We start from the raw sequence: 111,074 nt of genomic DNA on the forward strand, positions 1-111,074 counted from the left end.
GGGTTGCCGTTGTCGATGGCCTCGCGCGCCAGAAGCACGGTGCAGGCGGCGCCCTCGGTGACGGTTTCGACCAGATAGATATCGCAACCCGGCGCCCACTGGCGCAGATGCGCGTCGAGACCGTAGTCCCTCACATGCGATGCCTGGCAGATGAAGATGAAGTGGTGCTCGACCTTTGGTTTAAGGTTCTCGATCACGAGGCGGATCATCGCGACGTCATGCACGGGCAGGAGCGGTTTTGGAAGCGTGTAGCCGGCTTTTGCAAAGCGGCTTCCATGACCTGCCATCGGCACGACGATATTGAGCATCTGCGGCGGTATCCAAAATAAAAGTTTGCAGTTGATCCAGTGCCTGAACCTTAAGGCTTGAAGCTGGTGCCAAGCTGTCAAACGGGTCAATTTCCAGCGTCCGCGCCCGACCGCGGGCAAGGTCGAAACGCCTATTCGGCCTGGATTTCGCCGAGCTGCATGCCCATCGACGGCGACGGTGTCGTCAGTCGCGGCCGGTTGAAGATCTTGTAGAGCGGGTTGTCGCATTCCGGATTGGCAAACAGCGTGTTGGAATCGAAGTAGCCGTCTTCGATGAAGCGCAGATTTGCGTGCATGGTGCGCAGGAAATAGTACATCAGATGCAGGTGAGCGCGGCCCGAAAGCTGGTTCATGATCATGGCATTGTAGAAATGTGAAATCGCGCTCTTGCCGATCACATGCACGGCGTCGCCGACGCGCCAGTGGTCACGCCAGTAGGATTTGTATTCCTTGAAAGGAAAGTAGATGCTGTCGCGGCTGATATCGACATTCCAGTCCGTGATCTTCTTCCTGAACTGCAGGTCGAAGCGGATCACGGCGAGCGCATCGTATTCGTCTTGGGCGAACACGTGCTTGAGGCCTTCCTTGTAGGTCTCGATCTGCGAGCTGCCCTGCGCATCCAGCTTGATCAGCTCGCACGGTCCAAGCTTATCCTGAAGCTCGGCCAGGGCCGGGCTGTCATAGGTGGCGAGGTAGATTTTCGCATCGGGATTGCTTTCACGCACCGGCGCGACAATGTTCTCGATGATCGAGTCGATGTTCTTGCGCGCATCCATCGGCAGGCCGAAACGGTCCTTCTCGATGTAATTGTTGCCCCGGATCAGTACGGAAAGTCTCAACGTTGCCCCCTATGGAAACGATTATCGCAGTCGCTGATCAACGTCTTGCCCCCGCCGATCCTGTCTCTCTGCGATAGTCTCCGTAGCTGGTGCGGAGCAGGTCAGGCCCTCTTTCAGGCCGGAACCGACGCCGCCTGCAGATCGGTCGCGGTCTGTTTCGGCTTGCCGTAGAGCCCGATATTCTCGTCGCCCCATGCCTTTAACGCGGTCAGGATCGGTTTGATGGTGAGGCCGAGCGGCGAGAGGCTGTATTCCACCTTGGGCGGCACCTGGGCATAGACCTTGCGGGTGATCAACCCGTCGGCCTCCAGCTCGCGCAGCTGGTTGGTCAGCATGCGCTGGGTCACGGCCGGGATCTGCCGGCGGATCTCGTTGAAGCGCAGCGTGCCGTCCAGCAGATGAAACAGGATGACGGACTTCCACTTGCCGTCGATCAGGCCGATCGCCGCTTCGACCGAGCAGCCGGGGCTGCAGTCGAACCTGGTATGGTGGGCCTTGGCCATCGCGGTATCCTTTTTGACACTATAGGCTGTTTTTGTGCGTATTGGCTTTGGATGATCATAGCGCCATATGAGGCTTACATCAATTCTGCAAGCAAAGGAGAACGCCATGAAAGCCATAGCCTACAGAACTGCCGGATCGCTCGATCGGGACGACGCGCTTGAAAATGTCGAACTGGACCGGCCGAAGGCGACGGGGCGGGATATTCTCGTTGCGGTGAAAGCGATCTCGGTCAATCCGGTCGATTACAAGATCCGCAAGAACGTCTCGGCTGAAGACGGCCAGTGGAAAGTGCTGGGCTGGGATGTGGCGGGCGAGGTGGTCGAAGTCGGCGATGACGTGTCCGCCTTCAAGCCGGGCGACGAAGTGTTCTATTCGGGTTCGCTGATCCGGCAGGGCGCCAACAGCGAGTTTCATCTGGTCGATGAGCGGATCGTCGGCCACAAGCCGAAGTCGATCTCGAATGCGCAGGCGGCCGCCCTGCCGCTGACGGCGATTACCGCCTGGGAAATGCTGTTCGACCGGCTCGATATCGAAAAGCCGGTTCCGGGTGCAGCCAATGCGATCGTCATCATCGGTGGTGCCGGCGGTGTCGGATCGATAGCCATCCAGCTGGTCCGGGCTCTGACCGACCTCACCGTGATTGCGACGGCGTCACGGCCGGAGACCCAGGCCTGGGTCAAGGAACTGGGCGCCCATCACGTCATCGATCATTCCAAGCCGATCGCCGAACAGGTGAAGGCGCTCGGGATCGGCGCGCCCGGTTTCGTCTTCTCGACGACCGAAACGCCACGTCATACGAAGGAGATCATCGAACTGATTTCGCCGCAGGGTCGGTTCGGGCTGATCGACGATCCGGAAACCTTCGACATCACCGGTTTCAAGCGCAAGGCTCTTTCTGTGCATTGGGAGCTGATGTTCACCCGGTCGATCTATGAAACGGCCGACATGGACGAGCAGGGAGAGCTTCTGAACGAAGTCGCCGCACTGATAGATGCCGGCCGGATCCGCACCACCGTCACCGACGTGATGAGCCCGATCAATGCGGAAAACCTGAAGAAGGCGCATGCCACGCTGGAAAGCGGCAAGGCCCGCGGCAAGATCGTGCTCGAAGGGTTCTGAGGCCTGCGAAACAATGATCCGGGGTCAGCCCCGGATCACCTCTTCCAGGCCCATGGCAGCGGTCAGAAGCTTCTCGTCGTCGTGAGCAACCGCCGACAGGAGGAATCCGACCGGCATGCCGGCTTCGCCGGTTCCGCAGGGGATCGACACGCCGCACCAGTCGAGGAAATTGCCGTAGCCGGTATTGCGCAGCGTCCTGCCGTTGACCGCGAAAAACGCCTCGTCGTCGGTCTTCAATGGCGCAATGGCTGGTGCCACATGGGCGACGGAGGGGAAGGCGACGAGGCGACCGGCGATCAGTGCCTCGGTCTCTGCCGTCATCCGGGCGCGGGCATCGATGATTGCGAGATAGTCGGCGGTCGTGGTCTTTTCACCGAGCCTGGTGCGCGCAACGACGCGTGGGTCCATTCCGCCAGCATCCGCACCCGCCAGTCGTTCTCGATGGAGCGCAAAGGCTTCCGCCGTCACCATCGGTCCGTATTTCGCCATCAGTTGCGGCAGCTCGTCGAAGGACGGGAAGGCGAGGCGGGTGATGCGGGCACCGCCTGCTGCCAGCCTCTCGATCGCTGCCTCGAACGCCTCGACCACACCCGGCTCGGCGCCGTCGAACACGCCATTGGTGGGGATGACGATATCGAGCGGCTGCGTGGGCTTTCGCGGTGTCAGCGGTGTGCCGAGACCCCGCATTGCCGCGTCGATCCACACGGCGTCCTGTACGGTATTGCAAAGCGGTCCCAGCGAATCCAGGCTTCTCGCCAGCGGAAAGACGCCATCCATGGCATATCGCCCACGGGTTGCCTTGTAGCCGACGACGCCGTTGAAGGCAGCCGGGATGCGGACCGAGCCGCCCGTGTCGGTCCCCATGGCAACCGGCACGAGGCCAGCGGCCACGGCCACGCCAGCACCTGACGAGGATCCGCCCGGCACGCGGGGCATGTCTGTCGAGCGCGGATTTTCCGGCGTGCCGTAGGTCGGATTGATGCCGATGCCCGAAAATGCGAATTCGCTCATGTTGGTGCGGCCGATCGCGACCATGCCGGCCTGTTTCAGGAGATCGACGACCGCTGCATCCTTGGTCGCCGCCGGATCTTTGGCCATCACGCTCGAGCCTGCCGTGGTCGAAAGGCCTTCGATGTCGAATAAGTCCTTCCAGGCGATCGGGATACCATCGAGAATTCCGAGCGAGCGATTTTCGCGCAGGCGCTTTGACGCAGCTTGGGCTTCGGAAAGCGCACGGTCCCGCAGAAGCGTCACGAACACGGCCTTGTCGGAATAGGATTCAATCGTCGACAGGACCGATTCAGTCACTTCAACCGCATCAACCTCGCCGAGCTGCAAAAGCGTCGAAAGCTCGGCAATCGACATCGATCCGTAAGACTTGGTCACAGTGCTCATCCTTTATCCGTTCACCTGGGATCAGAGGTGTAACGGATTCGTGCAAAAGGAGAAGACATTGCCGCTCCAGCTTCAGGAAGCGTGTTCCGGCTTTCCCTTGCGTTTCGTGGAGGCCAGTTCGTCGAGCTGCTTTTCGCTCATCGACTTCTCCATGCTTTTGGAAGCACCCTTCAGTTCCGATTTCTTGGTCTCGCCGCGCTTTGCGGAAAGCGCGGCGCCTGCTGCCTTTTGCTGCGCACTTGATTTTGCCGGCATGTCGTCCTCCTTCGTTTCCGTTCAAAACTTGGCAAACCGTGTCCCGGTTCCCGACAGCACGGAACCTCTGCAGCGTCTCGGCGGTTTCCCCACCGGCTCGCCACATTGCTGGCCTGACGACGTCAAAGGAGACCCTGATGGAAAACGAAAAGCACGAAGACGACAAGGCGCGCGAACCGGTTCGTGACGAATTGAGCGAGCAGATGGAAACGACCAACCCGGCAGCCGTGCGCGAAGCCGCGCGTCGCGGCGAAATCGACCGTTTCATGGTCAAGACCGATCTTGAAGACATCGACCAGCGCGAAGACGGCGACCAGCCGGACGGACGCCCAAGCCCGATGGCCAATGCGGACAACCAGGAAAAGCCGTGAGGCTGAGCCTGACGCTCAGGCGGGAAACAGCGGGAAAACGCGCTGTTCCCGCTACCCACTGACATTCGGAGAAAACCGATGAATGCCGATGTAGAAAAGCGCCATGGGCTCGCCCCCGCACCGACGGCGGCGCGAGAAACGCCGCCCCATCCGCTCCAGGCAATGCCCGATCTCGAGGTCAAGGCGGCGCCGTTTCTGGCCGATGCCGATGCGGAGGCCTTCGTTGCCGTGGCGCTGGAGGATCTGGTCGATTGCCATATCCCGTTCCTTCTGGCCGGCACGTTCGCGCTCAGCGCCTATACCGGCATTACCCGTCAGACCAAGGATCTCGATATCTTCTGCAAGGCCGGCGACTACGCCCGGATCCTCTCGCATTTCAAGCAGAAGGGATATGAGATCGAGGTCGAAGACGACCGCTGGCTGGGCAAGGTGAAGAAGGGCAAGCACTTCTTCGACGTGATCTTTGCAGCCTCCAACGGCACGATGCCGATCAGCGACAGCTGGTTCGAGAATGCCAGACAGATCGAGATGAACGGCCACAAGGTCCGTATTATCGCCCCGACGGAGCTGATCTGGTCGAAATGCTTCGTCCAGCTTCGCCACCGCTACGATGGCGGCGACATCGTGCATACGATCCTGCGCGCCCATGACCAGATCGACTGGGAGCGGCTGCTCAACCATATGGAAGTGCATTGGGAAGTGCTGCTGATCCACCTTCTCAACTTCCGCTGGATCTACCCGACCGAGCGCGACAAGGTTCCTGATTGGCTGCTCGACGAGCTTCTCGACCGCTTGAAGGCGCAGCGCGAACTGCCCCTGCCGCAGATGAAGGTCTGCCGTGGCCGCATGTTCAGCCGCATCGATTTCGAGATCGACGTCAAGGAATGGGGTTTTGCCGACGTCGGTGGCGAGGGAGAACTGCGCGCGGGCGTCGACGAAAAAACTTTGGAAGGAGGCCCGGTATGAGCAAGTCTGACAAGGCTGCCGAAAAACAGAAGAGCGATCGCAACAAGCCTGAGGGCCTGCAGCGCATCGCTGCCATGGGCGATCTCCACGTCAAGGAACACGGCTCGGAATCCTACAAGGATCTGTTTGCCGAGATCTCGCAGGAGGCGGACATTCTGGTCCTGACCGGGGACCTGACCGACCTTGGCAAGGTCAAGGAAGCCGAACTGCTTGCCGCCGATCTGCGCTCATGCTCGATCCCGATGGTCGCCGTACTCGGCAACCACGATTATGAATGTGGCTGCGTCGAGGAAGTCACCCACATCCTGAAGGACGCCGGCGTTCACCTTCTCGAAGGTCAGGCAGTCGAAATCAACGGCGTCGGTTTCGCCGGAGCCAAGGGTTTTGCCGGTGGCTTCGGGCGTCACATGCTGGGTTCGTTCGGCGAGCCGGCGATCAAGGCGATGGTGGCCGAAAGCGTCGAGGAAACGATGCGGCTCGAAAACGCGCTGCGTCAGGTTCGCTCCGAACGCGCCATGGTCGTGCTCCACTACGCTCCGATCCGCGAGACGGTGGAAGGCGAACCGGAGGAAATCTTCCCCTTCCTCGGCTCGTCGCGTCTGGCCGAAACGATCGACCGCTTCCCGGTCAAGGCCGTTGTCCACGGCCATGCCCACCGCGGCCGCTACGAAGGCAGGACGCCGGGCGGCGCGCCGGTCTATAACGTTGCTTCGCATATCGAAAAGCCGACAGGTCGGCCTTATGCGCTGCTCGATCTCTGAGCGCTTTCCAGGCTGAAAAACATCAGCCTGCGAAAATCACTGATCGTGAAAGGTTTGCCTGTTCCATGATGGAACTGTCACGCCTTTCACTCGTTTGCCGGTCGCTCTCAACCTGATGAAAGGGACCCCATGTCGGACGTCAATGCCGTCGCCGAACTCCGAAGCTTTCCGAAAACCTGGGGAGCGGAATATGTCGCTGCTGGCGAGGTAAGGTTCCGTCTCTGGGCTCCGGGCCAGGAAACGGTCGTGCTCCGTCTCGACGGCAAGGATGCCGAGATGAGCCGCAGCGACGACGGATGGTTCGAGATCCTGGCAACTGGCGTCGAACCAGGCGCGGAATACAACTACGTGCTGGCCAATGGTACCGTTGTCGCCGATCCCGCATCCCGTGCCCAGAAGTCCGAGGTCAACGGAGCTTCGCTTGTCATCGATCCGACCAGTTACGACTGGCAGACAACGGAGTGGAGCGGTCGCCCCTGGGAAGAAACCGTCGTTTACGAGATGCATGTCGGTACCTTCACCCCTGACGGCACGTTCCGCGCCGCGATCGAGAAGCTGCCCTATCTCGCCGAACTCGGCATCACCATGGTTGAGATCCTGCCGATTGCGCAGTTCGGCGGCAACCGTGGCTGGGGTTACGACGGCGTTCTTCTTTATGCGCCGCATGCCGCTTATGGCTCACCCGATGATGTCAAAGCCTTCGTCGATGCAGCTCACGCGCACGGCATCTCCATCGTGCTTGACCTCGTGCTCAATCATTTCGGCCCGGAGGGCAACTATCTGCCGCTTCTGGCGCCCGACTTCTTCCACAAGGAGCGTCAGACACCGTGGGGTGCGGCCATCGCCTATGACGTCGATGCGACCCGCCGCTACATCGTTGAGGCCGCGCTCTACTGGCTGCATGAATACAATTTCGACGGCCTTCGCTTCGATGCGATCGACCAGATCGAGGATATTTCCGACAGCCACGTGCTGAACGAGATCGCCGAGCGCATCCGCGCTGAGATTACCGACCGGCCGATCCACCTGACGACCGAGGATGCCCGCAACATCATCGACCTGCATCCGCGCGACGAAGACGGCAATGCACCTCTGTTTACCGCGGAGTGGAACGACGACTTTCACAATGCCGTCCATGTTTTCGCGACCGGCGAAACGCACGCCTATTACGAGGATTTCGCCAAGCAGCCGGAAAAGCTCGTCGCCCGGGTTCTGGCCGAAGGGTTTGCCTATCAGGGCGAAGTCTCGCCGCATGCCGGCGAAAAGCGCGGCGTGAAGAGCGCAAGCCAGCCGCCCGTCGCTTTTGTGGATTTCATCCAGAACCACGACCAGGTCGGCAACCGCGCCGAGGGCGAACGTCTGATCGAGCTTGCCGGTGCCGATCGCACCAAGGTCCTTTACGCCTCGCTTCTGTTTTCGCCGCATATCCCGCTTCTGTTCATGGGCGAGGAATATGGTGAGACGAACCCGTTCCTGTTCTTCACCGATTTCCACGGCGACCTTGCCAAGGCCGTGCGCGAAGGCCGTGCGAAGGAATTCCAGGGCCATGCCGGCCACGAGGGCGATGTCGTCCCCGATCCGAATGCCAAGACGACCTTCGACGCCTCCAAGCTCGACTGGAAGAAGCACGATAGCCGCGACGGCAAGGAGTGGCTTGCGCTGACGAAGGAACTGCTTTCCCTTCGCCAGCAGCACATCGTGCCGATGCTTGAAACGGCCACCGGCAATTCCGGCAAGGTTCTGAAGACCGACGAGGGCTTCCTGGCCGTCACCTGGACTTTCCCGAAAGGCACGTTGTCGATCGCGCTCAACATCGGCGAAAAGGTGCAGCCGCTTCCCGATCTGCCGGGTGAGACGCTCTTTGCCTGGCCGTCCGAAACGCCGGATCTGCCCCAGAACTCTATCATCGTCCGCCTCGCGCCCGCCGGAGACACCAAGTGAAAATCCCCACATCGACCTACCGTATCCAGTTTCGCAACGGCATGACCTTCGATCGCGCGAGCGAGCTCGTGCCTTACATGAAGCGCCTCGGCATCAGCCACCTCTACGCATCGCCGATCTTCACGGCCACGTCGGAGTCAACCCATGGCTATGACGTGACCGACGCCAACGAGATCGAACCCTCGATCGGTGGTCGCGAAGGCTTCGATCGCATGGTGAAAACGTTGAAGGACGCAGGTCTTGGCCTGATCCTCGATATCGTGCCCAACCACATGGCCGCATCGCTTGAAAACACGTGGTGGCGCGATGTTATTGAAAATGGCCAGAACAGCCGGTTCGCAAAGCATTTCGACATCAACTGGTCGCGCCCGCTGACGCTGCCTTTCCTCGGCGACTCGTTCGAGACTGCACTTTCCAATGGCGACATCTCGGTGAAGCCCGACCCGAAGACCGGAAAGCCGGCTTTCGCCTATTACGACAGCTACTATCCGCTCGCGCCGGAAACCTATCAGGGCCGCGAAACCGAGGTGATCAAACTTACCGACAAGGCATCACTTGTCGAACTGCACGAGCGCCAGCCGTACCGGCTGATGTCGTGGCGGGAAGCGCCGCGCGATCTCTCCTACCGCCGCTTCTTCGAGATCACCGGCCTTGCCGGCGTCCGCGTCGAAGACAAACAGGTATTCGACGACACCCACCGCCTGATCCTCGAACTGGTTCACTCCGGCGCCGTCGACGGTTTGCGCGTGGACCACGTGGACGGTCTCGCCGATCCAAAGGCCTATATCGAGCTTCTGCGCCAGGAAGCTGGTCCCGATTGCTACATCACCGTTGAAAAGATCCTCGGCGAAGGTGAGCACATCCCGAGTGACTGGCCGATCTCAGGTACGACGGGTTACGAGTTCATCGCCTCGCTGTCCGACGCTCTTGTGGACGGCGCAAAGATCAACGGTCTGCGCAAAGCCTATGACGACGTTGTCGGCAAGCCGGTCGACATGGCGGCCGAACTGCGCGCTGCCAAGCTTCTGATGGCCGACAAGAACTTCGAGGGCGAGTTCACGACGCTGCTGAAACTTGCTGTCGCGATCGCCAAGACGGATGGCATCAGCGTGGACGAGAAAACCACGAGGTCGGCACTGCGCGAACTGCTGGTCGCATTCCCGGTCTACCGGACCTATGGGACGGAAACAGGTCTGCCGCCGGAAGGCCACGAGATGCTGAAGAGCGTCGTCGACAAGGTCAAACAGGGACCGAATGCACCGGATCAGGCAGGCCTCGATCTGATCACCCGCATCCTCGGCAACGACGTCTCCGAGAAGGCCTCTCACGATGCGGCGAATTTCCGCACCCGCTTCCAGCAGCTGACCGGCCCGCTGATGGCAAAGTCCGTCGAGGACACGCTGTTCTTCCGTCAGCATATGGCGCTTGCACTCAACGAAGTCGGCGCCGAACCGCTGCCGCGCGATTTCTCGATCGAGCGTTTCCACCACGACATGGAAACAAGGCTGCAGCGTCAGCCGGATGCGCTGTCTGGGACATCCACGCACGACACCAAGCGCGGCGAAGATGCCCGTGCCCGTCTCTACGTGCTGACCGAGGCGCCGGAACTCTGGTCGGAATGCATTGCCCGCTGGCGCAAGATGAACGAGACGAAGGTTGTCTTGCTGGATGATGGCCCGGCACCGGAGCCTGCGGTCGAATGGATGCTCTATCAGGCGCTCGCAGGCGTCTGGCCGACGATGCTGCAGCCGAAGGACGAGACCGGCCTCAAGGCACTCGAGGAGCGTTTCCTTGCCTATGTCGAGAAGTCGATCAAGGAAGCCAAGCTGCGCACCAACTGGGGCGACAGCAACGAGGCGTACGAGAAAGCTGTGCTCGACTACGCCCGTTACATGCTGTCGCCGAAAAACCAGGAATTCCTGGCGGACTTCTCCTCGGCGCTCCAGCCCTTCATCCGGGCCGGTCTGGTCAACAGCCTGACCCAGACGATCGTCAAGCTGACGGCACCGGGCGTGCCTGACATCTATCAGGGCAGTGAAGCCCTCGATTTCAGCCTTGTCGACCCCGACAACCGTCGCGAACCGGATTTCGCCATGCTGCAGGACCTCCCTGCGGAGAACGACAATCCGGACTCCTCGACAGAGGACGGATGGTTGAGCGGACGGCTGAAACAGCACCTGATCCAGCGTCTGCTGCACCAGCGTCGCGACGCGCCGGACCTGTTCCGCAAGGGCGACTACATGCCGCTCAAGGCGACCGGAAACCGGGCCGAAAACATCCTGGCCTTCGCCCGCACCGATGGCGATCAAGCCGTGATCGTGATCGTACCGCGGCTGGTCTTCGGCGCGCTCAACGGCGACGTCTATCCGTCACGGGGCGAGCGCTGGGCGGAGACGGAAGTGGAGCTGCCTGCACAGCTCGCCAACCGTCGCTACCGCGATCTCTCCACCGGCAAGGACGTCGAGGCCAAGGACAGCATCGCCGTTAACCTCGCCTTTGCCGATCATCCGTTTGCACTGCTGACTGCCGAATAGGCGAGCCCTCATCTGATCACACTGCTCGCCGAAGTGACGGCGGGCAGTGACCCACCCAGGCGGGACGTCACCAATACGAAAAAGGCGCCGGTTCGATCAGAACCGGCGCCTTTTTGTTTCTCCACCTGAACCTGAAGTTCAGTGGAAAAGGGCAATCAAATCAAGCGAATCCAACGAGGTTCAGAACCGCGATTACGATGACGACTGCGCCTACCAACCATACGATGCTATTCATGATAGTGTCTCCTTTTGCTGTTGGGAGGTGAACGGTGAGGCGTAAAAAAGGTTCCTGAAAACGTGATCTCTGCGTCGACAGATGTGAGTCCGCCTCAGGCGCCGGGTGCTGCACTGCCATCGCCCCGTCGCAACCGCTTCAGCTGGTTGACGACGCGCAGGGAATTGTTGGCTCGGAGGGCCGATCCGTCGGAGCTTGTGGACAGGATGCGAAGCATGTCTTCTGCCTCATCCACCGAAATGGTGCCTCTTGCGGCAAGGCCGTCGATCATCAGCAGCATTGCGCCCTCAAGCGCCAGCGACCGCCGCTGTGCTTCCGTCTCAGTCTCTTGCATTTCCGGCATAACAGGCTCCTTGCTTGTCATGTCGAATGGTTGGCGCGGGAAATTGTTCCGGTACTCGCGCGACGAGCGGCAGTCGGAGACCACCCGGTCGCACCAGAATCAGACGTCGTTCGGGCTTCCTTGCAATCTGCCCTCCCGCGCCCGGTAGATATATTGGCTGGCGACGAGCCAGCCTTTCAGCGGTCGCAGCGGCAGGATGCAGGTCAGAAGCAGGAAGGGGAGAGAGATGAGAAGATGCACCCAGAACGGCGGCGAAAACACCGTCTCGATCCACACTGCGAGTGCCACCGAGGGCACGCAGGCAAAGCAGATGACGAAGAAGGCCGGACCGTCTGCGGGATCCGCAAAGGCGTAATCAAGCCCGCACGCTTCGCATCGCGGCCTGATCGTCAGAAAGCCCTTGAAGAGATGGCCCTGGCCGCAGCGCGGGCAGCGCCCTCGCACGCCCGTTGCGTAAGGCGAAAGCGGCGCCCAGTTCCCGTCGTCTGCCATGTTGCCTCCCAATCATGCCATGTCGATCTACCCGACACGGAATAAGTGCAACGGCTGCAACCCACAAGAGGCGCGCGTGAGGCGCGTCAATCTGCCTCGCCCGACGAAAGTCGATCGCAGGGCGCCCTCTAGTCGGAGAAGGACTCTGAAATCACGTGCCGATCGATGATGCGCAGGCTGCGGTCCGGCTCGATCACATAGGTCTCGCTCACCCGGTCGCCGAACTGGTCGATGAACTCATGCGGAAACGTGCTGCCGATGGGGGATTTGGTCAGCTTCGAACGCGGCTGGCCGCCATAGGTGATGCTCCCCTTGATCGGGGCAATGTCAGATCCGCCGCCACTGGCGCCGGCGGTCGTGCAACTGCTGAGCGCCAGGGCAAGTCCCAGAAGGCCGGCAGAGAAGGCGACGATTTTCATGACATTATCCTCATTGGTTAGCACACGCTCCACCCACCTCTATCCAACTTAGGGTCCAGAGCGCTTTTGGCTAGATTGAACCATTCTGCCTGTGCGCTCATGCCGTCGGCAGCGGGCGAGCGGGAACCGCGGGCGCCATTTCTTCTCGACGCAACGGTGTCAGTGGGGCATTCTTGTAAACGGACAACCTCCTGAAAGCTCACAGATCGAGCTCGATTCCAATCAACGATCGAAGGGATGAAACAATGGCGCCACGGACGATACCCGCAGAACTCGATGCTGCCTTAACGGCGTTGCCTCTGAGGACCGGCATCTATGTGCCGGAAGATCTTCTGGAAGACTGGTTTGCGCCAGGGACGGGCATGAGCCCTGTCAGTGCCGAGGCTTTGTCGCAGGCCGAAACCTACGGCCGAAAACTCGAGTGCGAGTTCAAATATTACCCGGAAAGATTGGAAGGCGTGTTCTGGAAATGGGTGCCGGCTCTTTAAGGAGCCTGTTGTCCGCTGATCCGCGCTGCTGCGCAAATCGTGTAGGCTCGGAAATTATCCAATCCGAACCTACATCACTTACAGGCTCGCGTAACGATCGCGCAAAGCCTCGAATTTCACCAGCTGATCCGCCATCAGTTCACGGCCAGCGTCGCGCTTGACGAACACCTTGAACATGGCGGCGCCCTTCTGGTTCATGAACCAGACCGAGCAGGAACGGCGACCATGGAACGCACGGTCGACGAAGGTGATAGAGGCGCAGTTGTCCTTGCGGATGTGGCCACCGATCGGGCTGTCGCCGTGGATGTTGAACCAGCCGTGGCTTTCCGATCCGGCCGGAAGGATGCCGTCGATCTCTGCCACCACGTCCTCCGTGTGAACGAGAAACAGCACGACGCCCCAGGTGGTCAGCTCCGACCAGATTTCGTCGAAGCGTTCCTTGCCGGCAATGACGGCCGACCCCTCCGGCAGGACTGCCAGGATTTCTGCCGCCGTCACACCGGCGCCTGCTGCAATCGATTCAACGACGCCGTCGGGCTTTTCTGAGAGGGCTTTGAGCGCGCGTTCGCGGCGGTCGGGCGCGATCTCCGAGTGGGTGTCCATTGGGGACCTCAGGCTGCGTCGGCGGCGCGGACGCCGTTCTTGTCTTCACTGATGATGACTTCGAAACCTTCAAACTGCGGGCCGGAGAGGTATTCGACCTTGCCGCGGTTCTGGCCGGCATTGGCATGGGCAGCGCGGAACTGTTCGGACTTTGTCCAGGCCAGAAAATGCTCAACGGTTTCCCAGATCGTGTGGGAGGCATAGAGCGTGTGATCGTCGGCCTTCGGTCCCTTCAGCATGTGAAACTCGACATAGCCTGGCACTTCGGCAAGCCGGCCCTGGCGGCTTTTCCACATGTCTTCAAACGCTTGCTCGAAGCCCGGCACGACGCGGAAACGGTTCATGGCGATGTACATGGAATCAATCCTCACATAAGTTTCACTTCGCACTCAAGTTATCTCTTGATGCCTGTCTTGAAAACCGGAAAAAACTTGTCTAGTCAACTCAAGTTATAGGGCGGCTGGGGCGGATCGCATCGCAACCGAGTTTGCCCTCTGGTATCACAAGGGCGGGTCTCATGGTTTTCTCTCTCCGGGCTTCCTCACCAAGCGTTACACGTCTGATCGCGCTTGCCATCGTCACCTCCGCGGTCGCATTCAGCAGCGCCACGGCATCGGAAACGGGCAATCCGGACGCCCAGCGCATCGTTTCGATCGGCGGCACGATCACCGAAATCCTCTACGATCTGGGCGCCGAGGACCGTATTGTAGCGCGAGATTCCACCAGTTCCTATCCTGCCGCCGCAAATTCCAAGCCTGACGTCGGCTATATCAGGGCACTCTCTGCCGAAGGCATTCTCGGCCAGAAACCTGATCTGATCCTGATGGAAGAGGGGTCCGGCCCGCCGCCGGTGCTGGAGATCCTCAAGGCCAGCGAGATCCCTGTCGTGGTGATCCCGACACCGCCGGATGCGGCAAAGATCGGCCAGAAGATCCGCGACGTGGGTGCCGCCGTCGGCCTAGCGACCAAGGCGAGGGTGCTCGCCGCAAAGACCGAGGACGGACTGAAGGCGCTCGCTGACGATGTGGTGAAGATTGCCGGCGAAAAGAAGAAGGTGCTGTTCGTTCTCTCCGTCGCCAACGGGCGGCTGATGGCGGGGGGTGCCGATACGGAAGCCGGCGCAATCATCGAAATGGCGGGTGGCGTCAATGCCGCGCCCTCGATCAAGGGCTACAAGCCGCTGTCCGACGAGGCGGTGATTGCCGCGGCTCCTGACGTGATCCTCTCCATGTCACGCGGCGACCATTCGACCACGCCGGATGAGATGTTCGCGCTGCCGTCGATGCAGACGACGCCGGCCGCCGCGTCCAAGTCGCTAATCTCGATGGATGGCCTGCTGCTGCTGGGCTTTGGTCCGCGCACGCCTGAGGCCGGTCGTGCGCTTGCCGAAAAACTCTATCCGGATGCGATGCACTGATGATGAAGGCGCTGGCCATGCCGTTTCGCAACACGGGCGAGGGCGATCGCACGTCGCAGGGCGTGCTGGTCATCGTCCTTCTCGTGGTGCTCCTGATCGCCGCCTGCCTTCTTTCGCTCGGCGTTGGCCCGACCGGCGTCGGCCTTCGCGATCTCTTCGCCTACCTGACGGGCAACGGTGACAGCCTCACCACCCAGGAACGGGTCATCCTCGAAGCCGTCCGCCTGCCGCGCACGGCGCTCGGCCTTCTGGTCGGCGCGGGGCTCGCTGTCTCAGGTGCAATGATGCAGGGCCTGTTTCGCAATCCGCTTGCCGATCCCGGCATCGTCGGCGTCACATCAGGTGCAGGCCTTGCGGCGGTGCTGGCGATCGTGCTCGGCGGCACGGTGCTTGCCCCGGTCTCGATGCTGCTCGGAAACCAATTCCTGCCGCTGATGGCGTTTTTCGGCGGCCTGATCAACACCTGGATGCTCTATGTCATCGCCACCCGCGACGGGCGAACCTCGACCACGGCGCTGATCCTCTGCGGCATCGCGATCGGTGCCCTGTCGGGCGCTTTCATGGGCCTTCTGATCGTCATGGCCGATGACCGGCAGTTGCGCGACATCACGTTCTGGAGCCTCGGTTCGCTCGGCGGTGCCACCTACGGGCGGGTGCTGTCGATCCTTCCGTTCATCGTCTTTGTGATGGCGATCATCCCCTTCGTGGCGCGTGGTCTCGATGCGCTGGTGCTCGGTGATGCCGCGGCGTTTCATATGGGCGTGCCGGTTCAGCGGCTGAAGCGGATCGTCATCGTCGCGGTTGCAGCGGCCTGCGGCTCCACGGTCGCCGTCGCCGGCTCGATCGGTTTTGTCGGGATCGTGGTGCCGCATCTGCTGCGGCTTGCGATGGGGCCGTCGCACCGGTTTCTGCTGCCGGGCTCGGCGCTCGGCGGCGGCGCGCTTCTGCTGATCGCCGATGCCGTGGCTCGTACCGTTGCGGCACCCGCGGAACTGCCGATCGGGGTGATTACGGCGCTGTTCGGCGCGCCGGTCTTTCTGTTCCTGCTGATCGGACGCAACGGCATCGGCATGCGGGACCTGCCATGAGGGGCATACGAGGAGGACGGGCATGATCAGGGCAGAAAACGTCACCGTCAGCCGCGCCGGTCGCAAGCTGATCGATCAAGTCAGCCTAACGCTGGAGCCCGGCCGTTTCAGCGTGGTGATTGGCCCGAACGGTGCCGGAAAATCGACGCTGATGAAGGTCCTGTCCGGCGAGATGGTGCCGGATAGCGGGCATGTTTCCTATTACGGTGCCGATGTGGCGGCCTGCAAGCCGGTCGATCTGGCGAGGCGCCGAGCGGTGCTACCGCAGGCGACGCAGCTGGCCTTTCCCTTCTCGGCGCTGGAGATCGCCCGCATGGGGGCGGTCGCTCATGGGTCGCTCAATCCGGACGAAGAAGCGCGCAAGGCCTTGGCACGCGTGGGCCTGCGCGGTTTCGAAAGCCGGCCCTATCCGTCGATGTCCGGCGGCGAGCAGCAGCGCGTCCAGTTTGCCCGCGCGCTGGCGCAGGTGCCAAGGCCGGTGGTCGGCGGCGTGCCGTGCGCGCTGTTCCTCGACGAGCCCACAGCCAGCCTCGATCTTGGCCACCAGATCTCGGTGCTGGAAACGGCCCGTGATTTTGCGGCTGCCGGTGGCATGGTTCTCGCCATCCTGCACGACCTCAACCTTGCTGCGGAATTTGCCGACCATTTGGTGGTTTTGAACCACGGCTGCGTGGTGGCGGAAGGTCCGTGCCATGACACCGTGAGCGACGAGATGATTGCTTCCGTCTATGGCATCGCCGGTGCCGTCGGTCGCGTGCCGGCAGCGCATGTGCCTTACGTTCTGCCGCAGTCGCGGCATCGCTAGCTCAGGCGTCCGGTCGCGTCAGCATGAAGATGGCCGGGCCGATCATCAGCGCGGCGACCAGAATGGCGAGCCAGGCTGCCGGGTGCGAGCCGAACCAGAAGCCGGTATAGCTGACGGCCATCAGCGAGATCGCCGTGACCTTTGCCCTTCGCGAAATAGCGCCGCGCTCGCGCCAGTTCCTGAGCGGCGGGCCCAGCGTCTCATGGTCCATCAGCCAGGCTTCCAGCTTTGGCGACGAGCGCGCAAAGCAGGCGACGGCCAGCAGCAGGAACGGCGTCGTCGGCAGGATCGGCAGGAAGGCGCCGATCACGCCGAGACCCACGAACAGCCAGCCGAGACTGAGAAAGATGTAACGCATCAAAGGACCTACGGGAATCTGCTGACGAGGATAGACAAGTTCGCGGCGCCCGTCTTCATGTAAAGAATCAACTGCACGGGGATGCTGTCTGGTGTTCTGCCATGGGGAGCGGGACCCCTGATATGGCCTCTACCCTTCCCATTTGAAACCCTGTCGGTATAGTGCCGCCGATTTCGAAGAAGCAGGAGCGATGATGTCTAAGAAAAAGGTGCTTGTCGTTGGTGGGGCAGGGTATATCGGGTCCCATACGTGCCTCGTTCTGGCGGACCGGGGTTACGAGCCCGTCGTCTTCGACAATCTCTCCAACGGCCATGCGGAATTTGTCCGTTGGGGCGAGCTCGAACAGGGCGATATCCGCGACCGTGCACGGCTCGACGAAGTGCTCGCCAAGCACAAGCCGGACGCCATCCTGCATTTCGCTGCGCTGATCGAAGTCGGCGAATCCGTCAAGAACCCGGTCGGTTTCTACGACAACAATGTCATCGGTGCGCTGACGCTTCTGTCGGCCGCGATCGACGCTGGCGTGAAGGCCTTCGTGTTCTCCTCGACCTGCGCAACTTACGGTCTTCCAGACCGGGTGCCGATGGACGAGACTCACAAGCAGGCGCCGATCAACCCTTACGGCCGCACCAAATTCATCATCGAGCAGGCGCTGAAGGACTACGGCACCTACAAGGACCTGAAATCGGTCATGCTGCGCTATTTCAACGCGGCCGGTGCCGATTTCGAAGGCCGGATCGGCGAATGGCATACGCCCGAAACCCATGCGATCCCGCTTGCCATCGAGGCAGCGCTTGGCCGCCGTCAGGGCTTCAAGGTGTTCGGCGACGATTACGACACGCGTGATGGTACCTGCGTCCGCGACTATATCCATGTTCTCGATCTGGCCGACGCGCATGTCCGCGCCGTCGATTACCTGCTCGCCGGCGGCGATACGGTCGAGCTCAATCTCGGCACCGGCACCGGCACCACTGTCAAGGAACTGCTGGACGCCATCTCCGATGTGTCGGGCAAGCCGTTCCCGGTCGAATATGTCGGCCGCCGCGAAGGCGATTCCACCTCGCTCGTCGCCAACAACGACAAGGCCAAGGCCGTGCTCGGCTGGGAGCCGCAATATTCCCTGGAAGACATTATCCGCTCCGCTTGGGACTGGCACTCCAAGTCCAACCACATCCTCCAATAGGGAGCGCCCCTCATGGCAAAGATGGTGCATTCGATGATCCGCGTGCTGGACGAAGCTCGCTCGGTCGAGTTCTACGACAAGGCGTTCGGCCTGAAGGTCGCCGATCGCCGGCCGTTCGCAGGGTTCACGCTGATCTACCTCTCCAATCTCGAAACCGGTTTCGAACTGGAACTGACGGTCAACGGCAATCGTTCTGAACCCTACAACCTTGGAGACGGTTACGGCCATCTGGCGGTGACGGTCGAGGATGTCGAGGCGGAACACAAGCGCTTCTCCGAACTGGGCCTGACGGTGGGCAAGCTTGCGGACATGCCGCATGAGGGCCGGCCGTTTGCGAAATTCTTCTTCGTCACCGATCCGGATGGCTACAAGACCGAAGTCATCCAGCGCGGCGGACGTTTCACCTAAAGGACACCTGTATGGCGGACGGCGATATCAAGCTCGAGGAAACCTGGAAATTCGCGCTCGAAACCGAGTTCGAGGATCCGTATATGGCGGATCTCAAGAGCTTCCTTGTGTCCGAGAAGGAGGCGGGAAAGCTCATCTTTCCAAAGGGTTCGGAGTATTTCCGCGCACTTGACCTGACGCCGCTCGATGAGGTGAAGGTGGTGATCCTCGGACAGGACCCGTATCACGGGGAAGGCCAGGCGCATGGCCTGTGTTTCTCCGTCCGGCCCGGTGTTCGTATCCCGCCGTCACTCGTCAACATCTACAAGGAAATGGAAGCAGATCTCGGCATCGCGCCGGCAAAGCACGGTTTCCTTGAGCACTGGGCCGAACAGGGCGTGCTGCTCTTAAACAGCGTGCTGACCGTGGAAGAGGGCAAGGCCGCGGCGCATCAGGGCAAGGGCTGGGAACGCTTCACCGATGCTGTCATCCGCACCGTCAACGAGGAATGCGACGGCGTCGTCTTCATTCTCTGGGGCGCCTATGCCCAGAAGAAGGCGGCCTTTGTCGATGAGGAACGGCATCTCGTCATCAAGTCCGCCCACCCGTCGCCGCTCTCGGCCCATAACGGGTTTCTGGGCTCGAAGCCGTTTTCCAAGGCGAATGAGTATCTGCAGTCCATCGGCAAGGATCCTGTCGACTGGCAGCTGCCGGAAAACGTCTGAGTGGTGAACGCTTAGGCCACCTCGTCAACGAAAAATGAACAATCCGTTCGGATGTGATCCTCTATCCAATTCGCATCCGATCCCCAATTATCACCCCAGACAACGGCTCGCTCCCGAGCCGACAAATTGAAAAGGGGTTTGACATGATTACCCAGATCAAGGGCCTCCACCACGTCACGTCGATGGCGGCCAGCGCGTCCACCAACAACCGGTTCTTCACCGATACGCTCGGCCTGCGCCGGGTCAAGAAGACCGTCAACTTCGATGCGCCTGACGTCTATCATCTCTATTATGGCGACGAAATCGGCACGCCCGGCTCGGTCATGACCTATTTCCCGTTCCCGCATATCGCCAGGGGCCGCCCTGGTTCGGGCGAAGTGGGCACGACCGTATTCTCCGTGCCGCAGGGCTCGCTCGGCTACTGGACGGATCGTCTGACGAAAGCCGGTGCCGATGGTTTGAAGGCCGATGAAGCCTTTGGCGAAAAGCGCCTGCAGTTTGCAGGTCCCGACGGAGACGGCTTCGCACTGGTCGAAGTCAAGGATGACGACCGTGCCCAGTGGACCGGCAACGGCGTCGGTGCCGACGAAGCGATCCGCGGCTTTCATTCAGCGTCGCTCAGACTGCGCGACGACGGTGCCAATGCCGAGCTCTTGAAGTTCATGGGCTACGAGCAGGTTGATGCGAGAGACGGTGTCACCCGCTTCGGCATGCCCGGCGGCAACGGCGCCGACTTTATCGACGTCGAGACGATGCCGAACATTTCGGGCGCCCGTCTCGGTGCCGGCTCCGTGCATCACCTGGCGTTTGCGGTCGAAAACCGTGAAAAGCAGCTCGAAGTCCGCAAGGCGCTGATGGATACGGGGTACCAGGTCACGCCGGTGATCGACCGCGATTACTTCTGGGCCATCTACTTCCGCACGCCCGGCGGCGTGCTGTTTGAGATCGCGACCAATGAACCCGGTTTCGACCGCGACGAGGATACCGCGCATCTGGGCGAGGCCCTGAAGCTGCCGACCCAGCACGAGCATCTGCGCTCGACGCTGGAGGAGCACCTGGAACCGCTGGCCTAAGGAGAGATACGATGAGTTTCGACAGTTATGTGCACCGGGCGCGGCCCGGTGCTCCCGGTGCGCCGATCCTGTTCACCTTTCATGGCACCGGCGGCGACGAGAACCAGTTCTTCGATTTTGCGAGCCGGCTCGTGCCGGGTGCTACGATCGTCTCTCCGCGCGGCGACGTCGCCGAGCATGGGGCTGCGCGCTTTTTCCGACGCAAGGCGGAAGGGGTCTACGATCTCGACGATCTCGCCCGCGCCACCAAGCGGATGTCGGAATTCGTGGAGGCCAATCGCGACCGCTACGAATCCTCGACCGTGCTGGGCCTCGGGTTTTCGAACGGCGCCAACATCCTCGCCAATGTGATGATCGAAAAGCCCGGCCTGTTCGAGGCGGGCGTGCTGATGCATCCGCTCATCCCGTTCACGCCGCCTAAGCGGACGACGGGCGAAAAGGCGCATGCGCTGATCACCGCCGGCGAGCGGGATCCGATCTGCCCGGTCCCGCAGACGCAGGCACTTGCGGATTATCTCCGCGCGGCCGGTGACGAGGTCACGCTGGAATGGCATGCCAGCGGTCACGAGATCCGCCCGAACGAGATCGAAGCGATCAAGACGTTCCTGGCGCCCTACGGCGCCCGAAGCGAATAAACAAGTCCGCTGAGCCCGCAGATCCGCGAGTTTGGCGGAACCGTCAGATATGCGGCTCGGAATAGGCCGTGCACTCGCCGACATCCTGCCATGTCGGCTTTCTGCCGGCGCGCTTTGCCTTGCGATCGGAATGGCCCAGATAGAGATCAAGGCGGCGGTCGTGCAGGCCGGGAACCAGGCTCAGCGGTGAGAAGGGCAGCGGCGAGAACGGATTGGTGCGGTGATAGGCATGCAGTTCGACCCGCATCGTGTGCTTGAAGCTGACCGCGCGCGAATGGAACGCATAGGTATCGGCAACGACAAGCGTATTGGCCGGCACAGTCACCTTCTTCGGCTCGAAATCACCAAGCGTGGTCAGCTCTTCCGGCGTGATGCGGAATGATCCGTCCGCGTGATGGGCGCGGTTGTCCGTACTGGCGATCAGGCTTTGCCGATATTCCCATTCGATCCGCTTTTCCGTCAGCTTGTGGCTGCCCGGCACGAATACGAAGGGACCGTTGTCCGCCTCCACATCATCGAGAAACAGCCAGGCCTTGGAGGTCGAGTGAAACGTGTCCGCGTGCAGTGCGGTCTGCGGATCGGCCTTGGCCAGCGCCGGTTCGGCAATCACCGTCTGGATGAAGTGGATCGGATCGCCGCCGGCACCGCCGACATAGCGCAGGAGGCCGGCGATCGACTGGTTGTGGCTGAAGCGAGCCAGATCCGGCAGGCGCTTCAGCGCTGTCGGGCCGATCGGAATCATCCGCGTCACCGCCTGTCCCTGCCGCATCTCGCGTGCCGGCAGAGGCTCGCTCTTGAGGAAATCGCGGATGCGCAGGAAGACGTCCTGCGGCAATGCGTTTTGCCGGATCACGAACCCGTCGCGATCAAACGCGCTGCGTTCCTCCGGTCTGACCTGTGACCCCAGGATGCGGCGACGGTAGTCTGCCATCCGAGCGGCTATCCGCACCCGCTCCCGATGCAGGCCAAGCTCGTTCAGGTGCGGATGGCCGATCAGCGGGTTTTTGCGAAACGACTTGTCGCTACCAAGAATGCCAAGCGCCAGCCGCGGATAGCGCCACCATTGAATTGTTTGCTGCGCCATCCCCAACCCCGTATCTTCGTCGCTGCGATCATACCATCAGGCATTGAGGCCGCAAGGGATCAGGTCGCCTGCTCTTTGCCCCGTCCCAGGCTCGTTTTCAGGGGAGGGTTGGCTTGCAGCGTCGGCCGTTGAGAGGTCTAGTGCGCCATTGCCATGCTTTGAAGAGAGTAGCACTCCTCGATGAAGACGACATTCAATCCGCCATCCGTCCGTCAGCCGTTCGGCGCCTACAATCACGGTCTGCTCGTGCCGCCAGGCGCCAGTCTGCTGGTCACCTCGGGCCAGCTCGGCATTGGCCTTGACGATGCAATCCCGGCCGATGTTACCGCCCAGGCAGAACTCTGCTTTAAGGCGATTGGGGCGATCCTTGACGAGGCCAAGATGACCTATGCCGACGTCATCCGCATTTCCGGCTTCGTGACGAGGCGCGAGGACTTCCAGGCCTACATGGCGGTGCGCGATCGTTTCACGCTCGACCCAAAGCCAGTCTCGACGCTGATCATCGTCGGCGGATTCACCCGCGCGGAATTTCTGGTCGAGGTCGAGGTGACGGCTGCAAAGGTATTTTAGGGCAGATCTCGCTTTGCCACGATACTATCAGGTTCAAATGGCAATAGTCTTGTCAGTTGATGGCTTTTTTTCGAAATTTACTGTGCCGATTAAACAAAATTCAAAATAATCAACGACGGGCACGCTAGACTATATTGAAACGTTTCTCGCAAAGTGATGATGTCTTTTCAGGGTAAGGGGCTTTCCGGGGGACATTTCATGCGCCACTACATGGTTGGAGCTGCACTGTTTTCGTGCGCGCTTGTCTTTGCGTCGTCGGCACTGTCCGCCGGCCTGGTCGCCAGCGTCAGCCTGTCGTCCCAGACGATGACGGTGAGCGAAGACGGTGTTGATGTCTACCGCTGGCCGGTATCGACCGCTCGGAAAGGCTACAGCACGCCGCTCGGCAGCTGGAGCGCAAAATGGCTGTCGAGGAGCCACAGGTCGCGCAAGTACGACAACGCGCCAATGCCGTTCGCCGTGTTCTACAATGGCGGCTATGCCGTGCATGCGACGTTCGATACCAAGCGCCTCGGTCGACCAGCCTCCCATGGCTGTATCAGGCTGCATCCGGAAAATGCCGCAACCTTTTTCGCGCTGACGAGCCGGTATGGAACCGCTAACACCCGCATCGTCGTCGGCTACTAGGCCGTGTGCGGCTTAGCCTGCACGGGAACCAAGGTTCAGTATCCGCAACGGCGCAGTTGCGCCTCGTATCTGGCTGCCATGGCGGCAGATTTCTTTGCGGTCTGGCGAACCCCGCCGCCGAACTGGCCGCGCTCATAGCCGCCGTGGCCGGTATAGTAGGCGAGGTAGAGGTTGTAGGTATCGCTGAGGGGGATGTTGTTCCGGATATGGCTCTGGTGGTGATACCAGCCGACAAAGCGGATGGCATCGCCGAAGTCACTGCGGCTGGCGGCCCAGCGACCCGTCGATTTGCGGTAACCGTCCCAGGTTCCGTCCAGCGCCTGTGCGTAGCCATAGGCCGAAGAGATACGGCCCCAGGGAATGATGCCGAGCACATATTTGCGCGGCGGGCGGGCGCGGGCGCGGAAACTCGACTCGACGTAGATCGTCGCCATGAGGATCGGGACCGGCACGCCGTATTCGCGGCTTGCCGCGCGCGCCTGGCGGGCCCAGTTGTTGAAAAGCCCGTCTCTCTGCTCGAAAATCGCGCAGGCATCTCCGATCCGGCTCGGCGCGGAGGCGCAAGCCGTGAGGGACATCATCAGAAGGGCGATGTAAAACGCATTACGCATCGCGCGTTCTTTCAGGCTTGGACTTAAGGCTCTATCTCTGAGGTTTCAGATTGGAACAATGCCACTAAAACTTAACGAAAAGTTTAACGGCCCGGAAAGCAGCCAAAAGGCTCCACGTGCTCGCCTCGGCGCGATGGTTTGCGATCGTCGACATTGAAGGGGTTGCGGAGACGAGGACTAATCGTCGAGGTATCTTTCGCGGTCCTCGACCGTCGCTTTTTTCGAGAAGGCTGACTGGATCAGCGCTGCGGGCAAAAGCACTATAAACGCGACCACGGTGGCGACACCGTAGGCGAGGGCTGCCAGCGCCCATAAAATGCGGTTGATCATCGGCTTCATCCAGGTTGCCCGATCGGTTGCCTCGGCCTGCACACATAGCACGAAGATCTCTCCAATTCATGAGTATGTTTTCACATACACGAACTGCGCAGAGAAGTTTTATAGCGCAGTAACAGGGGCGTTCGCGGAAGCCCCGATAACGACAGAAAAAGGCCGCTCAATGGAGCGGCCTTGATCATGTCTGCGATACGCCAGAGGGCGATCAGCAAGTTGGATTGGTTTCCATGGTCATCATGGCTCCACCGGCGGTACCAGTGTTGGTGCTGGCGCCCGGATTGGAGTTGTTGCCGGAAGCCACGCCCGGATCCTTCATCGTGCCTGCCTGGCAGTTGGTCGATGGCGTTGTGCCGGATGTGCTGTTGGTCGAGGACGAATCCACGCCCGGCAGCGACGTTGTCGGCGCGGTCTGTTCGACACCGGACATCGGCATCGACTTGCCGGTGCTTCCGGATCCGTCATTGCCGCCCGAACCGGAGCCGCTGGTCTGTGCAAAAGCCGAGGTTGCGAGACCGAGCGAAAGGGCTGCGACGGTGATTAGTTTAATGCTCATGGGAATGTTTCCTTCTTGTTGTCCTCACAGTTACCAAACCGCCCCAGGTGCAGTTGGTTCCAGCTATTGCGCGCCAATTCCTTTTGTGTGCCAGCGCGGGAAAAAAATGGATTTCAATAAAATTGCATCTATTGGTTTAAGCGCGCCGCAAACCTGGCTGCGTATGGTCGTCCCATAACGAAACGAGATGGCAACAGAGCCATCCGCCAAACAGGGTACGGGCCATGATCAAGAAGCTCATCATTTCCGCGATCGTACTGACCGCGCTGGTTGCAGGCAAGGAAGCCAATGCTGCAGGTCCGGGCTCGTTTGCCCGCTCGCTCTCAGGCGTTTCCGCTCTCCACATGCAGGTCGCCCAGAACCGTACCCATGGCGCTGAAGGCTCCAACACGATTTCCGAATTTACCATCGACCAGGCCCACGAACTGAAGCGCGTCAACGACGCGGTCGACGGCACGCTTGCAGCCGTCGACGGCTATCTCGACACGTTCGCCGGCGACCTTGCTGCCGATCAGGATCTCTGCTTCGATTGCGCCGATCTCAAGCGCGACCATCTCGTTTCCATCGGCTGGGATAGCCGCAACCTGACGATCGGCTACGCTCTCAACGACGAGGGCCGGATCGAACGGGTCCTGGTTGTTGCAACGCCGCGCGGCGACATCGTGCTCTCGCATGGCGGCCTGACGGTCGACAGGACTGCCCAGACGATGACCGAGACCACGAAGGCTAGCGATGCTCTGCCTTCGCCAGCTGCCACTGCCGACCATTACGATATCTAAAGCTCACTGACCCTGCTGGCCGGTGGCGTCGACGTGCCCTGACGCTGCCGGCACTTTTTTCCAGCTTGTAGCCCGCCCGCGTCTATCGCTGTGCGGGCTTTCCCCATTCTGCGATGGCAATGCCGCCAAGCGCCAGAACCAGCGCCACGATGTGGAATGCCTGCAGGTTTTCGCCAAGAACGATCACCGAAAGCAGGGTGCCAAACACAGGCACCAGATTGATGAACAGGCCGGCCCGGTTGGCACCGATCTCCTCGACGCCGCGGATATAGAGCACCTGCGCGATCAGTGATGCGAAGACGGCGGTGTAGACTGCGATGATCCAGCCGTTGGCGTCCGGCCAGATCATTCGGTCAGCCGAATATTCCCAGGCGGCGGCGGGAATGCTGCCGAGCAGGGCGAACAGCGCCGGGATTGCCATCAGGCTGCGCCAGCTGATGGCCGGGCGAAAACGCAGCGCCACCGTATAGACCGCATAGGCGACGATCGCGATCATCATGACCGCATCGCCGAAATTGACGCTGAGCGTGACGATGGTCGACAGGTCGCCATGGGCTGCCGTCAAAAGCCCGCCCATCAGGGTCAGCGCGAAGCCGACGATCTGCAGCCAGGATACTTTCATCCGGAACAGCACGAAATTGAACAGGAAGATCAGCACCGGAATAAGCGTCTGCTCGACGGTGACGTTGATCGCCGTGGTGTAATTGACCGCGGTGTAGAGCGCCGCATTGAAGACGACGTAGCCGACGAGGCCGAGAAAGGCGAGAAGCGGCAGGTTCGACCGGATCACCGGCCAATCGCGGCGAAGATCGGGTATGGAGATCGCGAAAATGATGACGGTCGCGAACGCCCATCGCCAGAAGGTCAGGAGCATCGGGCTGATATGACCGATGGCAAGCTTGCCCGCGACCGCATTGCCGCCCCAGCACAGCGTCGCAACGATCAGGAAGATATAGGCTCTGCGGTACACGATAATCTCCTCCGCGTGCCGTATCGACGGCCCGTCCTTGCCCTATCGTCTTTCGTCGGCGCCGACCTTGGCCGGAACGCTTGGCGTGGGCCATAGCGTGGGAATTTGCAAATTGTCACGCAAAAACCGTCCAGCATTCACAAACAGGTCGCTTTCCTCGGGCCAAGGCATTATAGATGCGCGCGTTTGCAGGGGCGGGTCCGGCGCGGTTTCGGACGAGCGCCCTTGTGGGAGAGAACTCTATCTGGCGCTCGCAACGCCGCTGTCTCAGAGCAGCGGTGCTGTCGCGGCGCCGTGGCGTGCTTGAAGGGCAGGCCCGAAACGCAGGAAAGCAAAGATGACGAATGTAGTCGTGGTTGGTTCGCAGTGGGGTGACGAGGGCAAGGGCAAGATCGTCGACTGGCTCTCTGAACGGGCGGATATCGTCGTTCGGTTCCAGGGCGGCCACAATGCCGGCCATACGCTCGTCATCGACGGTGTCAGCTACAAGCTGTCGCTACTGCCCTCCGGTATCGTCCGCGGCAAGCTTTCGGTTATCGGCAACGGCGTCGTCGTCGATCCGCACGCGCTGGTCGCTGAAATCGCAAAGCTCGACGGGCAGGGCGTCAAGGTTACCCCGGACGTGCTGCGCATCGCCGACAACGCGACGCTGATCCTGTCGCTGCACCGCGAGCTGGACGGCCTGCGCGAAGATGCGGCATCCAACACCGGCACCAAGATCGGCACCACCCGCCGCGGCATCGGCCCGGCCTATGAAGACAAGGTCGGCCGTCGTGCGATCCGCGTCATGGATCTTGCCGACCTCGATACGCTGTCGGCCAAGGTCGATCGCATTCTCACCCATCACAACGCGCTGCGCCGCGGTCTGGGCGAGCCGGAAGTCAGCCATGAGACGATCATGCAGGAACTGACCTCGGTCGCCGAACAGGTTCTGCCGTTCCGCGAAACCGTCTGGGAACTGCTGGACAAGGAGCGCCGCAAGGGCTCGCGCATCCTGTTCGAAGGCGCTCAAGGCTCGCTGCTCGACATCGACCACGGCACCTATCCTTTCGTGACCTCGTCCAACACGGTCGCCGGTCAGGCTGCTGCCGGTTCCGGCATGGGCCCGGGCTCGCTGGGCTACATCCTCGGCATCACCAAGGCCTACACGACGCGCGTCGGCGAAGGCCCGTTCCCGACCGAACTCCATGACGAAATTGGTCAGTTCCTCGGTGAAAAGGGCCATGAGTTCGGCACCGTCACGGGTCGCAAGCGTCGCTGTGGCTGGTTCGACGCGGCTCTGGTTCGCCAGTCGGTCGCGACCAACGGCATCACCGGGATCGCGCTGACGAAACTCGACGTTCTCGACGGTCTGGAAGAACTGAAGATCTGCGTCGGCTACATGCTCGACGGCCAGCGGATCGACCATCTTCCCGCAAGCCAGGCGGCACAGGCTCGGGTCGAGCCGATCTACGTGACGCTGGAAGGCTGGAAGGAATCGACCGTTGGTGCAAGGTCTTGGGCGGACCTGCCGGCACAGGCGATCAAATACGTTCGTCAGGTTGAGGAATTGATTGGCGCGCCAGTTGCGCTACTTTCCACAAGTCCGGAACGCGACGACACCATACTTGTGACGGACCCGTTTGAAGATTAATGTCAACTATTGATTATCCATTCAGCCGGCTTGAGCCCGGCGACAATGAGAAGTGCTGATGGCAGATTTTGTAGCGGTGATCCGCCGCGCTGTTGATGGTCTGGCGACAAACTCGCCTGAAGCCCGCGCGAAAGTGTATGAAAAAGCGCGTGGTGCCGTTCAACGGCAGCTCGAGAACATGAAGCCGCGGCCGCCGGAAGAAATGCTTCGGCGGCAGATGGACAAGCTCGAAACGGCGATCGTCGAAGTCGAGAGCGAGCACGCGGAGGCGCTGGCGCCGTTCGAGAACGAGGCTGGTTTTGCCGACGACGAATTTGCCGCCGGCCAGCCTGCGCCCGCTGAAGAGACGGTGTTGCCGGCTCCTCCGGAGCCCGAGCAGGAACCGGCACCCGCTCCGGGCGAAGAGGCCGAACAGGCAGCACCGCTCGCCGCTACCGAGCCGGCTGGCTATTCGTATGACGAGCCGCCGCGATATGAGGAACGGCACGAGCCTGTTGCTCCTGTTGCAGCCGAAGAACGCGAACCTGACGTTGCCCATTCCGAACCGGCTGTAGGGCCTGAAACGTATGAGGCACGCACGGCCTACGAAGAGCGTCCGCTTTACGAAGAGCCTGCGCCGTCCGAGGAGCAGGACACTGTTCATCAAGGTGGATGGCCGGTCGGTGATGTCGCTGCCGTCGGTGAACGCGATGAGCAGGTCCACAACGAACCTTTGGCCGATGACGGCCGGGCACATTCCGTCGAAGCGCCGATCGAGCAGTATCCCGGGACTGTCGACGAGCCTGTTGCAAACGAGCGGGATGATGATCTTCCCTACTCGGCTGCCCGTCAGGACGATGACGTCGGCCACGTCCAGTGGCCACCGCAGACCAGTGCGGAGCCAGCGCGCACGGAACATGCGCCGCTCTTCGAAGAGCCCACCTGGCATGAGCCGGCGCATTCCGAAAACACCGCCGCAGCCGCCTGGGACGACGTTCCGGAACTGGTGCCGGCCGGTCCCGTCGAGCCGGTCCATCAGAACCAGCCGCAGGCCGATCTTCACAGTGGTGATCGCGTCGACGCGCATTTCGACCAGGAAACCCATGTCTCTGCCGATGCAGTTCGCATGCCATCGGTCGCTGAGCTCCCAAGTTTCGGCCAGACCGGGACGGAGACCGGGCGCAAAGACGACAGCGACGATTTCTTCGCAGGCTACCAGCTTGACGCAAAAGCGGACGAGCAGGCACAAAAGCCTGCCGGCAAGGATCACGAGAAGGATCCCTGGAGCGATCTGGATGACCTCATCGGGTACAGCAAGGGCGCGGCAATTGCCGGCGCCGGCGCTGCCGCCTCGAGCCCGAGACAGGCCCAGTCGGATGACAATCTCGAAGACCTGATGCCGACCCCGGCTAAGCCATACCGGGTGACGACGACGCGCAAGCGCAATTACGGTGGCCTCGCACTCGGACTGGTCGGCCTTCTGCTGCTGGGTGGCGCTGGTTATGCCGCCTGGATGAACCGCGACGCGCTGAGCGAGATGGTCGAAGGCTTCATGCCGTCTTCCTCGACGGACACGGCGGTCTCGACCGCTGAAACGCCCGCGACCTCGCAACCGGCCTCCGGGAACGCAACTACGGCTCCGGCAACAGCGCCGGCCAACCCGACGCCATCGACGCAGCAGGCAAATGGCCAGCCCGCCGGTCAGACGAGCCCGCCGCCAGCCGCGGACGGTTCGACCGCCAGCCCGAAATTCACCCAGCGTCTGATGCCGGATGGCACAGAGGTGGATGAAGGTCCGGGTTCGGCCGGAAGCCTTTCCCAGAACGCCGAAGGGCAGTCGGTGGCGCAGCTCAACGCCCCGCCGACCACGCCGCCTGCGGCGCCTGGTGCTGCCGCGACGGCTGCAACCGCGCCCGGCGCACCTGCAGCGCCTGCCCCCGACGCCAACCCGGCAGCGACCCCTGCGGTCTCCGGCGAAAAGATGTTCCTCTATGAAGAGCGTCTTGGCCAGACCGCGCCGACCGCGATCGACGGAAGCGTTTCCTGGTCTCTGCAGCGCGAACCGGGTTCCAACGGCGGTCCGCCTCAGGCTGAAGTCCAGGCCCGCATCACCATACCCGGTCGTGGTCTGACCGCGCTTGTGACGTTCAAGCGCAACTCGGATCCGTCGCTGCCCGCGAGCCATCTGATCGAGATCGTCTTTGCCGTCCCGCCGGACTTCGAGGGCGGTGCCATCGACAGCGTCCAGCGCATTGCGATGAAGACATCCGAGCAGGATCGCGGCAACGCCCTGATCGCGGTTCCGGCCAAGATCACCGACGACTTCCACATGATCGCGCTCAACGACTTCCCGGATGCCCGCAACACCAATATGGAGCTGCTGCGCACCCGCAACTGGATCGACATTCCGGTCGCCTATCGCAACGGACGCCGCGCGCTGTTCACGCTCCAGAAGGGGCCTGAAGGCGAGAAGGCGTTCAACGAGGCCATCCGCGAATGGGGCCAGGCCGGCGGCCAGACGGGCCAGTAATCGATCGGTCGCAGGACATAGGTCATACGAGAAGGGTCGCGAGAGCGGCCCTTTTCCATTTCCAGCCTCCCGTTGCGAACTCCCATGGCTCCGGCCAAAGAAAAAGGCCGCAAAATGCGGCCTTCGATCTGCGGATACTGGTGTGTCCCGTTACGCGTCGACGACGCGCAATGCCTGGGCCTGGGCGAGGGCTTCCTTGCGCACCGCATCCTGCACCTTTTCGAATGCGCGGACCTCGATCTGGCGGACGCGTTCGCGGCTGATATCGAACTCGGTGGACAGTTCTTCGAGCGTCACCGGGTCTTCCGACAGACGGCGGGCTTCGAAGATGCGGCGCTCGCGTTCGTTCAGCACGGCAAGTGCCTTGCCGAGCATGCGGCGGCGCGTGTCGAGCTCGTCCTGCTGGATCAGAACCGCTTCCTGGCTCTCATGATCGTCGACCAGCCAATCCTGCCACTGGCCGGCTTCGCCTTCAGCCGCCCGGATCGGGGCGTTGAGCGAAGCGTCGCCGGAGAGGCGGCGGTTCATCGAGATCACTTCTTCCTCGGATACGTTCAGCTTGGTGGCGATCTCGGTCACCTGGTGCGGCTTCAGATCGCCTTCCTCGATCGCCTGGATCTTGCCCTTGAGGCGGCGCAGGTTGAAGAACAGCCGCTTCTGGTTGGCGGTCGTGCCCATCTTGACCAGCGACCAGGAGCGCAGGATGTATTCCTGGATCGAGGCCTTGATCCACCACATGGCATAGGTCGCCAGACGGAAGCCGCGTTCCGGGTCGAATTTCTTGACGGCCTGCATCAGACCGACATTGCCTTCCGACACGACTTCGCCGATCGGCAAGCCGTAGCCGCGATAGCCCATGGCGATCTTTGCAACGAGACGCAGGTGGCTCGTCACCATCTTGTGGGCGGCAGCGCGGTCGCCATGCTCAGCGTAACGCTTCGCGAGCATGTATTCCTGCTGTGGCTCCAGCATCGGAAATTTTCGGATTTCGTCGAGATAGCGATTGAGACCGGCTTCGCCGGCGGTAATCGAAGGCAGATTGTTACGGGCCATGAAGCACCCCTTTCCGATCGTTGTCGGTTCCCGGCAGATTTCATCTGCCCTTACGGCGAACCGATTGTGGCGCGGATCGTTCCCGACCCCGCACCAATGCAAGTGTCAGATAAGTGTGGCGGAACAGCGATTCAAGCATTCACACCAACGTTATGACATTACAATTGCGTAATGATCGGCCGGACTTCCGGCGACGGTCAGGCCGTCATTGCCGCAGGGCTTCGATCAACTGTTCCAGGTCGTCGGGGATCGGAGCCTCGAATTCCATCACCTCGCCGGTGCGGGGATGTTCGAACACAAGCAGATAGGCGTGCAGCGCCTGGCGCGGGAAGGCGCTGACGACGGTGCGGGCGGGCTCGGGGATCTTGTTGACCTTGGTCTTGAAGCCGCCGGCATAATCGAGGTCGCCGATGAGGGGATGGCCGATATGGGCCATGTGGACGCGGATCTGGTGGGTGCGGCCGGTTTCCAGCCGGCATTCGATCAGCGCTGCCAGAGAGGTTGCCTCAGGCGTTTCGTGAAAGCGCTCGATGACTTCGTAATGGGTCACGGCTTCGCGCGCGTCTGCGGCATTCTCGCGGGTGACGGCGCGTTTCGTCCGGTCTCCACCGGCGCGGCCGAGCGGTGCGTCGATCGTGCCCTTCAAACCTTTCGGGCGACCCCAGACGACCGCCATATAGGCGCGTTCCAGCGGACCGGAACGGCCATGGTCGGCGAACTGGTCGGCCAGGTGGCGATGCGCCAGGTCGTTCTTGGCAGCGACCATGACGCCCGACGTATCCTTGTCGAGCCTGTGGACGATGCCCGGCCGCTTGACGCCGCCGATGCCCGATAGTGTGTCGCCGCAGTGGTAGATCAGCGCGTTGACGAGGGTCCCGGTCCAATTGCCGGCGCCGGGATGCACCACGAGACCCGGCGGCTTGGCGATGACGATCAGGTCCTCGTCTTCATAGAGAACATCGAGCGGAATATCCTCGCCCTTGGGTTCGGGATCTTCCGGTTCCGGCAATGTGATCTCGATTTGATCGCCGGGGGACACTTTCTTCTTCGGCTCGGTGCAGGCCTTGCCGTTCAGCAGTACGACACCCTGTTCGATCAGCGCCTTGATGCGGTTTCTGGAGAATTCGCCGTCCAGAACCTGTGTCAGCCACGCATCCAACCGCCCTTCTGCTGCCTCATCGGCAGTCAGGACTTTCCTCGGGGCTTCGGCTTGTTTAAAGGGGTCGTTCATTCCGGTTTCCGTCAATTCGCAATCTTGCACGCATAAGGACAATTCATGCCCCAACCAGAAGTCGAGGAAAAGGAAGAGCCGCTTGATCCGGCGATGGAGAGAATCCGCCGGAAGATGGTGCTTCTGCAGCTCGTTTCGGGCGGGATCCTGTTTGTCTGCTTTATGGCGGTCCTCGCCGCGATTGTCTACAAGATCTCCCAGCGGCCCGCAGACGGCCCCGCAACGGTCGCGACGTCCGGAAGTTTCACCGTCCCGTCCGACCAGCCGCTGAAGGCCACCGCCGCACTGCCGACCGGTTTCCAAATCGACAATGTGTCGATGTCCGGCAGCCAGCTCGTCTTCCTCGGCCAGCTGAACGGCGCCCGCAAGGTGTTCGTGTTCGATATCGTGCTCGGCCGCATCGTCGCCGATGTGACGATCGCCACCGGTCCGTGATGGAGCCTATCCGCATCGAGGATGCGGACGACCCGCGGATCGCCGAATTTCAGGCGGTCCGCGATCGCGACCTGACGGGCAGGGGCGGGCGGTTTATCGCCGAGGGCACTGTCGTGCTGCGCATGCTGGCGCAGGCACACCGGGCCAAGTCCGGCTTCGTCGCGGAGAAGCTTCTGCTTCTGGAAAATCGGGTGTCCGGGCTGGAAGACATCCTTGGCCGTTTCCCTGACGATGTCCCGGTCTATGTCGCATCCTCTGCCGTTCTCGACCGGATTGTCGGCTTCCACCTCCACCGCGGCGTGCTGGCGATCGGTCGCAGGGCTGAGGAGCCGTCGATTGCGGACCTCCTGCAGAACCTGCCGGAAAAGACATTGGTCGTTGCGGCCTTCGGCATTTCCAACCACGACAATATCGGCTCGATCTTCCGCAATGCGGCCGCCTTCGGCGCCGATGCGGTGCTGCTGGACGCCGCCTGCTGCGATCCGCTCTATCGAAAGTCGCTGCGGGTTTCTGTCGGCTCCGTGCTCTCGGTGCCCTATGCCCGCACCGGGACGATGACGGAGCTTCTGGACGCCCTGATGTCGCGCGACTTCGCGATCTGGGGCTTATCGCCTGCCGGACACGCCGAAATCCGCGACGTACCGGCGCATCCGAAGATGGCACTGATCACCGGAACCGAGGGCGACGGACTGCCGGCGCATATCCTCTCCGCAGTCAAGACCGCGCGCATTGCCCAGATGCCGGGACTGGATAGTCTCAACGCCGCAACCGCGACCGGCATCGCGCTCTACGAGATCGCCATGCGGCAGGGCCGGCTCTAGGAATTTCAGGTGTCGTTCAGGATGACGACTGCTCGTTCAGTTTCGCCATGGCCTTCTTGGCCCTGGCAGCCAGGCTTTCGCGATCGCTGTTGCCGGATTTTCCAGACAGGATCGTGTTGATCGGCGAGGCCTTGCCTTCGCGCGCGGCCGTGAGCGCCACAAGACTTGCAGCGATGGTTGCAAGCTCCTGCCGAAGCGCTGCATCGTTAGCGCCATCGCGGCTCTTTAAAAGCCGTTCCGACACCGCGGTCGCCCGGTTGCGGGCATCGTCTGCGAGATCGATCATGGCCGGCGTCATCATCGCAGCTGTCATCATGGTGGGCTCTGGGTCCATGCCCGTCGGGCGGGCGACGGCTAACACACCCTCCTCGAGGAGATGCGCCGCCTGGATGTCTTCGGGACCGGGCGTGTTGATCTTGCCTGAATTCGACTTCGCTTTTGATCCGGCTGGCGACCCGGTTTTGCGCAGGGCGCGGCTCGCGTCGCGGGCTTCCGCATTGGCCGTTTTCAGTTTTTCGCGTAGTCTTTCGATTTCCTGCTGACGGCGGTCCAGCGCCTCGGCCCTGTCGGCACCCTCGGCGATCTCCCGGTCCAGCCTTTCCTGCAGCGCTATCCGGCGTTGCTCTTCCAGCTTGACCTTGCTCTCGGCTTCCTTGGCGCGGGTGGTCATGTCGCGGATTTCCGTGCGCAGCGTCTCGCGTTCGTCGCGAAGATTGCCGATCCGGGCCTTGAGGCCTTCCATCTCGGCGGCATGAGACGAGAGGTCGATGCGGAAATTGTCCGTATCGGCAATCAGGCGGGCAACGTGCTGCTGGCGTTCGCCTATCTCGACATCGCGCATCCGCAGGTCGTCGTGGGACTGTTCCAGCGCCACCTTCAGCTCCTGGATATAGCTGTCTTCCTGGCGAAGACGCGAGCGGGTGGCGGCGGCCTCCACATCCAGCGTGTCGGCCTGCATCTTCAGGTCCTGCCGGTCGTCTTCAAGAGTACGGATGGTCGCGTTCAGCGCCTCGATATCGAGCATCAGGCGGGTGTTTTTCTCGCGCGCCTGGATCAGTTCCTGAGAGGTCCGGGCGTTTTCCGCCGCATAGACGGCACGTGCCATATCACGCTGGGCACGCACTTCCTCAGGGCTGATCGGCAGTGTCGCGCGGATGCGGTTTTCCGTGTAGCGCACGATCCGCCTGTGGATCGCCGGCGAAATCAGGATGGCAAGCAGCGCCGCGCTGAGGAAACCCAGGCCAAACAGGAGTGCGTATTGGATCACGGAAAGCCGTTCTTTGTGTCTGGAGCGGACAGGCTCTTTTTAAGCACGGGCGCCTGCACCCGGCAAGTGGGCACGCCCGGTGGAGGCGTCTGCCTGCCGCTCAGAAGGGGTTCCAGGTGGCTTCGCGGGTCATCTTCAGATAGCCGACATTGATGCCGAGACGGGCGCCAAGGCCGGTGCGGATCGGCACCAGGATCACGTTGTTGTTGCGCAGGACCGTCATGCCGACGCCGGCGACCACGAAGGCCGAGCCGGAAACGCCACCGAAGCGGGCATAGAGCGAATCGACCGTCGGCAGGTCATAGACCAGCATCATAGCGCGGGTGCCCTGGCCGCCGTAATCGATGCCGAGCGATGGGCCCTGCCAGTAGGTCGGATGCTGTCCGGCGTTTTTCGTGTATAGCTGGCCTTCGCCATAGGTCAGGCCGGCGATGAAGGCGCCGGAGCCTTCCTGGCCGAGAATGTAACCGTTGGGCAGGCCGTATTTCGAGAAAGCGTTTTCCACCACCTTGGCGAGACCGCCGCTGGTGGAGCCGAAAAAGCCGTGGCCGGCATCGACAATTTCCTGCATCGAATACTGCGAAGCATTCTGCTGGGCGGATGCCCTTTCGATTGTGACACAGAAAGCGGTTGCCATGACCACGAAAGCGGTGGCAAAGCGAGCGAAGGCGGAAAGGTTCTGGCGGCGCATATTGAAGTCCGTTTGTTAAATCTTCCGTTATCAAGCGTCATGCTTAAGCCGCCTCTATCTTGGCGGCATGACGTTAACAATCGGTTTACCACAAATGGTGTCATTATGGCGGCACCTATACACATTGACCGTCGACAATCCCCGCGCAATGTTGCTGTGGCACATGCGCGAGGGAATATTTTCATCCAGCCGGAGACACGCATGCCTAAAAATCCCAATCTAACCCTCGGCGGTCCGGATCTGGCAGCTCTCCTCTGCAGCCGGGTCTGCCACGATATCATCTCGCCGGTCGGAGCCATCAACAATGGCCTGGAGCTTCTCGACGAGGGAGCCGCCGACGCGGATGCGCTCGACCTGATCCGTACATCGGCCATGAACGCCTCGGTGCGTCTGAAATTCGCGCGGCTTGCTTTCGGCGCCTCCGGCTCTGTTGGTGCCTCGATCGATACGGGCGAGGCCGAAAAGGCTGCCAAGGAGTTCGCGGTCGCCGAAAAGAAGACGGAAGTCTCCTGGAACGGCCCGCGCGCCATCATCCCGAAGAACCGGGTCAAGCTGCTCCTCAACCTCTTTACCGTCGCTTACGGCGGCATTCCGCGCGGCGGCTCGCTCGACGTGACGCTCGAAAACCCGGAATTCGACGCGAAGTTCATCATCACCATCAAAGGCCGGATGATGCGCGTGCCGGCGAAATTCGTCGAAGTGCTGTCGGGTGCCATGGAAGAGGCGGTCGATGCCCACACGATCCAGCCCTATTACACGGTTCTGCTGGCCGACGAATGCGGCATGGATTTGAAATACGTGGTGTCTGAAGACAAGATCACATTCATCGCGGAAACCGTCCCTGCCGAAGTGCCGGCCGTTTCCGAAGAGGTCTGAGACCCGATCAAGCGCTCTGACATGTGAAAAGCGCGGGTTGCCTTGAGGCGGCCCGCGCTTTTCGCGTTGCGCCTGACGCGTAACTCTTTCTTAGCTTCATTCGGGTCATGGTGGATGTTGCCCAGGGACGGGCACAGCATCAGAGGAAACACGATGCAGCGAATGATGATTGCAGACAGTTCGGACATCGTGCGCAAAGTGGGCAAGCGCATTCTCTCGGAAATCGGCTTCCTGGTTTCCGAAGCGGGCACTGCGCAGGAAGCACTGACCGGCTGCCGTGCAACCTTGCCGAACTTCCTGATCGTCGATGCAGGCCTCGACGACGCGCTCGGTCTGATCGCTTCCGTCCGGGCAATGGATCGCGGCAAGGACGTCAAGATCTTCTACTGCGTCATCGAGACGGACCTGAAGAAGATGATGGCCGGCAAACGCGCCGGCGCCAGCGATTTTCTCCTCAAACCTTTCGACCGCAAGATCCTGACATCGGTGTTCGGCGGCTTTGCTGTTGCGGCTTGATAGTTTCAGCGTTTGCAGCGTGCGCTGAGTGAAGCCGCGTCTCGGAGGTGTCCTGTGAGCGAAGACGAACTTCTCGTTCTCTACCCCGTACCCAGTCTCATCGCGACGCTACTTCAAAGCGAGAGAGCGAAGGGGAGCCCTCTGACGGAAAACGAGGTCCTCGAGATCACCGACACGTGTGAGGTCATCGCAGTTTCCCGTGATGTTGCTCAGAAAATGGACGAGCAGCGCGGCTATCTCGACATCGATCCTGAGAACTGCTGGGTTGAGTGGCAACAAGCTCGAACCGTGTTTATGGAAACTTGATCCGGACACCGCGCTAAGGCGTCGATCCTCAGCGCTTCCACCTCGGCAATCCTCAAACGCAAAAACACCCGCTTGCGCGGGTGCTCTTCAATCCGGGATAGGGAAAGCTTTCAGGCTCAGGCGGTTTCTGCGAGCTCGACATTGTCAGGTTCGCGCAGCACGTAGCCGCGGCCCCAGACTGTTTCGATGTAGTTCGCGCCACCGGCCGCATTTGCGAGCTTCTTGCGCAGCTTGCAGATGAAGACGTCGATGATCTTCAGTTCCGGCTCGTCCATACCGCCATAAAGGTGGTTGAGGAACATTTCCTTGGTGAGCGTGGTCCCCTTGCGGAGCGAAAGAAGCTCCAGCATCTGGTATTCCTTGCCCGTCAGGTGCACACGCTGGCCGCCGACTTCGACGGTCTTGGCGTCGAGGTTCACGATCAGTTCGCCGGTGATGATGATCGACTGGGCATGGCCCTTCGAACGGCGAACGATGGCGTGGATACGTGCAACCAGTTCGTCCTTGTGGAACGGCTTGGTCATGTAGTCGTCTGCGCCGAAACCAAGGCCTCGTACCTTGTCTTCGATGCCCGCCATGCCCGACAGGATCAGGATTGGCGTCTTGACCTTTGACAATCTCAGAGTGCGAAGCACTTCATAACCCGACATGTCGGGGAGATTGAGGTCAAGAAGAATGATATCGTAGTCATACAACTTACCAAGGTCGACGCCTTCTTCGCCAAGGTCGGTCGTATAGCAGTTGAAGCTTTCCGATTTCAGCATCAGCTCGATCGACTGGGCCGTCGCGCTGTCATCTTCGATGAGTAGAACCCGCATAATTTTCCCCTTTACCGCCGCGTAAGGTTACCGATGCCCCCTTACTCGATACGGATCCAGACTGAGCCTGATTTGGAAGCTGCCAGAAACTGGTTAACAAATTATGAGCGGTCCTGGCAAGGTGCATCATTTTGTTAAGCAAAATTAGTAGCAGCCTGTTTTACTTTAAGGATTGGCCATCGCCAGCTTGATTCAGCGGAGGAGGAAACCCCGCTAAGTGATTCAAACGACTCCGACATTGTCGTGACCGAAAACCGGCCTTGGCATTTACCGACCCTTAAATGATCAGGCTTATTGTTAATGATGCCTGTAAATGAAAGGTTAACGCGGCGCCAAATTTGTTAACGCCTCGGAAATTTTTTGAGCCTCGCACTGTATTGAACAGGGGTTTACCGGCCTGGGTCTCGCTATCCACGGAGTATTGCGTATGAAATCGCGTGACAATCTTGTTCGCCTGAAGAACTTTCAGGTTAACGAAAAGCGTCGTCAACTGCAGCAGTTGCAGACGATGATGGCCGAATTCGAAAGAATGGCGAAGGAACTGGAGCACCAGATCACCGTCGAGGAGAAGAAATCGGGAATTTCCGACCCGAATCACTTCGCCTATCCAACTTTTGCCAAGGCTGCCCGCCAGCGGGCCGACAATCTGCAAGTCTCGATCCGGGAACTTCGGATCCAGCAGGATGCCGCCGAGCTTGCGCTGGAAGAGGCGGAAGCCGAATTTGCAAAGGCGTCGGCGCTCGAAGAGCGCGACACCGGTATGCGCGCCCGCGCCTGATGCCTTACGGCTGGTTGCCAGCCGAGCGCATCACACGATAGCGAGAGGACTTTGACGAGGGGACCGCGGACCGGTGCCCCCGTTTTTGCTTTTTCGACTTTTTCCACGGAGCGGCAGGGCAGACGTGTGGCCCAAGCTTTGCTATGGGTGCCCGATGAGAAGGCTCATCTGGTTTTCGCTTTATGCCGTCGCTTGTGTTTTTCTGGCCCTGGGTCTGACCCTGCCGATCATTCGCTTCGACCGCCTGTATTTTTTCCGTGAGACGCCGTCGCTGGTCGAACTGGTTTCGGCTCTTTGGGGGCAGGGCGATGTTGCGCTTTCGCTGATCGTCGGACTGTTCTCGATCGTCTTCCCGGTTGCAAAGCTTATGGCGCTCGGCGCGCAAGCCTTTCGCGGCAATCGTCAGCCGGGATTTTTTGCGCGCGTGATGCCGCATCTTGCAAAATGGTCGATGATGGATGTGATGCTGGTGGCACTCGTGGTGTTTGCGGCCAAGACATCCGGCCTCGCGCAGGCAGTAGCGCAACCCGGCCTGTGGTTCTATGCGGCTTCGGCGATCATCGCCGGCATATTGCCGCAACTGGCGCGGCGAGAACCGTCCTTGTCCCGGTAAGTTTCAAACCAGGGCAAATAAAAAGTGCCGCTGCGGTGAGGCAACGGCACTTCGATTTTACCGATGAACAGTGGTCTGCTGACTTCGCCTAATGGCGGTACTGCTGAATGCGGGTGGTCCGAAGACCGGCCAGGCCGTGGTCGTTGATAGACGCTTGCCAGGACAGGAATTCTTCGACGGTGAGCGTATAACGCTCGCAGGCTTCTTCCAAGCTCAACAGGCCGCCGCGAACCGCGGCGACAACCTCTGCCTTACGACGGATAACCCAGCGGCGCGTATTGGCCGGCGGAAGATCCGCAATCGTAAGCGGGCTGCCATCGGGACCGATGACATATTTAACTCGGGGACGTATCATTTCGGTCATTGGACTCTCTACACAACGCAAGACCACAAACGAGAGCCTACCGGGGCAGTTTTAACATTTGACTAAACGAGACGCGCCATTTGTGGCCAAACCCGCATTGGTCGCAATTCACTTGATTCGAGCCGACAAAAACCTTTTAAAACAAGGCATTGTTAGAGTTGTCTTAAGTGATAAATTTCTTGTTTTATTTCATGGCTGCTCCGGAAGAGGACACATTGTGGCCACCGCGCGGGTAAAATGGCCGATCTTTGCAACTGGAATTGCGATAATCGGCCACGTCGATTTTGGTCAGAGCAGGGTCAGCGAGAGCTCCGTCTTGCCGGCACCCAGTGTCACCTGTGCGGTGCCGGAGTGCTGAAGCGTCAGGCTATCGCCTGCGCTCAGCGAAAACACGCCGCTCGCACTCTGCGACTGCGCACCACCCGTTATGCCGGTGAGGGTCATCAGTGTTTCCGTACCGTTGCGCAGCAGCACTGCTCCGTGTCCCGACGATGTGGTGACGACAAGATTGAGGGTGACGAGGTAGATGCCGGCTGCTGGAACCGTGATCCCGTTGCCGCCGCCGGCGGCTGCAGCCCCCAGCACGAAACTGCCCTGGTTGAGGGCATAGGTGGTAAAGCCGCTCTGCTGACCTGATGTCGGTGTGAACGTGGTGCCGGTGCGATAGGCCCTTGCTGCCGGCTGGTTCGGTCGGCTGACGCGACCTGTCGGGCTGATGGCGAGACCCGTGCGCCAGGTGGTGCCGTCGCTGATCTTGATGGAGAATTCGGTGTTTCCGGCAAGCCCCATTTCTGCGAACCCGGTCCAGTTGGACTGGAACAGGAGCGATGCGGTGTCGGTTGCGGCCGCCTTGTTGACCTTGATCTGGTGACCGTTGCCGGCATGGTTGAAGAGGCTTGCAGGAGACGACAGCGACAATCGGTTGGTGGCATCGGCGACAGCGTTTATGCCGAGCAGGCTCAGGGTGCCCTGATCCGGCAGCGGAACATCCCGCCAGGTAGCGCCATCAAACACACGCAGGCGAGAAGTTTCCGCAAACCATGCCCGCCATCCCGTCTTCACGGTCAGGAAGGTCCAGGCGCCGTCCTGCCAGGCGGCGATGCTGCCGGTCTTGCCAGTCCATGCCCCGGTGGCGCTAGCACCCACCAGATGGCGATTGCCGTCGGCAGGCGAGGTCGGTGGAGCCGACAGTTCGGAGAGAATTGTCAGATGCACCAGCGCATCCAGAACAAGCAGCGCCTCGTTGTGGGTGACATGTTTTTGCGCCTGCGACGGCAGGATGAAGGGCAAGTCGAGTTGGGTGGTCGTATCGGGCATGTCGCGCTCCCAAAGGTTGGCCAGTGTTGGTCGTGTGGATTTTACGGCCGTGCCTGCGCGTAAGGATGTAACCGGTGTTAAGTGACTGAAATATAATACGTGCCTGCGCCAAAATCGGCGCCCGCAACGTCCGGCGTGGCGGGACGGCAACGGTGTGGGGGCTTGTCTCGCCAAGGCTGGAAACTGGCGTTTCGATGTCCCGATTGCCCTTGTTTCTTCGTCCGCATGTGCGAATGTGGGCGCAACGAGCACGGGAACACGGCATGCGATATTCCGCCTTATCGATCATCAAGCAGGCGCTTTCGGGCAATCGTCGCTGGACGCCGGCATGGCGCGAGCCGGAGCCGAAACCGCATTACGATGTGATCATCGTCGGCGGTGGCGGGCATGGTCTGGCGACGGCCTACTACCTTGCCAAGGAATTCGGCATCACCAATGTCGCTGTGATCGAGAAGGGCTATATCGGGTCGGGCAATGTCGGCCGCAACACCACGATCATCCGGTCCAACTACCTGCTGGAAGGCAATAATCCGTTCTACGAGATGTCCTTGAAGTTGTGGGAAGGGCTGGAGCGGGACTTCAACTACAATGCCATGGTGTCGCAGCGTGGCGTGCTGAATCTTTTCCATTCCGACGGCCAGCGCGATGAATACGCGCGTCGCGGCAATGCGATGCGGCTTCACGGCGTCGATGCGGATCTGCTCGACCGCGAACAGGTGCGAAGGCTCGCGCCCTATCTTAATTTCGACCACGGCCGCTTTCCCGTCATGGGCGGTCTCCTGCAAAAGCGCGGCGGCACGGTGCGTCACGATGCGGTCGCCTGGGGCTACGCACGGGGTGCCGATGCGAGAGGTGTCGATATCATCCAGCATTGCGAGGTGACGGGCATTCGCCGTGGACCGGGCGGCGAAGTCGAGGGCGTCGAGACGACCAAGGGCTTTATCGGCTGCAACCGGCTGGCGCTGGCCGCTGCCGGCAACACGACGACGGTCGGGCGGATGGCGGATCTGGCTTTGCCCATCGAGACGCATGTGCTGCAGGCTTTCGTGTCGGAGGGGCTGAAGCCTGTCATCGACAACGTCATCACCTATGGCGCGGGACATTTCTACATCTCGCAGTCGGACAAGGGCGGTCTCGTGTTCGGTGCCAATATCGACTACTATTCCTCCTATGCTCAGCGCGGCAATCTTGCGACCGTCGAGGAGACGATGCAGGAGGGCGTGTCGCTGATCCCCGGACTTTCGCGCGCCAAGGCGCTGCGGGCCTGGGGTGGCGTGATGGACATGTCGATGGACGGATCACCGATCATCGACCGCACGCCGATCGACAATCTCTATCTCAACGCCGGCTGGTGCTACGGCGGCTTCAAGGCCACGCCGGCCTCAGGATTCTGCTTCGCGCATCTGATCGCCAAGAACGAAACCCATCACGTCTCGCGCTTCATGCGGCTCGACCGGTTCGAGCGAGGCTATGTGCTCGACGAGGGTGGCAAAGGCCCGCAACCGAACATGCACTGAGCCGTATCCGCACCGAGACGAAGACCCAAGACTGAGCCTGACACAAAGACCGAGATTAAGACATGGCAAGCCTGATTACCTGCCCCCATTGCGGAACGCGGCCGAAGGAAGAGTTTTCGGTGCGCGGCGCCGTGATTGCCCGCCCGTCGGTGTCCGAAAAGGACGAGGCCTGGCACCGCTATGTCTATGTCCGCGACAATCCAAAGGGCCGATATCAGGAATACTGGCATCACGCGGCCGGCTGCCGCCGCTGGCTGGTGGTCGATCGCGACAACCTCACGCATGAGGTCTTCGGTGTGACGGATGCGCAAGCATCTCAGGAGGGGAGCCGATGAGCGCCTATCGTCTTGATGCCGGCGGTCTCGTCAACCGGGCCAATCCCCTGACATTCACGTTCGACGGCAAAAGCTATACCGGGTTCGACGGCGATACGCTCGCCTCGGCGCTGATTGCCAACGACCAGATGCTGATGGGCCGCAGCTTCAAGTATCACCGCCCGCGTGGCCCGGTGACGGCAGGTTCCGCCGAGCCGAATGCATTGATGACGATCGGTAGCGGCGCCCGTTCCGAGCCGAACGTGCGCGCGACGGTCGCCGAGCTCTACAACGGCCTCACCGCCGTCAGCCAGAACCGCTGGCCTTCGCTCGCCTTCGATATGGGAGCGGTCAACGGCCTGCTGTCGCCTTTTCTGGGCGCCGGCTTCTACTACAAGACATTCATGTGGCCGGCGATGCTTTGGGAAAAGCTCTACGAGCCTGTGATCCGCCGTGCCGCCGGGCTCGGCAAGCTGACCATGGAAGCGGATCCGGATCGCTACGAGAAAGCCTGGGCGCATTGCGATCTGCTGGTCGTCGGCTCAGGGCCCGCCGGCCTGATGGCGGCACTTTCTGCCGCCCGCGCCGGTGCGCGTGTGCTGATTGCCGATGAAAGCGCCCGCTTCGGGGGATCGCTGCTATCCGAAAACGTCGTGATCGGCGGGCAGGCGGCGAGCGACTACGCGGCAACTCTGGTCGAGGAGCTCGCGTCGTTTCCGAACGTCACGATGATGCCGCGCACCACCGTGTTCGGCTGGTATGACGACATGGTGTTCGGTGCCGTCGAGCGGGTACAGAAACACGTGGAAACGCCGTCGCCGGATCTGCCAGTCGAGTGTGTCTGGCGCATTGTCGCCAAGCGGGCGATCCTAGCCTCCGGTGCCGAAGAGCGGCCTCTTGTGTTCGGCGGCAACGACCGGCCGGGCGTGATGACCGCGAATGCGGCGCGCACCTATCTCAACCGCTACGGCGTCGCCGTCGGCTCCAAGGTTGCCGTCTTCACCAACGGTGGCTCGGGTTATCGCACGGCGGCCGATCTTTCCGCCCGTGGCGTCGAGGTTGCCGCGATCATCGATGCGCGCGCCGCGTCCACCGATCCGGCTCCCTACGGCGTTCGCGTCATCCATGGCGGTGCCGTCGTCGCCACCAAGGGCCGCAACCGCATCGACGCGCTGGTCGCAGAGCGGGCGGGTTTCGAGGAAGAGATCGCCTGCGATGCGCTGGCCATGGCGGGCGGCTGGTCGCCGATCGTGCATCTGATGTGCCAGCGCGGTGCCAAACCCGTGTGGTCGGACGCGGCGAAGGCGTTTCTGGCACCGGATGTAGGCGCAAGCTTTGTCGCTGCCGGCTCGGCAGGCGGTGCCGACACCATCGCCGCCTGCCTTCGCGACGGGGCGTCCAAGGCAGCTGCGTTTTCGACCGAACTCGGCTTTGCCGCCTATGAAGCAAACATTCCCGAGGTGGAAGGCGAATACGATCCTGATTTCGCGCCGCTCTGGTATGTGCCGGGGTCCAAGGACAAGGCCTTCGTCGACTTCCAGAACGACGTGCATGTGGGCGATCTCGGCCTCGCCCAGCGCGAGGGGTTCCGGCATATCGAGCATACCAAGCGCTACACCACGACAGGCATGGCGACAGATCAGGGCAAGCTCGGCAATGTCGCGACGATCGGGATTGTCGCGGCCATGCGCGGCGTATCACCGGCCGAAATCGGCACCACGACCTTCCGGCCGTTCTACACGCCGGTCTCGATGGGCGCGCTTGCCGGCACGTCGCGAGCCGAACACGCAGCCCCGGTCAGGACCTCGCCTTTGCATGGCTGGGCCAAGAAGAACGGCGCGACCTTCGTCGAGAGCGGCCTCTGGTACCGGTCATCCTGGTTTGCGCGCGACGGCGAAAAGACCTGGCGCGACAGCGTTGACCGCGAAGTGCGCAACGTGCGCGAAAACGCCGGTCTCTGCGATGTCTCGACGCTCGGCAAGATCGAGATCTTCGGCACAGGCGCTGCTGAATTCCTGAACCGGGTTTATTCCAACGCCTTCCTGAAGCTGCCGGTCGGCAAGGCGCGTTACGGCCTGATGCTGCGCGAGGATGGGATGGTGTTCGACGACGGAACGACCAGCCGCCTGTCGGAAAACCATTATGTGATGACCACCACGACAGCCTATGCCGCCGAAGTGATGGCGCATCTGGAATTTGCGAGCCAGACTTTCTGGCCTCATCTCGACGTGCGGTTCGTGTCCACCTCCGACCAGTGGGCGCAGATGTCGCTCGCCGGTCCGAAGGCGCGGATCATCCTTGCCCGGATCGTGGAAGACGACATTTCCGATGCGGCAATGCCCTTTCTCGGCGCGAAAGTCGTCACGCTCAAGGGCGGCCTGAAGGCGCGCCTGTTCCGCATCTCGTTTTCGGGCGAGCTGGCCTACGAACTGGCGGTACCCGCGGGCTATGGCGAGGCCGTGGCCGATGCGATCATGCAAGCGGGCCGCGAGGACGGTATCTGTGCCTACGGTGTCGAGGCGCTCAACGTGCTGCGCATCGAAAAGGGCTTTGTCACCCATGCCGAGTTGGAAGGCCGGACCACGGCCGACGATGTCGGCTACGGGAAGATGATGGCGATGACCAAGCCGGATTTCATCGGCAAGCGCCTCTCGACCCGTTTCGGCCTTACCGCCGCCGATCGCCTCCAGCTGGTCGGCCTGAAGCCTGTGGAAATCGACAAGGAATTCATGGCCGGCGCCCATCTCCTCAAGGACGGCGCAGCCGCGACGCTTGCGGGCGACCAGGGTTTTGTGTCTTCCGCGTGCTATTCGCCGACGCTCGGACACACGATCGGTCTCGGCCTTCTCAAATCCGGCCGCGAGCGGATCGGCGAGAAGATCACTGTCTGGGATGGACTTCGCGGCACCGAAGTCGCGGCGGAAGTCTGCCTGCCGGTCTTTGTCGATCCACAAAACACAAAACAACATCTTTGAGGGCATGACGATGGCTTTGACACTTCTCCACCGCCATGCGCTCGAAGATCACATCCTGGGCTTCGAGACGAGCGCCAACCCCAACCACCTGTCCGTCGCGCGGCGGCCGGTGATCTTTTCGGTGCTTGCCCATGCGGGCCAGGAGCAGGCCGTGGGCCTAGCACTCGAGGCTGCCCCGGATATCGCGCCGCGCTTCTGCGGCCCGGCGGAATGGCTGGCGGTGTCGCTCACCGCAGGCTCAGAGACCGTTGCCGGTCACTTATCCGAAATATCCGGCGCCTCCGTCGTTGATCAGAGCGACGGCAAGGTGCTGATGGCGATTTCGGGACCCAGCGTGCGGCAGATCCTTGCAAAATGCGTCGGCGTCGATCTGCATCCGCAGGCGTTTGCGCAGGGGCATTCCGCAAACATGCTGTTTGGCCACGTCGCAGTGAACCTGGCGCGCACCGGCCCCGACGCCTTCGAAATCATCACGCCCCGGTCGTTCGCCGGCTCGGTCTACGAGGACCTGATGGAAATGGGCCGCGAATTCGCCCTGACGGCATCGTTTTCGGGCGGGTGAAATTCGTCCGGGCCGTGACAGGTCTCAACCCGCCAAGGCATATTCCTCGATAGTCGCGAGTTCCGCCTCAAGAGCCTGCGCCTGCGTTTTCAGGTCGTAGCTCGTCTGCATATTCATCCACAGTTCAGGCGAGGTCTTGAAGAACCTCGCGAGACACAGCGCTGTATCCGGCGTGATGCCGACTTTCTCCCCGACGATGCGTTCAATCCGCGTGCGTGGAACATTGAGCTTCTTGGCAAGAGCGTAAGGGGTCATGTCCAGCGGCTCAAGATAGAGATCTCGCAGGATCTCGCCTGGATGAATTGCCGGGAGTACAGAGTTCACCATTCACGTCGCCTCGATGCCTCATGGGTGCATCCAACTTTTAGTATCACGCATTGATACTAAAGGCGTCAAGTCGAAGCGCCTCAGTGCTTCTCGCGAACGAAGCTCCAGAGACCCTTTTCTTCGGATGCTGCCATGACGAGGTCCGGCCGCTTTTCGAGCGCCGGGACGAGACTTGAGAGGCCTTCGACCCGGTTCAGGAGGTCGACGAATTCGGGGGCGAGGTCCTCGGCGAAATCGCGGCAGAAGCCCTGGATCACGCCGAACTCGATTGTCTTGCGCGGTGTCGCATCGCGCATCGTGGTCAATACGCTGCCTACCAGTTCGTCGAAGCTCAGCACGTTTGTCATTGCGCTATTCCCTGTCGGTTGGCGTTCATGAAAGGGCATACGCAAGGATTGAAAAATAAGTTTCACGCTCTTGCTCGAACATGGCGCGAAACGAACAGCGACTATGTCGGAAACGACAAATCCGGGTTCGCAGAACAGCCTATTGGCAATTCTCAGGAGGTTCTAGGCTCACCCCAAACAGGCATCAAGTTAGGGGAACGGGATCCATGAAAAGCCATGCTCGAGTTGTCGTCATCGGTGGCGGTGTCGTCGGATGTTCGGTCCTCTACCATCTGACGAAGCTCGGCTGGAGCGATGTCGTGTTGCTCGAGCGTTCGGAACTCACCTCCGGCTCCACCTGGCATGCGGCGGGGGGCATGCATACGATCAACGGTGATCCGAACGTCGCCAAGCTGCAGAAATATACGGTCGAACTCTACAAGGAGATAGAGGCCTATTCCGGCCAGGATATCGGCCTGCACATGACCTCCGGCCTGATGCTGGCGGCGACGCCGGAGCGGTTCGACTGGTTCAAGTCACTGCTCGCCAAGGGCAAATACGCAAACGGCGAAGCGCGGCTCGTCTCGGTCGAGGAAGCGCATGCGATGATGCCGCTGCTCGACCCGACGCAGTTTGTGGGCGCCGTGTTTGATCCGCATGAAGGCCATCTCGACCCCTACGGCACCACCCATGCCTATGCGAAATCGGCCAAGAAGAACGGTGCCGAGATCTACCTGCACACCAAGGTCGAGGATCTGGTGCAGCTTCCCGACGGCACCTGGCGGGTGATCACGGACAAGGGCGAGATCCGCTGCGAACACGTGGTCAATGCCGCCGGTCTCTGGGCGCGCGAAGTGGGCCGCATGGTCGGGCTGGAACTGCCGGTTCTCGCCATGGAGCACATGTATCTGATCACCGAGGACATGCCCGAGGTCATCGACTTCAACAAGACGTCCGGTCGCGAGCTGATGCATTGCGTCGATTTCGACGGCGAGATCTACATTCGCCAGGAACGCAACGGCATGCTGATGGGCACCTATGAAAAGGACTGCCGGCCCTGGTCGCCGATCGAGACGCCCTGGACGTTCGGCCACGAACTCTTGGCCGAGGACCTGGAGCGCATCACGAACGAGCTGGAAGTGGGCTTCCGGCATTTCCCGGCCTTCAACAATGCCGGCATCAAGACGATCATCAACGGGCCCTTCACCTTTTCGCCTGACGGCAACCCGCTTGTCGGCCCCGTGCGCGGCATGACGAATTTCTGGTCGGCCTGCGCTGTCATGGCCGGGTTCAGCCAGGGCGGCGGCGTAGGGCTGGCGCTCGCCAACTGGATCGTCGAGGGCGATCCCGGTTTCGACGTGTTCGCCATGGATGTCACCCGCTACGGCGATTACGCGTCGCTTGCCTATACCAATGCGAAGGTGCGCGAAAACTATTCCCGCCGCTTCTCGATCCGCTATCCCAACGAGGAACTGCCGGCTGCGCGACCACTGTTGACGACGCCGATCTACGACGCGCTGAAGGCGAGGGGTGCGGTGTTCGGCGCGTCCTACGGGCTCGAAACGCCGCTGTGGTTTGCGCCTGAAGGCGTCGAGGATGCGTTTTCCTGGCGCCGTTCCACCGATTTCGAGCATGTCGGCCGCGAGGCAAAGGCGGTGCGCGACAGCGTCGGGCTGATGGAGACCTCGGGGTTCGCCAAATATTCGATCGGGGGCGAGGGCGCGCATGCCTGGCTCGACCATATTCTTGCGGGCAAGGTTCCAGCCGTCGGCCGTATGGCGCTTTCGCCGATGCTGAACGAGGCCGGCAAGCTGATCGGCGATTTCACGCTCGCCAATCTCGGCGACGACGCGTTCCTGCTGATCGGCTCCGGCATTGCCGAGGACTATCATATGCGCTGGTTCGAGACGCATCTGCCGGATGACGATTCGGTTTCCTTCGATTGTCTCAATCTCGGTCTGGTCGGCCTGTCGATTGCGGGCCCCCGGTCACGCGATGTGCTGCAAAAACTCACCCATCTCGACCTGTCGGATCCGGCTCTGCCGTTCATGGGCATTGTCGAGATCGATCTCGGCATGGCGCCGGTCATCCTCGGCCGTGTCAGCTATACCGGCGATCTCGGCTTCGAGCTTTGGATGAAGCCGGAATATCAGCGCTATCTGTTCGATCTCATCATGGAGGCCGGTTCGGAGTTCGGGATCACCCTGTTCGGCCTCCGCGCCTTGAATGCGCTGCGTGTCGAAAAATCCTTCGGCAGCTGGTCTCGCGAATACCGGCCGCTTTACGGTCCCGTGGAAGCGGGGCTCGGTCGCTTTATCGCCTATGGCAAGGAGGCCGATTTCATCGGCAAGGCCGCGGCGATCGAGGAAAAGGCGGAGGGCGGCGCGCTGCGTCTCGTCACCTTCGTCGTCGATGCAAAAGATGCGGACGTGCTCGGCGACGAGCCGATCTCGCTTGACGGCCAGGTCTGCGGCTGGGTGACATCGGGCGGTTACGCCCATGCCGCCGGCGTGTCGGTCGCCATGGGCTATGTGCCGAAAGAGGTCTCCCGAACCGAGGAGGGGTGGCAGATCGAGGTGCTAGGCGAGATGCTCATCGCCCGGCTTCAGCCGCATCCGATCTTTGACGCCAACGGCTCGCGCATGCGGTCCTGACCGTCGAAAGCTGAAGAAGCGGATAAGCCAAGACCGAAGCAGACCAGAGGTTATTTCTCTATAGTTTTTGCCATTCGTGTGGAAATCGTGCCGTTTTTTCAACAATGCCAAGCGGATTTGCGTCACGTGCTGCAAAAGCCACTGAAATTATGTCTGCCTCTTTCTTTTGCACTTCACATTTCGATTGAAACCGGTAGGAATCAAAAAAATTGAAGATCCTATCAGGGACATTCAAGCGAAAGATGCGGCCGCCAAGGATCGCATCCGCAGGGGAAAATATATGGAATATTTTATCCAGCAGCTCATAAACGGGCTGACTCTCGGATCCATCTATGGGCTCGTGGCAATCGGCTATACGATGGTTTACGGCATCATCGGCATGATCAACTTTGCCCATGGTGACATCTTCATGCTCGGCGGCTTTGCCGCCCTGATCGTGTTCCTGCTTGCCACATCCTTCTTCGCCGGCATTCCGGTGGCGCTGCTGCTTTTGCTGATGCTGCTCGTCGGCATGCTGATGACAGGCCTGTGGAACTGGACGATCGAGCGGATCGCCTACCGTCCGCTGCGCGGCTCGTTCCGCCTGGCGCCGCTGATCACCGCGATCGGCATGTCGATCTTCCTGTCGAACTTCATCCAGGTGACGCAGGGTCCGCGCAACAAGCCGATCCCGCCGCTGGTCACCGACACCTATCATTTCGGTGCGATCACGGTGTCGCTGAAGCAGATCCTGATCGTCGTGATCACCTCGATCCTGCTGTTTGCGTTCTGGTACATCGTCAACAAGACGCCGCTCGGCCGTGCCCAGCGCGCCACCGAACAGGATCGCAAGATGGCGGCTCTGCTCGGCGTCGACGTCGACAAGACGATCTCGATCACCTTCATCATGGGCGCGGCTCTCGCTGCCGTCGCCGGTGCCATGTACCTGATGTATTACGGTGTCGCCTCGTTCAACGACGGCTTCATTCCGGGTGTGAAGGCATTCACCGCAGCCGTTCTCGGCGGCATCGGCTCGCTGCCGGGCGCCGTGCTCGGCGGGTTGCTGATCGGCCTCATCGAAAGCCTGTGGTCGGCGTATTTCTCGATCGCCTACAAGGATGTCGCGACCTTTGCGATCCTCGCCTTCGTGCTGATCTTCAAGCCGACCGGCATCCTCGGTCGTCCTGAAGTGGAGAAGGTGTAACATGGCGACCGTATCGGAAACCGTTCCCAACAACGTCATGGCCAAGGCGATCAAGGAAGGCATCTTTGCAGGCGTCATCGCCTTCCTGATGTTCCTCCTGTTCGTCGGCATCGAGACCTATCAGGACATCAACAACCAGCTCGTCTGGCGCACCCGCTGGGGCCTGCTTGCAGTGTTCGTGGCAGTCGCTGCCGTCGGTCGCTTCATGACCGTTGCCTTTATCAAGCCCCATCTCGACCGTCGTAAACTTGCCAAGGCAAAAGCCGGCATTCTCGAGATTTCGGAAGAGAAGAGCTTCTTCCATCGCCACTTCCTCAAGTTCGCGCTGGTCTTCCTGCTCATCTATCCATTCCTGTCGCTGCTGATTGTCGGCAAGCAGGGCTCGCTGAAATATGTCGACAACTTCGGCATCCAGATCCTCATCTATGTGATGCTCGCCTGGGGCCTCAACATCGTCGTCGGTCTCGCCGGTCTGCTCGATCTTGGCTATGTCGCCTTCTATGCGGTCGGCGCCTATTCCTACGCGCTCCTGTCCTCCTATTTCGGCTTCTCGTTCTGGCTGCTGCTGCCGATGTCCGGCATTCTCGCAGCACTCTGGGGCGTCATCCTCGGCTTCCCGGTGTTGAGATTGCGGGGTGACTACCTTGCCATCGTGACGCTCGCCTTCGGGGAAATCATCCGGCTTGTTCTGATCAACTGGACTGATGTCACCAAGGGCACGTTCGGTATCTCGGGCATCGCCAAGGCGTCGTTCTTCGGCATCTGGTCGTTCGATACGGGCTCCCCGAACAATTTCGTCAAGGCCTGGGGACTGTCGGCTTCGTCGGTCTATTACAAGATCTTCCTGTTCTACATCATCCTCGCGCTCTGCATGCTGACGGCCTACGTCACCATTCGCCTGCGTCGCATGCCGATCGGTCGTGCATGGGAAGCGTTGCGCGAAGATGAAATCGCCTGCCGTTCGCTCGGCATCAACACCGTCACCACCAAGCTCACGGCGTTTGCCACGGGCGCGATGTTCGGCGGTTTTGCAGGCTCGTTCTTTGCGACCCGCCAGGGCTTCGTCTCTCCGGAAAGCTTCGTCTTCCTGGAATCGGCGGTCATCCTGGCCATCGTGGTTCTCGGCGGCATGGGTTCGCTGACCGGTATCGCGATCGCCGCTGTCATCATGGTCGGCGGCACCGAAATCCTGCGCGAGATGTCGTTCCTGAAGATCATCTTCGGCCCCGACTTCACCCCGGAACTCTACCGCATGCTGCTGTTCGGGCTGGCGATGATCATCGTCATGCTGTTCAAGCCGCGTGGCTTCGTGGGCTCGCGTGAGCCGACAGCCTTCCTGAAGGAGCGCAAGGCCATCTCCGGCAGCTTCACCAAGGAAGGCCACGGCTGATGGCGACGGATATGACGACTATGACGAAAGACACGATCCTGAGGGTCGAGCATCTGTCGATGCGGTTTGGTGGCCTGATGGCGATCGACGACTTCTCGTTCGAAGCCAAGCGCGGCGAAATCACCGCGCTGATCGGCCCGAACGGCGCCGGCAAGACGACGGTGTTCAACTGCATCACCGGCTTTTACAAGCCGACGATGGGCATGCTGACCCTGCATCGCAGCAACGGCCGGGAGTTCCTTTTGGAACGCCTTCGCGATTTCGAGATCAACAAGGTCGCGGGCGTTGCCCGTACCTTCCAGAACATCCGGCTGTTTTCCGGCCTGACGGTTCTCGAAAACCTGCTGGTCGCGCAGCACAACGTGTTGATGAAGGCTTCGGGTTACACGATCCTCGGCCTCTTGGGTCTGCCGACCTATAAGAACGCTGCCAAGGCCGCGATCGAAAAGGCCGAATACTGGCTGGACAAGGCGGATCTGACAGACCGCGCCGACGACCCGGCCGGCGATCTTTCCTATGGTGCCCAGCGCCGGCTGGAAATTGCCCGCGCCATGTGCACAGGGCCGGAACTTCTGTGCCTGGACGAGCCCGCCGCCGGCCTCAACCCGAAGGAATCGCTGACGCTCAACGCGCTGTTGCGCGGCATCCGCGACGAAGGCACGTCGCTGCTCCTGATCGAGCACGACATGTCCGTCGTCATGGAGATTTCGGATCACGTCGTGGTTCTGGAATACGGCCAGAAGATTTCCGACGGAACGCCTGATCACGTGAAGAACGACCCGAGGGTGATCGCAGCCTATCTCGGCGTCGAGGATGATGAAGTTGAAGAAATCGAGGAAAAGCTCGACAAGGGCATTATTGAAGAGGGGTCCGTCTGATGGCCGGTGAACCCCTTCTGAAAGTCCAGGGCGTCGAAACCTACTACGGCAACATCCGGGCTCTCGACGGCGTCAATGTCGAAGTCAACAAGGGCGAGATTGTCAGTCTGATCGGCGCCAACGGTGCCGGCAAGTCGACGCTGATGATGACGATCTGCGGCAGCCCGCAGGCCCGCAAGGGTCAGGTCATCTTCGACGGCGAAGACATCACGCAGGTGCCGACGCATCTGATTGCGCGCCGGCGTATCGCCCAGTCGCCGGAAGGCCGCCGGATCTTTCCGCGCATGACCGTGCACGAAAACCTGCAGATGGGCGCCGGTCTCGACAACCTCAAGTATTTCAAAGAGGACGTCGAAAAGATCTTCACCCTGTTTCCGCGCCTCAAGGAACGCCAGGCCCAACGCGGCGGCACGCTTTCGGGCGGCGAGCAGCAGATGCTGTCGATCGGCCGTGCACTGATGGCGCGTCCGAAACTGCTTCTCCTGGACGAGCCGTCGCTCGGCCTCGCACCACTGATCGTCAAGGGCATTTTCGAGGCGATCAAGAAGCTGAACAAGGAAGAGGGGCTCACCGTCTTCCTCGTCGAGCAGAACGCGTTTGCAGCACTCAAACTGTCCGATCGCGCCTATGTGATGGTCAATGGCAAGGTGACGATGTCCGGCTCCGGCAAGGAACTGCTCGCAAATCCCGAAGTCCGCGCCGCCTATCTCGAGGGGGGCCGGCATTGAGCACCATGATCATCATTCCGGCGACCGGGGGACACTGAGATGCAGGGCCTGTTTTTCGAAACCGATACTGGCGTGCGTTATTTCCTGCGCGCACTCGTCATGGTCCTCGGCTTCTGGACGGCGTGGCGCGCCGGCAAGGCGGTAGCAGAAGGCTGGAACGGCTATGGCCATGTCATCGCCTACACGCTGCTGCTGGCCGTCGCGATGCAGTTCATGCATTACGCGCTGTTCCAGGGACCGTTCATCAGCCCGTTCCATTACATTATCGATGTGGTGCTGCTGATGGCGTTTTCCATCTCCGGATTCCGCATTCGCCGCACCCGTCAGATGGTTCAGAACTACTACTGGCTCTATCAGCCTGTCTCCGCTTTCTCATGGAAGAAGAAAGATTGACAGTCGCTCATTTCTAACTTCAGATTGGGTTGGGTCAAATAAGAATACACCAGAGGGTGGAACATTTCTCCGGCGCAATGATGGTGGGTATTGCGTCCGGGTCCCAAAAAACCGCTCACCTAAAAACTGGGAGTAAATCAATGAAGAAGTCTCTTCTTTCCGCCGTCGCGCTGACGGCGATGGTCGCATTCAGCGGCAACGCCTGGGCCGATATCATCATCGGCGTTGGCGGCCCGCTGACCGGCCCGAATGCTGCATTCGGCGCGCAGCTGCAGAAGGGTGCTGAACAGGCTATCGCCGATATCAATGCCGCCGGCGGCATCAACGGCGAAAAGCTGGTCATCGCGCTCGGCGACGACGTTTCCGATCCGAAGCAGGGCATTTCCGTCGCCAACAAGTTCGCGTCCGATGGCGTGAAGTATGTGGTCGGTCACTTCAACTCGGGCGTTTCGATTCCGGCTTCGCAGGAAGTCTATGCCGAAAACGGCATGCTCGAAGTCACCCCTGCAGCAACCAACCCTGTCTTCACCGAGCGCGGTCTGTGGAACACGTTCCGCACCTGCGGCCGTGACGACCAGCAGGGCGGCGTCGCCGGCAAGTATCTCGCCGAGAAGTTCGCCGATGCAAAAATCGCGATCATCGACGACAAGACACCTTACGGCCAGGGTCTCGCTGAAGAAACCATGAAAGCCTACAACGCGGCCGGCAAGAAGCAGGTCATCCGTGAAGGCGTCAACGTCGGCGACAAGGATTTCTCGGCGCTGATTTCCAAGATGAAGGAAGCCGGCGTTTCGATCATCTACTGGGGTGGTCTCCACACGGAAGCCGGCCTGATCATCCGTCAGGCGAAGGATGCTGGCCTCAAGGCAACGCTCGTATCGGGTGACGGTATCGTCTCCAACGAACTGGCCTCGATCGCTGGCGATGCAGTCGAAGGCACGCTGAACACGTTCGGCCCCGATCCGACACTGCGTCCGGAGAACAAGGAACTGGTTGCCAAGTTCAAGGCTGCCGGCTTCAACCCTGAAGCCTACACGCTCTATTCCTACGCAGCCGTTCAGGTCATCGCCGAAGGCATCAAGCTTGCTGGCAGCCCTGACGACGCAGAAGTCGTTGCCAAGGCTCTCAAGGAAAAGGGTCCGTTCAAGACCGTTCTCGGCGACATGGCTTTCGACGCCAAGGGCGACCCGAAGCTCCCAGGCTACGTCATGTACGAGTGGAAGAAGGGTCCGGACGGCAAGTACAGCTACTTCCCGCAGGGCTGAGCCTTCAAGGCTTGAACCATCGATTGACAGGAAGCCCGGCCATTGGCCGGGCTTTTTGCATTGATGCCTGCAGGGTTCAGATATCGAGCTCTAAGTTTCCCGAGCTCAAACCCTGAAAATCCCATCAGAAACTTTCGGGGGTGAAACTGGCAAACCGCGCGGCGGGGAGAGGGCCGGCGGTCATCAGTGTGAAATCGAAATTCGACTTTGCTTCCGATCCCAGAACGTATTGACGGTGCACGCGCAGGAAATCGCGCTTGATCCTGTTGTAGCGCTCGGGCGCCATCATCCGCTTGACCCTGATGAAGGCAAGCGTCGCCTGGGGTGCATCTTCATGTCCTGCCAGCGCCACGACGCGGCTCTTGTAGAAATGAATGCTGTCGGTTAGGCACTGAACCTCCAGCCAGAAGATCTGTGGTGCTCGGGCAATGCGGCCGACACATTCGCGCAATGTCGTAGCAGGTCGCAGCAGCGAGCATTGCAGGATCGCGCCACCGAGCGTCACGAAGCTCACCTTGCGGTCGCTCTGATCTGCGCCCCGCCTGAACACATCAGGATTTTCCGCAAGCAGCATGCCGATCACGTGGGTCGCGACAGCCGATCCCATGCTGTGCGACGTGATGAGATATTCGTCCGCATCCTCAGTCAGCGCCTCGCGGACACCCTCCATGCAGCTCGCCAGCCAGGCGTTGACATCGGGCCTGTCGAGATTGCCCATCGCGTCGGCCATTTCCCAGTCGGCAAACAGGTGCAGCGTGTGAAACCGCGCCATGAAGGGGAGGAGGGCGTAGCGGAACAGCGCAAGACCAAGCGGGATGCTCCACAACAGATGCAACATATTGAGCCCGAGCAGCGCGGGCAGGGCAGCGATCACGGCGGTGAGCCCAAGGACTACAGCCACCAGCAGGAACGGAAACAGGAAGAACAGGCCGAACCGCCACGCATGCCTGAGATAGCCGGCCATGCCGCCCTGGGTGACGATACGCAAGGCGCTTCGATAACCGTCGAGGATACGGCGCGGCAGCGGCTTGCCGTTCAGGCTGTTGACCAGCGCGCAGTGGTCGAAGATGTAGAACCGGCTTTGCGTGACGCCGTCGCCCGCATCCCGCACCCGACAGGTTATGTCGAAATACGCCGTCTTTGCGGTCCGCTGCAGCTCACCTGTCTGGAGATCCAGGTTCCATGTCTTGGCGCTCTGTGCCGCCGCGCGCACATAGCGGGCATGGTGCATGCCGGCGTCGAGCGGCTCGAAGCCCGGGAAATGCAGGACGACGCGTTTCCTCACCCGGTCCGCCGTCGGGGAGTTATCTGCGTCGTGGGGCGTCGGTGCCGTCGAAGGCGATTGTGTAGTCATGACTGCGGAGTTCCGGATGCGGCTTGTCTAAGCCGTTGAGGGTGCGCGCGGATCTATCCCTTGGCATCGCCGACTGCAAGTGTCTGGCCCCGGTCGGCCCGTTTGCGTCTAGTCGGGCCGGTCGCCTGCGTGCAGGACGTTCGCCGCCATGACCGCTGCCGAGGCGCGATTTTCGACGCCGAGCTTGATGTAGATCTGCTCGAGATGCTTGTTCACGGTGCGGGCCGACAGACCGAGGATATCGCCGATATCCTTGTTCGCCTTGCCCTTGGCGATCCATAAGAGCACTTCCGACTCCCGCTGCGTCAGGGGAAAATGCTGGCGCAGGATTTCGTCGTCCGGCCGCTTGATGACAGCGGCTGATAATCGGAACAGGAATTCGTCTGCGCCGATCGCGCCGAGAAACGCAAACTGCAGGCTGGTCTGCAGGTTTTCGGACAGCGAGAAGGCGGCGTTGCGGGCAAAGCCTGCCGTATCGCGCTCCGCCATCCAGGCGCCGATGCGGCCCGCGACGATCGCAATGCCGTCGTCGCTTTCCGTTGCGGCATTCATCAGCCGCGTTGCTTGCGGCGTCGACCAGCGGATCGAACCGTCGTTTCTGACCGCAAGCAGATGCCGGCCGGCGGCATCGAGCGCGACGCGGGCGCTCTGGGCGGAGCGGGCGTTGGAAAGATGCACGCGTATTCTCGCCCGCAATTCGTCGATATTGATCGGCTTGCTCAGATAATCGACGCCGCCGCTGTCGAGCGCGTTGACGACATGCTCGGTCTCGGTCAGGCCCGTCATGAAGATCACGGGCACCTGAGCTGCCGCATGCGCCTTCAGTCTGCGGCAGGTCTCGAACCCGTCCATGCCGGGCATCACGGCGTCGAGCAGGATCAGATCGGGCGTGATGCGCTCGACGATCGAAAGCGCTGCCTGACCCGACGTGGCGATCAGCACCGAAAAGCCGGATTGCTCCAGCGCTTCGGTCAGGAAGCCGAGCGTGTCGGGACTGTCGTCCACCAGGAGGACGATATCGCGCGGTGTCGTCGCGTCAGCCATCGCTGTTTTCCCGTTCTTCCAGTTCCTGTGTCTCCATGCGTTCCAGGTATTTCATGTAACCGGCCATGTCGAAGGCCTTTACATAGGTTCCGAGCTCTTCCGCGAACGGCCGGTGCGATTGGTCCGTGGCGAGATCCGCGAGCTTGGCTTCGATGCCGCGCACGTAGCCGATTTCACCGAGCCGCAGGAGATCCTGGAGATGGCCCGTCCCGGGGCTGATGACCGGCTGCTTGACGAGGGCCGAAAGCGTCAGCGCCGGCGCTTCGTCCTCGTAAACCCATTTGAGGGAGAGATGCGAGGCGAGCTTGTCGGCAAGGCGGCGCAGGTTGACGGGTTTCGACAGCGTATCGTCATGCCCTTCGCCACCGGCATCGGCAGTCGTGCCATCGCCGATATTGGCCGAGAGCATGATCATGGGCGCTGTCTGGCCCTCTTCGCGCAACCTGGATACGAGCTGCCAGCCGCTCATGCCGGGCATGGAGATATCGACCAGAAACAGATCCGGCCGCACACCTTCGATCAGCGTCAGGCATTCCGGTCCGTCGACGGCCGTGAGGATGACGAAATCCATCGGCGCCAGCACTTCGCGCATCAGGTCGCGGTGATCCTGGTTGTCGTCGACCACGACGATGGTGCGGCGCGGTCCGGTATAGGAGACGATCTTGCGCTCGGCCTCCGGTGTCGTGTTCGGCCGCTCGATGGCCGAGAGCATCAGACGCACCTTGAAGGTCGAGCCTTCGCCTTTGGTGCTGGCAACGGAGATCTCGCCGCCGAGCGTATTCGTCAAAAGCTGGGTAATCGTCAAGCCAAGCCCAAGCCCCGGCATGGGCCGGATGCTTTCCGCTTCGCCGCGCTGGAACGGCTCGTAGATGCGGCCGAGATCCTTTTCCGCGATGCCGCGGCCCGTATCGGTCACGGTGAAGGTGGCGACCTGGCTGCGATAGGCGATCTCGAAACGAACAGTGCCTTCGTCGGTAAATTTGACCGCGTTGGAGAGGATATTGACGAGGATCTGGCGAAGCCGCTTTTCGTCGGTGCGGACATATTGCGGAAGCGTGCGGGCGCGCACGTGTTCGAAGGCAAGGCCTTTGGCCTGCGCCTGGAGACTGAACATCTCGACGATCTGGTCGAGGAAATCCTGGATGTTGATCTCGTTCGAATAGACCTGCAGCCGCCCGGCCTCGATCTTGGAAATGTCCAGCAATCCGTCGATCAGGCCGGAAAGATGATCCGCGCTGCGCTTGATGACCTTTATTGCCGACTGCCGCGGGGCAGGGATGGTGTCGTCGCGCTCCAGGATCTGGGCATAGCCCAGCACGGCGTTGAGCGGCGTGCGCAACTCGTGGCTCAGGCCGACGACATAGCGGCTCTTGGCGCGATTGGCGGCTTCGGCGGTTTCCTTGGCATCCTGCAGCGCCGCGTCGGTTTTCTTGTGCGCCGAGATTTCCTTCAGCAGAAGCGTGTTCTGCCGCGAGGATTCCTCTTCGGCCACCATCCGGCTGTCATGCGCCAGCACATAGAACCAGGAGAAAATGCCGGTGATGATGGCAAATACGAAGAAGACGATCAGGATCGTGCCGTAGATAACATCGGCATTATCGGGCGCCGCCTGGCCTACCTGATAGGCGATCAGCGACAGAATGGCGCCGATCGCCGAGATCGAGATCACCGCCGTCATCCCATAGCGGCCAAGCCGGGTCGTCAGCTTGGCGATGACGCTTTCGGTGAGGAAGGTGCGCGCCACGGTGCCGACCTGCGTGTTCAGCCGCGCATGCGGCTTGCACATGTCGTGGCAGCGGCTGTCGAGCGAACAGCACAGAGAACAGATCGGCGCCGCATAGGCCGGGCACCAAGCCATGTCCTCGTGCTCGAACGGGTGTTCGCAGATTGAGCAGGTGATCGAACCCAGCGTCTTCCAGCTCTGGCGCGGTTTCCGGGCGAGATAGTATTTGCCCTTTGTCACAAAGGCGATCGCTGGCGACACCACGAAGGCGCTGAGCGTCAGATAGGTGGCAAGCGACGCCATCAGCGGTCCGAACAGGCCGAAATGGGCAGTCAGCGCAATGCCTGTCGCACCAAACATGGCGCCTAGCCCGACCGGATTGACGTCATAGAGATGGGCGCGCTTGAACTCGATGCCGGGTGGCGACAGACCGAGCGGCTTGTTGATGAAGAGATCCGCCGAAATTGTGCAGAGCCAGCTCATCGCGACGATCGAGAAGATGCCGAGCGTTTCCTCGAGCAGCCTGTAGATGCCGAGTTCCATCAGAAGCAGCGCGATGATGACGTTGAACACCAGCCAGACGACGCGGCCGGGATGGCTGTGGGTCAGCCGCGAGAAGAAGTTCGACCAGGCAAGCGACCCCGCATAGGCGTTCATCACGTTGATCTTCAGCTGCGACACGACCACGAAAGCCGCCATCAGCATCAGCGCTGCGGTTTCGTTGGGGATCATGTAGCCGAAGGCGGCGAGGTACATGTGGGCGGGATCGGCCGCGTCCTCGACCGGCACAGCGCTCGAGAGCGTCAGCACGGCGAGGAAGGAGCCCGCGAGAAGCTTTGGAACGCCGACCAGAACCCAGCCGGGTCCGGCCAGAAACACCGCGAACCGGTGGCGCCATTTGCGCTGCCCTTCCGGCGGCAGGAAGCGCAGGAAGTCGACTTGCTCGCCGATCTGCGGCATCAGCGCCAGGATGACGGCCGACGCTGCCCCGAACTCCACCAGATCGAACGGCGCCGCCCCGCCGACTTCGCCGTTGGAATGCCCGATGCCGGCAAAGGCGCGCCAGAGGTCGAATTTCTGCCAGTCCATGAAGGCAATGAAGACGAAGGGCAGAATGTTGAGGATGATCCAGAACGGCTGGGTCAGAAGCTGGAACCGCGAGATCAGCTGCACGCCGTAGATGACGAGCGGGATCACCACCGCCGCCGAGATGATATAGCCGATCCAGGGCGGTATCCCGAAGGCGAGATCCAGCGCGCCGGTCATGATCGAGGCCTCGATCGCAAACAGCATGAAGGTAAAGCTCGCATAGATCAGCGAGGTGATGGTGGAGCCGATATAGCCGAACGAGGCGCCCCGCGTCAGCAGGTCGATGTCGACGCCATGGCGGATCGCATAGCGGCTGATCGGCAATCCCACGACCAGCATGACGAGAGCTGCCACCAGAATGGCGAAAAAGGCATTGGTGGTGCCGTAGGAGAGCGTAATCGCCCCGCCGATCGCCTCCAGTGCCAGAAAAGAGATCGCACCGATCGCCGTCTGCGAAATCCGGCTCGACGAAAACCTGCGTGCGCTCTTTGCGGTAAACCGCAGCGCATAGTCTTCCAGCGTCTGGTTCGCGACCCAGCGATTGTACTCACGGCGAACCGGTATGATGCGTTGGCGTGCTGCCATGCCTAAAAACGATCGCCTTTATCGGGGAGACTGATATTTAGGCAGTTTCGACTTTGGTGCAGGGTTTTGCAAGGGCGGTTTTACCGCCGCTCACACCTCGCTTCGCTTCAGCAAATAATCCAGCCCACCGGCGCGATACCAGCGGTAGCCATAGGGCTCGATCACGATGTGATGCTTGCCTTTGTCGTCCGCTGTGCTGTCCGAGGCATCGGCGATATCGATCAGGTTCTTGCCCGCATCTTTGAGGCCCACGTCGAAGGTGATCTCTACCGGCCTGTCGTGAAAATTGTGGAGGATCACCAGCGCGTTGTCGCGCCAGTCATAGCGCATGGCGAGCACACCGTCATCGCCGGTGTCGAGGCATTCGAATGTGCCCCAGCCGATCTCCGGTGCTTCCTTGCGCATGCGGATCATCCGCTCCGTCCAGTTGAGTATGGAATCCGGATCGCGACGCTGGATGGCGACGTTGACGTGGTCGAAGCCGTAGGGTCCCTTGTGGATCACGGGCAGGATCGGTTTGTCGCTCTTGGTGAAGCCGCCCTGCGGCTCGTTCGACCACTGCATCGGCGTGCGGGCGCAGTTGCGCTCCGGCAGCGACAGGTCGTCGCCCATGCCGATTTCGTCGCCGTAGCGCAGAACCGGGGTGCCGGGCAGGGAGTACATCAGGCTGTAGGCGAGTTTCAGCCGGCGCGGATCGCCACCGAGCATCGGCGCCAGACGACGGCGGATGCCGCGGTCGTAGAGCTGCATGTCCTTGTCCGGACCCATCTTGTCGAACACGGTCTGGCGCTGCTTGTCGGTCAGGCGACCAAGATCGAGTTCGTCGTGGTTGCGCAGGAAAATGCCCCACTGGCCGGTCGCCGGGCGTTCCTTGGTGTCGTTCATCGCCTTCGCCAGTGGCCGCACGTCGGCGCTGGCCATCGCGTAAAACAGCGACTGGTTGACGTGGAAGTTGAACATCATCTGCATCCGGTCGCCGTCGTCGCCGAAATATTGCAGGTTCTCCTTCGGCACGACATTTGCTTCGGCCAGAATGATGCTGTCACCCTGGCGCCATTGCAGGAACTCGCGGAAGGACCGCAGCATGTCGAACTGCTCCTTCGGCTTTTTCACGTCGGCGCCCTTTTCGGCAATCACGAAGGGCACAGCGTCCATGCGAAAGCCGGAGACGCCGAGCTGCAGCCAGAACCCCATGATCTTCAGGATCTCGGCCTGCACATGCGGGTTGGCGGTGTTGAGATCCGGCTGGAATTCGTAGAAGCGGTGGAAATAGTACTCGCCGGAAGCCTTGTCGCGCGTCCAGGTGGTTTTCTGGATGCCCGGAAACACCATGCCCTCGTCGGCATTGGCCGGTTTGGTCTTCGACCAGACATACCAGTCGCGGTAGCGCGAATTCTTGTCCGCACAGGCTTCCTTGAACCAGGGATGTTCGTCCGACGTGTGGTTGACGACGAGATCGATCAGAACGCGGATGCCCCGTTGCTTGGCACTGTGGGTGAACTCGACGAAATCGCCGAGCGTGCCGTAGCGGGGATCGACATTGTAATAGTCTGAGACATCATATCCGTCGTCGCGGCCGGGAGACGCCTGGAACGGCATCAGCCAGATCGCGGTCACGCCGAGGCCGGCGAGGTAGTCCAGGCGCCGCTGCACCCCTTGAAAATCACCGACCCCGTCGCCGTTGGAATCCATGAAGGTTTCGACATTGAGGCAATAGAAGACGGCATTTTTGTACCAGAGGTCGTTGATCACGGGATGCTCCACGGCTTCGATCGATCCGGGGCAATTGCATCAGACGTTGAATTGTTCCCATCCGAGTGTGAGTTTGCGATCAAGCGTCGGAAAATGCCCTATCAAACCGGTGTAATAACGCTTGCTATTTTACCCGGATCAGAGGCTATGCTTCACCATCAACATGAGGAGATAGGTCATGGCCAAGGGTCAGGTACGCGGCAACAAGGAAACGCGCAAACCCAAGAAGGACAAGGCCGCTCCAGCGGCTGCGCCGACTTTGGGTTCGCAGGTCAAGTCGGCCGAAAGCAACACCAAAAAGAAGTAGTCTGCTCCGTCGTCATGCCGCGATCTCCTTGGTCGCCGGCAGACACAGGACGGCTTCAAGACCTCCCATTTGCGACCGGGAGAGGCTCAGCTTCCCGCCGTAAGCATTTGCGATGTCGCCGGAAATCGCCAGGCCAAGGCCTGTTCCGGCGCCATCGTTGTCTTCCTCCTGCTGGCCGCGGACACCGTGCTTCAGCATGGAGGCGTAACGCTCCGGCGTGACGCCAGGGCCATCGTCCGCGATACGCAGCAACACCATCCCGCCATCGCCTCTCGATGCCGTCAGCTCGATGCGCCGTCTTGCAAACCGGACAGCGTTGTCGAGAATGTTGCCGATCGCTTCAGCCGCGTCGGCCGGGTCCGCCTGGACGGTGAGATCCGGATCGATGTCGAGCTCCCAGTCGATCCCGCGGTTTTCGGTGACCGGCGAAAGCACGCTCACAAGCTTTCCCGAAATACCGAGAAGCGATGTCGTCGCCATCTGTTCGACACCCATTCGAGCGGCCTGCAACTGCCGGTCAGCACGCTGGCGCACCAGCTCGATCTGCTGCAGGGCTGTTTCGCGACGGGCGCCCGGCAAATCTTCGACGAGATGGGACAAAACGGTCAGAGGCGTCTTCAGGCCATGTGCCAGATCGCTTGCCCGGGCGCGCGCCCTCTCGACGGCATTTTCCCGCTCCGACAGAAGAAGGTTGATCTCGTTGACGAGCGGCGTGACTTCGCTTGGCCCCTGCGCACCGATGCTCGGCAGGCGACCCGCCCGGATATCGGCTACATCCTGGCGCAGGCGGGAAAGCGGCCTCAGACCGACGAGGCTCTGGAGGAGTGCGGCAAGGAAAAGCAGGGCACCGATGGCGATCAGCATCATGACCAAGGGCCGGTGATAGGTGGCGAGCGCTTCTTCCATGTCGTTCTTGGAGAAGGCGGTGTAAAGGGTGAAGCGCTGCAGGGCATCGCCTTCGCCGATCGACATCTCCCTGACGGTGATCAGGATCGGGCCACCATCGGGTCCCTCGGTCTGGTAGAAGCCGCAATAGAGATCGGGAGAAAACAACTGCCGCGAAAGTTCCTGGTCCCAAAGCGAGCGCGAGCGCAGCGGCGGTTTCCCGTCGGCCGGCGATATCTGCCAGTAGAGGCCGCCGGCCGGGATCTGGAAGCGTGCATCGGACGGCTCGCTTGCGAGGGAGAGACCATTCTGCTGGATCGTCAGCCGGGCGCCGAGCGCGTCCGAGACGGCCGTCATCTCCGCGGAATACTGGTCGGCAACATAGTCCTCGAACAGGTGACCAAGCACGAACCAGGCGAGCCACAGGGCCACACCGATCGATATCAGGGCGCCGATTGCCAGCCGGAAACGCAGGGAGCGGATCACGGGCGTTTCTCCGGCAAGACATAGCCAAAGCCGCGGCGGGTCTCGATCGCGTCGCTGTCGGTTTTCTTGCGCAAGCGGGCAACCATCGCCTCGACGGCGTTCTTGGCGGCGTCGTCGTCGCGGCCCTGAACCTGGCTTGCAAGCTCCGCCGGCGTCAGGACTGCACCCGGACGGTCAATGAACAGGGAAATCATCCGGTATTCCAGAGGGCTCAGATCCAGCTCGCGTCCGTCGAACGTCACACGGCGGGCCTGCTCGTCCAGCGTGAACCGGTCGGCCGATTTGACGCGGGCCTGAACCTTGCCGGTTCGGCGAAGCAGGGCCTTCAGGCGGGCGAGGAGCTCCTCGCTGCGAAACGGTTTCGGCAGGTAGTCGTCGGCACCGGCGTCGAAGCCATCGACGCGTTCCATCCAGGAACCGCGCGCCGTCAGTACGAGGACGGGCGTTTCGACGCCGCTTGCCCGCCAGCGCTTGAGAATTGAAAGCCCGTCCATCCCCGGCAGGCCAAGATCGAGGATAATGGCTGCATGGTCGCCTGTCTCGCCCCGTTCCCAAATGTCTGGTCCGTTCGACAGAGTTTCGACGAAATAGCCCTCGCGACTGAGCTTCTCGACGACGAGCGCTGCGATCTGGGGGTCGTCTTCGGCAAGCAGGATCTTCATGATATCAACCGCCTCCCAGCAGCGAGCCGCTTCTCGCATCGACCCGCAGTGTGCGGATGGCACCGCTGTTGTCACGCAGTTTCAGTTGGTAGACGTCGCGCGACGGCGAGCGGCTGAGACGGATGTCGATGATGCGACCATACCTGGTGGCGTCGATCTTTCTCAGCATCGTCTTTAGCGGCATGATCTGACCGCTGCGAACCGCATCGCGGGCACGATCGGAATCGTTTGGGCCATAGCCGCCCCCCGAAGCGTCATGGCTTCCCGCACCGTCCTTGCCGTGGTCATCACCGCCATCGTCATCGCCGCCGTGGTTATCGCCATCATCGCCACCGCCGTCATTGCCCGAGCCGCTACCGCCCGAACCGGAAGATCCGCCGCCATCGCTACCGCCGTCGCCGTCCTTGGCGAATGCGGGCGCAACGGGTGCGACGATCGCTGCCCCGAGTGTGGCCGCGAGCAGCGCAGCAAGATAGATACGACGGGTCACGCCCATTGATACTCCGGACAGGAATGTGTGGCAGCGCTTGTGGGCTGCGAAAAACTACTCTGCCATGATGGCGATGTTGCTGCAAACGGCCGCACCCCCGCCGGCATCCGGCGGGGGTGCGGACAGTGGTCGGACAAAGCCTATTTGTGGCCGCCGCGCGTGCCGCCCTTGTGGTCGTTCTTGTTGTGGTTTGCGGCGTCATCGCTGCTCTTTCCGCCGCGCTTTCCGCCCTTGTCGTCGTTCTTGTCATGGGTCGCGGCGTCATCGCTGCTCTTTCCGCCGCGCTTTCCGCCCTTGTCGTCGTTCTTGTCGTGGGTTGCAGAGTCGTCGCTGCTCTTTCCGCCGCGCTTTCCACCCTTGTCGTCGTTCTTGTCATGGGTTGCAGCGTCGTCGCGGCTCTTTCCGCCACGCTTGCCGCCCTTGTCGTCATTGGCATCATGGTTCGGACCATCGTCCGCACCCTGGCGGGCAAAGGCTGCGGATGTGCCGGCAAAGGGAACAGCGGACTGGACCAGCGGCAGCGATGCGGTGAGGGCGAGTGCGGCGGCGAAGGTCGTCAGAGCAAGTTTCGTTTTCATGGCATGTTTCCTCTCGTATTTGGTTGACGAGTGCAGAATGCCATCGGGGCCCTGACAGGCCACTGAGTGCCGCTGTCAGCAAACTGTCAGACTGGCGAGGGCTTGCCCTCCAACGGGCCGGTTCACCCCTCCCGATACGTCATTCGACGTATACGTTTTTGCGGTGCAGCAGCCGATAGTCCGGTTAAGCAACGGTTAAATCTCCGGTTGCTTGAACGAACAAGAAGAGGGGTTCGACCAATGACATTCAGGGTGAAACTTACCGGCGCGCTGCTTGCCGCTGCCATGTCCGCCACGGCGCTTTCGGGCGCATACGCTGCCGACGATACGATCAAGATCGGCGTTCTGCATTCGCTGTCCGGTACGATGGCGATTTCCGAGACGACGCTGAAAGACGCCATGCTGATGATGGTGGAAGAGCAGAACAAGAAGGGCGGCGTTCTCGGCAAGAAGCTCGAAGCCGTCGTCGTCGATCCGGCCTCCGACTGGCCGCTGTTTGCCGAAAAGGCCCGCCAGCTGATTTCGCAGGACAAGGTTGCAGCCGTCTTCGGTTGCTGGACCTCGTCGTCGCGCAAGTCGGTTCTTCCTGTCTTCGAAGAGCTGAACTCGATCCTGTTCTACCCGGTCCAGTACGAGGGTGAAGAATCCTCGCGCAACATCTTCTACACCGGTGCCGCTCCGAACCAGCAGGCCATTCCGGCGGTCGATTATCTCGCCAAGGAAGAAGGCGTCCAGCGCTGGGTTCTCGCCGGCACCGACTATGTCTATCCGCAGACGACCAACAAGATCCTCAAGGCCTATCTGATGTCGAAGGGCGTCGCCGAGGCCGATATCATGGTCAACTACACGCCGTTCGGTCATTCCGACTGGCAGACCATCGTTTCCGACATCAAGAAGTTCGGCTCTGCCGGCAAGAAGACCGCCGTTGTTTCCACCATCAACGGTGACGCAAACGTGCCGTTCTACAAGGAACTCGGCAACCAGGGCATCAAGGCCGAAGACATTCCGGTCGTGGCATTCTCGGTCGGCGAAGAAGAGCTCGCCGGTCTCGATACCAAGCCGCTGGTCGGCCATCTCGCCGCCTGGAACTATTTCCAGTCCGTCGATGCCGAGGTCAATGCGTCCTTCATCAAGGAATGGCATGCCTTTACCAAGAACGACAAGCGCGTGACCAACGATCCGATGGAAGCCGCCTATATCGGTTTCCAGGCCTGGGTTAAGGCCGTCGAATCCGCCGGCACGACCGATACGAACGCGGTTCTGGACTCGATCATCGGCGTTTCGGTGCCGAACCTGTCGGGTGGCTATTCCACCGTCATGCCGAACCACCACATCACCAAGCCAGTGCTGATCGGTGAAATCCAGGCCGATGGCCAGTTCGAAATCGTCCAGGAAACCCCTGCCGTCGTCGGTGACGAATGGTCGGATTACCTGCCGGACTCCAAGAACCTGATCTCCGATTGGCGCAAGCCGATGTCCTGCGGCAACTTCAACGTTGCAACCGGCAAGTGCGGCGGCAAGGGCGGCAGCTGATCCAGTCTCGGCCATAGTTAAGGTTGCCCCTCACCCTAACCCTCTCCCCGCAAGCGGGGCGAGGGGACTTGGGCACGCGAGAGCGTGACCGGGGGGCGGTGAGGGCGTGACGATCATCCTTTTCCCCGCTGGCGGGGAGAAGGTGCCGGCAGGCGGATGAGGGGCGATCGAGCCCTCCGCCCCACGCGCCCATCCGGGGGACAAAGATATGCCTATCCGTTTTTTCACGCTGATTTTTCTGATCTTTTCGTTTGCAGCGCCAGCCCTTTCGCAAGGGGCGGATCCAAAGCCGCTGTTTAACCAGCTCGCTGATGCCGATTTCGGTCAGGCTGAATCGATCGTCGCACAGATCGCCACCAGTGGCGATATCCGCGTTGTGCCGGCGCTTGAGGCTTTCGCCGAGGGTGATCTCTATTTTCGCAAGGCAGACAAGGCCGTGTTCGTCGCGAAACCCGCCGGTTCGCAGCTGGATCTGATCGATCCGGTGACGGCGGCAAGCGCCGGCCAGGTCGCCAAGGGCGCCGTCACCAAGATCCGCGTCAACAACACGCTGCGGCGCGTCATTCGCGCAGCGCTTGGCGGCCTGACGCTGATGAGCCCGGATCGCGGTGTCCGTCTTGCCGCAGCCGATGCGATCCTTTTGTCGCCGAGTGCGGAGGCGCTGGATCTGGTCGAGGCTGCGATTGCCAAGGAAACAGACCGCGACGTCAAATTCCGCATGGAAGAGGCGCGCGCCGTCTCAGTGCTTTCCTCCGACCGCTCTCTCGACGAAAAGCGCGCCGCCATTCAGACCATGGGCAATCTCGGCGGGCGCAGTGCGCTCGGCATCCTGAGTTCGGTCTCGTCAACGATCGATCCGAGCCTGAAGGCCGATCTCGATGCGGCGATCAAAGCCATCCAGAACGAGCAGCAGCTGTGGGATATGGCGCAGAACGTCTGGTACGGCGTGTCGCTCGGTTCCGTGCTGCTCCTGGCCGCGATCGGGCTTGCCATCACCTTCGGCGTGATGGGCATCATCAACATGGCGCATGGCGAAATGGTCATGCTCGGCGCCTATTCCACCTATATGGTGCAGGAAGTGATCCGCAGCCACGCGCCCGGCCTGTTCGACTGGTCGCTGACGATTGCGCTGCCTGTCGCCTTTCTCGTGACCGGCGCCGTCGGGTTTGTCGTGGAGCGGGGTATCATCCGCTTTCTCTATGGCCGACCGCTGGAAACGCTGCTCGCCACCTGGGGCGTGTCGCTGATCCTGCAGCAGACGATCCGCTCCATCTTCGGCCCCACCAACAAGGAAGTCGGCAACCCGTCCTGGATGTCCGGTTCGTTTCCGCTCGGCGGCATGACGATCACCTGGAACCGCATGTGGATCGTCATCTTCTCGCTGTCGATCTTCTTCGCGCTGCTGGTGGTGATGAAGAAATCCGCCTTCGGCCTCAACATGCGCGCCGTCACCCAGAACCGTCGCATGGCATCCTCCATGGGCATCCGCACGCCATGGGTCGACGCGCTGACCTTCGCGCTCGGCTCCGGCATCGCCGGCATTGCGGGCGTCGCGCTCAGCCAAATCGACAACGTCTCGCCCAATCTCGGCCAGAGCTACATTATCGACAGTTTCATGGTCGTGGTGTTCGGCGGCGTCGGCAATCTCTGGGGCACGCTGGTCGGGGCACTTTCGCTCGGGGTGCTCAACAAGTTCCTCGAACCCTCGGTCGGTGCCGTTCTCGGCAAGATCCTGGTTCTGGTTCTCATCATCCTCTTCATCCAGAAACGTCCGCGCGGTCTTTTCGCGCTCAAGGGAAGGGCGATCGAAGCATGATTACCGGCTTCATTCTGCGTGCACTCGAAGGCAAGATCGTCGTGGCCATCGCCATCCTGCTCGGCGTCGCCATTCTCGTCCCGGCGCTCAATCTCCTGACGTCGCCCGACAGCGCGCTCCACATCCCGACCTATGCGATGGCGCTGATGGGCAAGTATCTCTGCTATGCGCTGTTGGCGCTGGCGCTGGATCTGGTCTGGGGCTATTGCGGCATCCTCTCGCTCGGCCACGGCGCGTTCTTTGCGCTCGGCGGCTATGCGATGGGTATGTATCTGATGCGCCAGATCGGCTCGCGCGGCACCTACGGCAATCCGCTGCTGCCCGATTTCATGGTCTTCCTCAACTGGAAGGAACTGCCCTGGTTTTGGTACGGGTTCGATCACTTCGCCTTTGCGATGCTGATGGTTCTGGTCGTGCCAGGCCTGCTCGCCTTCGTGTTTGGCTGGTTTGCCTTCCGCAGCCGCGTCAACGGCGTCTACCTGTCGATCATCACGCAGGCGATGACCTATGCGCTGCTGCTTGCCTTCTTCCGCAACGACATGGGTTTCGGCGGCAATAACGGCCTGACAGACTTCAAGGAAATCCTCGGCTTCAACGTGCAGGCCGGCGGCACCCGTGCAGCGCTGTTTGCGATGTCGGCCATCATGCTGGCGCTCTGCCTGCTGGTCGCCTCGGCCATCACCCGCTCGAAATTCGGCAAGGTGCTCGTCGGCGTGCGGGATGCGGAAAGCCGGGTCCGCTTCCTCGGCTTTAGAGTGGAGAATATCAAGCTCTTCACCTTTGTCGTTTCGGCCATGTTTGCCGGCATTGCCGGTGCGCTGTTCGTGCCGCAGGTCGGCATCATCAATCCGGGCGAATTTGCCCCGGCCAACTCGATCGAAGTCGTCGTCTGGACGGCTGTCGGCGGCCGCGGCACGCTGATCGGCCCGATCATCGGCGCCATCCTTGTCAATGCCGGCAAGAGCTATTTTACTGGCGCCTTCCCGGAGATCTGGCTGTTTGCGCTGGGCGGCCTGTTCATTGCCGTCACGCTGTTCCTGCCGCGCGGCATCGTCGGCACGATCCAGCACGGATTTGATGGCCGCAAGGCGCTGAAGGCAGCGGTCGAGGCGGAAAAGGGCAGGGATGCCGGGGCGGTCCCGGTCGCTCGACAGGTTCAGGCAGCGGAGTGAGACGATGAACACGATTGCCGAAACACGCGCCAAAAGCCTGCTTTATCTCGAAGACGTCTCCGTCTCCTTCGACGGGTTCAAGGCGATCAATTCGCTGTCGCTCGTGGTCGAACCCGGAGAACTTCGCGCCATCATCGGCCCGAACGGTGCCGGCAAGACGACGATGATGGACATCATCACCGGCAAGACGCGGCCCGATACCGGCCGGGTGATCTTCGAGGACACGATCGACCTCACCAAGAAGGACGAGGCCGATATCGCCCAGCTCGGTATCGGCCGCAAATTCCAGAAGCCGACCGTGTTCGAAAGCCACACCGTGTGGGACAATCTCGAACTGGCGCTCAACCGGTCGCGCACCGTGTTCGGCACGCTGTTCTATACGCTGTCTGCCGACGACAAGGCGCGCATCGAGGAGATCCTCGAGACGATCCGCATGTCCCACCGCAAAAACGAATATGCCGCCAATCTTTCGCACGGCCAGAAACAGTGGCTCGAGATCGGCATGCTTCTGGCGCAGGAACCGAAGCTGCTCCTGGTCGACGAACCGGTCGCCGGCATGACGGATGCCGAGACGTCGGAGACCGCCTTGCTGCTGAAGGAGATCGCCAAGACCCGCTCGGTCGTGGTGGTGGAACACGACATGGGCTTCATCCGCGATCTCGGCGTCAAGGTGACGTGTCTTGCGGAAGGGTCGGTGCTGGCCGAAGGGTCGATCGATTTCGTGTCGAACGATCCGAAGGTGATCGAGAACTATCTGGGGCGATGAGTTTTATGCAAATCTTCGGATCCCCCAAAATCCCCTCCCCACCCTCCCCACAAGGGGGAGGGTTTAACCTGGCTCGACCTTTCTCCCGTATGGCAAAGCGGTGCCGCGAGTCTTCTCCCCCCTTGTGGGGGAGATGGCCGGCAGGCCAGAGGGGGTTTTATCCAGTCCTGAATTCACGGAGGCCCCCATGCTGACAGTCGAAAACGTCAATCTCCATTACGGTGCGGCACAGGCCCTGCGCGGCGTGTCGATCAAGGCCGACATGGGCAAGATCACCTGCGTTCTCGGTCGCAATGGCGTCGGCAAGTCGTCGCTGTTGCGGGCCGTCACCGGACAGCATCCGGTGTCAGCCGGGACGATCAGCTTTCAGGGCGAGGCGTTGAACGGGCTGGCGCCGTATCACCGTGCCAAGCACGGCATCGGCTATGTGCCGCAGGGACGCGAGATCTTTCCGCTGCTGACCGTTCAGGAAAACCTCGAGAGCGGATACGCGCCGCTCGAGCGCAAAGACAAGTTCATCCCGGACGACATCTTCGCGCTGTTCCCGGTGCTGAAATCCATGCTGGGGCGCCGCGGCGGCGATCTGTCGGGCGGCCAGCAGCAGCAGCTGGCGATCGGCCGCGCCATGGTCACGCGGCCAAAAATCCTGGTGCTGGACGAGCCGACCGAAGGCATCCAGCCGTCGATCATCAAGGATATCGGCCGGGCCATCCGTTACCTGCGCGACAGTACCGGCATGGCGATCCTGCTTGTCGAACAGTATCTCGACTTCTGCCGGGAGCTTGCAGATCATGTCTATATTATGGATCGTGGCGAAATCGTGCACGAAGGGGCCGCTGAGACGCTGGATACGGCAGAAGCAAGGCGACACCTAACTGTTTAGGGGTCAATGTTTGCATGGCTTCTATTCGGTATCGCGGTTTCAATGCCTGGGCGTGTGTGCTAGATGAACAGCAGATGAACGCATCTTCCGAACATCGTAGATAACCCCCGCACCCCATGATGAGGCGCTGATGGTCTTTGAACGCATTGTTGGTTCTCGTTCCCGCTCCGCCCTTCGCGCCACCGCGACCGGAGCGTTTTTCTTGGCCGCAGGTGCCGCCTTTGCCGGCTGTGGCCAGCCTATGAAGCCGGGTCTCCACCCGGTCACCATCGAGACCGACGGTATCGAGCGCCAGGCCGTCTACTTCGTGCCGTCGTCCTATACGGGCAAGGAAAAAGTGGCCGTCGTGTTCGATCTTCACGGCAGCAACAGCAATCCGGTCGGCCAGTTGAAGCGCTCTTCCTGGGACAAGGTTGCGGAAAAGAATGGTTTCATTGCCGTGGCGCTGCAGGGCAGCCTGTCCGGCAAGGCGCCGGGCACCTATGGCTGGAACGTTCCGCATGTGCAGGTCAGCCAGGCTATTCTTCCCAATGGCGCCCAGGGCGGCCAGGACGAGATCGCCTATATCGAGGATGCCGTCGAAGAGGTGAAGGAAGACCTCTGCGTCGATCCGAACCGCATCTTCGCGTCCGGCTATTCCGGCGGCGGCCGCATGCTGTCGGCCTATGTCTGCTCCGGCCAGGACGATTTCGTCGCAGCCGGTTTCGTCAATTCGCTGCGCGCCGGTCGTCCCGTCGAGACCGATGGCAAGTGGGGGCCCGATGCCGCCAACTGCAATCCGGCCAAGCCGATCTCGATCGTGGCCTTTGCCGGCGAAAAAGATGCGCAGAACCCTTATGCCGGCGGCGGCAGCGCCTATTGGCAGTACGGTTTCAAGACGGCGATCAAGCGCTGGACCGATCTCGACGGCTGCAAGGGCAATGGCGACCCGAAGACGGTCGAAGGCGTGACCTTCACCATGTACGGCACCTGCACCAACGGCGCCCGCATCGCCACCTACGTGTTCGAAAAGGGCACGCATGACTGGCCGAGGCCCTCCGAAGCCCGGGAAGCGGTGATGGCTGCCGCCAAGGATGGTGCTGCCGGCGTGACCAAGGTTTCGAGCGTCGTTCCGGCCAAGGCGGCCTTCGATGCCAATGTCGATCCGGCTTTCCGGATGTGGGATTTCTTCTCGAAGGCCGACACCACGGATATGGTTGCGACGGCAGCCCCGGCGAAATCCTCCACCGGGTCCAAGTCTGGCACGCGTGTTGCGTCTGATTGCTCGACACAGATCAACATGCAGGACACGACGTGCAGCAGCATTCAGCCGATGACACCCCGCCGCAGCGGGCAAGGGGTTCGGGACGCCTTGTAACCAAGGCGTTTGCCGGGCGCACACGGCTTGACCAGTTCTTCCAGGAAGGCTGCGCAAAAATACGCCTTCCGGAAACTTTTTCGCCTGAAATGGAGGCGATTCTCATCAACACGTCAGGGGGACTGACGGGCGGCGACGTGATCGATTGGTCCGTCGCCGCATCCGATTCCACCCGCCTCTCGGTCACCACGCAGGCCAACGAGAAAATCTACAAGGCGGCCGCAGACACCGCTTCCGTTTCCACCCACATTACCGTCGGCGAAAACGCTTCCGTCCACTGGCTGCCGCAGGAAACCATCCTGTTCGACCGTTCGTCGCTGACGCGCAGGCTCGATGTAGATCTGGCCGAAACCGCCGAATTTCTCGCGGTCGAGGCCGTCATTCTCGGTCGCAAGATGATGGGGGAAGCGGTCAATCTCGGCTTCTTCCGCGATCGCTGGCGGGTCAGGCGAGGAGGATCGCTCATTCACGCAGAAGAAATGCGTTTCGACGGCGAGATTGCGAGGCTTGCGGAAGCGGCCGCCGTCCTTTCCGGCCAGGTCGCCTTCGCGACGCTGTTCTACTCCGGACCGCTGGCAGAAGCTCTGTTTCCGAAGCTGCGGGACTGTCTCGGGCCTACATCAGGCGGAGCCAGCTTCTTCAACGGCAAGATCGTTGCGCGTCTCACGGCACCAACCGGCTTCGAGCTCAGAAAAATCCTGGTACCGGCAATTTCCGTATTGCGTAACGGCGCGCCAGTGCCGAAAGTCTGGAACATCTGATTTGTCATTGATGACGCCGATTGCGGGAAGCCCATGAACCTCACCCCACGCGAAAAAGACAAGCTCTTGATTTCCATGGCCGCGGTCGTCGCCCGTCGCCGCCTGGAGCGGGGCGTCAAGCTGAACTACCCGGAAGCGATTGCGCTGATCACCGACTATGTGGTGGAAGGTGCGCGCGATGGCCGTTCCGTCGCGGCTTTGATGGAAGAGGGCGCGCATGTCATCACCCGCGACCAGGTGATGGATGGCATTCCCGAAATGATCCACGACGTGCAGGTGGAAGCGACGTTCCCGGACGGAACCAAGCTTGTCACCGTGCACGAACCGATCCGCTGAGGAGTTTGCCATGGCTCTCGAACTGCGCCCTAACTGCGAATGCTGCGACAAGGATCTCGCGCCCGACAGCCGCGAGGCGATGATCTGCACGTTCGAATGCACCTATTGCATCGATTGCGCTACGAGCGTGCTTGCCGGTATCTGCCCGAATTGCAATGGTGAACTGGTGCGTCGTCCGGTGCGCCCGGCTGCTGCACTCGTCAACAATCCGGCCTCGACGGTGCGTGTTCTGAAGGCCGAAGGCTGCCAGCCAAAATTAGCATTGAGCGCCTGAGGAGGTGGACCATGATACCCGGTGAAGTCTTTACCGTTGCAGGCGAGATCGAACTCAATGTCGGCGCCCCGACGATCTCGATCGAGGTTTCCAATACCGGCGACCGGCCGGTGCAGGTGGGCAGCCACTACCATTTCTTCGAGACCAATAACGGACTTGCGTTCGATCGCGACAAGGCGCGCGGCATGCGGCTCGATATCCCCGCCGGCACCGCCGTTCGCTTCGAACCGGGTCAGACCCGGTCGATCACGCTGATCCCGCTGTCCGGCGCCCGCAAGGTCTACGGGTTCCAGCAGAAGATCATGGGTGCCCTATGAAATCGCTGGCGCTTCTGGCCGCCTGTGGCTGCGTGCTCCTGATCGACGCCCCGGCGTCCGGCGAGGACAGGCCGGACGTGGACTGCGACAACGCCCAGGTCCAGATGGAACTGACCTACTGCGCCGAGCAGGAATTCATCGCCGCCGACAAGCTTCTCAACACGCAGTACAAAAAGACCCGCGACCTCATGCGGGCCCGTGATGCGGATGCCGATCCCTCCACGGCAGGTGCGGAGAAAGCCCTCGTCGCAGCGCAACGCGCCTGGGTCGCCTACCGCGACGCCCAATGCGCCTCCTACGGCTTCCAGGCCCGCGGCGGATCGATGGAACCGATGCTGATCTACGGCTGCCAGGCGGGGCTGACTGCGAAGCGGACGGACGAGCTGAAGGAGCTGACGGAAGAGGGGAACTGAGCCTCTGCTGCTCCAGAAGCGACATTGGTTAGGCAGGAATTTTTGCGGTAAACTAGGCGCTATCGATAGCTCCGGAGCACGATAATGGGCAGGTTCGAAGCCAAAACATCGACGGATGGCGAAGCAACGATCCCGGTCGAGGTGCGTCAGGCGCTCGGCCTGAAGCCTGGGGGCTCGGTGCAGTTCATCGTTGATGACGAGGGCAAGGTCACCGTCGAGGCGAAGAAAAGCGATCTTTCGCATCTGCGCGGCATCTTCGGCAAGCACGACGGCCCGCCAATGGATATCGAGGAGGCGATCACAGAGACGGTCGCCCGCCGGACGTCTCCCGGTCGCTCGGAGGATGATCCTTGATCGGTCTCGATACCAATATTCTTGCTCGATATTTTCTGGACGATGACCCTCTTTGGTCGCCACAGGTGGCGCAGTTTTTCGACGAAAGACTTTCCACGAGCCGGCAGGGGTTCATCAATCCCATCACGCTGGTGGAGCTCGTCTGGGTACTTCGTCGCAAATCCGGTTACGATCGCGAGCGATTGGCCAGCCTTATCGAAGGACTTATCTCGTCCGACCGTCTCGTCATCGGCGAGGCGGATGCGGTTGCCAGAGCGCTTGCGTCGTTCAGGACGGGAACTGCCGGCTTTGCGGATTACTTTATTGCCGACCTCAACACGGCTGCCGGCGCGTCACCGACCGTGACACTCGACCACGCCGCCGCCACGAACATGCCTTTCATTCTGCTTTCTCAGGAAGTCTGATCCATGCCCTACAAAATGTCCCGCGCGTCCTATGCTTCCATGTTCGGCCCGACCACCGGTGACAAGGTGCGGCTTGCCGATACCGAACTCATCATCGAAGTCGAGAAGGATTTCACCGTCTATGGCGAGGAGGTCAAGTTTGGGGGCGGCAAGGTCATTCGCGACGGCATGGGGCAGAGCCAGGCAACGCGGGCCGAGGGCGCTGTCGATACTGTCATCACCAATGCGCTGATCGTCGATCACTCCGGTATCTACAAGGCGGATGTGGGTCTGAAGGATGGCCGGATCCATGCGATCGGCAAGGCCGGAAATCCGGATACGCAACCGGGCGTGACGATCATCGTCGGTCCTTCTACCGAGGCGATTGCCGGCGAGGGCAAAATCCTGACGGCCGGCGGCATGGATGCGCATATCCACTTCATCTGCCCGCAGCAGATCGAGGAAGCGCTGATGTCCGGCATCACCACAATGCTCGGCGGCGGCTCGGGACCGGCGCACGGTACGCTTGCAACGACCTGCACCGGCGCCTGGCATATCGAGCGCATGATCGAGAGCTTCGACGCGTTTCCGATGAACCTCGCGCTGGCCGGCAAGGGCAATGCCTCGCTGCCGGCGCCTCTCGAGGAGATGATCCTTGCCGGCGCGTCCTCGCTGAAGCTTCACGAGGACTGGGGCACGACGCCGGCCGCTATCGACAACTGCCTGACGGTTGCCGATGCCTTCGACGTGCAGGTGATGATCCACACCGATACGCTCAACGAAAGCGGCTTCGTGGAAGACACGATCGGCGCCATCAAGGGCCGCACCATCCATGCCTTCCACACGGAAGGGGCCGGCGGCGGTCACGCGCCTGACATCATCAAGATCTGCGGCAATCCCAACGTCATTCCGTCCTCGACCAATCCGACGCGGCCCTACACGATCAACACGCTGGCCGAACATCTCGATATGCTGATGGTCTGCCACCACCTGTCGCCGTCGATCCCGGAAGACATCGCCTTTGCCGAAAGCCGCATCCGCAAGGAGACGATCGCTGCCGAAGACATCCTGCACGATATCGGCGCCTTCTCGATCATCTCGTCGGACAGCCAGGCGATGGGCCGCGTCGGCGAAGTTGCCATCCGCACCTGGCAGACGGCCGACAAGATGAAGCGCCAGCGCGGTCATCTGCCCGACGAAACCGGCGACAACGACAATTTCCGCGTCAAACGCTATATCGCCAAATACACGATCAACCCCGCGATCGCGCACGGCATCAGCCATGAAATCGGCTCTGTCGAAGTCGGCAAGCGCGCAGATCTGGTGCTCTGGAGCCCTGCCTTTTTCGGCGTGAAGCCGGAAATGGTGCTGCTCGGCGGCTCGATCGCGGCAGCGCCGATGGGCGATCCCAACGCATCGATCCCGACGCCGCAGCCAATGCATTACCGCCCGATGTTTGCAGCCTATGGCAAGCTGCGCACCAATTCCTCCGTCACCTTCGTCTCCCAGGCGTCGCTCGATGCCGGCATCGTCGGCAGGCTGGGAGTTGCTAAAAAGCTATTGGCAGTCCGCAACACCCGTGGCGGCATCTCGAAAGCGTCGATGATCCACAATTCGCTGACGCCGCATGTGGAGGTCGATCCGGAGACCTACGAAGTGCGTGCTGATGGAGAGCTCCTCACCTGCAAGCCGGCAACGGTTCTGCCGATGGCACAGCGGTATTTCCTGTTCTGATGCAATATCTTACCGGAAACGGCGCATGAAGAGGCTTGCAAGGCGGTTGCTGCTGGCGATCCCTGTCATTGCTATCCTGATCGTTCTCGCCGTCGCCGTTGGCACATTCGTGCCGCGGCCACTGTTTGCGCCGGATCCCCCGGTCGCTTCCGAAAACACGCGCCGGATTCTGGTTCTTTCGAACCCGATCCATACGGATCTCGTCATCCCGCTCGATGCGGAAACGCGGGCGTCCTATTCGTTTCTGGAAGCATCAGGCATTCCCGTCGCCGATCCCGCGGCAGAATGGCTGGTGATCGGCTGGGGAGGGCGGGCCTTCTATCTGGAAACGCCGACCTGGGCGGATCTCAAACCCATGCCGGCCTTCCGCGCGCTGACCATCGATTCCTCGGTCATGCATGTCGATGTCGCCGGCGGCATAGACGACACGCATCCGGCCGTGCAGGCGTTCGATCTCGATGCAGATCAATTCCAAGCCATGTCCGACTTCATTCGTGCCAGTTTTGTGGAGGTGGATAACAAGGTCGTGCCCATCCCCGGCGCAGGCTACGGCGTCTATGACCGCTTCTTTGAAGCGCATGGATCGTTCAACGCGCTTGTCGGCTGCAACACCTGGACAGCAGGGGCGCTGAGGGCCGCGGGACTGCGTACGGGGCTGTGGAATCCACTGCCGCAGTTGCTGGCGCTGTCGCTGCGGATTTTCAATTGACGGCCCATGCTTTTCCCGGCCACGGATTTTGCAGCCGGGGCGTAACTAGGCCTTGTGCCGAGCATCGCGCTTGGTGATTATGCCGCCTTCAAGGAGACTTTCATGCAGCATATCCATTCCTATCGTCCCGCCGGTGAAATCAGCGATCCGCCGGTGGATGTCGTCACCTTGCCGCATGATCTGCGGCACCTGCGCCGCAAGCTGCTGCATTTGTCGAACGGCGACATGGTGATGCTCGATCTCAAGGAAGCGGTGCTGTTTCACCATGGTGACCGGCTGGTGCTTGAGAACGGGGATACGGTGGAAGTGCAGGCGGCGCCGGAAAAGCTGTTCGAGGTCAAGGCGCGCGATACGCTGCACCTGATCGAGCTTGCCTGGCATCTCGGCAACCGGCACCTGTCGGCGCAGATCGAGGACGGCCGTATCCTCATCCTGCGCGATCACGTCATCCGTTCCATGCTGCAGGGCCTCGGCGCAACCGTCACCGACATTGACGAACCCTTCCAGCCGGCCCGCGGCGCCTATCACGCGCATGGCGGCCATGATCACGGCAGTCACGGTCATCATGCCCATGACTGAACCGGTATGATGCAAGACGTGGGTCTGCAGGGTAAGCTTGGGCAGGGGCTAGATACGCACGCCTTGCTCCGTCTGATGGCATGGCTGTCTCCGGCTTTTCCGATCGGCGGCTTTGCCTGGTCGGGCGGGCTGGAGCGCGCGGTGGCGGATCGGCTGGTGACATCGGCCTCGGATCTCGCATCCTGGCTCGAAACCATCCTGCTTCACGGTTCGCTCTGGAACGATGCGGTTCTGTTTTCGAGCGCTTTCGAGGCTGTCGATCAACCCGACGCGTTGAAGGACCTCTCCGAACTCGGTCTGGCGCTGGTAGGCTCGGCAGAGCGTCATGCGGAAACGTTATCGCTCGGCCAGGCCTTCGTCACGGCGGCCATCGCCTGGCCGCACCCTGTGCTGCAGCTTTTGCCGAAACAGGTGCCCTTTCCGATCGCGGTCGGCGCCATCTCGGCGGCCCATGGCGTGCCGAAGACGAGCGCAATCGCCGCCTATCTGCATGCGGCTGTCTCGCAATCGGTCTCAGCCGGCATCCGCCTTGGTGTGTGCGGTCAGGCCCACGGCGTCGGCATTCTGGCCGGTCTCGAGGCTCTGGTTGGCGAGATTGCGACCAAGGCACAAGGCGCAACGCTCGATGATCTCGGCGGTGCCGCCGTGCAGGCGGAGATCGCCTCGCTTCGCCACGAAACACAGCATTCGCGGCTGTTCCGGTCCTAGCGACCGGGATAAGCTGTTGCAGCAATCGAAAGGAATGTCCTCATGAAATCGGCAAACGGACCGCTTCGCGTCGGGATCGGCGGGCCGGTCGGCTCCGGCAAGACGGCGCTCACCGAAAAGCTCTGCAAGGCGATGCGCGACAAATATTCGGTCGCAGTCGTCACCAACGATATCTACACGAAAGAGGATGCCGAAGCGCTGGTGCGGATGCAGGCGCTGTCGTCGGACCGGATCGTCGGCGTCGAGACGGGCGGATGTCCGCATACGGCGATCCGCGAGGATGCGACGATCAATCTTCAGGCGATCGCCGGTCTCAACGAGCGCATTCCCGATCTCGACATCGTGTTCATCGAATCCGGCGGCGACAATCTGGCGGCGACGTTTTCCCCGGATCTCGCCGATATCACAATCTACGTGATCTCCACCTGCCAGGGCGAGGAAATTCCGCGCAAGGGCGGGCCGGGTATCACCCGCTCCGATCTCCTGATCATCAACAAGAAGGACCTGGCGCCTTACGTCGATGTCGATATCGACGTGATGGACAGGGATGCTTCGCGGATGCGCGAGATGAAGCCGCATGTCTTCACCGACCTCAAGCGCGGCGAGGGCGTCGAGCATGTGGTGCGGTTCCTGGAGACGCAGGGCGGGCTGTGAGATCGCAATGACGAGGTCTGCGGTTTCCTGATCCGTTGAGGCAAGCCATGCTGACGCGAGTGGCCGGCCTGCTTAGGCCGGCCTACCGGGTTACTTGCTTCGACGGTTCAGATTTCCCGCAGCGCCTGCACGTCCACCACCTGGATGATGCGGCCGCGAACCGTGACGCCTGTCTTGCGCAGGGACGAAAAGGCGCGCGACAGGGCTTCGGGAGCCAGTCCCAGCATGCCGGCGAGCAGGCTTTTCTGGAACGGCAGGCGGATGGCTGCCGGTCCACCGTCAACCGGGCAGCGGCTGAGGATGTAGTTTGCCACCCGTTGCGGCGCCGTGAACAGCCGGTCGTTGGCAACACAGTCCATCGTGCTGATCAGATGACGCGACAGGGTCGTCATCACGGCGCGGGAGATACCGGGATCCTCTTCAGCCAGATCCTTGACCGTCTGCAGGTCGAAACGCACCAGCGTGCAGGTCTCTGCGGCTTGGGCGAAAAAGGGATACTTCCGGTCCGCATAAAGCATGCACTCGCCGAACGTATCTCCCGGTGCGGAAATGCGGATATCCGCATCGCGCCCGTCTCGGCTCAGCCGGTAGAGGCGGACATAGCCATTCAGCACACAGTAAAACGCTTCGGCACGTTGGCCCTCTCGCACGATGAGGTCACGGGCGGACACTGTCTCGACACTCATCGCCGACAGCATCTTGACCAGCGAGTTACCGGTCAGGCCGTGCATGAAAGGCGTTTTCATGAGAACCGCGCGGTCGCGATTGTTGAGTTTGATGTCGCCGTTGCCCATGTCCGTTCTTCTTTTCTGGCGGGGAGCTTCCTAGAATGTAATTATTCTAAATTAACACGTGCTCCGAAGCGCGTTTTGACGTCGATCAAATCGTCCAAGATTCTTTGCGATCGGGATGCGCTTTTGCATTTCCGCACCCTTCGACGTCTTCTGCTCCACCCGGAATCGCTTGCTCGGACCGGTGATTTTACTCCGCAGCCATAGGCGGAAGCCGCAGGACCTTGGCGCCGCCAGAGGCGCTGAGCATATCGTGGTCGATGCCGTTTTCGCGTTCCAGCCGGCGAAGCCGCTCGCCGAGGTCACGGTTCTCCTGGGTCAGTTCCTCGTTGGAAAGGCCGAAATCCTCCTCTTCTTTCTTGCCGACCAGGCGACCGAAGATCCGCCCGAGCAGGCCGGAAAGATCGTCCATGATGAGGAAGAAGGCGGGGACAACGAGGAGCGACAGGACGGTGGAAACGATGATGCCGCCGATCACGGCGATTGCCATCGGGGCGCGGAACGATCCGCCTTCGCCGATACCCATCGCCGAGGGCAGCATGCCGGCCGACATGGCGATAGACGTCATGATGATCGGGCGGGCGCGCTTGCGGCCGGCTTCGACCATGGCGTGAACACGCTCCAGTCCGTGGCGTTTCATCTCGATGGCGAAATCCACGAGCAGGATGGCGTTCTTCGTGACAATCCCCATCAGCATCAGGATACCGATCAGAACCGGCATCGACAGCGCGTTCTGGGTGACGATCAGGGCCACCGCCACGCCGCCGATCGCAAGCGGCAGCGAGAACAGGATGGTCAGCGGCTGGATGACGTCCTTGAACAGCAGGATCAGCACGACCAGAACCAGAAGCAGGCCCATCAGCATGGCATTGCCGAAGCTCTGGGTCATTTCCGCCTGCACCTTGGCGTCGCCACTTTCGGCCAGCCGAACGGATGGCGGAAGGTTGGTTTCGTCGACGATGCGTTTGAACTCGGCCGACGACGTGTCGAGTGCCGTGCCGAAGGGCACATCCGAGCCGATTGCCACGACGCGGTTGCGGTCGTTGCGCGTGATCGAACTCGGGCCTTCCGAATAATCCACGTCGGCAACACTGGTGAGCGGCACCGTGGCACCGCTTGCGGTCCTCAGCTTCAACGCCTTGATCGCTGCTAGATCACGCCGCACATCGAGTGAGGTCTGGACACGGATCGGGATCTGCCGGTCATCCAGGTTGATCTTGGCGAGATTGGCGTCGATATCACCGATGGTCGCGACGCGCACGGTCTCGGAAATCTGCTGCGGCGTAATGCCGAGGCGCGCGGCTTCCGCCATGCGCGGACGGATCTGCAGTTCCGGCCGGGGCAGGGCGCCGTCGGAGGAAACATTGGCAAGGATCGGCGAAGCGCGCAGGCGCGATTCCAGGAGCCCGATCGCATCGTTCAGGTCCGCCTCGTTGTCGGAGAGGAAGTTGAACGCTAGTTCGCGCTCGGCACGGTCGTTGACCTTCGAGATACGCACGTCCGGGATATCGCGGATTGCGGCAAAAATGTCCTTTTCCACGTCCCATTGCGGACGGGTACGGCCATGTTCTTCCATTTTCGGCAAAGAAGAGCCGATCAGCGGCAGGCTGCCCAGCCCCTTGTTGACCAGCGTCTTGATCAGCGAATGGTCGATGTTTTCGAGGATGACACGAACGGTCGAACGACGCAGTTCGAGATCGCCCTTGGGCGATGCGCCACCGAGCACGAAGACGCTTTCGACGCCGTCGATATCGCGAACCGCGCGGTCGATCTTTTCAGACGTCTCGGCGGTCTCTTCCAGTGTCGCATTGGGCGGCAGCTCGACGGAGAGAACGACGCGCGAGGAATCGTCGGGCGGCAGGAAGCTGCCGGGCACCTTGCTCAGCAGCATGAGCGAGCCGGCGAGGAAGGCGATGGCGCCAAGAAGCGTCGCATAGCGCCAGTACCATTTGCGGGTCGTGCCGGTGACGAGGCGCGTATAGGCGCGCATGATCCAGCCGTCATTGTCGTGATGGTCTTCCATCCCGTCTTCGGCGCGCATCAGATAGGCCGCCATCAGCGGCGTGATCAGGCGCGCGACCGCCAGCGAGAAGAAGACCGAGAAGGCGACGGTGAGACCGAACTGGATGAAATACTGTCCGGGAACGCCCGGCATGAAGGAAACGGGCACGAACACGGCGATGATGGTGAAGCTGGTCGCGATGACGGCGAGCCCGATTTCGTCGGCCGCCTCGAGTGCGGCCTTGTATGGCGTCTTGCCCATCTTGATATGGCGGGCGATGTTTTCGATCTCGACGATCGCGTCATCCACCAGAATACCGGTCGCAAGCGTCAGCGCCAGGAACGAGACAAGGTTGAGCGAGAAGCCCATCAGGTCCATGACCCAGAAGGTGGGGATTGCCGACAGCGGCAGGGCGACGGCCGCAATCAGCGTAGCGCGCCAGTTGCGCAGGAACAGCATGACGACGATGATGGCAAGGATCGAGCCCTCCACCAGCGTGTGAAGGGCCGCTTCGTAATTGCCGTAGGTGAAATAGACGGAATCGTCGACCATGGCTATCGCAACGTCGGGATGCGCCTTGCGCACGCCGTCGAGGCTTTCCGCGACGGTTTCGGCGACCGAGACTTCGCTCGCACCCTTGGCGCGGAAGACCGCGAAGGTGACGGCCGGCGTGCCGTTGAAGCGCGAGAAGGATTTCTGCTCCTCGTAGGTATCGGTGACGGTGCCGAGCTCCGACAGCCGCACGAAACGGTTGTTGGAAAGGCTGATCGACGTCTCGGCCAGTTGCGCCACATCGCGGGCATCGCCGAGCGTGCGGATCGTCTGTTCGTTGCCCGCCACCTGGCCACGGCCGGAGCCGAGATTGACGTTGGTGCCGCGGATCTGCTGGTTCACGTCGGCTGCCGTGATGCCATAGGCATCGAGCTTGGCGGGATTGAGCGAGACGCGCACTTCGCGATCGGAGCCGCCGTAACGGTCGATACGGCCGATCCCGGCCTGGCCTTCCAGCGCCCGTGTCACCGTATCGTCGACGAACCAGGAGAGTTCTTCGAGCGTCATGTTCGGCGATGAGACGGCGAATGTCTGGATCGCCTGTCCTTCGACATCGACCTTGGTGACGATCGGTTCCTCGATGCCGGCCGGCAGGTCGCCGCGGATCTTGTCGATCGCGTCCTTGGTATCCTGCACCGCTTCCGGCGTGGGCTTTTCGATGCGGAACACGACGACCGTCTGCGACTGGCCATCGGTGATGGTGGACTGGACTTCGTCGATGCCGCTGATCGAGGCGACGGCATCCTCGATCTCCTTGGTCACCTGTACTTCCAGTTCGGCAGGCGATGCGCCGGACTGGACGACGGTGACGGAAACGACGGGCACGTCGATATTCGGGAAGCGGGTGATCGGCAGCGCATAGAAGGACTGGATGCCGACGTACAGCAACAGGGCAAAGCCGAGGAGCGGTGCGATCGGGTTGCGGATGGACCAGGCGGAGAAGTTCATCTTCGCGTCCTCAATTCGAAACAGCGGCGGGCGGGGCCCGGTCAGCTTCGGCCTTGTCGGCGCCAGCCTTTGAGCCCGGCAGGACCGGGTTGATCTTGTCGCCGTCGCGCACGAAGGCGCCGGCCTTGGCGACGACCCGGTCGCCCTCGGCAATGCCACTGACGATCTGGATGAAGCCACCGTCCTGAATGCCGGTTTCTATCTTGACCTGCTTGACGGTGTCGCCTTCCACCTTGCGGGTGACCGAGCCCGACGGCGCCGTGGTCACGGCCGAGAGCGGCAGGGCCAGCGCCGTCGTTTCGGTGATGATGATCTCCGCACTGCCATACATGCCCGATCGGGCACCACTCTCGTCATCGACGACGATATGCACGGCGCCGAGGCGGGTGGTCGCATCGACGGAGGGCGAAACGATCCGCACCTTGCCTTCAATCTTGCGTGTGCCGCCGGCAATGGTGATGATCGCCTTCTGGCCGAGCTTCACCTTCTGGATGTCGGTTTCCGAAAGATCGGCCACGAGTTCGATCGCGCCGTCCTTGATGATGGTGAAGAGCGGTTCGCCGGCGCCGGCGGCAATCGCGCCGATCCGCGCATTCTTGGCCGTGACGACCCCATCAACCGGGCTTTTGACGCCGGTGCGGGCAAGGTTGAGGTCGACGTCCTTGATCTGCGCATCGACGACCTTGACGTCGGCCTCACCGACGGAAACGGCCTGTTTCGCCGCGTTCAGCCGTGCTTCGGCGACTTCAACCTGGGCCTGCGTCTGTTCGACCTGGCTCTGGCTGCTGGTGCCGTTTTGTCCGAGTTTTCTGGTGCGGTCGCGCTGGCGGATGGCGTCGGCCAGATTGGCTTCGGCCTCGATCACCTGCGCCTTGTATTGCGCGACGCCGGCCTCGGCCTTGGCCCTGTTTGCCTCAAGCTGGCTTTTTTGCAGAATGAGCGAGTCGTCGTTGAGGGTTGCGAGAACCGCGTCCTGCTTCACCTCGTCGCCGACATCGGCATCGACGCTGCGGATAGAGAGACCGTCGACCAGAGGCTGGATGTAGATTTCCTCGATCGGCCGGATCGTACCGGTCGCGATGACCCGATCGGTCATCGGGCGGGTTTTGGCCTCGGTCACGATGATCGACGGAAGGTTCTTCTGCGGTGCGGTCGGCTGTGCTTGCTGCGCCAATGCCGGAAAGGCGAGGAGCGTGATCAGGGCAGGGGCGAGGGACGCCGCCAACAACGCGAGCTTTGACGAAATGCGAAACATGCGACGACTTCCGATGCACCAGAGGGTCTTTATTTCGCTGTCCGGGATCCGCGCCCCTCCCTGCGCAGTTCCTGATGAGGTGGTGACGACCCAAAGCCGCCACAAGTCCGTCACCCGACAAATTCATGTCCCGTGTTTTTACGGCTTCCGTCGCCGCAAATCAATCTGCTCGCGGAAATGCCAAGACCAAGATCAGTGATGGTTACCGCCCCATAAAATATGCCCGGCAGCGCGCCGGGCATATACTGTTTTCGGCAGGTTAGATCGGCTCGATCAGGCCCTGCTTATTTAAGAGCGGCGGTCGTTACATCGGTCGTGTAGCCACCATCCGGCTGCTTGGTGATGATCTTCTGGTCGAGCAGCGCCTTTACCGTGCGCTCGTAGGTCGACATGTCCAGCTTGCCGTCGCCGATCAGCTTTGCCACTTCGCCCATCATGCGCTTCTGGTGGTTCTCGTCCTGGCCGCCATTGTCCATGACGATCTCTGCGGCTTCTTCCGGGTTCTCGATCGCGTATTTCCAGCCCTTCATCGAAGCGCGCACGAACTTGACCATGTTCTCCTTGAACTTCGGATCGGCCAGCTTGGTATCGAGAGCGTAGAGCCCGTCTTCCAGAAGGTCGTTGCCGAGCTTGGTATAGTTGAAGACGACCAGATCTTCGGCCTTGAAGCCGGCGTCGATCGCCTGCCAGTATTCGTTATAGGTCATGACGGAGATGCAGTCCGCCTGCTTCTGGATCAGCGGCTGGACGTCGAAGCTCTGCTTCAGAACCGTCACGCCATCCGTACCGCCCTCGGTCTTCAAGCCGATCTTGTTCATCCAGGCAAAGAACGGATACTCGTTGCCGAAGAACCAGACGCCGAGCGTCTTGCCCTTGAAATCGGCTTCCGTCTTGACCGGGCCGTCCTTCGGGCAAATCAGCTCGAGACCGGACTTGGCGAAAGGCTGGGCGATGTTGGTCAGCGGTACGCCCTTTTCGCGGGCAACCAGCGCGCCGCCCATCCAGTCGACGATCACGTCGGCGCCGCCGCCGGCGATCACCTGTTCCGGAGCGATATCGGGACCACCCGGCTTGATCGTCACGTCAAGGCCTTCCTCCTCGTAGAAGCCCTTGTCCTTTGCCACGAAATAACCGCCGAACTGGCCCTGGGCGACCCATTTCAGCTGCAGCGTCAGCTTGTCGGCGGCGAATGCATTGGATGCAGCGAGCGAGAACGCTCCCGCCATCAGTGCCATGATCATCTTTTTCATTGTCGTTTCCCTCTTTTGTTGCCGCCCCCGTTTTCGGGATGCGGATCGTCAGCGACTAACCCCCACGGTTAGACGGATGCCAGAATGTCGTTGCTCTCTCGGCAAGGGCGACGACGCCATAAAAGAGCGATCCGGCGAGCGCCGCAACCGCGATTTCGGCCCAGACCATGTCGACATTCATGCGGCCGATCTCGGTGGAGATGCGAAAGCCCATGCCGACGATCGGCGTGCCGAAGAATTCCGCAACGATGGCGCCGATCAGCGCCAGGGTGGAGTTGATCTTCAGCGCGTTGAAGATGAACGGCATGGCGGCCGGAAGCCTGAGCTTCATCAGTGTCTGCCCGTAATCCGACGCATAGGAGCGCATCAGGTCACGCTCCATCGTTCCGGAGGCGGAAAGCCCAGCCACCGTGTTCACCAGCATCGGGAAGAAGGTCATGATGGTGACGACGGCCGCCTTCGATTGCCAGTCGAAGCCGAACCACATGACCATGACCGGCGCGACGCCGATGATCGGCAGCGCCGACATCAGATTGCCGATCGGCATCAGTCCGGCGCGCAGGAACGCAAAGCGATCGGCAAGGATCGCCACCACAAAGCCCGCGCTGCAGCCGAGGATGTAACCCGCCAGCACCGCCTTGAAGATGGTCTGCTGCACGTCCGCCCAGAGGATCGACAGCGACGCTGCAATCCGCAGCCCGATCGAGGAGGGCGGCGGCATGAGGATGAAGGGCACGCCGAAGCCGCGGGTGAGCGCTTCCCACAGGATCAGCAGCCACGCGCCGAAGATCGCCGGGATCGCAAGACCCAGAAGCCCATCCGCAAACCTGGAACGGGTCCGGATCTCTGACAGGAGGCTGACGCAGCGCCATGCCAGCAGCCAGTTGGCGGCGATCATCAGGAAGAACGCGGTTGCCGCCTTGCCCTCGTTTCCGGAAAGGCCTGAAATCAGGATGCTGGTCGACAGGTGGCAGAAGACGAAGATCGCTGCCGCGAGAAACAGGGGCGGGAGCGGCAGAAACGAAACGACCGCGCCTGCAATCGACAGAGCGAAGATCGCAAATAGTGCCATCGGTGCAAAACGCGCCACCGCATCGGGATCGAGGAGCGGAAGGGTCGCAAGTGCGGCGAGCGACAGCGCCAGGGACAGCCAGCCCTGCCATGACGTGAGGAGGGAGGTTCGCATCAGCGCGCTCATGTCGGCTTTCCTCCCATGTTGCGGTTGACGATCTTTCCGGCGATCCCGACGACTGCGACCAGAAGCGATGCCAGCACCGAGCCCGCAACCAGCGCCGCCCAGATATCGATCGTCTGGCTGTAATAGGCGCCGGCGAGAAGCTTCGAGCCGATGCCGGCGACAGCACCGGTCGGCAGCTCGCCAACGATGGCACCGACCAAGCTTGCGGCAATCGCCACCTTCATCGAGGTAAACAGGAACGGCGCCGAGGCGGGGACACGCAGCTTCCAGAAAGTCTGTGCGGCGCTGGCATGATAGGTGCGCATCAGATCGAGCTGGATCAGTTCCGGCGAGCGCAGGCCCTTCACCATACCGACTGCGACGGGGAAGAACGAGAGGTAGGTGGAGATCACTGCCTTGGGCACCAGACCGGAAATGCCGATCGAGCCGAGCGTGACGATCACCATCGGCGCGACGGCAAGGATCGGCACGGTCTGCGACGCGATGATCCACGGCATCAGGCTGCGGTCGAGCGCGCGCACGTGGACGATGCCGACCGCGATCAGGATGCCGAGAAGCGTTCCGAAACCGAAGCCCGCAAGCGTCGAGGAGAGCGTCACCCAGGCGTGATAGACGAGGCTGCGATTTGAGGAAACGCTTCGCAGAAACGTGTTCTCGAAAACATTCGACGCCACCTGATGCGGCGCCGGCAGGATCGGTTTCGGCTGCGACATCGTCTTGCCGAGGAATTCCATCGGCGTGGAGGTGACACCGGCGCGCCGGTCGAGATCGCGCTGGAATGGCGCGTTCATAAAATACGCGCCGACATACCAGATCGCGACGATGACGAGGACGACTGTTGCGACGGGCAGGATGCGGGATTTCAGTGTGTCCTGGGTGGTCATGTCGGCGGCCTTTCCAGAAAAGGCGCGATTAGAGCTTCGATGGTCGTGAAGACGTAATCCGGTCCGTCAATGACCTGATGGTTATCGAAACGCATGACAGTGAAGCCCTGTCCCTTCATGAACGCATCGCGCCGCACGTCGTGAGCCCGACCATGATCGGTTTCATGACTGTCGCCATCCACCTCGATCACGATTCTGGCGGAAAGCCACGCGAAATCAGCAATATAAGGACCGATTGGAGTCTCGCGCCTGAAGCGCGCGCCAAACTGCCGGAAGTCGCGGAGCATAGTCCACATCGCGGATTCGGCTTTGGTCAGTTCGCGGCGAAGCCGTTTGGCGCTTCGTCGTGTCCTGGGATCGATGTTGGAATGCGGCATGCGAATTCCTTTCTCGAAAAACGACAAGACCCCGGCGACATGCTGATGTGATCGGTAAAAGAAAGACCCCCTCTGGCCTGCCGGCCATCTCCCCCACAAGGGGGGAGAGACTACGCTGCACCGCTCAGTCCATATTCCACTGCAGAGACGGTTTTTGGTGAGGGCGCGGCAAGTTAAGCCCTCCCCCTTGTGGGGAGGGTGGGGAGGGGTCTTTTTGCTGACGCAGGTCTTATTCCTCATAGCTGTGCCCTGCGCGTAGACCTTCGCGGACCCGGTGAGCGATCGCCAGGAATTCCGGCGTCTCGCGGATATCCAGCGGGCGTTCCTTCGGCAGGGTCGAGGTGATCACGTCGGTCACCCGCCCGGGTCTCGGCGACATCACCACGATCTTGGTGGAGAGATAGACCGCCTCGGGGATCGAGTGGGTGACGAAGCAGATGGTCTTTTGCGTCCGCTCCCAGAGTTTCAGGAGTTGCTCGTTCAGATGGTCGCGGACGATCTCGTCCAGTGCGCCGAAGGGCTCGTCCATCAGAAGGAGATCGGCATCGAAGGCGAGCGCGCGGGCGATCGAGGCGCGCTGCTGCATGCCGCCGGAAAGTTGCCACGGATATTTCTTGCCGAAGCCCGAGAGATTGACGAGATCGAGCGTCCGCTCGATGCGGCTTGCGCGTTCTGCCGCCGAATACCCCATGATTTCGAGCGGAAGGGCAATGTTGTTTTCGATCGTCCGCCAGGGATAGAGGGCAGGCGCCTGAAACACGTAACCGTAGGAGCGGCTCTTGCGCGCTTCCTCCGGCGTCATGCCGTTGACGAGGATTTCGCCCGAGGTTGCCCGTTCCAGATCCGCGATCACCCGCAAAAACGTCGTCTTGCCGCAGCCGGAGGGACCGATGAAGGAAACGAAATCGCCCTTCTTCACGTCGAGATCGACATCGGACAGCGCATGAACCGGCCCGTCGCCGGTCTCGAAGGTGAGGCCGAGATTTCTCGCGGAGACGACGGAGTAGGTCATGGGCGCGCTCCGTCGTAAGCGTGGCTGATCGTTTGAAGGGCCGGGTTTTCTGGTATCATGGAGCTGCACATCCGGCCGTCGGCGCCATGGAGGCTGCCGCGGTTCTGCTGGAGAGGGGGAGTTTCAATGGACACGTCATCAAGACCGACCTGCCGTATCGTCAGGCCCGACGCCGCCTATGACGGCAAGCAGGGTCTCACCTATGTTCAGGGCATTTCCGCCGAAACGGTCGGCTCGAAGGGCATCTGCATGCATCTTCTGACCATTCCGCCGGGGGCAAAAGCCAAGGCGCATTTGCACGAAACCCATGAGACCGCGATCTACATGCTCTCCGGCTCCGCCGACACCTGGTATGGCGACCGGCTGGAGAACCACATCGTGCTGCATGCGGGCGAGCTGATGTACATCCCGGCCGGTGTTCCGCATCTGCCGGCCAACCGGTCGGGCACGCCCTGCACCGCGATCATCGCGCGCACGGATCCCAACGAGCAGGAAAGCGTGGTCCTGCTGCCGGAACTGGACGCTTTGGTGGACTGAGCCACCGGCCTCCGCCTCATCGGGTATCGCTGTCATCAAGCCGCTCATACGCCTGATGCCGGGATGCCGGAGCGTTCCACCTTGCGCGGCGCGGTGATTTCCTTCCAGGCCGACAGCGCCTTGCTGACGGCTGGGAACGGCGGGCGGGAAACGAACTTGCCGTCGCCCGGCTTCGTGCGGATCTCGCCATTGGCATAGGCGACATTGCCGCGCGACAGCGTGAAGCGCGGCAGCCCGGTCACATGCTTGCCTTCGAACACGTTGTAATCGATCGCCGATTGCTGGGTTGCGGCGGAGATCGTCTTTGAGGCCTTCGGGTCGAGCACCACGATATCCGCGTCGGCTCCAACCAGGATCGCGCCCTTCTTCGGGTAGATGTTGAGGATCTTGGCGATGTTGGTGGAGGTGACCGCCACGAACTCGTTCATGGTGATGCGGCCGGTCTCGACGCCGTGGGTCCAGAGCATCGGCAGGCGGTCTTCAAGGCCGCCGGTGCCGTTTGGGATCTTGCGGAAATCGCCGCGCCCAGTGCGCTTCTGTTCCGTCGTGAAGGCGCAGTGGTCGGTCGCCACCACCTGCAGCGAACCGGATGCCAGGCCCGCCCAAAGCGAATCCTGATGGCGCTTGTCGCGGAACGGCGGCGACATCACGCGGCGGGCGGAATGATCCCAGTCCGGATGGGCGTATTCGCTTTCGTCGAGCGTCAGATGCTGGATCAGGGGCTCGCCATAGACCCGCATGCCGGACTGGCGCGCGCGCCTGATCGCCTCATGCGCCTGTTCGCAGGACGTGTGCACCACATAGAGCGGCACGCCCGCGGTATCGGCGATGATGATGGCACGGTTGGTCGCTTCGCCCTCGACGGAAGCGGGGCGCGAATAGGCATGCGCTTCCGGCCCGTCATTGCCTGCATCCATCAGCTTCTGCTGCATGGCGGCGACGATATCGCCGTTTTCCGCATGCACGAGGGGCAGGGCGCCAAGTTCGGCGCAGCGCGAGAACGAGGCGAACATCTCGTCGTCATTGACCATCAGGGCGCCCTTGTAGGCCATGAAATGCTTGAACGTGTTGATGCCGTGGTTGCGCACCACCGCCTTCATCTCGTCAAACACCTGCTCGCTCCACCAGGTGATCGCCATGTGGAAGGAATAGTCGCAATGGGCGCGGGTCGCCTTGTTGTCCCAGCGCTTCAGCGCATCAAGCAGCGACTGACCCGGCTCCGGCAGGCAGAAATCGACCACCATCGTGGTGCCGCCCGAAAGCGCCGCGCGTGTGCCGCTATCGAAATCATCGGCCGAATAGGTGCCCATGAAGGGCATTTCCAGATGCACATGCGGATCGATCCCGCCCGGCATTACGTAAGCGCCTGACGCATCCAGGACTTCCTCGCCCCGGAGATCCGGCCCGATCTCGACGATCCGCCCACCCTCGATCTTCACATCCGCCTTGTAGGTGAGGTCGGCGGTGACGACAGTGCCGTTCTTGATGATGGTGGTCATGGCTCGCTCCCTTGTCTATGTCTGGGCCTGCAACTGCATCTTGTGCGTCAGACCGATGATGTGCAGCAACGCGACTTCCAGCCGGTTCAGATCGTGTTCGTCCAATCGGCCGATCTGCTGCCGGATGACCTCCTTGCGCAAAGGCGAGATCTTCTCCGACATGATCTGGGACAGTTCCTGCAAGCCATTGTCGATGGTGGGCACGATGATCGGGCGAAGCCAGGGGGTCTCGATGACATGGGTCGTCATCGGGCATGCCAGGATCGTCGTGAGGATTTCATTGAGGTCGTCGTGCTGGAGGATGACGGCAGGTCTTGGCTTCCCGAGCTCACCGGGAAAAACCGCAATCACGATATCGCCACGCTTGAGCTTCACGGCTTATCCCAATTCGTGGGGCCGACAGCATCGAGCCAGTCCATGACCCCTTCGGCCTTGTCCGCTTCGGCGATCTTCCGGGCCTCGTCCTGTAGCTGTTTGCGAATGGTCTCGTTGTCCAGATCCGGCACCCAAACCTCGATCGGCCGGTAGCCCTTGCGGATCAGCTCGGCGCGTTCTTCCTCAGAGACTTCCCGTGGCCTGCCCATGTCATTGCCTCCTGTCACTGCTGGCGCATTGCCGCGCTATGGACGAGTTTTCCGGGTCCAGCTCAATGCGATGGCTCGAACCTCGTCGCACGCGCGTTTGCCCGTCGCGCTGACGGCGCGGCGATGCTTGAAAACAAGAATTTCCGGTGCTGTTGACATGCGGCTGGCTCCGCTTTTGCTGCCGGCGCCGAGTGTATCTTGGATCGGCTCACGCCACAATCTCCGCCGTTTCCAGCACCGCATGCAGCAGCACGTCGCAGCCGGCGGCGGCCCAGTCCTTGGAGATCTCCTCGGCCTCGTTGTGCGAGACGCCGTCGACGCAGGGGCAGAAGATCATCGTCGAGGGCGCCAGTCTGGATGCCCAGCAGGCATCGTGGCCGGCGCCGGAGATGATGTCCAGGTGGCTGTAGCCGAGCTTGACCGCGGCATCGCGCACGCGCCCGACCAGAACAGGATCAAACGTCACCGGATCGAAGTGACCGACGGCTTCCACCGCGCAGCCGACACCGAGCGCTTCGCAGATCTCGATCGCGCCCGCCTCGATCTTCGCCCGCATGCGATCGAGCTTTTCCTGCGTCGGCGTGCGCATGTCGACGGTGAAAACCACCTTGCCGGGCAGCACGTTGCGGGAATTGGGCGAGAAGAACGCCTGGCCGACGCCGGCGACAGCGCCCGGCTGCTCCGCCATCGCCACGTCCTGCACCAGTTCCAGAATGCGGCCGAAAGCGAGGCCCGCATTGACGCGGCGGTCCATCGGCGTCGAGCCGGTATGCGCTTCCTTGCCGGTCAGCGTGAATTCCAGCCACCACAGGCCCTGGCAATGGGTGACGACGCCGATCTGCTTTTGCTCGGCTTCGAGGATCGGGCCCTGCTCGATATGATATTCGAAATAGGCATGCATCTTGCGGGCGCCGACCTCTTCGTCGCCCAGCCAGCCGATCCGCTTCAGCTCGTCGCCATAGGTCTTGCCGTCGGGATCCTTGCGGCTATAGGCGTAGTCGAGCGAATGAACACCGGCAAACACACCGGAAGCCAGCATGGCTGGCGCAAATCGCGCGCCTTCCTCGTTCGCCCAGTTGGTGACGACGACCGGATGCTTCGTCTTGACGCCGAGATCGTTCATCGAGCGGACGACTTCGAGCCCTGCCAGCACGCCCAGCACGCCGTCATATTTGCCGCCGGTCGGCTGGGTATCGAGGTGGGAGCCGATATAGACCGGCAGCGCGTCCGGATCGGTTCCGGCGCGGGTCGCAAACATCGTCCCCATCGTGTCGGTGCCGACGGTCATGCCGGCGTCTTCGCACCAGCGCTTGAACAGGTGGCGGCCTTCGCCGTCCTCGTCGGTCAGGGTCTGGCGGTTGTTGCCGCCGGCAATGCCGGGGCCGATCTTCGCCATCTCCTCCAGCATGTCCCACAGCCGGTCGCCGTTCACACGCATGTTCTCGCCCGGTGCTGCCGCCATCATCCTGTCCTCACCCGTTATGCCTGCTTGAGCCGCGTTCCAGACCTACTTCTGGCAAGATCTAAAACATCGGCATTGCGTTTGTTTTGTCTGTGATCGATAATTTGACCGACTGGTAAAACATACAATTTCCCGACCGCCACTCAAGCCGTAAATCACGAAAAATACTCGCCTATTTTCGCGCCAGATGCCTTGAAAATGGGCCTTGTGACACGAATCTGGATCAGCGTTTGGGGATGCAAGGCAGGACACGGATGGCCATTCCACGAGCGGCGAAAACGCAGCGGCGCACCCGCATTCAGGAGGAGAAGGAAGAGGTCATTCTTGAGGCGGCACTCGAGGTGTTTTCGGTCAGCGGTTTCCGCGGCACGACGATCGATCAGATCGCCGAGGCGGCCGGTATGTCGAAGCCGAACCTGCTCTATTATTTCCGCACCAAGGAGGCGATCCATCGCCAGCTGATTGACCGGGTGCTCTCCACCTGGCTGGAGCCGCTGCGGGCTTTCGACGCGGCGGGTGATCCGGTCGCGGAAATCCGCTCCTATATCCGCCGTAAGCTGGAAATGGCGCGGGATTTCCCCCGCGAAAGCCGGCTTTTCGCCAACGAGATCCTGCAGGGCGCGCCACATATCGAGGACGAACTGAAAGGCCCGCTGAAAGACCTGGTCGATGAAAAGGCGGACGTCATTCGCGCCTGGTCGAAAGCCGGCAAAATCCGCACCTGCGACCCCTACCACCTGATCTTCTCGATCTGGTCCACCACGCAACATTACGCCGATTTCGACGTCCAGGTGCGGGCGGTTCTCGGTCAGGACCGGGACGACGATGACCGTTTCGAGGATGCGGCGCGGTTTCTGGAGGGGCTGTTTCTCGAGGGGCTGAAGGTTTGAGGGCTTCCTGAGAGGACTTCTCGTGACAGACGGCAGCCGATGTTGGGTCCTCGGTGACAGCGGACTTCAGGAGCGGCCTCCCTCTCTCCCTCATTCCTGTGCTTGTCACAGGAATCCAGTCAGCCCAAGTCCTTGGGCTGTGAAGACCCTTCCGCGCCGCGGACGCGACGCTGCTGGATCCCTGTGACGAGCACAGGGATGAGGGTGCGGAGAGGGGTGAGCCCTGAAGGCCGAGAGGTCCGAACTCGGGTTGCCATGCCTCAAGAGCCTTACGCTCAGAACACCCGAAACGAAAAACGTCGGCGCTTGGCCGGTGGTTTCCGTTTGTCCTGGGAGGACTTGCTGCTTAAGCGGCGACAGCCGTGACAGCCGTGCCAGCCGTCGTCGCGAGCGGCCCTCCCACTCTCCCTCATTCCTGTGCTTGTCACAGGAATCTAGTCATCCCAAGTCCTTGGGCTGGGAAGACCCTTCCGCGTCGCAGACGCGACGCTACTCGATCCCTGTGACAAGCACAGGGATGAGGGCGGAGAGGTTTGAGCCTAAAAGCGGAGATGCTTGACCCGGATGGCAGAACGGGCCCCGAACTTTCTACAACCCCGAAACAAAAAAAACGCCGGCGCGAGGCCGGCGTCTTCGTTGTCCTTGGGAGGACGTTGTGTCTTAGGCGGCGGCCGACTTCGCGAGCGGCACTTCCGAGATCGTCTTCAGAACCTGCGAGGCGATCGCGTAGGGGTCGCCCTGGCTGTTCGGACGGCGGTCTTCGAGGTAGCCCTTGTAGCCGTTGTTGACGAAGGAATGCGGCACGCGGATCGAGGCGCCACGGTCGGCAACGCCGTAGGAGAACTTGTTCCACGGAGCCGTTTCGTGCTTGCCAGTCAGACGCAGGTGGTTGTCCGGGCCGTAGACGTCGATATGGTCCTGCAGGTTCTTGTCGAACTGCGCCATCAGCGCCTCGAAATACTCCTTGCCGCCCACTTCGCGCATGTACTTGGTCGAGAAGTTGCAATGCATGCCCGAACCGTTCCAGTCGGTGTCGCCGAGCGGCTTGCAATGGAACTCGATGTCGATGCCGTACTGTTCCGTCAGACGCAGAAGCAGGTAGCGGGCCATCCAGATCTGGTCGGCGGCGCGCTTGGAGCCCTTGCCGAAAATCTGGAATTCCCACTGGCCCTTGGCCACTTCGGCATTGATGCCTTCGTGGTTGATGCCAGCTGCGAGGCACTGGTCGAGATGCTCTTCAACGATTTCGCGGGCAACCGAACCGACGTTCTTGTAGCCGACGCCGGTGTAGTACGGACCCTGCGGAGCGGGGTAGCCGCTTTCCGGGAAGCCGAGCGGACGGCCGTCTTCGTAGAAGAAGTATTCCTGTTCGAAACCGAACCATGCATCTTCGTCATCGAGGATGGTCGCGCGGCTGTTGGACGCGTGCGGGGTAACGCCATCAGGCATCATCACTTCGCACATGACCAGCGCACCGTTGGTGCGGGCCGGATCCGGGTAGATGGCGACCGGCTTCAGCACGCAGTCGGACGAACGGCCTTCGGCCTGATTGGTCGACGAACCGTCGAAGCCCCACAGCGGCAGCTGTTCCAGCGTCGGGAAGGTGTCGAATTCCTTGATCTGCGTCTTGCCACGCAGGTTCGGGACGGGGGTGTAACCGTCGAGCCAGATGTACTCGAGCTTAAACTTGGTCATATTTTATCTCTCAGGCCGTGGTGTTCATGGTTGAGCCATCCAGAGACTGCGACGCGAAAGCGCTGCATCCCGGGCATGAGACATAGAACGCACATACCGTGCCAGTTTTTGTCGTTGCCCGAAAATCGCGATAAAAAAGTCGTATGATTGGCCGGGCTTACATGTCTGCGGGTGACGACTGTAACGCCATCATCCCAGCCCGTTTGAAAATCAATCGATTTTTCGCGCACCCACCGGGGGTCTTGAAACAAGGAATTCTGCTTCGCGTCTGAGTTCCGCCGACGAAACTATATCGCCCTGAGCTCGTTTGCTTTCATTCGTGCCTAGCGCCGAACAGGCAAATGATGTAAAATAGTGCAGAAAGCACAAAAAATGTGCATATCTCTGGTTGGTATGCGTTTGAGTGCGCATTGAGGAGGAGGCGATAGGATGGTTATTGGCATCCATCGTGAGACAGCGCAGATCCTGCAATTTCCATTGACGCCACGGATCCGTCTTGAGAACGGCGCCACGGTGCCGGTCGGGACCTACCCGGTCGCGGTGCAGGACCACTGCTGGTATCATGAAGAAGCAGTGAGCAGTGCGCTGGTCGACACCAAGCCGGAACAGGGGCCGAAACCCTGCTGAGCGTTGCGGGCCATCGCCGGATGGCCGATTCGAATTGAAAAATCCCGAGAGCATCGCTGCCCCCGGGATTTTACGGTCTGATTGTCCAGGCTTTTATCAGGCCGCGCGCATCCGGCGTGCCATGCCGCCGAGATCGCTGCCACCTTCCAGCTTGAAGTTGGAGAGAAGCGCCTGAAGCTGGCGGCTTTCGGCTGCAAGCGTCTCGCTTGCAGCGGTCGTTTCTTCCACCATCGCGGCGTTCTTCTGGGTCATCTGGTCCATGTGGTTGACCGAGGAGTTGATCTCGGCCAGCGCCGTCGACTGCTCGCGGGCAGCCGTGGCGATGGATTCCACATGTTCGTTGACCTTGTTGACCAGGCTTTCGATCTCGACAAGTGCTGTACCGGTCGAGCGCACCAGCGAAACGCCGCCTGCGACTTCGGAAGCCGAGGCGCTGATCAGCGTCTTGATTTCCTTTGCCGCATTGGCGGAGCGCTGGGCGAGCTCACGCACTTCCTGAGCGACGACGGCAAAGCCGCGACCGGCTTCGCCAGCACGGGCGGCTTCGACGCCGGCGTTCAGCGCCAACAGGTTGGTCTGGAAGGCAATCTCGTCGATGACGCCGATGATCTGGCTGATCTTCGTCGAGCTGTCTTCAATGCGGCTCATGGCGGTGACGGCGCTGCGAACAATTTCGCCCGACTTTGCCGCACTCTGCTTGGTCTCATAGACCATGTCGCGGGCTTCGGTGGCGCGGGCAGAGGCGGCACGCACCGTCGTGGTGATCTCGTCGAGGGCGGCTGCCGTTTCTTCAAGCGCTGCAGCCTGCTGCTCGGTCCGCTTGGAGAGGTCGTTTGCCGCCGAAGACAGTTCGGCGGAATTGTCGTTGATCGTGCCGGCTGCGCCGCGCACGTTGCTCATGGTGGCGCTCAGCCGGTCCATCGTCGAGTTGACGTTGGTCTGAAGCTCGGCAAATGCACCCTGGAACTGGCCGTTCATGCTCTGGGTCAGGTCGGCATCGGCAAGCGCTGCGATGACGCGGCGAACTTCCGTGACGGCATTGTCGACGCTTTCCACCAGCTGGTTGACGCCCGATGCAAAGCGGTTGAGGTCTTCGTTCTGGTAGTCCTTGCGGATGCGGCCGGAAAAATCGCCGGCGACAGCAGATGCGACAACTTTCGAAATCGACGTCTGCAGGTCGCTGGAACGCTCGTGAAGGGCTGCTTCCTGTGCCTTGAGGTCGGTCATGGCGACAGCGTTGGTATGGAATACCTCGACGGCGCGGGCCATCGCGCCGATTTCGTCGCCGCGGCTTGCGTCGACGCCATCGATGTTCATATCGCCCTTGGCAAGGCGGGTCATGGCTTCGGTCAGCTCGCGGATGGGGCGAACGATGCCACGGCGTGCGACGATCGTGCTGATCGTGGCGCCGATGATGATGAAGGCGAGGGCCGACAGCGCCGAAACCAGCATGGCGGTGGTCGAGGACGCAACGGCTTCTTCGCGGGCCACAGCCAGTTCCTTGCCCGAATAGGTGCTGTAGACCTTGACGGAGTCGGTGACGACCTTCTGGCCATCCAGCGCCTTTTTCAGCGCAGCCGAGATGGCGGCGGTGTCGGCTGCATTCTTTTCGGCGGTGTCCACCATGCTGCGGATCGAGACGAAATAGCTGTCGAGGGCGGCTCTCACCGTCTTCAGCTGGTCCTGTTCGGCAGCGTCCGCGGTTGCTTCGATCTTCGGCAGGCGTGCCAGCATTTCGCCGGCGCGCTTTTCGGCGTCGATTCGGAAATCCTTGGCTTTGTCCGGCGCCGCGGCCAGTTGATAGGTCATGCGGCTAATTGCGATAATGTCGACCCGCAGATCCATCGCTTCACGAGCGACTTCTTCACGCGCGCCGACTGAAATGATTGCCTTTTGCAGCCCATAGAGCCCGCTTCCCGCAACGCCTGCAATAATAAGAGAAGAAAGGCCCATTACGACGGTAACGAGGCCGAGTTTCTTCGAAATAGCCATATCCCGAATTGCCATAGTGCACACCACTTCAACTTGCCCAACAATACATCCCAACCCGCCAATTCTCGGCATGCGCGAGGACGCCCACCTAACCTATTGCCGTAATTGCGCTAATCGCTGGTTAAAATAGCGGGCGAATATTTGTCCGGACTTGGGCGAAAACTGACAGTACACGCCAGGGTTTGAATTTATTCTCGGTTCTGAGCAAATGCTCAGTATAGGGTACGCTAAAACTGCTGCGAATCCCGAGGCTTCGTTGATCCAGCTGTAAGCCCACGCCGGCCTCGCCTATCGATGCCCCTGAAAACCACGGTCCGCTAACATACGCTAAGTGAGCAGAAAAACTGCCATTCGGCGCTCGTGTCGGTCGAAAACGACGCGGGCTGTGCCCTAAATTAATATGAGTGAAAGAGTCGACTTTAATCTTTACTCTCAAATTCCAGTTTCATATGGTGCGCCAACGACGGGGTTTGCCCCGAATTATTCCGGCCCAATACGGAGAGCATCATGGCGAAGAAACAGAAGCGGAAAAACACGCGTGGCGGCAATGCCGCATCCGATGCTGCGGCATCCTCGAACCGCAGCGCTGCCAATGGCGCCTCCGGGATCGGCGGGGAAGTGGTCGACATCCGCAGCTTTCTCTATGTCGGCGGCCGGGACTGCCAGGTGGCCCATCTGCGCGCCATCGCCACCCGCCACGGCGCGGAACTGATCCATCACGACGGTGGGTTGCGCGAGGCGGTTTCCCGCATCGATACGGTGCTTCCCTCGGTTGACTGCGTTTTCTGCCCGATCGACTGTATCAGCCACGATGCGTGTCTGCGGGTAAAGACCGGATGCAAGAAGTTCGGCGTCACCTTCATCCCCTTGCGCAACGGGTCGAAGTCAAGCCTTGAGCGGGCGCTGCAGACCATCAAGGATCGCAATGATGAAAACAGGTTATCCTGATCAGCCTATTCTCGATCGCGAGGGGCGGGATCTCGACGCGATGGCCGTCCTGCACAAGCTCGCCGAGCAGAGCGGCGACGGCATGGTGACCGAGCTTTACCGGCTCGCGATGGACCGCTCGCAGGATACGGCTGTGCCGAGATCGATACCTTCGAGCCGAACCCGGACGTTCTAGCGCCGGGCCACGGCGCGCAAAAACGCTCCGATCGCGATTGCGAGCCAGCCGAGAATCATAAGATTGCCACCGAGTGGCGCGGCAAACGGAAACAGTCGGCTTCCGAGATAATGACGCGCCACCAGATCACCCGCAAACACGATCGTCCCAAGGCCCAGAATGAGACCGGCCAGCGTCGCTGTGCGGATCTGCTGATGTCCAAGATAAAGAGCGAGCAGCACCGGCGCGTGCGCCAGGCACATCATCGAGGCAGAGCCGAGCAGAAGCGTATCGCCGCCATGACTTGCGGCAGCCGCAAGGCCTACGCCGCAGGCGCCCATCAGACCGCTCGCAAAGAGAATGAACGGCCGCAGTTTATCGAGTCTCGCCAAGGCTCTATTCCCTGTTTTGCATGTGATGAGCCAGCCGCTCGATCGGCGGCCAGATGATGTCGCGCAGGGCCGGGCTTGCGATCGTCTCGTCCATGGCGCGGCGGAAGCACAGCAACCATTCGTCGCGCTCCACCGGTCCGATCTCAGCCCCGAAATGGCGCGAGCGAAGGCGAGGGTGCCCGTGTTTTTCCACATAGACGGGCGGGCCGCCGAGATAGCCGGTCAGATAGTCATAGAACTTCGCTTCACTTCCCGTCAGACTTTGCGGATGAACGGCCCGGCAGCGGGCAGCTTCCGGCAGCGTATCCATCAGGGTGTAGAAGCGCGCCGCGAGGGCCCGAACCGTCGCATCACCCCCGATCGCCTCGTAAAGAGTAATCGTTTCGCCGGATGTGGTCTGCCTGTCCTCGTCTGCCATCACGGTTTCCATGGCTCCCCCATCCGGCGTCTTAGACGGATCAAGGGTGGTTGATCGTTCAAGGCTTGGTAGGCCGGAGCAACCGTCAGGGCAAGACCCGGACTAGGGCCTGAGGCGCAGAGCGATGCCGGGCGACTGTCAGGGAGTATCTCTGCATCGATGGTGCCGCCGACGCGGGGTCGGCGGGCACGATGGAGTGCAGCGGCCTTTTTCAGGCGAGCATTCTGACCTTTTCGGTCACGCCTGCATCCGCATTCGACTCATGGGTCGAATTGAGCTTGCGGGCGACGATGTCGTGGTTGAGCCACACGACAGGACCGGTCGGGTTCGAGGTTTCCGCAAAGATCAGCTGTCCGGTTGCCTCAACGACCAGCGTGCTCAACAGATCGCTGATCAGAACCTTGCTATCCTTGTGCATCTGCGTGATCTCGGCCGAGGTGCCGATGGTGAGATCGGACTGTCCCTGGCTGTTTGGCATCGGCCAACGCTTGAAATCGTAGAAGGGCTGCATGACTTCGTCTGCCTGAAGATCGATGATCTTCTGCAGCGTGTCTTCAACCGTGTAGCCGTCTGCCAGGCGCTCCTGGCAGGCCTGCCACAGTTCTTCAGCCCAGGCGCCGCCGCCTTCCTTCTTCAATGCGAGAAGGAGAGGGATGAGAGGCAGTTCGATACCGGCAAACACGTCGGACGAGTTGGTCCGGATTTCCGGGCAGTTGTAGACGGTCGCCTTGACGCCATCGGCCCAGGCCTTGCGCGCTACATCCTCAAGCCGCATCTTGGCATAGCCCTGCGTGTAGTTGGTGTAGGTCTGCCAGCGATATTCGTCACCGATCAGGATGCCGGTGCCGTGATATCCATAGGCCGTGTAGCGCACCTGGTTGCCCGCGGCTTCGATCCGCGTGCGGATGGCGGTGCTGAGTTCGATCAGGTGGTGATAGGTGTTGGCGGAAACTTCGTCGAAGTTTGCAAGGATCAGCTTGCCCATGTCGCTGTCGAGCAGTGTCTGCGAGGACATGTGGCGGACGCCGCGGCCCTTGTAGATGCGGTTGGCGATGACGAGAAACGCCTTCGCCTTGGGAATGCCACCCGCCATCGTATGAGCAAAGAAGACATTCTTGCCGGCCGGGATCATGTCTTCGAGGATCGCCATGACTTTCGTCAGCGAATTCCGGAAGCGCTCCACGCCGACTGTGCGGCATGCTTCGATGTGATCCCAGTCCAGTTTGTCGGTCTGCCAGCTTTCGAGCGTCATGTCGGCAAGAAGATCGGTCGGGGTCGGCGTGCCGGCCGGTGAGTCGAGATCAAAGCCCGCCATCAGCGGAACGTTGATGATCTTGCCGCCGAGCTGCGTTTCCGCAGCCTGCAGTTCGTCATCGGTCAGCGGACGCAGCGCGTTGTTCTCGTCGCGGCGCCCGACGGTGATGCCGACGATCTTCATGCCCGCACGCTTGGCCTCTTCGATCAGCCCGGTCGCGTAACCGCGCCCGAACAGCTCGCCGAACAGAACAAACACGTCACCTTTGCGAAAGACGACATTTTGGGAAATGCGTTTCAGGGGGATCGGATTTTCCATGGCGCAAACTCTCTCAAAAAGGACCGGAATCGATCCCTCGAATATCTTTGAGACCTAGTGCACCATAAAAACGCGAAATGGGAACTCATTTTGCGTGTCCAAGTATGTCGATTCGTGAACTGACGCGGTGATCAGGGCGGTTGTTAAGGCCGATCGTCCGCCTAACAGCTGTGCCGAGACCGTATTCTGATGGCAACCCCTCCGTCTTCCACGACCATCCGCGCCGTGCACAGCGCAACGCCGGCACGTGCGCGAAAAGGCGCGTTGCATCAGATCTTATGAGTTCAGTCTTGGAAGAATCCTGCTGCCGCAGGGCCTATACGCGCTGCATGCGCTCCTGAAGCGCATCAACGACGGCCTGCAGGAACGCCTTGCGCCGCTCGTCCGTCGTTGCGTCAGCCGTGACCTTGAGCGGCCCGCGGATATTGTTCATGAAACCGGAGTGGTTGAAACTGTCGGCGGCCACGTTGACCTCGACCTCGTCCATGTAATGCGACAGCAGGGGCGCCAAAGCGAGGTTGGTGTCCTTCTGGTACTGGTGGGCCATCACCTGAGCAAGCTTACCCATCTGCACGTACGGACCGAATTCGGCGCTCATCTGTCATCGTCTCCTTCAATTCATGGCCTAGGCGCCTAAGGTAGGGTGAACGCGTCGCAACGCAAATGTCGATCGGGGATATGCCCGCGTTTTCCGAAATGGTCGCGAAAAGTTGAACGAATCGGAGCCGTTGCGTGCCACGGATACCCCAATGTCGTCTGAGGTCATTCAGCCTTTTCCGCCGCGGCGCATCGGCATGCGATCGATCAGGTCGAACATCTCGACGTCGCTGACGACCGTATCGCTTTTCAGCTTCACGCCGCCATCCTTGCCGACAAGGACGACATGAAACGCACCGTCCGCAATATTTGCCTCCGCGCGCAGCCTGCCCGCGTCGATCCGGTCGGCGTCACCGTAGATCGTTTCCACGACATCTCCGGAAACCTGCAGCACAACCATGTCGCGCTCCGCCAATTCCGCCTTTTGCGATGTCAGGATGCCGACCTGTCGGGCAATCGACGCATCGCTCTTGTCACCGAAAAGGATGAGGACACGCTTTTTCCATTCGAGGTGTGAAAGGCTGTCCATGGCAAACACCTGCGAGGTTGCGAGCGAGAGGGCGAAGGCGATGAGTGTTCGTTTCATGCGGTCATCTCCAGATCTACCGAAGGAACGCAACAAACGCGTGATGGTTCAGGTGCTTCCTGTCTGTACGCCCTCTCTGGATTCTTGAGCTAGTCGCTCCCATCTTATGATCATCAACTGAAATAGGGAGGTTGCGATGGCAGATACCTCTGCGCACGCACGCGATGGCAACGTCATGGAAATTCTGTCTCCCACCCGGGTCGCCGGCCCGGGCTCGCCCATCTGCGGCTGCTGTCGACAGCCAAGATCCGTGGAGGAGTTCGATCAGGATTGCTGCGGGATCTGCATGACCTGTCTCGAGTGTGACGACATGCTGGTGGATGTGGAGCCTGAGGCATCGCCTTGTACGGCGAGAGGGCGTCCGGTGCCGTGAGCGGCCAGATGGTGGCAATGGTGCCGGGCAGGGTGGCCTCGATACGCGCCACAGCGGAACCGCGGTGAACCACCGAACGCCTGGTCATGACGATGTCGACCAGAGAATGAAAGGAGGGCTGGATCCGTGAAAGAACTTCGGCCAGCGCTCCAGGTGCGTTCAGGAGTTGAAGAGCTGCATAATCGTCTCGCTGCTGCTGTTGGCGATCTGCAATGCCTGAACGGAAAGTTGCTGCTGCGTCTGGATTGCGGACAGCCTGGCGGAGGCTTCCTCCATGTCCGTGTCGACAAGGCGGCTTACACTTCAGGAGCCATTGATCGTACTTCCGAGATACAGCCGTCTGAAAGAAGAGCGACCGAAGAATTGGCTGTGTAATTCGCCTTCAGTAATCGGTGGGCAGTTTTCGAAACTCGTGAAACCGTGATGCACTTCGGACCCCAAACATTCGATGCTGCAATAAATTCAACGAATTTTAGCGTTCTATCGTTAATCCAGGTTCATGGACGCGAACAAAACACCCGCGACAATTCTACAGAAGGTCAGCCTGCCAACAGGCTTCCTTTCGCTGCTTGCGATCTGGTGGTTGATCACTGCGTCCTTCGATATCCCACTGAGTGTACTGCCATCCCCGGCCGATGCGGTGATCGCGCTACTGGAGAGCAAGGGCGTGTTTCGATCGCTAGGAGTAACAATCCAGACGACGCTGATCGCCTTACTGGTTTCCGTCGTCGCGGGCGTCGCCATCGCACTTCTTCTGCATCGCTGGCTTCTGCTACAGCCGCTCGTTCTGCCGCTCTTGGTGACGCTCCAGGTCACTCCCGTTATCGTGCTTGCGCCGGTCGTGGTCGTGGTCGCACCACCCGGGCTGACGCAGGTCATCGTCGCCTTCCTGGTGGCGTTCTTCCCGATCACCGTCAGCACTTTGCAAGGGCTGAAGAGTACGCCGTCGGTTCTGCTCGATGCGATGCGGATCTATCCCGTGTCGCGATGGCAGACATTCTGTTACCTGAGATGGCCGTTCGCCTTGCCGTTCTTCTTCAGCGGGTTGCGTACCGCTGTCGGGCTGGCGCTTGTTGGCGCCGTCATTGCTGACATGATGACCGGTCGCGGCGGACAGTATTCCGGTATTGGCATGCGTATCCAGATCGCACTGCAGGGCAATATCCGGCTCGTGTTCGGCGAAGCCCTGCTCGTCACTGCAGTTGGGATCCTGCTCATCGAAGCCGTTGAAATGATGTCCAAACTGACGCTTGGCCAATGGCGCAGAAATGACGGTTGACTTTGCCTGATGATGGTTGCATTGGCTGAACCTGAAGTTGAACTTCTTCTATGTCGTATTTGAAACAGCAGTCTAGGTCCGACATGCCGGCCAAAGTGCAGATGTCCCGAGCTGGGTCTGGGGAACCGTGATGCCTATTCGATTGATGACTGCATCCATCATCGCAATTCTTGCAGGCGGCAGCGAGGAGGCTCTGGCAGCCGACAAGGTTCGGTTCGGCACCGACTGGCTGGCGCAGGCCGACCATGGCGGCTTTTATCAGGCGCTGGCCGACGGCACCTATACAAAGCATGGGCTCGATGTGGAGATCATACCCGGCGGCCCGAATGCGGCAAACCAGGCGTTGCTGACGTCCGGCAAGATTGATTTCTATCTTGGTACGCCCCAGAACGTGATCAACGCGACGGTCGACGGCAGCCCCCTCGTTGATATCGCGGCAATCTATCAGAAAGCACCACAGATCCTGATGGCCCATCCCGGTGTCGAGACGTTCCAGGACCTGACCCGGCTTGCCGACATATTCATGAGTGCAGGCGGCTACGAAAGCTATTTCGCGTGGATGCTCGCGTCATTCCAGGGTTTTTCCGAGGAGCAGTATCGGCCATACAATGGCAGTCTCACGCCCTTCGTTACCAATACGCATTCCGCGCAACAGGGCCTTCTCACGTCCGAGCCGTACTCGGTGCAGCTGCAGGCGGGATGGTCACCGAAAGTGTTTCTGCTCGCCGACCAGGGCTACAAGCCTTATGCCCAGACGATCACCGTGCGACCATCGTTCATTGCTGACAGGCCCGATGTCATCCAGCGTTTCATCGACGCGACGATCGAAGGCTGGAATACCTACCTTTACGGCGACAACCATTCGGCAAACGAGCTTATCAAGCTCGAGAACCCGGACATGACGGACGAGCTTCTTGCCTATGCGCTCGACGTCATGAGACAATATGGCCTCGTGGATAACGACGAGACGGTGAAGACTGGCATCGGCTGCATCACCGAAGAACGCTACAGGTCATTCTTCGACACTCTGGTGGCGGCCGAGACGATCAGCGCAAACTTCGACTACCGTCGGGTTTTCGATGCGCAATTCGTCTGCAAGGGCGTCGGCGTCGCCTTCCGGAAATAACTCAGCGAGTTTGTGAGGAATGATGAGGCCGCTTTATGTCGGCCCCACCTCACGCGACCGGTATCGATCAGTTGAACAACTGCATGATGGTCTCCGGCGCGCTGTTGGCAATCTGGAGCGACTGCACGGCGAGCTGTTGCTGCGTTTGCTTCGCCGAAAGGATCGCCGATGCCTCTTCCATGTCGGCGTCAACGAGGCGACCGACGCCTTGTTCGATATTGTCCATGAGCGTGGCATTGAATTGTGCCTGTATGTCGATCCGGTTTTCCGCCGCACCCAGCGTCGCACCACTCTTGATGACGCGCTCCAGCATCATGTCGAGACCGTTGATGTAGTTGTCGAGATCATTGGCCGGATCGGTGATATCGACATCGAGGATATCGAAATTAGGGCCCCGAACGTTGTCTTCGACGTTGTCGATCGAAAACCAGGAGCGATTGCCCTTGTCGGGATAGAGGGAGCTGTCGATAGTGAAGACGACACTTCCTCCACTAGAAGAAACGATAACGCCGGATGTCGAGAGCGTTCCACCATCTCTGTTTTTTGCCAGATTGAGAATGGAGGCGAGATCCGCTGAGGAATTAACCATGCCGTCAGCCGTTCCGAGCGCGGCATCAACGATATCGCGCGTGACGACGAACTCCTGCTCCTCGGTGTTCGGTAAATTCAAGTCGAAGGTGAAATCAACATCACGATAGATCTGGAAGGGACCGGTGAACGCAAAGGAGGTCTGCGCGTAGCTGCCCGGGGCATCCTGATACGGCGTATCCTCGAACCCGCCGGCAGTAGCCGCTGGGCTTCTGATTACGTTCGTCACCTGAATGCTCGACCCGCTGTTTCCGCTCTGCTCTGTGCTTACGATGGAGAGGAGGGAGCTACTATAGGAGCTTCCATAGGTCGAGACGCGGCTTGAGAGGCCTGCATCTGCGAGGGCTTTGCGGATCACGGTGGCATAGTCGTCATCGTCCGAAATGATGCCATCCGTGGTGCCAAGCGCCGCATCGACAGTCGCCTTGTCGATGGAGACGTTCGTTGCCGCCGTTCCATCAATTGAGATATCAAATGAGATGCTCTCTCCGGCAGCCAACGTCACCGGTCCGGTCATCTCCCATTGCTGATAGCCGTTGCGGTTCTGGCCAGCCGGATCGGCATTGCGGAAGCCTCCGATACCACCGAGCGAGCGAATGTCCTTCTGCAGTGAGCCGCCGCCGCCAACATTGAACACGCTGACATCAGCGGTATCAATCTCCGTCTTGTCGACCTGAACGGTCCCATCCGGTGAACGGATGAAACCGGAGACCACGTAGTCCGGCAGGGAAGAAAGGACCGCAAGATTGTCGTCGGACTTGGTGTTTAACCAGTTCACGCCGCTAAAGCTCGCAGATGTCGCTGTGGCCACCAGCTGATCTTTGAGTGCATCCAGTTCGCTTTGAACCTTCGACCTGTCGATGCTCGTTTCTGTCGCCGTCACCAACTTTGCACGGAAGTCGCTCACGATATCGATCGTCGTGTCGATCGCCGCCACCGCGACGTCGATTTTTGCAGATCCAATGCCGATGGCATCATTGACTGCCGAGTTGGCCTTGTTGTCAGAGCGCATCGTGGTCGAGATCGACCAGTACGCCACGTTATCGGACGCGGTCTGGATGCGAAGGCCGGAGCTGACTTGCTGCTGTGCGGTATCGAGCTGGTTGTTGACCGTGCGAAGGGTCTGAAGTGCCGCTGTTGCGGAGGTATTGGTTAGTATGCTGGTCACGTTAAAAAGCCCCAAGAGCAAGGGCTAGCCCCCGGACGCGAAAACGGGTCCGGCGAAGTAAGCTAGCAATGATCGGAACATCGTTAACGGTTAACCCAA

At 61.0% G+C, this 111,074-nt stretch carries 117 protein-coding genes and 1 pseudogene (1 of these 118 only partly in view); 64 read left to right on the plus strand and 54 right to left on the minus strand.

Annotated elements, in window-relative coordinates:
* From G6K99_RS08575 to G6K99_RS08585, 3 genes are all read right to left on the minus strand, one after another.
* Positions 1 to 308, minus strand: the 5' end (the start) of a protein-coding gene (locus G6K99_RS08575) for a glycosyltransferase family 2 protein (protein WP_113165540.1). The gene continues 454 nt to the left of window position 1, outside the view; only the first 308 of its 762 coding nucleotides appear in the window; its start codon is at positions 306 to 308; the stop codon falls past the left edge of the window.
* Between the two features lie 131 nt (positions 309 to 439).
* Positions 440 to 1,147, minus strand: coding sequence for a hypothetical protein (locus G6K99_RS08580; RefSeq protein WP_062455117.1), 708 nt, complete (start codon positions 1,145 to 1,147; stop codon positions 440 to 442).
* 113 nt (positions 1,148 to 1,260) lie between these two features.
* Positions 1,261 to 1,650, minus strand: coding sequence for a helix-turn-helix domain-containing protein (locus tag G6K99_RS08585; RefSeq protein ID WP_174196300.1), 390 nt, complete (start codon positions 1,648 to 1,650; stop codon positions 1,261 to 1,263).
* A 106-nt stretch (positions 1,651 to 1,756) separates the two neighbouring features.
* Between G6K99_RS08585 and G6K99_RS08590 the strand changes: the two genes are divergently transcribed.
* Complete coding sequence (locus G6K99_RS08590; RefSeq protein WP_174196301.1) at positions 1,757 to 2,770, plus strand: zinc-binding alcohol dehydrogenase family protein; 1,014 nt, start codon at positions 1,757 to 1,759, stop codon at positions 2,768 to 2,770.
* Positions 2,771 to 2,794: 24 nt separating this feature from the next.
* Here G6K99_RS08590 and G6K99_RS08595 read toward each other — a convergent pair whose 3' ends face one another.
* A complete protein-coding gene (locus G6K99_RS08595) occupies positions 2,795 to 4,156 on the minus strand; it encodes an amidase (protein WP_174196799.1) in 1,362 nt (453 codons plus the stop codon).
* 81 nt (positions 4,157 to 4,237) lie between these two features.
* On the minus strand, positions 4,238 to 4,420 hold the full coding sequence (locus G6K99_RS08600; RefSeq protein ID WP_062582591.1) for a DUF3008 family protein: 183 nt from the start codon (positions 4,418 to 4,420) through the stop codon (positions 4,238 to 4,240).
* Between the two features lie 137 nt (positions 4,421 to 4,557).
* Between G6K99_RS08600 and G6K99_RS08605 the strand changes: the two genes are divergently transcribed.
* The 5 genes from G6K99_RS08605 to treY all read left to right on the plus strand — a co-directional run bounded on the left by G6K99_RS08605 (position 4,558) and on the right by treY (position 10,993).
* Positions 4,558 to 4,791, plus strand: coding sequence for a hypothetical protein (locus tag G6K99_RS08605; RefSeq protein ID WP_062455125.1), 234 nt, complete (start codon positions 4,558 to 4,560; stop codon positions 4,789 to 4,791).
* Between the two features lie 162 nt (positions 4,792 to 4,953).
* Positions 4,954 to 5,757: a nucleotidyltransferase family protein gene (locus G6K99_RS08610; protein WP_062457812.1), complete on the plus strand. Its 804-nt coding sequence runs from the start codon at positions 4,954 to 4,956 to the stop codon at positions 5,755 to 5,757.
* Between the two features lie 74 nt (positions 5,758 to 5,831).
* Complete coding sequence (locus tag G6K99_RS08615; protein WP_062457815.1) at positions 5,832 to 6,518, plus strand: metallophosphoesterase; 687 nt, start codon at positions 5,832 to 5,834, stop codon at positions 6,516 to 6,518.
* 129 nt (positions 6,519 to 6,647) lie between these two features.
* Positions 6,648 to 8,459, plus strand: a complete 1,812-nt coding sequence (gene treZ, locus G6K99_RS08620) for a malto-oligosyltrehalose trehalohydrolase (protein ID WP_174196302.1) — start codon at positions 6,648 to 6,650, stop codon at positions 8,457 to 8,459.
* Positions 8,456 to 10,993 carry a malto-oligosyltrehalose synthase gene (gene treY / locus G6K99_RS08625; RefSeq protein WP_174196303.1) on the plus strand — a complete coding sequence of 846 codons (2,538 nt, stop codon included), beginning with the start codon at positions 8,456 to 8,458 and terminating at the stop codon, positions 10,991 to 10,993. The genes treZ and treY overlap by 4 nt, the downstream gene beginning before the upstream one ends.
* 329 nt (positions 10,994 to 11,322) lie before the next feature.
* Here the strand turns inward: treY and G6K99_RS08630 are convergent, their stop codons facing one another.
* From G6K99_RS08630 to G6K99_RS08640, 3 genes are all read right to left on the minus strand, one after another.
* Positions 11,323 to 11,571: a hypothetical protein gene (locus G6K99_RS08630; RefSeq protein WP_139283784.1), complete on the minus strand. Its 249-nt coding sequence runs from the start codon at positions 11,569 to 11,571 to the stop codon at positions 11,323 to 11,325.
* 99 nt (positions 11,572 to 11,670) lie between these two features.
* Positions 11,671 to 12,063: a DUF983 domain-containing protein gene (locus G6K99_RS08635; protein ID WP_062455132.1), complete on the minus strand. Its 393-nt coding sequence runs from the start codon at positions 12,061 to 12,063 to the stop codon at positions 11,671 to 11,673.
* A gap of 128 nt (positions 12,064 to 12,191) precedes the next feature.
* Positions 12,192 to 12,482 (minus strand): hypothetical protein, encoded by a 291-nt coding sequence (locus tag G6K99_RS08640; protein WP_062455134.1) that lies wholly within the window; start codon positions 12,480 to 12,482, stop codon positions 12,192 to 12,194.
* Positions 12,483 to 12,727: 245 nt separating this feature from the next.
* Between G6K99_RS08640 and G6K99_RS08645 the strand changes: the two genes are divergently transcribed.
* On the plus strand, positions 12,728 to 12,970 hold the full coding sequence (locus G6K99_RS08645) for a hypothetical protein (protein WP_062455136.1): 243 nt from the start codon (positions 12,728 to 12,730) through the stop codon (positions 12,968 to 12,970).
* 78 nt (positions 12,971 to 13,048) lie between these two features.
* Here G6K99_RS08645 and hutX read toward each other — a convergent pair whose 3' ends face one another.
* Complete coding sequence (gene hutX, locus G6K99_RS08650; RefSeq protein WP_062455138.1) at positions 13,049 to 13,573, minus strand: heme utilization cystosolic carrier protein HutX; 525 nt, start codon at positions 13,571 to 13,573, stop codon at positions 13,049 to 13,051.
* Positions 13,574 to 13,581: 8 nt separating this feature from the next.
* Entirely contained in the window at positions 13,582 to 13,929 is a 348-nt protein-coding gene (locus G6K99_RS08655; protein ID WP_174196304.1) for an antibiotic biosynthesis monooxygenase, read from the minus strand.
* Positions 13,930 to 14,090: 161 nt separating this feature from the next.
* On the opposite strand from G6K99_RS08655, the gene G6K99_RS08660 reads away from it, so the two are divergent.
* Genes G6K99_RS08660 through G6K99_RS08670 form a run of 3 tightly spaced genes read left to right on the plus strand, consistent with a single transcriptional unit; the run spans position 14,091 to position 16,883 of the window.
* On the plus strand, positions 14,091 to 14,990 hold the full coding sequence (locus G6K99_RS08660; RefSeq protein WP_174196305.1) for a hemin ABC transporter substrate-binding protein: 900 nt from the start codon (positions 14,091 to 14,093) through the stop codon (positions 14,988 to 14,990).
* Complete coding sequence (locus G6K99_RS08665; RefSeq protein WP_082476258.1) at positions 14,990 to 16,078, plus strand: iron ABC transporter permease; 1,089 nt, start codon at positions 14,990 to 14,992, stop codon at positions 16,076 to 16,078. The genes G6K99_RS08660 and G6K99_RS08665 overlap by 1 nt, the downstream gene beginning before the upstream one ends.
* Positions 16,079 to 16,100: 22 nt before the next feature.
* Entirely contained in the window at positions 16,101 to 16,883 is a 783-nt protein-coding gene (locus G6K99_RS08670; RefSeq protein WP_174196306.1) for a heme ABC transporter ATP-binding protein, read from the plus strand.
* A gap of 1 nt (position 16,884) precedes the next feature.
* Here G6K99_RS08670 and G6K99_RS08675 read toward each other — a convergent pair whose 3' ends face one another.
* Positions 16,885 to 17,241: a YbaN family protein gene (locus tag G6K99_RS08675; protein ID WP_062582604.1), complete on the minus strand. Its 357-nt coding sequence runs from the start codon at positions 17,239 to 17,241 to the stop codon at positions 16,885 to 16,887.
* Between the two features lie 193 nt (positions 17,242 to 17,434).
* Between G6K99_RS08675 and galE the strand changes: the two genes are divergently transcribed.
* From galE to G6K99_RS08700, 5 genes are all read left to right on the plus strand, one after another.
* On the plus strand, positions 17,435 to 18,424 hold the full coding sequence (galE, locus tag G6K99_RS08680; RefSeq protein WP_174196307.1) for a UDP-glucose 4-epimerase GalE: 990 nt from the start codon (positions 17,435 to 17,437) through the stop codon (positions 18,422 to 18,424).
* 12 nt (positions 18,425 to 18,436) lie between these two features.
* Positions 18,437 to 18,832: a VOC family protein gene (locus G6K99_RS08685; RefSeq protein ID WP_174196308.1), complete on the plus strand. Its 396-nt coding sequence runs from the start codon at positions 18,437 to 18,439 to the stop codon at positions 18,830 to 18,832.
* Positions 18,833 to 18,843: 11 nt separating this feature from the next.
* Entirely contained in the window at positions 18,844 to 19,536 is a 693-nt protein-coding gene (gene ung, locus G6K99_RS08690; RefSeq protein ID WP_174196309.1) for a uracil-DNA glycosylase, read from the plus strand.
* A 143-nt stretch (positions 19,537 to 19,679) separates the two neighbouring features.
* Positions 19,680 to 20,609, plus strand: a complete 930-nt coding sequence (locus tag G6K99_RS08695) for a VOC family protein (RefSeq protein WP_113109868.1) — start codon at positions 19,680 to 19,682, stop codon at positions 20,607 to 20,609.
* A gap of 11 nt (positions 20,610 to 20,620) precedes the next feature.
* Entirely contained in the window at positions 20,621 to 21,244 is a 624-nt protein-coding gene (locus G6K99_RS08700) for an alpha/beta hydrolase (RefSeq protein WP_174196310.1), read from the plus strand.
* A gap of 43 nt (positions 21,245 to 21,287) precedes the next feature.
* Here G6K99_RS08700 and G6K99_RS08705 read toward each other — a convergent pair whose 3' ends face one another.
* A complete protein-coding gene (locus G6K99_RS08705) occupies positions 21,288 to 22,328 on the minus strand; it encodes a phytanoyl-CoA dioxygenase family protein (RefSeq protein ID WP_113109870.1) in 1,041 nt (346 codons plus the stop codon).
* A gap of 180 nt (positions 22,329 to 22,508) precedes the next feature.
* On the opposite strand from G6K99_RS08705, the gene G6K99_RS08710 reads away from it, so the two are divergent.
* Together G6K99_RS08710 and G6K99_RS08715 are read left to right on the plus strand one after the other, a co-directional pair.
* Positions 22,509 to 22,898, plus strand: coding sequence for a RidA family protein (locus G6K99_RS08710; RefSeq protein WP_062582616.1), 390 nt, complete (start codon positions 22,509 to 22,511; stop codon positions 22,896 to 22,898).
* 210 nt (positions 22,899 to 23,108) lie between these two features.
* The gene (locus G6K99_RS08715; RefSeq protein ID WP_371816180.1) at positions 23,109 to 23,525 is read left to right on the plus strand and encodes a L,D-transpeptidase; all 417 of its coding nucleotides are present in this window, start codon (positions 23,109 to 23,111) and stop codon (positions 23,523 to 23,525) included.
* Between the two features lie 35 nt (positions 23,526 to 23,560).
* On the opposite strand, the gene G6K99_RS08720 is transcribed toward G6K99_RS08715, so the two are convergent.
* From G6K99_RS08720 to G6K99_RS08730, 3 genes are all read right to left on the minus strand, one after another.
* Positions 23,561 to 24,136 (minus strand): hypothetical protein, encoded by a 576-nt coding sequence (locus tag G6K99_RS08720; RefSeq protein ID WP_062455153.1) that lies wholly within the window; start codon positions 24,134 to 24,136, stop codon positions 23,561 to 23,563.
* A gap of 177 nt (positions 24,137 to 24,313) precedes the next feature.
* Entirely contained in the window at positions 24,314 to 24,517 is a 204-nt protein-coding gene (locus tag G6K99_RS08725) for a hypothetical protein (RefSeq protein ID WP_139283786.1), read from the minus strand.
* 160 nt (positions 24,518 to 24,677) lie between these two features.
* Positions 24,678 to 25,025 (minus strand): hypothetical protein, encoded by a 348-nt coding sequence (locus G6K99_RS08730; protein WP_092660075.1) that lies wholly within the window; start codon positions 25,023 to 25,025, stop codon positions 24,678 to 24,680.
* A 224-nt stretch (positions 25,026 to 25,249) separates the two neighbouring features.
* Here G6K99_RS08730 and G6K99_RS08735 point away from each other — a divergent pair, with 224 nt between their 5' ends.
* Positions 25,250 to 25,804: a transglutaminase-like cysteine peptidase gene (locus G6K99_RS08735; protein WP_174196311.1), complete on the plus strand. Its 555-nt coding sequence runs from the start codon at positions 25,250 to 25,252 to the stop codon at positions 25,802 to 25,804.
* Positions 25,805 to 25,886: 82 nt separating this feature from the next.
* Here G6K99_RS08735 and G6K99_RS08740 read toward each other — a convergent pair whose 3' ends face one another.
* On the minus strand, positions 25,887 to 26,774 hold the full coding sequence (locus tag G6K99_RS08740; protein WP_113109872.1) for a DMT family transporter: 888 nt from the start codon (positions 26,772 to 26,774) through the stop codon (positions 25,887 to 25,889).
* A 337-nt stretch (positions 26,775 to 27,111) separates the two neighbouring features.
* Here G6K99_RS08740 and G6K99_RS08745 point away from each other — a divergent pair, with 337 nt between their 5' ends.
* Entirely contained in the window at positions 27,112 to 28,407 is a 1,296-nt protein-coding gene (locus G6K99_RS08745) for an adenylosuccinate synthase (protein ID WP_062455165.1), read from the plus strand.
* Between the two features lie 58 nt (positions 28,408 to 28,465).
* Entirely contained in the window at positions 28,466 to 30,916 is a 2,451-nt protein-coding gene (locus G6K99_RS08750) for a hypothetical protein (RefSeq protein ID WP_174196312.1), read from the plus strand.
* 150 nt (positions 30,917 to 31,066) lie between these two features.
* Here the strand turns inward: G6K99_RS08750 and rpoH are convergent, their stop codons facing one another.
* Both rpoH and G6K99_RS08760 read right to left on the minus strand, forming a co-directional pair.
* Positions 31,067 to 31,969: an RNA polymerase sigma factor RpoH gene (rpoH, locus tag G6K99_RS08755; RefSeq protein ID WP_062455169.1), complete on the minus strand. Its 903-nt coding sequence runs from the start codon at positions 31,967 to 31,969 to the stop codon at positions 31,067 to 31,069.
* 205 nt (positions 31,970 to 32,174) lie between these two features.
* Positions 32,175 to 33,200 carry an RluA family pseudouridine synthase gene (locus G6K99_RS08760; protein ID WP_062455171.1) on the minus strand — a complete coding sequence of 342 codons (1,026 nt, stop codon included), beginning with the start codon at positions 33,198 to 33,200 and terminating at the stop codon, positions 32,175 to 32,177.
* A 45-nt stretch (positions 33,201 to 33,245) separates the two neighbouring features.
* Here G6K99_RS08760 and G6K99_RS08765 point away from each other — a divergent pair, with 45 nt between their 5' ends.
* Both G6K99_RS08765 and G6K99_RS08770 read left to right on the plus strand, forming a co-directional pair.
* A complete protein-coding gene (locus G6K99_RS08765) occupies positions 33,246 to 33,635 on the plus strand; it encodes a hypothetical protein (RefSeq protein WP_092660094.1) in 390 nt (129 codons plus the stop codon).
* On the plus strand, positions 33,635 to 34,456 hold the full coding sequence (locus G6K99_RS08770; protein ID WP_174196313.1) for an RNA methyltransferase: 822 nt from the start codon (positions 33,635 to 33,637) through the stop codon (positions 34,454 to 34,456). The genes G6K99_RS08765 and G6K99_RS08770 overlap by 1 nt, the downstream gene beginning before the upstream one ends.
* A 16-nt stretch (positions 34,457 to 34,472) precedes the next feature.
* Here G6K99_RS08770 and G6K99_RS08775 read toward each other — a convergent pair whose 3' ends face one another.
* The gene (locus tag G6K99_RS08775) at positions 34,473 to 35,723 is read right to left on the minus strand and encodes a hypothetical protein (protein WP_174196314.1); all 1,251 of its coding nucleotides are present in this window, start codon (positions 35,721 to 35,723) and stop codon (positions 34,473 to 34,475) included.
* Between the two features lie 100 nt (positions 35,724 to 35,823).
* On the minus strand, positions 35,824 to 36,360 hold the full coding sequence (locus G6K99_RS08780; protein WP_062457827.1) for a DUF1134 domain-containing protein: 537 nt from the start codon (positions 36,358 to 36,360) through the stop codon (positions 35,824 to 35,826).
* Between the two features lie 255 nt (positions 36,361 to 36,615).
* Between G6K99_RS08780 and chpT the strand changes: the two genes are divergently transcribed.
* The 3 genes from chpT (at position 36,616) to G6K99_RS08795 (ending at position 38,112) form a co-directional block, all read left to right on the plus strand.
* On the plus strand, positions 36,616 to 37,290 hold the full coding sequence (gene chpT, locus G6K99_RS08785; RefSeq protein WP_062455179.1) for a histidine phosphotransferase ChpT: 675 nt from the start codon (positions 36,616 to 36,618) through the stop codon (positions 37,288 to 37,290).
* Positions 37,291 to 37,443: 153 nt separating this feature from the next.
* Positions 37,444 to 37,806, plus strand: coding sequence for a PleD family two-component system response regulator (locus G6K99_RS08790; RefSeq protein WP_062455181.1), 363 nt, complete (start codon positions 37,444 to 37,446; stop codon positions 37,804 to 37,806).
* 54 nt (positions 37,807 to 37,860) lie between these two features.
* Positions 37,861 to 38,112 carry a hypothetical protein gene (locus G6K99_RS08795; RefSeq protein WP_174196315.1) on the plus strand — a complete coding sequence of 84 codons (252 nt, stop codon included), beginning with the start codon at positions 37,861 to 37,863 and terminating at the stop codon, positions 38,110 to 38,112.
* Positions 38,113 to 38,228: 116 nt separating this feature from the next.
* Here G6K99_RS08795 and ctrA read toward each other — a convergent pair whose 3' ends face one another.
* Positions 38,229 to 38,930 (minus strand): response regulator transcription factor CtrA, encoded by a 702-nt coding sequence (gene ctrA, locus G6K99_RS08800; RefSeq protein ID WP_062455185.1) that lies wholly within the window; start codon positions 38,928 to 38,930, stop codon positions 38,229 to 38,231.
* 427 nt (positions 38,931 to 39,357) lie between these two features.
* On the opposite strand from ctrA, the gene G6K99_RS08805 reads away from it, so the two are divergent.
* Together G6K99_RS08805 and G6K99_RS08810 are read left to right on the plus strand one after the other, a co-directional pair.
* Entirely contained in the window at positions 39,358 to 39,708 is a 351-nt protein-coding gene (locus G6K99_RS08805) for a hypothetical protein (RefSeq protein ID WP_062455186.1), read from the plus strand.
* A gap of 154 nt (positions 39,709 to 39,862) precedes the next feature.
* On the plus strand, positions 39,863 to 40,321 hold the full coding sequence (locus G6K99_RS08810; protein WP_174196316.1) for a paraquat-inducible protein A: 459 nt from the start codon (positions 39,863 to 39,865) through the stop codon (positions 40,319 to 40,321).
* Positions 40,322 to 40,409: 88 nt separating this feature from the next.
* On the opposite strand, the gene G6K99_RS08815 is transcribed toward G6K99_RS08810, so the two are convergent.
* Together G6K99_RS08815 and G6K99_RS08820 are read right to left on the minus strand one after the other, a co-directional pair.
* A complete protein-coding gene (locus G6K99_RS08815) occupies positions 40,410 to 40,685 on the minus strand; it encodes a DUF1153 domain-containing protein (protein WP_062455190.1) in 276 nt (91 codons plus the stop codon).
* Positions 40,686 to 40,973: 288 nt separating this feature from the next.
* A complete protein-coding gene (locus G6K99_RS08820) occupies positions 40,974 to 42,002 on the minus strand; it encodes a DUF2793 domain-containing protein (protein ID WP_174196317.1) in 1,029 nt (342 codons plus the stop codon).
* A gap of 263 nt (positions 42,003 to 42,265) precedes the next feature.
* Between G6K99_RS08820 and G6K99_RS08825 the strand changes: the two genes are divergently transcribed.
* The 4 genes from G6K99_RS08825 to G6K99_RS08840 all read left to right on the plus strand — a co-directional run bounded on the left by G6K99_RS08825 (position 42,266) and on the right by G6K99_RS08840 (position 47,370).
* On the plus strand, positions 42,266 to 43,519 hold the full coding sequence (locus G6K99_RS08825; RefSeq protein ID WP_062455194.1) for a sarcosine oxidase subunit beta family protein: 1,254 nt from the start codon (positions 42,266 to 42,268) through the stop codon (positions 43,517 to 43,519).
* A gap of 62 nt (positions 43,520 to 43,581) precedes the next feature.
* On the plus strand, positions 43,582 to 43,854 hold the full coding sequence (locus tag G6K99_RS08830) for a sarcosine oxidase subunit delta (RefSeq protein WP_174196318.1): 273 nt from the start codon (positions 43,582 to 43,584) through the stop codon (positions 43,852 to 43,854).
* Positions 43,851 to 46,808 carry a sarcosine oxidase subunit alpha family protein gene (locus G6K99_RS08835; RefSeq protein WP_174196319.1) on the plus strand — a complete coding sequence of 986 codons (2,958 nt, stop codon included), beginning with the start codon at positions 43,851 to 43,853 and terminating at the stop codon, positions 46,806 to 46,808. Before G6K99_RS08830 ends, G6K99_RS08835 begins: the two co-directional genes overlap by 4 nt.
* A 10-nt stretch (positions 46,809 to 46,818) precedes the next feature.
* The gene (locus tag G6K99_RS08840) at positions 46,819 to 47,370 is read left to right on the plus strand and encodes a sarcosine oxidase subunit gamma (protein ID WP_113109936.1); all 552 of its coding nucleotides are present in this window, start codon (positions 46,819 to 46,821) and stop codon (positions 47,368 to 47,370) included.
* A 24-nt stretch (positions 47,371 to 47,394) separates the two neighbouring features.
* Here the strand turns inward: G6K99_RS08840 and G6K99_RS08845 are convergent, their stop codons facing one another.
* Together G6K99_RS08845 and G6K99_RS08850 are read right to left on the minus strand one after the other, a co-directional pair.
* Positions 47,395 to 47,697, minus strand: coding sequence for a HigA family addiction module antitoxin (locus G6K99_RS08845; RefSeq protein WP_174196320.1), 303 nt, complete (start codon positions 47,695 to 47,697; stop codon positions 47,395 to 47,397).
* 80 nt (positions 47,698 to 47,777) lie between these two features.
* Positions 47,778 to 48,044: a hypothetical protein gene (locus tag G6K99_RS08850; RefSeq protein ID WP_062582644.1), complete on the minus strand. Its 267-nt coding sequence runs from the start codon at positions 48,042 to 48,044 to the stop codon at positions 47,778 to 47,780.
* 206 nt (positions 48,045 to 48,250) lie between these two features.
* Here G6K99_RS08850 and G6K99_RS08855 point away from each other — a divergent pair, with 206 nt between their 5' ends.
* The 7 genes from G6K99_RS08855 (at position 48,251) to G6K99_RS08885 (ending at position 56,514) form a co-directional block, all read left to right on the plus strand.
* Positions 48,251 to 50,677 (plus strand): FAD-dependent oxidoreductase, encoded by a 2,427-nt coding sequence (locus G6K99_RS08855; RefSeq protein ID WP_174196321.1) that lies wholly within the window; start codon positions 48,251 to 48,253, stop codon positions 50,675 to 50,677.
* Positions 50,678 to 50,957: 280 nt separating this feature from the next.
* The gene (locus tag G6K99_RS08860) at positions 50,958 to 51,860 is read left to right on the plus strand and encodes a branched-chain amino acid ABC transporter permease (RefSeq protein ID WP_062455207.1); all 903 of its coding nucleotides are present in this window, start codon (positions 50,958 to 50,960) and stop codon (positions 51,858 to 51,860) included.
* A gap of 1 nt (position 51,861) precedes the next feature.
* The gene (livM, locus tag G6K99_RS08865) at positions 51,862 to 53,250 is read left to right on the plus strand and encodes a high-affinity branched-chain amino acid ABC transporter permease LivM (RefSeq protein ID WP_092660116.1); all 1,389 of its coding nucleotides are present in this window, start codon (positions 51,862 to 51,864) and stop codon (positions 53,248 to 53,250) included.
* Entirely contained in the window at positions 53,250 to 54,128 is an 879-nt protein-coding gene (locus G6K99_RS08870; RefSeq protein ID WP_062455210.1) for an ABC transporter ATP-binding protein, read from the plus strand. Before livM ends, G6K99_RS08870 begins: the two co-directional genes overlap by 1 nt.
* On the plus strand, positions 54,128 to 54,856 hold the full coding sequence (locus G6K99_RS08875) for an ABC transporter ATP-binding protein (RefSeq protein ID WP_062455212.1): 729 nt from the start codon (positions 54,128 to 54,130) through the stop codon (positions 54,854 to 54,856). The genes G6K99_RS08870 and G6K99_RS08875 overlap by 1 nt, the downstream gene beginning before the upstream one ends.
* A 39-nt stretch (positions 54,857 to 54,895) precedes the next feature.
* Positions 54,896 to 55,249, plus strand: a complete 354-nt coding sequence (locus tag G6K99_RS08880) for a DUF6867 family protein (RefSeq protein ID WP_062455213.1) — start codon at positions 54,896 to 54,898, stop codon at positions 55,247 to 55,249.
* Between the two features lie 140 nt (positions 55,250 to 55,389).
* Positions 55,390 to 56,514, plus strand: coding sequence for a branched-chain amino acid ABC transporter substrate-binding protein (locus tag G6K99_RS08885; RefSeq protein ID WP_062455215.1), 1,125 nt, complete (start codon positions 55,390 to 55,392; stop codon positions 56,512 to 56,514).
* Between the two features lie 124 nt (positions 56,515 to 56,638).
* Here the strand turns inward: G6K99_RS08885 and G6K99_RS08890 are convergent, their stop codons facing one another.
* The 4 genes from G6K99_RS08890 to G6K99_RS08905 all read right to left on the minus strand — a co-directional run bounded on the left by G6K99_RS08890 (position 56,639) and on the right by G6K99_RS08905 (position 64,061).
* Positions 56,639 to 57,868: a hypothetical protein gene (locus G6K99_RS08890; RefSeq protein ID WP_244631416.1), complete on the minus strand. Its 1,230-nt coding sequence runs from the start codon at positions 57,866 to 57,868 to the stop codon at positions 56,639 to 56,641.
* A 108-nt stretch (positions 57,869 to 57,976) separates the two neighbouring features.
* Positions 57,977 to 58,912, minus strand: coding sequence for a response regulator transcription factor (locus tag G6K99_RS08895; protein WP_174196322.1), 936 nt, complete (start codon positions 58,910 to 58,912; stop codon positions 57,977 to 57,979).
* Positions 58,905 to 62,309 (minus strand): ATP-binding protein, encoded by a 3,405-nt coding sequence (locus G6K99_RS08900; RefSeq protein ID WP_174196323.1) that lies wholly within the window; start codon positions 62,307 to 62,309, stop codon positions 58,905 to 58,907. Before G6K99_RS08900 ends, G6K99_RS08895 begins: the two co-directional genes overlap by 8 nt.
* 90 nt (positions 62,310 to 62,399) lie before the next feature.
* Complete coding sequence (locus tag G6K99_RS08905) at positions 62,400 to 64,061, minus strand: alpha-amylase family glycosyl hydrolase (protein ID WP_174196324.1); 1,662 nt, start codon at positions 64,059 to 64,061, stop codon at positions 62,400 to 62,402.
* 178 nt (positions 64,062 to 64,239) lie between these two features.
* On the opposite strand from G6K99_RS08905, the gene G6K99_RS23400 reads away from it, so the two are divergent.
* Positions 64,240 to 64,368, plus strand: coding sequence for a hypothetical protein (locus tag G6K99_RS23400; RefSeq protein ID WP_256413792.1), 129 nt, complete (start codon positions 64,240 to 64,242; stop codon positions 64,366 to 64,368).
* Between the two features lie 12 nt (positions 64,369 to 64,380).
* On the opposite strand, the gene G6K99_RS08910 is transcribed toward G6K99_RS23400, so the two are convergent.
* The 4 genes from G6K99_RS08910 to G6K99_RS08925 form a co-directional block, all read right to left on the minus strand.
* On the minus strand, positions 64,381 to 65,739 hold the full coding sequence (locus G6K99_RS08910; protein WP_174196325.1) for an ATP-binding protein: 1,359 nt from the start codon (positions 65,737 to 65,739) through the stop codon (positions 64,381 to 64,383).
* Complete coding sequence (locus G6K99_RS08915; RefSeq protein WP_062582661.1) at positions 65,736 to 66,401, minus strand: response regulator transcription factor; 666 nt, start codon at positions 66,399 to 66,401, stop codon at positions 65,736 to 65,738. Before G6K99_RS08915 ends, G6K99_RS08910 begins: the two co-directional genes overlap by 4 nt.
* 4 nt (positions 66,402 to 66,405) lie before the next feature.
* Positions 66,406 to 66,897, minus strand: a complete 492-nt coding sequence (locus G6K99_RS08920; RefSeq protein WP_174196326.1) for a PepSY domain-containing protein — start codon at positions 66,895 to 66,897, stop codon at positions 66,406 to 66,408.
* Positions 66,898 to 67,031: 134 nt separating this feature from the next.
* A complete protein-coding gene (locus tag G6K99_RS08925; RefSeq protein WP_174196327.1) occupies positions 67,032 to 67,469 on the minus strand; it encodes a hypothetical protein in 438 nt (145 codons plus the stop codon).
* Positions 67,470 to 67,709: 240 nt separating this feature from the next.
* Here G6K99_RS08925 and urtA point away from each other — a divergent pair, with 240 nt between their 5' ends.
* The 18 genes from urtA (at position 67,710) to ureG (ending at position 82,218) form a co-directional block, all read left to right on the plus strand.
* Positions 67,710 to 69,002, plus strand: coding sequence for an urea ABC transporter substrate-binding protein (gene urtA, locus G6K99_RS08930; protein WP_092660131.1), 1,293 nt, complete (start codon positions 67,710 to 67,712; stop codon positions 69,000 to 69,002).
* Between the two features lie 208 nt (positions 69,003 to 69,210).
* Positions 69,211 to 70,818, plus strand: coding sequence for an urea ABC transporter permease subunit UrtB (urtB, locus tag G6K99_RS08935; RefSeq protein ID WP_174196328.1), 1,608 nt, complete (start codon positions 69,211 to 69,213; stop codon positions 70,816 to 70,818).
* Positions 70,815 to 71,990 (plus strand): urea ABC transporter permease subunit UrtC, encoded by a 1,176-nt coding sequence (urtC, locus tag G6K99_RS08940; protein ID WP_174196329.1) that lies wholly within the window; start codon positions 70,815 to 70,817, stop codon positions 71,988 to 71,990. Before urtB ends, urtC begins: the two co-directional genes overlap by 4 nt.
* Before the next feature lie 4 nt (positions 71,991 to 71,994).
* Positions 71,995 to 72,756 (plus strand): urea ABC transporter ATP-binding protein UrtD, encoded by a 762-nt coding sequence (urtD, locus tag G6K99_RS08945; protein ID WP_174196330.1) that lies wholly within the window; start codon positions 71,995 to 71,997, stop codon positions 72,754 to 72,756.
* 187 nt (positions 72,757 to 72,943) lie between these two features.
* Positions 72,944 to 73,639, plus strand: coding sequence for an urea ABC transporter ATP-binding subunit UrtE (gene urtE / locus G6K99_RS08950; protein ID WP_174196331.1), 696 nt, complete (start codon positions 72,944 to 72,946; stop codon positions 73,637 to 73,639).
* Positions 73,640 to 73,841: 202 nt separating this feature from the next.
* A complete protein-coding gene (locus G6K99_RS08955; RefSeq protein WP_174196332.1) occupies positions 73,842 to 74,996 on the plus strand; it encodes a PHB depolymerase family esterase in 1,155 nt (384 codons plus the stop codon).
* A complete protein-coding gene (locus G6K99_RS08960) occupies positions 74,933 to 75,757 on the plus strand; it encodes an urease accessory protein UreD (protein ID WP_174196333.1) in 825 nt (274 codons plus the stop codon). The genes G6K99_RS08955 and G6K99_RS08960 overlap by 64 nt, the downstream gene beginning before the upstream one ends.
* Before the next feature lie 33 nt (positions 75,758 to 75,790).
* The gene (locus G6K99_RS08965; protein ID WP_062455242.1) at positions 75,791 to 76,093 is read left to right on the plus strand and encodes an urease subunit gamma; all 303 of its coding nucleotides are present in this window, start codon (positions 75,791 to 75,793) and stop codon (positions 76,091 to 76,093) included.
* 10 nt (positions 76,094 to 76,103) lie between these two features.
* Positions 76,104 to 76,367 (plus strand): DUF1272 domain-containing protein, encoded by a 264-nt coding sequence (locus G6K99_RS08970; protein WP_113109899.1) that lies wholly within the window; start codon positions 76,104 to 76,106, stop codon positions 76,365 to 76,367.
* Positions 76,368 to 76,378: 11 nt separating this feature from the next.
* Complete coding sequence (locus G6K99_RS08975; protein WP_062455246.1) at positions 76,379 to 76,684, plus strand: urease subunit beta; 306 nt, start codon at positions 76,379 to 76,381, stop codon at positions 76,682 to 76,684.
* The gene (locus G6K99_RS08980) at positions 76,681 to 77,097 is read left to right on the plus strand and encodes a lysozyme inhibitor LprI family protein (RefSeq protein WP_174196334.1); all 417 of its coding nucleotides are present in this window, start codon (positions 76,681 to 76,683) and stop codon (positions 77,095 to 77,097) included. Before G6K99_RS08975 ends, G6K99_RS08980 begins: the two co-directional genes overlap by 4 nt.
* An 84-nt stretch (positions 77,098 to 77,181) precedes the next feature.
* Positions 77,182 to 77,451, plus strand: a complete 270-nt coding sequence (locus G6K99_RS08985; RefSeq protein ID WP_092660149.1) for an AbrB/MazE/SpoVT family DNA-binding domain-containing protein — start codon at positions 77,182 to 77,184, stop codon at positions 77,449 to 77,451.
* Positions 77,448 to 77,855 (plus strand): PIN domain-containing protein, encoded by a 408-nt coding sequence (locus G6K99_RS08990; RefSeq protein ID WP_174196335.1) that lies wholly within the window; start codon positions 77,448 to 77,450, stop codon positions 77,853 to 77,855. Before G6K99_RS08985 ends, G6K99_RS08990 begins: the two co-directional genes overlap by 4 nt.
* A gap of 3 nt (positions 77,856 to 77,858) precedes the next feature.
* The gene (ureC, locus tag G6K99_RS08995; RefSeq protein WP_113109902.1) at positions 77,859 to 79,568 is read left to right on the plus strand and encodes an urease subunit alpha; all 1,710 of its coding nucleotides are present in this window, start codon (positions 77,859 to 77,861) and stop codon (positions 79,566 to 79,568) included.
* 25 nt (positions 79,569 to 79,593) lie between these two features.
* On the plus strand, positions 79,594 to 80,277 hold the full coding sequence (locus G6K99_RS09000; protein WP_174196336.1) for a TIGR02117 family protein: 684 nt from the start codon (positions 79,594 to 79,596) through the stop codon (positions 80,275 to 80,277).
* Positions 80,278 to 80,379: 102 nt separating this feature from the next.
* The gene (gene ureE / locus G6K99_RS09005; RefSeq protein WP_062457838.1) at positions 80,380 to 80,856 is read left to right on the plus strand and encodes an urease accessory protein UreE; all 477 of its coding nucleotides are present in this window, start codon (positions 80,380 to 80,382) and stop codon (positions 80,854 to 80,856) included.
* 6 nt (positions 80,857 to 80,862) lie between these two features.
* Positions 80,863 to 81,564 (plus strand): urease accessory protein UreF, encoded by a 702-nt coding sequence (locus G6K99_RS09010; protein ID WP_244476123.1) that lies wholly within the window; start codon positions 80,863 to 80,865, stop codon positions 81,562 to 81,564.
* Between the two features lie 42 nt (positions 81,565 to 81,606).
* Positions 81,607 to 82,218, plus strand: coding sequence for an urease accessory protein UreG (gene ureG, locus G6K99_RS09015; protein ID WP_062582696.1), 612 nt, complete (start codon positions 81,607 to 81,609; stop codon positions 82,216 to 82,218).
* A 107-nt stretch (positions 82,219 to 82,325) separates the two neighbouring features.
* On the opposite strand, the gene G6K99_RS09020 is transcribed toward ureG, so the two are convergent.
* The 8 genes from G6K99_RS09020 to G6K99_RS09055 form a co-directional block, all read right to left on the minus strand.
* Positions 82,326 to 83,012, minus strand: a complete 687-nt coding sequence (locus tag G6K99_RS09020; RefSeq protein ID WP_062455259.1) for a Crp/Fnr family transcriptional regulator — start codon at positions 83,010 to 83,012, stop codon at positions 82,326 to 82,328.
* A 187-nt stretch (positions 83,013 to 83,199) separates the two neighbouring features.
* The gene (locus tag G6K99_RS09025; protein WP_113165708.1) at positions 83,200 to 86,511 is read right to left on the minus strand and encodes an efflux RND transporter permease subunit; all 3,312 of its coding nucleotides are present in this window, start codon (positions 86,509 to 86,511) and stop codon (positions 83,200 to 83,202) included.
* A 10-nt stretch (positions 86,512 to 86,521) separates the two neighbouring features.
* Positions 86,522 to 87,766, minus strand: coding sequence for an efflux RND transporter periplasmic adaptor subunit (locus G6K99_RS09030; RefSeq protein WP_174196337.1), 1,245 nt, complete (start codon positions 87,764 to 87,766; stop codon positions 86,522 to 86,524).
* Positions 87,767 to 88,050: 284 nt separating this feature from the next.
* Positions 88,051 to 89,016: an ABC transporter substrate-binding protein gene (locus tag G6K99_RS09035; RefSeq protein ID WP_092660161.1), complete on the minus strand. Its 966-nt coding sequence runs from the start codon at positions 89,014 to 89,016 to the stop codon at positions 88,051 to 88,053.
* Positions 89,017 to 89,071: 55 nt separating this feature from the next.
* Positions 89,072 to 90,214 (minus strand): ABC transporter permease, encoded by a 1,143-nt coding sequence (locus G6K99_RS09040; protein ID WP_371816151.1) that lies wholly within the window; start codon positions 90,212 to 90,214, stop codon positions 89,072 to 89,074.
* Positions 90,211 to 91,098 (minus strand): ABC transporter permease, encoded by an 888-nt coding sequence (locus tag G6K99_RS09045; RefSeq protein ID WP_174196338.1) that lies wholly within the window; start codon positions 91,096 to 91,098, stop codon positions 90,211 to 90,213. The genes G6K99_RS09040 and G6K99_RS09045 overlap by 4 nt, the downstream gene beginning before the upstream one ends.
* Complete coding sequence (locus G6K99_RS09050) at positions 91,095 to 91,475, minus strand: endonuclease domain-containing protein (RefSeq protein ID WP_062455266.1); 381 nt, start codon at positions 91,473 to 91,475, stop codon at positions 91,095 to 91,097. The genes G6K99_RS09045 and G6K99_RS09050 overlap by 4 nt, the downstream gene beginning before the upstream one ends.
* A 229-nt stretch (positions 91,476 to 91,704) precedes the next feature.
* Positions 91,705 to 92,487, minus strand: coding sequence for an ABC transporter ATP-binding protein (locus G6K99_RS09055; protein WP_174196339.1), 783 nt, complete (start codon positions 92,485 to 92,487; stop codon positions 91,705 to 91,707).
* A 126-nt stretch (positions 92,488 to 92,613) separates the two neighbouring features.
* Between G6K99_RS09055 and G6K99_RS09060 the strand changes: the two genes are divergently transcribed.
* The gene (locus tag G6K99_RS09060) at positions 92,614 to 93,024 is read left to right on the plus strand and encodes a cupin domain-containing protein (RefSeq protein WP_174196340.1); all 411 of its coding nucleotides are present in this window, start codon (positions 92,614 to 92,616) and stop codon (positions 93,022 to 93,024) included.
* A gap of 44 nt (positions 93,025 to 93,068) precedes the next feature.
* On the opposite strand, the gene hydA is transcribed toward G6K99_RS09060, so the two are convergent.
* From hydA to G6K99_RS09080, 4 genes are all read right to left on the minus strand, one after another.
* Positions 93,069 to 94,523 carry a dihydropyrimidinase gene (gene hydA / locus G6K99_RS09065; protein ID WP_174196341.1) on the minus strand — a complete coding sequence of 485 codons (1,455 nt, stop codon included), beginning with the start codon at positions 94,521 to 94,523 and terminating at the stop codon, positions 93,069 to 93,071.
* Between the two features lie 15 nt (positions 94,524 to 94,538).
* Entirely contained in the window at positions 94,539 to 94,898 is a 360-nt protein-coding gene (locus G6K99_RS09070) for a type II toxin-antitoxin system PemK/MazF family toxin (protein ID WP_174196342.1), read from the minus strand.
* Entirely contained in the window at positions 94,895 to 95,107 is a 213-nt protein-coding gene (locus G6K99_RS09075; RefSeq protein WP_174196343.1) for an antitoxin MazE-like protein, read from the minus strand. Before G6K99_RS09075 ends, G6K99_RS09070 begins: the two co-directional genes overlap by 4 nt.
* A 208-nt stretch (positions 95,108 to 95,315) precedes the next feature.
* Positions 95,316 to 96,569: a Zn-dependent hydrolase gene (locus G6K99_RS09080; RefSeq protein ID WP_174196344.1), complete on the minus strand. Its 1,254-nt coding sequence runs from the start codon at positions 96,567 to 96,569 to the stop codon at positions 95,316 to 95,318.
* A gap of 254 nt (positions 96,570 to 96,823) precedes the next feature.
* Between G6K99_RS09080 and G6K99_RS09085 the strand changes: the two genes are divergently transcribed.
* On the plus strand, positions 96,824 to 97,459 hold the full coding sequence (locus G6K99_RS09085) for a TetR family transcriptional regulator C-terminal domain-containing protein (protein ID WP_174196345.1): 636 nt from the start codon (positions 96,824 to 96,826) through the stop codon (positions 97,457 to 97,459).
* A 660-nt stretch (positions 97,460 to 98,119) separates the two neighbouring features.
* On the opposite strand, the gene G6K99_RS09090 is transcribed toward G6K99_RS09085, so the two are convergent.
* Positions 98,120 to 99,154: a glutamine synthetase beta-grasp domain-containing protein gene (locus G6K99_RS09090; protein WP_062455284.1), complete on the minus strand. Its 1,035-nt coding sequence runs from the start codon at positions 99,152 to 99,154 to the stop codon at positions 98,120 to 98,122.
* Between the two features lie 429 nt (positions 99,155 to 99,583).
* Here G6K99_RS09090 and G6K99_RS09095 point away from each other — a divergent pair, with 429 nt between their 5' ends.
* Positions 99,584 to 99,781, plus strand: a complete 198-nt coding sequence (locus G6K99_RS09095; RefSeq protein ID WP_062455286.1) for a DUF2735 domain-containing protein — start codon at positions 99,584 to 99,586, stop codon at positions 99,779 to 99,781.
* 96 nt (positions 99,782 to 99,877) lie between these two features.
* Here the strand turns inward: G6K99_RS09095 and G6K99_RS09100 are convergent, their stop codons facing one another.
* Positions 99,878 to 101,773 (minus strand): methyl-accepting chemotaxis protein, encoded by a 1,896-nt coding sequence (locus G6K99_RS09100; RefSeq protein ID WP_244474102.1) that lies wholly within the window; start codon positions 101,771 to 101,773, stop codon positions 99,878 to 99,880.
* A gap of 507 nt (positions 101,774 to 102,280) precedes the next feature.
* On the opposite strand from G6K99_RS09100, the gene G6K99_RS09105 reads away from it, so the two are divergent.
* Positions 102,281 to 102,721, plus strand: coding sequence for a DUF2325 domain-containing protein (locus G6K99_RS09105; RefSeq protein ID WP_174196346.1), 441 nt, complete (start codon positions 102,281 to 102,283; stop codon positions 102,719 to 102,721).
* Complete coding sequence (locus tag G6K99_RS09110) at positions 102,702 to 102,896, plus strand: hypothetical protein (protein WP_062582724.1); 195 nt, start codon at positions 102,702 to 102,704, stop codon at positions 102,894 to 102,896. Before G6K99_RS09105 ends, G6K99_RS09110 begins: the two co-directional genes overlap by 20 nt.
* Here G6K99_RS09110 and G6K99_RS09115 read toward each other — a convergent pair.
* The 6 genes and pseudogenes from G6K99_RS09115 to G6K99_RS09140 all read right to left on the minus strand — a co-directional run.
* The gene (locus tag G6K99_RS09115) at positions 102,893 to 103,216 is read right to left on the minus strand and encodes a DUF423 domain-containing protein (RefSeq protein WP_082472047.1); all 324 of its coding nucleotides are present in this window, start codon (positions 103,214 to 103,216) and stop codon (positions 102,893 to 102,895) included. The two genes, G6K99_RS09110 and G6K99_RS09115, sit on opposite strands and share 4 nt — an antisense overlap.
* Positions 103,217 to 103,271: 55 nt before the next feature.
* A complete protein-coding gene (locus G6K99_RS09120; RefSeq protein WP_244476126.1) occupies positions 103,272 to 103,697 on the minus strand; it encodes a group II truncated hemoglobin in 426 nt (141 codons plus the stop codon).
* Positions 103,698 to 103,896: 199 nt separating this feature from the next.
* Complete coding sequence (locus tag G6K99_RS09125) at positions 103,897 to 105,258, minus strand: hypothetical protein (RefSeq protein WP_174196347.1); 1,362 nt, start codon at positions 105,256 to 105,258, stop codon at positions 103,897 to 103,899.
* Positions 105,259 to 105,574: 316 nt separating this feature from the next.
* Positions 105,575 to 105,856, minus strand: a complete 282-nt coding sequence (locus G6K99_RS09130; RefSeq protein ID WP_062455296.1) for a hypothetical protein — start codon at positions 105,854 to 105,856, stop codon at positions 105,575 to 105,577.
* A 168-nt stretch (positions 105,857 to 106,024) separates the two neighbouring features.
* The gene (locus G6K99_RS09135) at positions 106,025 to 106,441 is read right to left on the minus strand and encodes a DUF4174 domain-containing protein (RefSeq protein ID WP_174196348.1); all 417 of its coding nucleotides are present in this window, start codon (positions 106,439 to 106,441) and stop codon (positions 106,025 to 106,027) included.
* A 532-nt stretch (positions 106,442 to 106,973) separates the two neighbouring features.
* Positions 106,974 to 107,114: pseudogene (locus G6K99_RS09140) on the minus strand (flagellin); the annotation flags it as partial.
* 199 nt (positions 107,115 to 107,313) lie between these two features.
* Between G6K99_RS09140 and G6K99_RS09145 the strand changes: the two are divergent.
* Positions 107,314 to 108,093, plus strand: coding sequence for an ABC transporter permease (locus G6K99_RS09145; protein WP_174196350.1), 780 nt, complete (start codon positions 107,314 to 107,316; stop codon positions 108,091 to 108,093).
* 130 nt (positions 108,094 to 108,223) lie between these two features.
* A complete protein-coding gene (locus G6K99_RS09150) occupies positions 108,224 to 109,219 on the plus strand; it encodes an ABC transporter substrate-binding protein (RefSeq protein WP_113110822.1) in 996 nt (331 codons plus the stop codon).
* Between the two features lie 67 nt (positions 109,220 to 109,286).
* Here G6K99_RS09150 and G6K99_RS09155 read toward each other — a convergent pair whose 3' ends face one another.
* On the minus strand, positions 109,287 to 110,996 hold the full coding sequence (locus G6K99_RS09155; RefSeq protein ID WP_113110821.1) for a flagellin: 1,710 nt from the start codon (positions 110,994 to 110,996) through the stop codon (positions 109,287 to 109,289).
* Between the last annotated feature and the right edge of the window lie 78 nt (positions 110,997 to 111,074).

The sequence above is a fragment of the Neorhizobium sp. AL 9.2.2 genome (assembly GCF_013317225.1).
GTDB classification, from domain to species: domain Bacteria; phylum Pseudomonadota; class Alphaproteobacteria; order Rhizobiales; family Rhizobiaceae; genus Neorhizobium; species Neorhizobium soli.

Bases quoted from the DNA above. Each gene is read 5' to 3' on its own strand.
- hutX (WP_062455138.1), bottom strand. From the start codon at position 13,573: ATGGACACCCACTCGGAGATCGCGCCCGACCGCCGCGAACGCGCGCTC.
- G6K99_RS08915 (WP_062582661.1), bottom strand. From the start codon at position 66,401: ATGAAGATCCTGCTTGCCGAAGACGACCCCCAGATCGCAGCGCTCGTC.
- G6K99_RS08780 (WP_062457827.1), bottom strand. From the start codon at position 36,360: ATGGCAACCGCTTTCTGTGTCACAATCGAAAGGGCATCCGCCCAGCAG.
- G6K99_RS08860 (WP_062455207.1), top strand. From the start codon at position 50,958: ATGGAATATTTTATCCAGCAGCTCATAAACGGGCTGACTCTCGGATCC.
- G6K99_RS08870 (WP_062455210.1), top strand. From the start codon at position 53,250: ATGGCGACGGATATGACGACTATGACGAAAGACACGATCCTGAGGGTC.
- G6K99_RS09010 (WP_244476123.1), top strand. From the start codon at position 80,863: ATGATGCAAGACGTGGGTCTGCAGGGTAAGCTTGGGCAGGGGCTAGAT.
- G6K99_RS08835 (WP_174196319.1), top strand. From the start codon at position 43,851: ATGAGCGCCTATCGTCTTGATGCCGGCGGTCTCGTCAACCGGGCCAAT.
- G6K99_RS08710 (WP_062582616.1), top strand. From the start codon at position 22,509: ATGAAGACGACATTCAATCCGCCATCCGTCCGTCAGCCGTTCGGCGCC.
- G6K99_RS08745 (WP_062455165.1), top strand. From the start codon at position 27,112: ATGACGAATGTAGTCGTGGTTGGTTCGCAGTGGGGTGACGAGGGCAAG.
- G6K99_RS08590 (WP_174196301.1), top strand. From the start codon at position 1,757: ATGAAAGCCATAGCCTACAGAACTGCCGGATCGCTCGATCGGGACGAC.
- G6K99_RS09085 (WP_174196345.1), top strand. From the start codon at position 96,824: ATGGCCATTCCACGAGCGGCGAAAACGCAGCGGCGCACCCGCATTCAG.
- galE (WP_174196307.1), top strand. From the start codon at position 17,435: ATGTCTAAGAAAAAGGTGCTTGTCGTTGGTGGGGCAGGGTATATCGGG.
- G6K99_RS09055 (WP_174196339.1), bottom strand. From the start codon at position 92,487: ATGACCTACTCCGTCGTCTCCGCGAGAAATCTCGGCCTCACCTTCGAG.
- treZ (WP_174196302.1), top strand. From the start codon at position 6,648: ATGTCGGACGTCAATGCCGTCGCCGAACTCCGAAGCTTTCCGAAAACC.
- G6K99_RS08640 (WP_062455134.1), bottom strand. From the start codon at position 12,482: ATGAAAATCGTCGCCTTCTCTGCCGGCCTTCTGGGACTTGCCCTGGCG.
- urtD (WP_174196330.1), top strand. From the start codon at position 71,995: ATGAACACGATTGCCGAAACACGCGCCAAAAGCCTGCTTTATCTCGAA.
- chpT (WP_062455179.1), top strand. From the start codon at position 36,616: ATGCCTAAAAATCCCAATCTAACCCTCGGCGGTCCGGATCTGGCAGCT.
- G6K99_RS08805 (WP_062455186.1), top strand. From the start codon at position 39,358: ATGAAATCGCGTGACAATCTTGTTCGCCTGAAGAACTTTCAGGTTAAC.
- urtA (WP_092660131.1), top strand. From the start codon at position 67,710: ATGACATTCAGGGTGAAACTTACCGGCGCGCTGCTTGCCGCTGCCATG.
- G6K99_RS08720 (WP_062455153.1), bottom strand. From the start codon at position 24,136: ATGCGTAATGCGTTTTACATCGCCCTTCTGATGATGTCCCTCACGGCT.
- hydA (WP_174196341.1), bottom strand. From the start codon at position 94,523: ATGACCACCATCATCAAGAACGGCACTGTCGTCACCGCCGACCTCACC.
- G6K99_RS08925 (WP_174196327.1), bottom strand. From the start codon at position 67,469: ATGAAAACGAAACTTGCTCTGACGACCTTCGCCGCCGCACTCGCCCTC.
- G6K99_RS09080 (WP_174196344.1), bottom strand. From the start codon at position 96,569: ATGGCGGCAGCACCGGGCGAGAACATGCGTGTGAACGGCGACCGGCTG.
- G6K99_RS08695 (WP_113109868.1), top strand. From the start codon at position 19,680: ATGATTACCCAGATCAAGGGCCTCCACCACGTCACGTCGATGGCGGCC.
- G6K99_RS08685 (WP_174196308.1), top strand. From the start codon at position 18,437: ATGGCAAAGATGGTGCATTCGATGATCCGCGTGCTGGACGAAGCTCGC.
- G6K99_RS08900 (WP_174196323.1), bottom strand. From the start codon at position 62,309: ATGGCAGCACGCCAACGCATCATACCGGTTCGCCGTGAGTACAATCGC.
- G6K99_RS08735 (WP_174196311.1), top strand. From the start codon at position 25,250: ATGATCAAGAAGCTCATCATTTCCGCGATCGTACTGACCGCGCTGGTT.
- G6K99_RS08830 (WP_174196318.1), top strand. From the start codon at position 43,582: ATGGCAAGCCTGATTACCTGCCCCCATTGCGGAACGCGGCCGAAGGAA.
- G6K99_RS08875 (WP_062455212.1), top strand. From the start codon at position 54,128: ATGGCCGGTGAACCCCTTCTGAAAGTCCAGGGCGTCGAAACCTACTAC.
- ctrA (WP_062455185.1), bottom strand. From the start codon at position 38,930: ATGCGGGTTCTACTCATCGAAGATGACAGCGCGACGGCCCAGTCGATC.
- G6K99_RS23400 (WP_256413792.1), top strand. From the start codon at position 64,240: ATGGCCAAGGGTCAGGTACGCGGCAACAAGGAAACGCGCAAACCCAAG.
- G6K99_RS09090 (WP_062455284.1), bottom strand. From the start codon at position 99,154: ATGACCAAGTTTAAGCTCGAGTACATCTGGCTCGACGGTTACACCCCC.
- urtB (WP_174196328.1), top strand. From the start codon at position 69,211: ATGCCTATCCGTTTTTTCACGCTGATTTTTCTGATCTTTTCGTTTGCA.
- G6K99_RS09130 (WP_062455296.1), bottom strand. From the start codon at position 105,856: ATGAGCGCCGAATTCGGTCCGTACGTGCAGATGGGTAAGCTTGCTCAG.
- G6K99_RS08980 (WP_174196334.1), top strand. From the start codon at position 76,681: ATGAAATCGCTGGCGCTTCTGGCCGCCTGTGGCTGCGTGCTCCTGATC.
- G6K99_RS08820 (WP_174196317.1), bottom strand. From the start codon at position 42,002: ATGCCCGATACGACCACCCAACTCGACTTGCCCTTCATCCTGCCGTCG.
- G6K99_RS09120 (WP_244476126.1), bottom strand. From the start codon at position 103,697: ATGGAAACCGTGATGGCAGACGAGGACAGGCAGACCACATCCGGCGAA.
- G6K99_RS08825 (WP_062455194.1), top strand. From the start codon at position 42,266: ATGCGATATTCCGCCTTATCGATCATCAAGCAGGCGCTTTCGGGCAAT.
- G6K99_RS08850 (WP_062582644.1), bottom strand. From the start codon at position 48,044: ATGACAAACGTGCTGAGCTTCGACGAACTGGTAGGCAGCGTATTGACC.
- livM (WP_092660116.1), top strand. From the start codon at position 51,862: ATGGCGACCGTATCGGAAACCGTTCCCAACAACGTCATGGCCAAGGCG.
- G6K99_RS08885 (WP_062455215.1), top strand. From the start codon at position 55,390: ATGAAGAAGTCTCTTCTTTCCGCCGTCGCGCTGACGGCGATGGTCGCA.
- G6K99_RS08760 (WP_062455171.1), bottom strand. From the start codon at position 33,200: ATGAACGACCCCTTTAAACAAGCCGAAGCCCCGAGGAAAGTCCTGACT.
- G6K99_RS09020 (WP_062455259.1), bottom strand. From the start codon at position 83,012: ATGGGCAACGGCGACATCAAACTCAACAATCGCGACCGCGCGGTTCTC.
- G6K99_RS09145 (WP_174196350.1), top strand. From the start codon at position 107,314: ATGGACGCGAACAAAACACCCGCGACAATTCTACAGAAGGTCAGCCTG.
- G6K99_RS09095 (WP_062455286.1), top strand. From the start codon at position 99,584: ATGGTTATTGGCATCCATCGTGAGACAGCGCAGATCCTGCAATTTCCA.
- G6K99_RS08965 (WP_062455242.1), top strand. From the start codon at position 75,791: ATGAACCTCACCCCACGCGAAAAAGACAAGCTCTTGATTTCCATGGCC.
- G6K99_RS08715 (WP_371816180.1), top strand. From the start codon at position 23,109: ATGGTTGGAGCTGCACTGTTTTCGTGCGCGCTTGTCTTTGCGTCGTCG.
- G6K99_RS08975 (WP_062455246.1), top strand. From the start codon at position 76,379: ATGATACCCGGTGAAGTCTTTACCGTTGCAGGCGAGATCGAACTCAAT.
- G6K99_RS09030 (WP_174196337.1), bottom strand. From the start codon at position 87,766: ATGTTTCGCATTTCGTCAAAGCTCGCGTTGTTGGCGGCGTCCCTCGCC.
- G6K99_RS09050 (WP_062455266.1), bottom strand. From the start codon at position 91,475: ATGCCGCATTCCAACATCGATCCCAGGACACGACGAAGCGCCAAACGG.
- G6K99_RS08655 (WP_174196304.1), bottom strand. From the start codon at position 13,929: ATGTACATCGCCATGAACCGTTTCCGCGTCGTGCCGGGCTTCGAGCAA.
- G6K99_RS08845 (WP_174196320.1), bottom strand. From the start codon at position 47,697: ATGGTGAACTCTGTACTCCCGGCAATTCATCCAGGCGAGATCCTGCGA.
- G6K99_RS08600 (WP_062582591.1), bottom strand. From the start codon at position 4,420: ATGCCGGCAAAATCAAGTGCGCAGCAAAAGGCAGCAGGCGCCGCGCTT.
- G6K99_RS09060 (WP_174196340.1), top strand. From the start codon at position 92,614: ATGGACACGTCATCAAGACCGACCTGCCGTATCGTCAGGCCCGACGCC.
- G6K99_RS08815 (WP_062455190.1), bottom strand. From the start codon at position 40,685: ATGACCGAAATGATACGTCCCCGAGTTAAATATGTCATCGGTCCCGAT.
- G6K99_RS09100 (WP_244474102.1), bottom strand. From the start codon at position 101,773: ATGGCTATTTCGAAGAAACTCGGCCTCGTTACCGTCGTAATGGGCCTT.
- G6K99_RS08635 (WP_062455132.1), bottom strand. From the start codon at position 12,063: ATGGCAGACGACGGGAACTGGGCGCCGCTTTCGCCTTACGCAACGGGC.
- G6K99_RS08985 (WP_092660149.1), top strand. From the start codon at position 77,182: ATGGGCAGGTTCGAAGCCAAAACATCGACGGATGGCGAAGCAACGATC.
- G6K99_RS08615 (WP_062457815.1), top strand. From the start codon at position 5,832: ATGGGCGATCTCCACGTCAAGGAACACGGCTCGGAATCCTACAAGGAT.
- ung (WP_174196309.1), top strand. From the start codon at position 18,844: ATGGCGGACGGCGATATCAAGCTCGAGGAAACCTGGAAATTCGCGCTC.
- G6K99_RS09000 (WP_174196336.1), top strand. From the start codon at position 79,594: ATGAAGAGGCTTGCAAGGCGGTTGCTGCTGGCGATCCCTGTCATTGCT.
- G6K99_RS09150 (WP_113110822.1), top strand. From the start codon at position 108,224: ATGCCTATTCGATTGATGACTGCATCCATCATCGCAATTCTTGCAGGC.
- G6K99_RS09135 (WP_174196348.1), bottom strand. From the start codon at position 106,441: ATGAAACGAACACTCATCGCCTTCGCCCTCTCGCTCGCAACCTCGCAG.
- G6K99_RS08585 (WP_174196300.1), bottom strand. From the start codon at position 1,650: ATGGCCAAGGCCCACCATACCAGGTTCGACTGCAGCCCCGGCTGCTCG.
- G6K99_RS08840 (WP_113109936.1), top strand. From the start codon at position 46,819: ATGGCTTTGACACTTCTCCACCGCCATGCGCTCGAAGATCACATCCTG.
- G6K99_RS08890 (WP_244631416.1), bottom strand. From the start codon at position 57,868: ATGACTACACAATCGCCTTCGACGGCACCGACGCCCCACGACGCAGAT.
- G6K99_RS08810 (WP_174196316.1), top strand. From the start codon at position 39,863: ATGAGAAGGCTCATCTGGTTTTCGCTTTATGCCGTCGCTTGTGTTTTT.
- G6K99_RS08630 (WP_139283784.1), bottom strand. From the start codon at position 11,571: ATGCCGGAAATGCAAGAGACTGAGACGGAAGCACAGCGGCGGTCGCTG.
- G6K99_RS08700 (WP_174196310.1), top strand. From the start codon at position 20,621: ATGAGTTTCGACAGTTATGTGCACCGGGCGCGGCCCGGTGCTCCCGGT.
- G6K99_RS08970 (WP_113109899.1), top strand. From the start codon at position 76,104: ATGGCTCTCGAACTGCGCCCTAACTGCGAATGCTGCGACAAGGATCTC.
- G6K99_RS09075 (WP_174196343.1), bottom strand. From the start codon at position 95,107: ATGGGCAGGCCACGGGAAGTCTCTGAGGAAGAACGCGCCGAGCTGATC.
- ureC (WP_113109902.1), top strand. From the start codon at position 77,859: ATGCCCTACAAAATGTCCCGCGCGTCCTATGCTTCCATGTTCGGCCCG.
- urtC (WP_174196329.1), top strand. From the start codon at position 70,815: ATGATTACCGGCTTCATTCTGCGTGCACTCGAAGGCAAGATCGTCGTG.
- G6K99_RS09105 (WP_174196346.1), top strand. From the start codon at position 102,281: ATGGCGAAGAAACAGAAGCGGAAAAACACGCGTGGCGGCAATGCCGCA.
- G6K99_RS08670 (WP_174196306.1), top strand. From the start codon at position 16,101: ATGATCAGGGCAGAAAACGTCACCGTCAGCCGCGCCGGTCGCAAGCTG.
- G6K99_RS08920 (WP_174196326.1), bottom strand. From the start codon at position 66,897: ATGGGCGTGACCCGTCGTATCTATCTTGCTGCGCTGCTCGCGGCCACA.
- G6K99_RS08855 (WP_174196321.1), top strand. From the start codon at position 48,251: ATGAAAAGCCATGCTCGAGTTGTCGTCATCGGTGGCGGTGTCGTCGGA.
- G6K99_RS09035 (WP_092660161.1), bottom strand. From the start codon at position 89,016: ATGAAAAAGATGATCATGGCACTGATGGCGGGAGCGTTCTCGCTCGCT.
- G6K99_RS08880 (WP_062455213.1), top strand. From the start codon at position 54,896: ATGCAGGGCCTGTTTTTCGAAACCGATACTGGCGTGCGTTATTTCCTG.
- G6K99_RS08790 (WP_062455181.1), top strand. From the start codon at position 37,444: ATGCAGCGAATGATGATTGCAGACAGTTCGGACATCGTGCGCAAAGTG.
- G6K99_RS08750 (WP_174196312.1), top strand. From the start codon at position 28,466: ATGGCAGATTTTGTAGCGGTGATCCGCCGCGCTGTTGATGGTCTGGCG.
- G6K99_RS08765 (WP_092660094.1), top strand. From the start codon at position 33,246: ATGCCCCAACCAGAAGTCGAGGAAAAGGAAGAGCCGCTTGATCCGGCG.
- G6K99_RS08605 (WP_062455125.1), top strand. From the start codon at position 4,558: ATGGAAAACGAAAAGCACGAAGACGACAAGGCGCGCGAACCGGTTCGT.
- G6K99_RS08645 (WP_062455136.1), top strand. From the start codon at position 12,728: ATGGCGCCACGGACGATACCCGCAGAACTCGATGCTGCCTTAACGGCG.
- G6K99_RS09115 (WP_082472047.1), bottom strand. From the start codon at position 103,216: ATGGGCGCCTGCGGCGTAGGCCTTGCGGCTGCCGCAAGTCATGGCGGC.
- G6K99_RS09040 (WP_371816151.1), bottom strand. From the start codon at position 90,214: ATGAGCGCGCTGATGCGAACCTCCCTCCTCACGTCATGGCAGGGCTGG.
- G6K99_RS09045 (WP_174196338.1), bottom strand. From the start codon at position 91,098: ATGACCACCCAGGACACACTGAAATCCCGCATCCTGCCCGTCGCAACA.
- G6K99_RS08705 (WP_113109870.1), bottom strand. From the start codon at position 22,328: ATGGCGCAGCAAACAATTCAATGGTGGCGCTATCCGCGGCTGGCGCTT.
- G6K99_RS09125 (WP_174196347.1), bottom strand. From the start codon at position 105,258: ATGGAAAATCCGATCCCCCTGAAACGCATTTCCCAAAATGTCGTCTTT.
- G6K99_RS09110 (WP_062582724.1), top strand. From the start codon at position 102,702: ATGAAAACAGGTTATCCTGATCAGCCTATTCTCGATCGCGAGGGGCGG.
- G6K99_RS08675 (WP_062582604.1), bottom strand. From the start codon at position 17,241: ATGCGTTACATCTTTCTCAGTCTCGGCTGGCTGTTCGTGGGTCTCGGC.
- G6K99_RS08660 (WP_174196305.1), top strand. From the start codon at position 14,091: ATGGTTTTCTCTCTCCGGGCTTCCTCACCAAGCGTTACACGTCTGATC.
- rpoH (WP_062455169.1), bottom strand. From the start codon at position 31,969: ATGGCCCGTAACAATCTGCCTTCGATTACCGCCGGCGAAGCCGGTCTC.
- urtE (WP_174196331.1), top strand. From the start codon at position 72,944: ATGCTGACAGTCGAAAACGTCAATCTCCATTACGGTGCGGCACAGGCC.
- ureE (WP_062457838.1), top strand. From the start codon at position 80,380: ATGCAGCATATCCATTCCTATCGTCCCGCCGGTGAAATCAGCGATCCG.
- G6K99_RS09025 (WP_113165708.1), bottom strand. From the start codon at position 86,511: ATGAACTTCTCCGCCTGGTCCATCCGCAACCCGATCGCACCGCTCCTC.
- G6K99_RS08730 (WP_092660075.1), bottom strand. From the start codon at position 25,025: ATGAGCATTAAACTAATCACCGTCGCAGCCCTTTCGCTCGGTCTCGCA.
- G6K99_RS08665 (WP_082476258.1), top strand. From the start codon at position 14,990: ATGATGAAGGCGCTGGCCATGCCGTTTCGCAACACGGGCGAGGGCGAT.
- G6K99_RS08610 (WP_062457812.1), top strand. From the start codon at position 4,954: ATGCCCGATCTCGAGGTCAAGGCGGCGCCGTTTCTGGCCGATGCCGAT.
- ureG (WP_062582696.1), top strand. From the start codon at position 81,607: ATGAAATCGGCAAACGGACCGCTTCGCGTCGGGATCGGCGGGCCGGTC.
- G6K99_RS08895 (WP_174196322.1), bottom strand. From the start codon at position 58,912: ATGGCTGACGCGACGACACCGCGCGATATCGTCCTCCTGGTGGACGAC.
- G6K99_RS08770 (WP_174196313.1), top strand. From the start codon at position 33,635: ATGGAGCCTATCCGCATCGAGGATGCGGACGACCCGCGGATCGCCGAA.